Here is a 97,722-nt window from a genome sequence, read left to right as displayed (position 1 = left end):
TAGCTCAGCTGGGAGTGCAAGCGTATCGCTTTTGTGCCCCACAGAGTTGTGGGCATTCAAATGGGGAGTATGTCGGTTGGTCGCCCAACCGAGTCACGCCCCTAAATATGGGCCTATAGCTCAGCTGGGAGAGCGTTCGGTTCGCATCCGAGAGGTCAAGGGTTCGAATCCCTCTAGGTCCACCAATTTGCCGCATCGTTTTGTACGATGCGGCGTTTCTTTTTGCCAATCTTTGCAAAATCGTGCATCATTCGTCTTGACAGCGCAAAATTACGTGTGCAGCATTTTTAGGCACAATGCTTATAGTTTCACCTGCTGTTTTGTCTAAAACGGCGATTCCGGCATTTGATGTACAACGCCCAACTTTTTGAGGATTTTGCGACTTATTTTTCTGTTTTTTGCCCCGTCCAGCCGATGCTGCGTGACGCTTAAACTCCTCGAACTCGTCCAGCGGCACATTGAGAACGATCTCGATATTATAGTCGCGTCCGACACGCACTTCCTTGATAAACTGTTTCAAAATACCGCTGGAATGCGAGATACAGAAGTCTGATTTATCTCCATACCTATTTTTATTGCTTCCTGAAACAGGGTAAAACAAAAGCCGCCCGAAGACGGCAAGATGCATCACGGAAGCAAATATGAACGCGGCTCAGGGCCATCAGAACAGATCCAGCATGTTGTCCAAATAAATTTCTTCCCGGACGCGCAGCTGATACTCAGGCTTTGTCATGTAGTAAAGCAGAAATTCCAGTATCAACGCGCTGCCCAGTCCCCGCCCCTCGATCTTGAAGTTGGAAAAGCCGCCGGGCAGATAAATTTTGCGGATATCCCCGGCCCCGATGAAGCCGGGGTTTTCCATTGCCTTTGAAAAACGATAGCCCTGCTGTGCGCCCGGCGCTGTGCAGCGGTGGTCCGGGCAGTCCTCGCCCAGATTTTTGCGGCTGACATTCTCGTAGCAGTGCTTTCTGTCCCGGCAGCCGTACCAGCAGCATTCGTTGCACAGAAATTCCACCTTGTCCTTCTGGTCCTGCGACAGGGTATCCAGCTCTGCAAACGACTTGTTCAGGCGGAAATCCGGCACAACATAGCGGAACTCTTCCCGTTCCGTCTCTCTGCGGAGCTGCTGAAAATCTGTAAGGACTTTTGTTGTGGAGGACACGAAATAAAGGCCCGGATACTGCCTTTTCAGGTAGTCCAGCAGCAGGTCCGAATGGACGATGACACCATTCTGCACACGGTTTTCTTTTTCAAACAGCGCACAGAGGGCATTGCATTTCCAGTCTGCAAGGTGCTCTTCCCGGAGCAGCGAATTGCTGAAGGTGAGCCGGGCCGATATGCCATATTCCTGCATCAGTGCAAGCACCCGATGCGGCTGTGCATCGCCAAAGCCAGCGCGGCCCCCGCCCCAGATGCAGTCGGCCGGTGCACCGTAGACCGAACCGATCTCGCACCAGTCGTAAAAATATTCCCTGTGTTCACGGAACAGCGGCAGAAACACACGGTACAGTTCATAAAATTCAAACAGTCCCGGAAGATGATAATATGCCGTGCCGCGTTCGTGCTGTGCCATTGCCGTGTGTGTTCCTCATTTCTGTAAGTTTCAGCTTCCCTGCAGCAGCTTTTGCGCTGCACCCGGAGATCTTTTTTCCAGTATAGCACAGTCCTGCCGGGAAAGAAATCATCTTCCTCTTGACCTTGAGCACACTCCAAGTTTTATCATGTGCATAAAGGCTCCTTCGGTCCGTTTTTTTGCAGAACTTCTCCTTCTGTTTTTTATCTCTCCTAATTTCAGCCGGTCAGCAGGCATCCACATTCTTGGTGACCATCACGTCACTGTCCAGCCCGCAGACGTTGTGCAGCACGATGGTGCCTGCCTTGACGGGGGCGGTCAGCACCACCTTGCGGATCTCGTCCATCACCGGGAAGATCATATCCTTGGGGACGGCCTTGGTCAGGCGGACGCTGGTAACGGGCAGCTCGCCGCCCTTAACCAGCACTGAGCTGGCGATGGTGCGGCGGGGCGCAGTCAGCTCCTGACGGACATACTGTTCGCCGCGGGGGCAGGTGTGACCGGTGACCGAGATCACCTGACCATTTTCAACTTCGGCTTCGATCTCGCAGCCGTTGGGGCAGACGATACAGGTAAATTGCTTTTTCATTCCACCGACACCTCCAGTGCGCCCGTTTCCTGCAGCTTGGCAGCAGAGACCTTGAACTGGATCATCTCCGCAGGAATGGCTTTCTTCATCTTCTTGGCAGCAACTTCCACACCGTTCTGGCGCACCACGATGCGGCAGTCACGGTAGTGGTTCCGCACGCGCAGCGACAGGCTGAAGTCGTTCTTGCCGCTGACCTTCTGCGGAATGGTGTGGCCCACGCCCTCGCCGCACTTCACGTCCAGCGTGCAGGGGTCGATGCCCTTGCCCTCAACGTAGGCGGCAGCGTGGCGTGCCAGTGCCTCGGACTCCATGGAAACAAAGTCCACCAGATCATGCACATGCAGCACATTGCCGGCAGAGAACACGCCGGGCACGTTGGTCTGCAGGTTCTCGTCCACGAAGGCACCGTTGGTGTGAGGATCAATGGCGATGCCGGCATCCTCCAGCAGCTTGTTCTCCGGGATCAGGCCGACGGAGAGGATCAGCGTATCGCACTTGTACTCCTTCTCGGTGCCGGGGATGGGCCGACGGTTCGCGTCCACCTCGGAGATGGTCACGCCGGTCAGACGATTGCGGCCATGGATCTCGGTGACGGTGTGGCTGAGATAGAGCGGGATATTGTAGTCATCCAGACACTGCACGATGTTGCGCGGCAGGCCGGAGGGGTAGGGCATCAGCTCGAACACTGCCTGCACATGAGCACCTTCCAGCGTCATGCGGCGGGCCATGATCATGCCGATATCGCCGGAACCGAGGATGATGACCTCCTTGCCGGGCATCCGGTTGTAGAGGTTCATGTAAGCCTGCGCGGTGCCTGCGGTGAACACTCCCGCCGGACGCTCGCCGGGAATGCCCAGTGCGCCGCGGCTGCGCTCCTTGCAGCCCATGGCGAGCACCACAGCCTTTGCCTGATACTGGCGCAGGCCGCTGCGGGTGGAGGCGGTGACGACACGATCTGCCGTCAGGCTCAGCACCGTGGCGCTGGTCTCGTAAGGGATCTCACGCTTGTTCACTTCATCAATGAACGCCTGTGCATATTCCGGGCCGGACAGGCTCTCGCCGAAGCGGCCCAGACCGAAGCCGTCATGGATGCACTGGCGCAGGATGCCGCCCAGCATCGCCTCGCGCTCCAGAATGATCATGTTGCGGATGCCCTGCTTGTGCAGCTCCACCGCTGCGGCAAGACCTGCAGGGCCGCCGCCGATAATCACAACATCTTTCTGTTCCATCGCTCAGTTCTCCTCCTTCCGCATATTGCCGGTGAGTACCCATGACCCCTGACGGCTGTAACGCACATTCTCCGGCTCGGTGCCCAGCTCCTGCTCAATGAAGTGTTCGATCTTCATCTGGCAGAAGCCGCCCTGACAGCCGCCCATCATGGCGCGGGTGCGGTACTTGATGCCGGTCATGGTGGAAACGCCCAGCGGGTTATGGATGGCCTGCAGGATCTCGGCCTTGGTCACTTCCTCACAGCTGCAGATCATCTCGCCATAATCGGGGTCCTGCGCGATGAGCTCTGCCTGCTGTTCCGGCGTGCACTCGGCAAACTTGACGATGCCCTTGTGGTGCGGGTCAAAGTCTGGGTTTTCCTCAAACTTTTCGCGCTCCTGCATCAGGCCGATGACGTAGCGGGCCAGCGGAACGCTGCCGGTCAGGCCCGGGGATTCAATGCCCACGAGGTTGACGGCATTGGGTGCCACGTCGTCCCGGATCTCCACCTTCCAGTCCTGAATGGCACCGTTTTCATCCACCCACTTGGGCTGGATGCCGGCGAAGGTGCGGATCTGATCCTTTTTAAAGATGTGGGGCCACAGCTTTGCGCCCTCCACGGCCAGACTGTCCATGTTGGCCTGCGGCACGCTGTAGTCGTCCAGCACATCGGTGTTCTCCGCGTCCGGGCCAACAGTCACGTTGCCGTCCACGGTGGGGGTGATGTGGATGCCCATATAGGTGTTGCTGGGCACCGGGTACACCGGCATAGGCAGCAGCTTGCCCATGCGCTTGTGCAGGATGATGTAGTTGCTGCGGGAGCCGATGACACGGTAGCCGGTCAGGCCCAGCAGGTCGGAGATCTGCTTTGCGCCCAGACCAGCGGCGTTGATCACCCAGCGGGTGCAGAAATCGCCATGGGCAGTATGCAGGTAGTACCGCTCATTTTCCCGGGTGATAGCCTCTACCTTGTGGTCAAAGAAGAAGTCCACGCTGTTGGTGTGTGCGTTCTCGGCCAGAGCCACCGTGTACAGGAACGGGTCCATGATGCCGCTGTTTTTGGACCACATGGCAAACTTGCCCACCACGGCTGGCACCAGCTCGTGCAGCTTTGCTTCATCGATCATCTCAAGGCCGGTGCAGCCGTTGACAGCGCCCTGCTTCATGGTGCGCTCCAGCTGCTCCATGTCCTCGGGGGTGTTGCCCACCAGCACCTTGCCGCAACGCTTGAACGGGAAGTTCAGCTCTTCGGCCAGCTGATCCATGATGCGGTTGCCTTCCACGCAGCATTTTGCTTTCAGGCTGCCAATGGGGTTGGCAAAGCCGCCGTGCACCACAGCGGAGTTGCGGCCGCTGGTCTCGTTGCAGACATCCAGATTTTTTTCCAGCACTGCAATGCTCAATTTGTAGCGTGAGAGTTCGCGTGCAATGGCGCTGCCCACGACACCTGCACCGATGATGACCACATCGTATTGTTTTTTCATGGTATCCACCTTTCTTCCTGATTTGGAGATCCTGCTTTTATGTTATATATTTCATTGACTAAAATATATAACATTTCATGATCTCTGTCAAGCCGTTTCCGGCAAAAAACTGCACAAAAAAATGCCGCATCTTTTGGCATAGATACGGCATTTCTGAACGTGATACGGTTGTTTCAGGCTTTGAAATAGTGTGGGAATGCTTCCCGGATCGCAGAAAGGTTCTCCGTGTAGCGCTGCATATGCTGCCCGGCAATGCGGTGTGCTGCCGCCGCATCCTTCTGTTCAATGGCTTTCAGCAGGCTGACGTGATCTTCGTAGATCGTTTTTGCGGGCCTGCAGCGGAAGCTGAGGATGGTGGTGCGGTCAAAATGCGGAGCCAGATTTTCCACCAGATCGTACCAGTACGGGCAGCCGCACTGCACATAAAGCAGCCGGTGGAACCCCTTGTCCAGCTCAAAGATCTTTTCTTCCTGTGCACGCTCAATGTACATGCGCCAGAGCGCCACGTTCTCCCACAGCTGGTCGATATCCGCCGGGGTCAGCTTTTCGCACGCCATGCGGGCGATCTCTGCTTCCAGCACAGCGCGCAGATGGCGCACTTCTTCCACCAGCTCTGCATCGATGAGAGAAACATAGGTGCCGATCTTGGGCCGGATCTCAATGAGCCGCCGCTGCGCCAGCTCCAGCTCTGCTTCCCGGAAGGGGGTGCGGCTCACCCCCAGCTGTTCGCACAATTCCGGCTCGTTCAGTTTTTCACCCGGCTCCAGACGGGTATTGATAATATTATCGATCAATACCCGCAGAACAAAACTTTTTGCAGATTCATGCTCTCTGCGCTCTGAAATCGTAATCATCGGAAGGCTCCTTTCCCTCACAGGGAAACACTGTTCTCAGACTGCTGGGTCAAGTATACCACACTGCACACCGGCGTAAAAGAGGACAATATATAAAAGGAAGAAAACTGTGTCAGAATTGTAAAAGATAAAATATTTTAACTATTATTCTTGACTTATCCAACGATTCGGCTATAATGGTCGTGTTCGCAAGAAACTTCAAAAAATTTAGATATTCAAAACAAATCAAAGGAGACTACTACCATGACATTTGAAGAAATGAAGAAGATCGTTGTTGATACCCTGAACTGCGACGAGGACAAGGTGACCATGGAGGCCAGCCTGACCGAGGATCTGGAGGCCGACAGTCTGGATGCCGTGGAGCTGAACATGGCTCTGGAAGATGCCTGCGGCGTGTCCATCCCGGACGAAGAGCTGGCAAAGCTCAAGACCGTGGGCGATATCTACAACTACATCACCGCACATATCTGAGGCAAAAAGCAATGAACGATATCCGAGATCTTTTCCCCGGCCGAATGCGGGAGCGCACCTTCCAGTTGAAGGCCAAGCGGGATGCCGGTGCCGTCTGGCACGAGCAGCAGTTTGTGGAGTGCAAGCAGTGCGGCCGCCGCGCCGCACGCACCCTGTGGGCAAGAAGCCTTTACGTCTGCCCCAACTGCGGCTACCACATGCCCATTGGCGGGTACTACCGGCTCAGTCTGGTGCTGGACCACGGCAGCTTCCGGGAACTGGATGCCGACCTTGCTCCACAGGATGTGCTGCATTTTCCGGGCTACCGTGAAAAGCTTGCCGCCGCCCAGAACAAGACCGGCCTGCGCGAAGCCGCTGTAACGGCCACCGGCCGCATCGGCGGGGTGGCCTGCGTGGCTGCCGTGCTGGACAGCCGCTTTTTCATGGGCAGCATGAGCACTGCCGTGGGCGACAAGATCACCCGCGCCATCGAATACGCCGCCGCAAAGCACCTGCCGCTGGTTATTTTTTCGGCCAGCGGCGGCGCGCGGATGCAGGAGGGCATTTTCAGCCTGATGCAGATGGCAAAGACCAGTGCCGCCATCCAGCGCTTTTCGGCAAAGGGCGGGTTGTACATCAGTGTGCTCACCCACCCCACCACCGGCGGTGTGACGGCCAGCTTTGCAAGCCTTGGCGACATCATGCTGGCAGAGCCTGGCGCACTGATCGGCTTTGCAGGTCCGCGGGTCATTGAGCAGACCATTGGCGAAAAGCTGCCTGCCGGATTCCAGCGCAGCGAGTTCCAGATGGAGCACGGCTTTGTGGATCAGGTGGTGCCCCGCAGCCAGCTGCGGGATACCCTGATCCAGGTCTTGCAGCTCCATGCAGGAGGAAAACACGAATGATCAAGGAAATTTTAGAGCAGCTGGCTCCGCTGGATGCCCAGATCGCCGCGCTGAAAGGCAGCGGCAACGAGATGGATGCCATTATGGCCCATGCCTCCGAGCTGGCAGAGCTGGCTGTGGAAGAGGACGAGATCCTGCGCACCTGCGGCCCGCTGACCGCCGAGGATCGGGTGTTTCTGGCCCGGCACCCGGAGCGCCCCCACATTGATGAGACCGTTTCTGCCCTGTTCACCGACTTCTTTGAGCAGCGCGGCGACCGTCAGTGCAAGGAAGACCCTGCCATTCTGGGCGGCATCGCCCGTTTTCACGGATTGCCGGTGACGGTCATCGGCCACCGCAAGGGCAGCACACTGGAAGAAAATCTGGCCTGTAACTTTGGTATGCCGGGGCCGGAGGGCTACCGCAAGGCCCTGCGCCTGATGAAGCAGGCCGAAAAGTTTGGCCGGCCCATCATCACCTTCATTGATACGCCGGGTGCTTACCCCGGCAAGGATGCCGAGGAGCGCGGTCAGGGCGAAGCCATTGCACGCAACCTGATGGAAATGAGCGGCCTGACCGTGCCGGTCATTGCCGTTGTCACCGGCGAAGGCTCTTCCGGCGGTGCGCTGGCACTGGGTGTGGCAAACCACATCCTCATGCTGGAAAATGCCGTTTACTCGGTGCTCAGCCCCGAGGGCTTTGCCAGCATTCTGTGGAAGGATGCTTCCCGCAGCGGCGAAGCCTGCGAGATGATGAAGCTGACCGCGCAGGATCTGTACAGCGATGGCATCGTGGAGCAGGTGATCCCGGAACCGTTGGGCGGCGCACAGCGCAGCCACGCAGCCTTGTTTGAACAGTTGGATGCTGCTTTGCGGGTGCACCTGAAAGAGCTGTGCCGCATGAGCGGCCGCCAGCTGGCCGACCAGCGCTATAAAAAATACCGCCAGATCGGAGAAACGAGGAACGCATGAGTGGTTTACAGCTGATCGCCACCGGCGGGGCCATCCCCGGCCGAACGGTCACCAACGAAGATCTGAGCCGCATGGTGGATACCAGCGACGAGTGGATCACCAGCCGCACCGGCATCCGCACCCGGCACTGGTGCACGGAGGATGAATCTGCCGCCACGCTGGCCATTTCCGCCGCAAAGCAGGCTTTGGCCCGCAGCGGCCTTGCCCCTGCGCAGATCGGGTGCTGCATCTGTGCCACCCTGTCCGCCCCAGACGCGACCCCCAGTGTAGCCTGTCAGGTGCAGGCGGCGCTGGGCCTTCCCGAGGACCGGCCTGCGCTGGATGTCAACGCGGCCTGTTCCGGCTTCCTCTACGGCATAGCCGTGGCGCGGGGACTGCTGACAACTTTGGGTGGACAGTATGCCCTCGTCATTGGGTGCGAAGCCCTTTCCCGCCTGATGGACCCCGCCGACCGCTCCACCTGTGTACTGTTTGGGGATGGAGCCGGTGCTGCCATTTTTCAGCTGTCGGACACTCCCTTTGCTCTGGCGCTGGGCGCGCGCGGCAGCGATGTTCTCCATGCGGGCGGGCCGAACCGCACAGGTTCTGCGCCCATCACCATGGACGGCAAGGCCGTATTCCGCTTTGCAGTGGATGCCCTGCCCAAGTGCCTGCACACTGTGCTGGATGAAACACAGCTGACCCTCGATGATCTTGAGTGGGTGGTCTGCCATCAGGCCAACAGCCGCATCATTGACCACTGCGTGCGGGCGCTGAAGGCCGACCCGGCAAAGTTCTACAAGAACATGGACCGCCACGGCAACACCAGCGCCGCCAGCATCCCGGTAGCCCTGAACGAGCTTGCCGAGAACGGGCAGCTGCAGCCGGGCCAGCTTCTGGCCTGCATCGGCTTTGGCGGCGGCCTGACATGGGGCGGCGCAATTTTTCAATACAAAGAGTAAAAATCATGTTCGGCAAACGGGCTCGCCCTCTCAGTCTCGCTCTGCTCGACAGCTCTCCCAAGGGGAGAGCCCTTGGCAGTACGGTAAACTTTTCGGTTTTGCCAAAGGCTCCCACTTTGGGGGAGCTGTCACCGAAGGTGACTGAGAGGGCGAGGACGCTTACCGATAGGATAAAACTATGAAACTTTTAAATGAAATTCTAGGCACAAAATACCCCATCATTCAGGGCGGCATGGCCAACATTGCCACCGGCGAGTTTGCCGCCGCCTGCTCCAACGCGGGTGCGCTGGGCATCATTGGTGCGGGCGGCATGAACGCCGACACCCTGCGCCAGAACATCCGCCGCTGCAAAGAGCTGACCGACAAGCCTTTTGGCGTGAACATCATGCTCATGCATCCGCAGGCAGATGAGTTTGCCAAGATCGTGGTGGAAGAGGGCGTGCCCGTTGTGACCACCGGTGCAGGCAACCCGGGCAAATATATCCCCGCGTGGAAAGCGGCAGGCATCAAGGTGATCCCGGTTGTCGCCGCCGCCGTTCTGGCAAAGCATCTGGAGCCGCTGGGCATCGATGCTGTCATTGCTGAGGGCACCGAGAGCGGCGGCCATGTGGGCGAAATGGCTACCATGGCGCTGGTGCCGCAGGTGGTGGATGCCGTAAATGTACCCGTCATTGCAGCTGGCGGCATCGCCGATGGCCGCCAGCTGGCAGCAGCTCTGGCTCTGGGCGCCTGCGGCGTGCAGGTAGGCACCTGCCTGCTGGTGAGCGAAGAGTGCCCCATCCATGAAAACTACAAAGCCGCCCTGCTCAAGGCCAAGGACAGCGATACCATCGTGACCGGCCGAAGCGTGGGTGCGCCGGTGCGAGTGCTGAAAAACCGAATGAGCCGCGAATATGTCCGGCAGGAAAACGCCGGTGCCGACAAGATGGAGCTGGAAAAGTACACCCTTGGCAGCCTGCGCCGCGCCGTGTTTGAGGGCGACACCACCACCGGAAGCCTGATGGCCGGTCAGGTGGCAGGCATGCTGCACGAGGTGCGCCCGGTGGCGGATATTCTTGCAGACCTGTGGAACGGCGGGAGGCAGCGCATTGCCGCGCTGAGCACCGAATGCTGACCCTCGGCAGAAAGGCCCTGTCTGTGCCTATCCTACAGGGCGGCATGGGTGTGGGCGTTTCCCTCGGCGGGCTGGCCGGTGCCGTTGCAGCCTGCGGCGGCATGGGGTGCATCTCCACCGCCGATGCAGGCTACCGGGAGCCGGACTTTGCCCGTGACCCGGCAAGCGCCAACCACCGTGCCCTGACCGCCGAGATTCAGAAAGCAAAGGAGATTGCGAAGGGCGCGGGCATGGTAGCCATCAATGCCATGGTGGCAACGCAGGATTATGCGGCCGCGATCCGCACCGCTGTGGAAGCGGGCGTGGACGCGGTGGTGTCCGGCGCGGGCCTGCCGTTGGAGCTGCCCGGCATCGTAAACACAACGGATGTTGCCATCGCGCCCATCGTTTCCAGCGGAAGAGCCGCAAAGCTCATCCTGCGCCGCTGGGCCAAAGAGTTTGGCCGCACCGCTGATTTTGTGGTGATCGAAGGCTGCAAGGCAGGCGGACACCTCGGCTTTGCCGAAGATGACCTGCTGGCAGGCAAATGCCAGACCCTCGATGACATTCTGCCCGAGGTGCTGGCCGAGGTAAAGCCCTTTGAAGCACAGTTTGGCCACAGCATCCCCGTGTTTGTGGCAGGCGGCGTGTATACCGGTGCCGATATGGCCCACTTTACCGCAATGGGCGCTGCGGGCGTACAGCTTGCTACCCGCTTTATCACCACCTACGAGTGCGACGCATCCCAGGGCTACAAGGACGTTCTGCTGAACGCCCGGCCCGAGGATGTACGGATCATCCACAGTCCGGTGGGAATGCCGGGCCGTGCACTGAACACCCCGCTGGTGCAGGCGCTGGCAGAGGGGACCCGCTTCCCTCCCCGGCACTGTGCCCGCTGCCTGAAGACCTGCGACCCCGCCAAGGTGCCCTACTGCATCACCCACGCGCTCATCAAAGCCGTAAAGGGCAATGTGGAGGAGGGTCTGTTCTTCTGCGGGGCCAACGTGGGCAGGCTGGACCGGATGCGCACGGTACAGGAGCTGATGGATGAACTTGTGACCGAATGGAGGCAAAATCAATGAAGCTTGCCGTTTTATATGCCGGTCAGGGGGCACAGCACCCCGGCATGGGCAAAGAATTTTACGAAAGCTCTCCCGCGTTCCGGGCGGCATTTGACAGTGCAGAGCTGGACTTCGACCTGCACCGCGTCTGCTTTAAGGACCCCGACGGCCTTTTGAATCAGACCGAATACACCCAGCCCTGCATGGTGGCCTTTGCCTGCGGCGTGACCGCAGTGCTGACCCAGCAGGGCGTGAAACCCGCTTATGTGGCCGGGCTTTCGCTGGGCGAATACTCCGCGCTGGAAGCTGCCGGGGTGTTCACCGCAAAGCAGGCCATCGAGCTGGCCGCTTACCGCGGCAAAGCCATGGCCGAAGCTGCAAAGGGCATCGACTGCGGCATGACCGCCGTGCTGAACCTTGACCGGCAGGCACTTGCAGCCTGCTGTGAGCAGGCTGCACAGCTCGGCTGTGTGCAGATCTGCAACTACAACTGCCCGGGCCAGCTGGTCATCGGCGGCGAGAAAGCCGCTGTGGACAAAGCCGCCGCACTGGCCAAAGAAGCCGGTGCCCGCCGCTGCATCCCGCTCAAGGTGAGCGGCCCGTTCCACACCCGCCTCATGGCCCCCGCCGGGGATGCACTGGCAAAGCGTTTTGCGTCTGAGTCCTTTGGCGAGATGCAGGTGCCGGTGCTGTTCAACTGCCTTGGCCGTGAAAAGGCTGACGTCGACAACATCCCGGCGCTGCTGGTGAAGCAGGTGCAGAGCAGCGTTTACATGGAAGATACGCTCCGCCGCCTCGGTGAGCTGGGCGTAGACCATATTCTGGAAGTCGGCCCGGGCAGTGCTCTGGCTGGCTTTGTGAAAAAGACCCTGCCCGGCGTGGTCTGCGCTTCGGTGGAGACCCCGGAGCAGCTGAGCGCCGCACTGACAGCATGGAAGGAAGAGCTATGAGCGAAGAAACGATCACTCGCACCGCCGTTGTTACTGGCGGAAGCCGGGGCATTGGCCGGGCTGTGTGCATCCAGCTGGCAAAGCAGGGCTGCAATGTCGTGGTGAATTACTGCCACGGCGAAGCTGCAGCTGCCGAGACGGTGGCTCTGTGCAAGGCCGAAAACGCAAATGCCGTGGCTGTGCAGGCCGATGTTTCCACTGCCGAGGGCTGCAAAGCGCTCTTTGAACAGGCGCTGAACGCCTTTGGCCGGGTGGATATCCTTGTGAACAACGCGGGCATTACTCGCGATAATCTGATCCTGCGCATGAGCGAGGAGGACTTCGATGCAGTGCTGAACGCAAACCTCAAGGGGGCGTTCCTCTGCTGCAAGGAGGCCGCCCGTCGCATGGTGCGCCAGCGCTGGGGCCGCATCGTGAACCTTTCCAGTGTGGTGGCCCTGCGGGGCAACGCCGGCCAGACCAATTACGCCGCCAGCAAGGCGGGCCTGATCGGCCTGACCAAAAGCCTTGCCCGCGAGCTGGCAAGCCGCAATGTGACCGTGAATGCGGTCGCGCCGGGCTTTATCGAGACCGACATGACCGCCGCCCTGCCGAAAGCCGTCCGTGCCGAAATGGCAAAGGGCATCCCCGCAGGCCGCGCAGGAAAGCCGGAGGATGTGGCAAATGCAGTGGCATTTTTTGCCGCAGAACAAAGCAGCTATCTCACCGGGCAGGTGCTCTGTGCAGACGGCGGCATGGCAATGTAAAAGGAGAAAACTCTCATGGAAAAACGCAGAGTCGTGATCACCGGCCTTGGCACCGTGAACCCGCTGGGCAACAACACCGCCGACAGCTGGGCCGCTGCCAAAGCGGGCAAATGCGGCATCGGCCCCATTACCCAGTTCGATACCACCGATTTTAAATGCAAGCTGGCAGGCGAGGTGAAGGGCTTTGACCCGGAAACCATCGTGGACAAAAAGGAAGCCCGCAAGATGGCCCGCTTTACCGTTCTGGCCTTTGCTGCCGCCGCCGAAGCGGTTGCAGACAGCGGTCTGGACACCGAAGCGGAAGCCAAACAGATCGGTGTCATCCTTTCCAGCGGCATCGGCGGTCTGCCCACCATTGAGGAGCAGCACACCCGTGGTGAAGAGAAGGGCATGGAAAAGGTAAGTCCCTATTTCGTGCCCATGTCCATTGCAAACATGGCGGCGGCACAGGTGGCCATCCGCTTTGGTCTGAAGGGCATGTGCACCTGCCCGGTGACGGCCTGCGCCGGCGGCACCAATGCCGTAGGCGATGCCTTCCACCGCATCCGTGACGGCTACGAGACCGCCATGGTCTGCGGCGGTGCAGAGAGCTGCATCAGCCCTCTGGGCATCGGCGGCTTTACCAGCATGAAAGCGCTTTCCACCGCGACCGATCCGGATGCAGCCAGCCTGCCCTTTGACGCGCGGCGCGGCGGCTTCGTGATGGGCGAAGGCAGCGGTGTGCTGGTGCTGGAAGAGCTGGAGCATGCCCGTGCCCGCGGTGCGCACATCTACGCCGAGGTGGTGGGCTACGGTGCCAACTGCGATGCCTACCACTTCACCGCCCCCGCCCCCGGCGGCGCAGGTGCCATCGACTGCATGGCGCTGACGCTGGCGGATGCAGGCATCGCACCGGAGCAGGTGGACCACATCAACGCCCACGGCACCGGCACCCACATGAACGATGCCTGCGAGACCGCCGCCATCCATGCAGTGTTCGGCGAACACGCAAAGCAGCTGACCGTGGTGAGCACCAAGAGCATGACCGGCCATCTGCTGGGCGGTGCGGGCGGCATCGAAGCCGTATTTACAGCGCTGGCCCTGCATGACCAGTTTGCGCCGCCCACCATCCACTATGAGCAGCCCGATCCCGAATGTGATCTGGACTATGTGCCGAACACTGGCCGTGCACAGGCCATGACCTACGCACTGAGCAACAGTCTGGGCTTTGGCGGGCACAACGCCTGCATCGCCCTGCGCAGATGGGAGGGCTGACCCATGGCAGAACCCCGCACCGTGCGTGCAGACGCAAACGCCCTGAACAGTGAGGAGATTGCGGCGCTTCTGCCGCACCGCTACCCCTTTGCCCTTGTGGACCGCATTTTGGACTACGAGCCGGGCCAGTGGGCCATCGGCCGCAAGTGCGTGAGCCGCAATGAGGAATTTTTCTGCGGACATTTTCCCGGCCAGCCGGTGATGCCGGGAGTGCTCATTCTGGAAGCACTGGCCCAGACCGGCGCGGTGGCAGCGCTCAGCCTGCCGGAGAACAAGGGCAAACTGGCCCTCTTCGGCGGCATCAAGAATGCCCGCTTCCGCAAGCAGGTCACCCCCGGCGATGTGCTCACCCTGCACTGTGAACTGGTAGAGCAGCACGGCCCGGTGGGCGTGGGCAAAGCCTCGGCGTGGGTGGACGGCAAGTGCGCCGCCACCGCCGAGCTGACCTTTGTGCTGACCGACCCCAACGCCTAAAAACACCCCTGTGAGTTTAAAAAAACTCACAGGGGTGTTTTCCGTTACTTTACCATTGAGAAGCCGCTTCGCTCTCTCAGCCAAGCGCCACATCCAGAACCATCATCAGGTGGGCCGGATCACCCTGCAGGGCGCGCTCGCAGCAATGACCCCCGCCGGAATGTCATGGGGCACCACGCTTCCGGCACCGATCACCGAGCCTGCATCATCTGTATTTGTTCAGGACAGCATCCGGGATATGGCAGTAACTGCAGTCTTCGGGGTGCCGTTCCAGATGGTGCTGATGCTCCTCAGCGCTCCGGACATAATTTGTCAGCGGCAGCACTTCCAGCATGATCTTGTCCCGGTCCTCTCGGCCGTTTATAAAAGCTCTTGCTTCTTCCAGATGTCTGGGATCTGTACTGTACAGCCCTGTCCGGTACTTTTTTCCAACGTCCACGCCCTGTTTGTTCAGGCTGTAGGGGTCGATGATCTCAAATAGGTGTGCCATCAGTTCTGAAATGCTTGTGTTTTTCTCATCATAGACCACTTTTACGCATTCTGCATATCCATCGTATGGGCCATCCAGAGAACTCGTTGTTCCGTTGGCTCTGCCGGCTTCAGTCATCTGTACACCAGGCACTGTGTCAAAAAAATGCTGTACGCCCCAAAGGCATCCGCCTGCGATATAGACCGTTTCCATCTTGATTTTCCCCCTCCTGTTGATCATATATCAGCTTTGCTCCTATTCTACCACGCTTTCCCACTGTCGGAAAGATGTCGGAAAACAAAAATGGCCCCGGAGGGCTTATCGCAGCTCTCCGGGGCCGCTTTATGTGCGTTTTGCTTCTTCTGAGGTCATTTTACCGAAAGAGCTGTCCCATAAAAATCCCTTTCAGCATTTTCTCTCATCTCATTCTTCTCCGATGCCCAGATACGCATCAATGTCCATGATACCCTCCCCGCCGAGTTTCACCAGATTTTCAAAGGGCACCACGGTATTGCCCACCTGTAGGGTGCGGAACACCGGGTCGATGCGGTCTGCTTTTCCTGTCAGTGTGATATAGTTGCCCACTGCCGGAACCTCCGGGTGGGCGGTATCCTCCTTGAAGTACCGCACCGTAATGGTCATGCCCTTGGTAACCTGCATCAGCCGATCGGACAGAGCCGACATTTCTTCCTCGGTCAAAATGCGCTTGGGTACCCGCTCGGTGCGCTGCTTTTCTGCGGCAAGCTGCTCGTCATAGCCCCGCAGCGGAGAGAAGGGCGAGAAGATCTTGGCACGGTTCTGAAGGGTCATGCGGGGGTGCTTGCGAAGGGATTCTTCCGTCCGAGGGCGTTCCATCTCTATGATGTCCCCGTACTTTTGGGCGGTCTCCCGCCCAATTTTGCTATTTTTGTAGTTTTCCATCCGAACCTCCTGCGCTGTGACCGCCGATCTGCGCATTGCGCTGGCGCATGGTGGCACCCTCCTCGTAGCTGCTGGCTTTCAGCACGGCGTTTTTGCCGTACTTGTTCTTGATGCCCAGCATGGCTTGCTGGAGTTTTTTCTCCTTTTCCAGCTTCTTGGTGTCGGTGAAAAAGTCCACCTGATAGATGCCCTCGTCCGGCGTGACCTTATTGGCGTTGATGGTAATGCGCCGCACTGTCAGCGCCGGGTCGGTGATGCGCTCAAACAGCTTTGCGCTTTCGTTGATGAGGGTGCTGCCCAGATTGGTGGGGACATCAAACCGGACAGTGCCGTGTGCCGCCTTTGGGATAACTCTGCCGTAGCGGTCGGTCTGGGTCAGACCACGATAGCCGCCCTTGTCCACGTTCTCCCGGTCATAGCCTACTTCCAAGGTGATGGATTCCGTCACCAGCTTTTTTTCGGTGAGCCGGAACATCAAGATTTCCGCCATTTCCCGGACAATGAGCTTTGCCTTATCGTTGGGGTAGGGACAGGTCAGCACCTGCCCCTCGCTGATGCTGTTGGTGCTGGGCTTGTAGCTTTTGATTTGCTCTATGCCGCAGGGCTCGCAGCCCCATGCGTGGTCAATAAGGATCTCTGCATCTACGCCGAAAATCTCATACAGTCGATCTTCTCCGTGGATAGAAAAACGTGCCAAGTCCCCCATCGTATAAATGCCGTGTGCTTCCAGCTTTTTCACTGTGCCGGGACCTGTCATCCAGAAATCCGTCAAGGGGCGGTGGCTCCACAGCAGATACCGATAGGACTGCTCGTCCAGCTCCGCAATGCGGACACCATCCTTGTCCGCCGGGATGTGCTTGGCTACGATGTCCATGGCCAGCTTTGCAAGGTAGAGGTTGGTGCCGATGCCTGCCGTTGCGGTGATGCCGGTGTTGTACAGCACCTCCCGCACCATGGTCATGGCAAGCTCGTGGGCACTCATGTGGTAATAGGGCAGATAGCCCGTCACATCAATAAAAACCTCGTCGATGGAGTAGGGGTAGATGTCTGCCGGGGACACATATTTGAGGTAAGTTTTGTAGATTTGGGTGGACACGTCCAGATACCGCTGCATCCGGGGCGGTGCAACGATGTAGCTCAACCCCAGCGTCGGGTCTGCGTTCAGGGCGTTGGCATCGAAAGAGGTGCTGGCAAAGTGGTACTTGCCATCCTCTCCCCGAACTGCCTTTTTCTGCCGGATGGCAGTCTGCAGCCGCTGGGCGTTGACCTCTTTCACCCGCTGGACAGCTTCAAACAGCCGCGCTCTTCCGGGTATCTTATATGCCTTTAAGGAGGGCGACACCGCAAGGCAGATGGTCTTTTCGGTGCGGGATGCGTCTGCCACCACGAGATTGGTGGTCAGGGGGTCCAGATGGCGGTCTACGCACTCCACCGAGGCATAGAAGCTTTTCAGGTCGATTGCCAGATAGGTGCGCGGCGCTGCCATACTTCAGCCCTCCTTTGTATAAGACACAACCATTTATCTTATTATAATAAATCTTTACGCTGTTTTCAAGATGAAGCGGCTATTTTATCTGTGATTCAGACAACAAAAAAGAGTGAAAGCATTTCAATCTGAAACGCTGTCACTCTTTTTAAGGGCTGCTGCCCTGTTTAATACAAGATTCCTCAAAATGTGATGTCCCTGTTTGCCCAGATACAGCTCCACGATCATCCGTCCGTTTTCGGTGTTGCAGAAATCCTCTCTGCAATAGCCGCAGAGCTTTCCATCTGCCTGTGCCACATATATAAACTGAAAATACCGCTGAGGACATCTTCCAACCGGAAAAGTTCCTCGGCGGTATTCGTTTAGCGGGTGCATTACGGCCTGCGGAGGTTCTTATGCAAAACTTTCTGTCCGCATCAAAGGTATTTCTGGATGGTCGGCACAAGGATATTCATATTGATCGGCTTTGCGATATGATCGTTCATTCCGACATCCAATGCTGCCTGTTTATCTTCGGAAAAAGCATTTGCCGTCATGGCGATGATAGGGATGCCCGCCTTTTGGGGGTCATCCATCCTCCGTATCTTCTTTGCCGCATCGTAGCCGTTCATCACAGGCATCTGGATATCCATAAGGATCATCTGATACGTTCCGTTCGCAGCCTTTTCCAGCATATCCACACATTCCACGCCGTCTTTGGCGCGGTCTACCGTGCAGCCCTCTTCCCGCAGCAATTCGACGGCGATCTCCGCATTGAGGTCGTTGTCCTCGGTCAGCAGGATCCTTGTACCGCACAGGCACTTTTGATCCGAAGGGTTTGTTTCTCGTTTCGCCTGTGTTTCATCCCCGGACGCAATGCGGCAGGGAATGGTCACAGTAAACTTGGAACCAACACCGATCTTGCTCTCCACTTCCACGGTGCCGCTCATCAGCTCAACCAGTTTTTTCACAATGCCCATTCCGATGCCGCTGCCCTCCACCTTGCTGACGGTGGAAGTGCGTTCCCGTTCAAAGGGTTCAAAGATATGCTTCTGGAACTCCTGCGACATTCCGATGCCGTTATCGGCAACCGTGACCACCATATCGCACCAGCCCTCTTTTTTGCCGGGCTTCTGCGTGACATCGCAGTGGATCGTGCCGCCGGCTCCCGTGTATTTGACCGCGTTGCTGACAAGGTTTGTACAGACCTCGGTCAGGTGCGGAATATCCGCATAGACATACGGATACAGCAGATGTGCTGTCACCGTAAGCGTCTGCCCCTTGCTGTCTGCCTGATTCTGGAACATCGCAACGCAATTACGGAAATCCTTATCGACATCCGAAACAGAATACTCCATCTCCGTCTTGTCATTCTCGATCCGGGCAAGATCCAGAACATTATTCAGCAGCATCAGCAGGCTCTGTCCGCACACCTGAATGTTCTCCATGTATTTTTCCAGCTTTGCAGGGTCGTCCAGATGCCGGGAGGCAAGGTCTGCATAGCCGATAATGGCGTTCATGGGCGTGCGGATATCATGCGACATATTGAACAGGAAGGTGGATTTGGCGCGGTTCGCACTCTCCGCGTTTTCCACAGCGACCTGCAATTTTGCATTCAGTTCCTGCGTATCGTTTGCGGCTTTTCTTGCAGCAGCTTCGGCTTTACGCGCCTTCTGGAGCAGCTTCAAAATCGTGAGCAGAACAACTGCAACCGCAATGCTGCTGACCAGCAGAACCATAAAGAAGTTATCCTTTATAAAATCGATCAGGGTAACCTTCCGCGAGGAGCTCTTATACATCGCCAGAGAGCTGGTAAGCATATTGGCTGGCATTGCCTTGATTGTTTTGTTCAGGATGGACAGCAGGCTGCGGTTTCCGCTATTGACCGCAAAGCAGGAATTGGCAGGGTTAGTCAGCGGAACGCTGTAAAAGCCGTATTTCTTACTGTAATTTTCCTCACTGATGACCCCTGTGACAAAACAGTCTGCCTGTCCGTCCTTGACCAGTTTTATCGCATCCTCCTGTGTATCGCAGTCCACGATTTTCCACTGCGGATAATAAAACGCAATGTACCTTGTTAGGGAAATCTTGTTTTGGGGAACGGCAACGCGGTTCACTTCGTTTTCGATAAAGAGCTGTTTGTTCGTGACCGCCATCATATTGGAGGTCCACGTTGTGTTGGTGCAGGCAACGCGATATTCTTCCGCCAGATTGGGACTCTGGTCGAAATGGAAGACCATGTCGATCTCGCCTGATTTCAGCGCATCCAGTTCTGCTTCCTTGTTGTCATAGCCGACCAACTGGAATTCCAGTTCCTGATTTCCCAGACAATCTCTGGCAAACTGAATATAATCCGTGATTGTCCCGGTAATCTCCCCGGTGGCAGGGTCATAGGTGCTGACGCCGCGATCACTCGTCAGAAAGCCCATTCGGATCGCACCGTGCTTTCTGAGCCACGCCTTTTCCTCTCCCGTAAGGATGGGCTTATAATCCAGCGAGAAATACTTTTTACACAGATCCGCCGTATAAAAAGGAGCCGCTTCGTCCAACGCGCGCATCGCATTGTCCAGTTCTTCCTTGAGATCAGAACGGTCTTTGTTGAGCACATAGTAGATGCTGGATTTTCCCACGCGGGTTATGGTCGAGATGCCAAGCTCTGCCCATAAGGATTCTTCCAGCGAAACAAAGCAGTCGATCTCGTGGTTTGCCAGCTTTTGCTTCACATCCTCGTTGTTGGAGATGTTGACGTGCTGCGTTTTCAGGCCGTATTTTTCCTCCCATTCGGTCAGCATCACTTCCGGTTCCGTTCCCATCAGAACACCGACCTTTTTGCCGTTCAGCGTTTTGAAGTTGGAGGCGGAGATGTCTGCACGCGAAAGATCGACGTAGAGGTAATATTTTTCTTCCCCCATCGGCTCGTCCGAAAACAGCATTTCCTCAGCGCGATCCTCCGTATAGGAAATACCGCCCATGATGTCGATTTCGCCGTTTTTGAGCTTTTCGAAGCAGTCTGACCAGTCGCAGGTCACATATTCGAACTGCCAGCCTGTATAGCCGGATAAGGTCTGCAGTAATTCGTAGCCGTAGCCCTTTCTTGTGCCCTTCTCGTTGCAATAGTTGAAGGTGTCCTCAAACGAGCCGACGCGGATGATCTTTATTGGGGCGGTTTCTGCGACAGCCTTCACAGGGAGCACGGCTGACAGCAACAGCAGCAGACTCAGCAGCGCACAGACGCTTTTCCGTGTCAGGGAGCGCATGGTTTCGCTCATTCCAGAGTTTTTCATTTCATCCAATCTTTCTCCGCCCCAGACGGTCTCATTCCGTTTTATTTTCATTGCACAGGTTTCGAGAAGTTCATTGCAGCCTTGATCGCATCCTGTTGTCAGCAGCTTTTTGAACAGTATATATACCAACGTATCTAGCATGTATTGTAACATTATGACAGAAGCATTTCAAGAGTTTATGCTTGTGAACACTATTTGGTCAGAAGTTCTGCGAACTCTGCATCCAACTCCTTGACCTTCGGCAGTTTTTGCAGCCCGGCTTCGTCAAAGGCAGCTTTCGCCGCCTTGTGCAGGGTGATTGCCTCCCGGTGAGCTTCCAGAAAGGCCTTGCTGTAATCAGCTTGCGTGAACCACAGCGGAAAGACCCTTATAAGATACAGAAAAGATTTCTGTATTTTTCTTGACAGTTTTCCCATATTCTGTTTTAATACATCTGATAAAAGGGAGTAAAGGGCAGTGTTCCGGCTTATTCTTCGGGAGACTGCTGCATGGCAGCGTCATCACGGCAGAAATGCCCGATGTCATGTGTTCGCTTGAGACTTTTGTCACAGACAAGGTGCTGTGGCGGGAGTCTCTTTTTTCTTGTCACCGCACCGGAGCACAATAGGAGGCAAGAAAACTATGAACTTTCTGAACACATTCGCAAGTCTGTTTTCCAATTTTGGAAACCTGACTTGGCAGATGGTGGTGATGTGGGGCATTGGTGCATTGCTCATCTACCTTGCCATCGCCAAAAAGATGGAGCCGAGCCTGCTGCTGCCCATGGGCTTCGGTGCCATTCTGGTCAATCTGCCGCTGTCCGGTGCCATCACGCAGGGCGATACCGTAGGCCCCATTTCCGCCCTGTTTGAAGCAGGCATGTCCAACGAGCTGTTTCCCCTGCTGCTTTTCATCGGCATTGGTGCTATGATCGACTTTGGCCCCCTGCTGGAAAAGCCGTGGCTCATGCTCTTTGGTGCCGCAGCGCAGTTTGGTATTTTCTTCACCCTGTTTCTGGCAGGCTTCTTCTTTGATTTGAAGGATGCTGCTTCCATCGCTGTCATTGGTGCAGCGGACGGTCCCACCGCCATTTTTGTAGCCAACACCCTCAACTCCCAGTACCTTGGTGCCATCATGGTGGCAGCGTACAGTTACATGGCTCTGGTGCCCATCGTGCAGCCGCCGGTCATTAAACTGCTGACCACCCAGAAGGACCGCCGCATCCGGATGCCCTATGAAAAGGGCAATGTCAGCCAGCTGACGAAGATCCTGTTCCCCATTGTGGTAACCATCATTGCCGGTATGGTAGCTCCTGCCAGCGTAGCTCTAGTTGGTTTTCTGATGTTCGGCAACCTGCTGCGGGAGTGCGGCGTACTGAATGCCCTCAGCGAAACCGCGCAGAATGTGCTGGCAAACCTCATCACCATCGTGCTGGGCCTGACCGTGGCCGGACAGATGACCGCTGACAAGTTTGTCCGGCCCGATACCCTGCTCATCCTTGCACTGGGTCTGGTAGCCTTCGTTTTTGATACCGCAGGCGGCGTGCTGTTTGCAAAGCTGCTGAACCTGTTCCTGCCCGAAGGCAAAAAACTGAACCCGATGATCGGTGCAGCCGGCATCTCCGCTTTCCCCATGAGCGGCCGTGTGGTCAACAAGATGGGATTGGAAGAAGATAACCAGAATTTCCTGCTGATGTACTCCATCAGCGTCAACGTTTCGGGGCAGATCGCATCCGTCATTGCAGGCGGCCTGATTCTGACCCTGATGGCTTAACGGAGGTACACTTATGCTTCATCTTTCTTCGTGGATGACCACCCTGCCCATGATGCTCATCGGCATGGTCGGCATTCTTCTCGTCATTGGTGTCATTGTCCTGGCTGTGATGCTGCTCAACCGGCTGACAAGTCGGAAATAATTCATCCCATCAAGTAGAGATGTCAGAATACAAAAACCCCCGAAGAGCTTTTTACGGTTCTCCGGGGGTTGGTTTTATGCGCCGGTGTTCCTCACACCGGTGCACAAACGTTATTCGATTTCAATGAGATTGGGATTCGCAGGCAGAGCCTTCTGCTGCTGCGGTGCGGGCAGCACGATGTGCAGGACGCCATCCTCGAACTTTGCGTGGATGTCCTCCTTCTTCACGGCATCACCCACATAGAAGCTGCGGGCACAGGTACCGGAGAAGGTCTCACGGCGCAGATAACGGCCATCGTTGTCCTTCTCGTCATTGGAGTGGCTGCGGACGGCCTGAATGGTCAGGTAGCCGTCGCTCAACTCCATCTGAACGTCTTCCTTCTTGCAGCCGGGCAGGTCAACAGCCACATCATAGTTGCCATCGGCGGTCTGCTTCACATCGGTTTTCATCATGTTTGCGCCGCGCTTGCCGAAAGTTTCACGCTCTTCACGATTCATTGCACGCTCCAGCGCACCGTCGTTCCAGAACGGATCAAAGAAATCATCGAACAGATTTTCATGGAAAACAGCAGGCATAAACATAAAACAACCCTCCAATCCCGGCGTTCGGGTCGGGCATAAAATCAAGATCGTGCATCAGGAGCGGAGTCTTCCCGGGAGCCTTGCGGTTCCCTCATGCCCCTTTCTCCTGAGCACGCCACTGTTATAGCACCGTTTATTAGCAGTGTCAATAGCAGAGTGCTAAAATTCATAAAAGAATAATACTTTTATAATATTTCATGCAATTCTCGGCAAAATCGTTTGCACTGGATTCAATTTTTTCTTCTCCAATCGTAGTCTTTCGCTGTGACAGAACGGATGCAAACCGTTTCTTCAGAACCAGGCGATCCATTGCCCGCGTAAACAATGCAGTTGTCAAAAAGTCTCTCTGTCCTTGCAGCGTCTTGCGTTCTGCCGGTCCACCCGCTATAATAATGTGGAAACCGAGATGAAAAGAGAGTGATACTGTGGAAGAGGCCGAGATCAGTCATTTTCTCCACATTCTGGTCCGAATGGGCGAAGCTTTACAAAACAGTGGCGCAGAAGTATTCCGCGTTGAGGACACTTTGAACCGGATCGCAATCGCCTATGGGGCAGAAGATGTGAATGTATTCGTGATCACATCCAGCATCGTGGTCACGCTTACCATGCCCTCGCTGCCGCCGCAGACCGAGACCCGCCGCCTGCGTCACGCTGCCAGCAATGACCTGCTGACATTGGAAAAGCTCAATGCGCTCAGCCGCCGTATCTGCACAGCACCTCCTTCCATAGAAGAGTTTCAGCGCCAGCTGAATGACATTCTGGCACAGCATCCGGACCCAAGACTGCATCTTACCGGCAGTGTGTTGGCTGCTTCCAGTTTTGCCATTTTCTTTGGTGGAAATCTCTGGGACGGCCTGCTGGCCGGCGGTATTGCCGTTCTGATTTGCTGGATGGAGCGCTATCTCTCGCCTTTTTGTATGAATGGCGTAGAATTTCAGTTTATAGCATCCTTTCTCAGCGGTGTCTCCACTCTGCTGCTCTGCCGCTTTGGGATGCAGTTTCATGCCGATAAAGTTCTGATTGGCATCATCATGCTGCTGATTCCCGGCATCATGCTGACAAATTCCATCCGGGACATCCTACTTGGGGACATTATTTCCGGCTCTCTTCGGCTGGTGGAAGCCATTCTGATGGCCGCCACCCTTGCACTCGGCATAATGGCCGCCATCTGGTTGATGGGAGGGATTTCCGCATGATACAGGTTTTTTCGCAGTTGCTCAGTGCTGCCCTTGGTTCGGTCGGTTTTGGACTGATCTTCAATCTGAACCGGCGCTACTTACCCGCCGCCGGTGTAGGCGGACTTCTGGCATGGCTGGCTTATCTTCTTGCCGCCAACACCCTGCGCAGCGTCTTTCTTGCCAATCTGTTGGCCGGTTTCTGTACCGCTCTGTATGCCGAAATTCTTGCCCGATGCTGCAATGCACCCTCTACGCCTTTCTTCATCACCGCTGCCATTCCTCTCATTCCCGGAAGCACCCTCTACTACTGCATGAACGCAGTCGTCTCCAATGATTTGTCTGCTGCAGGGCATTTCGGAGAGCAGACCTTTCTGGCCGCTCTTGGAATTGCCGGCGGTATGGCAATCGCATGGTGTCTGGCCGATTTGAGCCGGAAGCTGCACGCACTTGCAATCCGTTCTTCGGGAAAGCAGTGATCTTCCACATTGAAAAATGCCCCTGTCAGCTTTGGTTTCATCCCACACAGCTGACAGGGGCAATATTGTTATAACATTTTGATAAAATCGCTTTTGACGCTCATTCTGAAGGGCTTTCCGGGGAGCCTTTCAGCTCTCCTTTTTTTGCCTTCTCCCGAGCACGCCACTGTTCTATACCGCGCCGTTTATCAGCAGCGTCCATAGCAGAGTGCCAAAGTCCGCAAAAGAATCATACTTTTTTAAATCCATGGAATCTTTTTTATACAAATCACCGTATTTTTTCGTGCAAAAGCCAAATTGTCAATCGGGAACGGATCCTATAACGCCAACTGTGATTGCATCAATAGCCGCTGATGTAGGCGGCAGGGCATCCTGTGCGCTGTGATCCATTTTTCGTTCCTCCCTCATGTGGTTTTCTTCATCCTAAAAAAATGAGATAGGCAACCCCTTTTGGGGAAGTCTATCTCATTTTTTTGTTGGGGCTTTTTTGCAACAGCCCCCCTTTTATAACAACCCTGCCTTACAGTTTGGGAGAAATGCTTAGTGCTTCAGTTCCAGCAGCGCATCGCCCTGCTTTACGGTGCCACTGGCTTTAGCCACGACAGCGGCATAGTCATCAGTATTGCAGACAATGAGCGGCGTAGTCACGGGATAGCCTTCGGCCTTAATGGCTTCCAGTTCAAAGCGGATCAACGGCTGGCCTTTCTTTACCTTGTCGCCCTCGTTGACGAGGTAGGTGAAGTGCTTGCCACCCAGCTTGACCGTATCGATGCCGATGTGCATCAGCAACTCCGCGCCGTCAACAGTGGTCATGCCCACGGCATGGTGGGTCTCAAAGGTGGAGGAGATCTCACCGTCAGCAGGTGCCACCAGTTCACCATCGGTGGGCTCAATGGCAATGCCATCCCCCAGTGCACCGCTGGCAAAGGCTTCGTCCTTCACCTCGGCCAGCGGCACTACAGTGCCGTTCAGGCAGGCAGACAGCACGGTATCCTTTGCTGCGGGGGCCGCCGGGGCGGGTGTTGCGGTCGCCGCCGGGGTCTTAGGTGCATTTTCCAGATAATCTTCCAGCTTTGCCTTGATGACGGCCACCTTGGGGCCGTATACCACCTGCACACCGTCGCCCTTGCAGATCACGCCGGAGGCACCGGAGGCCTTGAGCACATCCTGTTTGACCAGCGCAACATCCTTGACGGTGCAGCGCAGGCGGGTGGCGCAGCAGTCCACGTCGGACAGGTTGTCGGCACCGCCCAGACCTTCTACGATCAGGGCGCTGACCGGATCATCCCCTGCGGGAGCGGTGCTGCCGGAAGCGGCGCTGCGGGCGTTCACGTCCGCACGGGTGTACAGCTTGACTTCCTCGGCATCATCGCGGCCCGGGGTCTTGTAGTTGAACTTGGAGATCATGAAGCGGAAGATCAGGTAGTACAGCACAAAATACACCGCACCCACAACGACTACCCAGATCCAGTGGGTCTTGGCGTTGCCCTGCATCGCGCCGAACAGCACCAGATCGATCAGACCGCCGGAGAAGGTCATGCCCACGCCCACATTCAGAATGTGCATCAGCATGAAGGACAGGCCCGCCAGCACGCAGTGCACGGCGTACATGGGCAGTGCTACAAAGATAAAGGTGAACTCCAGCGGCTCGGTGATGCCGGTGAGGAAGGCGGTCAGGGCTGCGGAAAGCAGCAGGCCGCCTGCCGCCTTTTTCTTTTCCGGCTTGGCGCACTGGTACATCGCCAGCGCCGCGCCGGGCAGACCGAACATCATAAAGGGGAACTTACCGGCCATGAAGCGGGTAGCGCTGACCGAGAACACCGTGGTGGACTTGGAGGCCAGCTCTGCAAAGAAGATGTTCTGGGCGCCGGTCACGGTCACACCGTCGATGATGGCGGTGCCGCCCACAGCGGTCTGCCAGAACGGCATATAGAACACATGGTGCAGGCCGAAGGGGATCAGTGCGCGCTCCAGCAGGCCGTAGATAAAGGTGCCTGCGTAGCCGGAAGCCAGCACCAGTGCGCCCAGCGCAGCAATGCCATTCTGCACCACCGGCCAGATGTAGAACATGGCGATGCCGACCACCAGATACACGATGGAACTGATGATGGGCACAAAGCGGGTGCCGCCGAAGAAGGCCAGCACCTGCGGCAGCTCGATCTTATAGAACCGGTTGTGCAGGGCTGCCACGCCCAGACCGACCACGATACCGCCGAACACGCCCATCTGCAGGGTGGTGATGCCCAGCATGGTGGTGGTGGAGTTGGCAGGCATCGCTTCTACGCCGCCTGCCGCATTGATCATGGCCTGAATGGCTGTATTCATAATGATATAGGCCACCGCACCGGACAGAGCGGCTACCTCTTTTTCCTTGCGGGCCATGCCGATGGCCACGCCCATGGCGAACAGCAGGGCCAGGTTGTTGAACACGGCGCTGCCGGTCTGGCTCATCACGTCCAGAATGGTGTAGATCAGGGTACCGGGGTGGATGACGCTGTTCAGGCCATAAGCCGCCAGCATCGTCTCGTTGGTGAACGAGCTGCCGATGCCCAGCAGCAGGCCCGCCACGGGCAGCAGTGCAATGGGCAGCATAAAGCTGCGTCCGACACGCTGCAGCACGCCAAAGATCTTGTCTTTCATCTTCAATTCTCCTTTTTCCAAATTCGTATCCAACAAATATATTCACACGCAGGCGTGGCCTGCGGAGAATCAAAGGTACGGCAGGCGGGCGGCTTATTTCCCCATCCGAATCCGTTTCAGATGGATCGTAAGGAACACCAGTTCCTCGTCCGAAAGCTCCTTGTGCCATGTGTTGCGGACATATTCCGCAATGCAGCAGGCGCATTTGTAGTGTTCGCTGCAATTGCGGGCGATCAGGGCGCGGAACACTTCGTCGTGGGTATCGTTTTCCTGCTCCTGTTTTCCTTGAAATACACGTTGCGCAAAAAAGCGCAAATGCACTGTAAAGCGGCTGAAATCCAGCGCATCCCGGTCAAAATGGCAGTCGTAAAAGTATTCCACCACCTGCACGCAGCCGTCCACAAAGCGGGTGACATCGTTCACCACGCTCATGGTGGTGTTGAGCTCCGCATTGACGATGTGCAGGGCGATGAAGCCGCCCTCGTCATCCGAGAGATCTGCCCGGCAGCGCTGGCGGATGATCGCCAGACAGTCCATGCCAAGACGGTACTCCTGCGGATAGAACTCCCGGATCGGTGCCATGAGCGGGTTGGAGAAGCGGATGCCCTGCTCACTGCGCTGGATGGCAAACTGATATGGTCGGCCAGCGTGATGAGCATGCTCTCGTTCAGCGGGTAATTCACCCGGCTGCGGATCATCTCCACCAGCTCGTCGGTGAGCAGCAGATGCTCATAGGGGATCTGTTCCAGCAGCTCCACCAGCTTCTGCTGCACGGCAGGGCTGGTCATGCGGTAGCTGCGCTCCACCTTTCCGGCGTCCAGCTTGTACCCCGGCTTTGCGCCAAAGCCCAGCCCGCGCCCGGTGACGATCAGCTCGCAGCCGGTGGGGTCCACCACCCGCAGGATGTTGTTGTTGATCGGTTTTTTGACGGTATATTGCATTGTTTCTCCTCCTCAAGTTGAAAAAGGCAATAAAAAAAGACCATCCTCGACACAGCAAACATACCGAAGGCTGAAACACGCTTTCGGCTTGTGCTATGCAGAGTTGGTCTAGCCCGCCAAACGGTAACAATCCAACGACGCTGCTCACGTACAATTTTCTTTTTTGTAAGGCACGAACAAATTAAGCACTTGAATGGAAATTTATTCTATGCTTGATTACAATACCATATTCTTTGCGGAGTGTCAAGATGGGAACGGGTTTCTTTTTCACTTTATCAATTTTGCCCAAACTCAGGTGATTTTCTACAGCAAATTGACAAGTAAGAACATTCCTTTTTTGCTTTATCTGTGCAGTTGTTTTCCATCGAGATCATTGCGGAGAAAGCTGTGCTCCATCTCGTAACTCATCACCTTCACAAAAATTCTTTTCATTGTTTCTCGTTGCAACCACCTGCTTGGCACACCCTGTTTTCATTTAACTGCGTTTTCTTCTTCCTCAACGACCTGTTCCGCGCATTTCGTTGCACTGGCATACTGCGAATATGCTGTTTCGATGCGGTAGATCTTCCAGGACGCCCGGATGCCGTCATAGGCAAACTCCACACCGGTATCTACGGTGGCTCTCACAAAATGGATCGCATCCGGGTTTCTTGCCACCAGATTGGCACGCAGACGTTCGCCCGCCGTCAGGCAGGTGAAAATGCCGGTCTGCAGCGCAAAGAGCGTTGCTTCGTCCTCCTTGCTCAGACCGAGGAAAACCTTGCAACGAATGGGCAGATCCTTGCCGCCGTTGCAGGCCCGGCGTGCCTCCACCGTGTTCTGCCCATCAAAGACGTAATAGCGGCCATCCCGAAAGCTGACCTTCGGATCATACTCCTTTTCGCTGATACATAAAAAACGCCGTCCGGGTTCCCCCTGAACGGCGTTTGGAAAAGGTTTTGTATGGTCTCTCTTAATTTGCCCCCGGCACCCCTGAGAAAGGGAAACAATCAGGCGTTGGATTTGCACCACTCCATTGGCCTCTCGGCCACCCCGTCTTCTTTATGACCGGGCCGCGAATTACGAAAGTATCATTGTCTGGAAGTACCTGAAGCTGCATATTCAATTTTCAAGGTTCGTCGGTTCCGGTTTCCGTTTTCTCTCGGGCCCGGTCCGTTTCCGTGACATAATTGTATCGTACTTTCGCAGAAAAGTTTATGGACTTGTAGTCCAAGTCCCCCACCCTCTTAGTCCAAGTTCTGGGATACAACAGACAAAAAAGAGGAGTTGAGTCCATTCATCAGACTCAACTCCTAAGTAAGACGAGAAAATTCGTCTTTCTGTTAATTGTCAAAGGTGCATTTTCCGCTCGACTTCATAACGCAATCGAGATATTACACTTATAGGATAGCATAATTTAAAATTGCCACTTTCTAATAGTCCCCTGATGTCAAGATATCACAGCGCAAAAAGAGTGTCAACAAATTATTTATTGACAGATTTTCAATGAAACATCCAACTTTTTGAATTGCGCTGTTCTATCACTCACCGCTGCAAAAAACTTGCATTTTGTTCCACATCTACTATACTAAAGGATGTATCGATTATTCTTGAAAGAAAGCGGATGCTATGGAATTTCAAATGAAGTTAAATCGATTTCTCAAACAGGAGACCGTTCTTTCGGTCGCCGCCGTACTGGCCGTGCTCTCCATGTTCTTTGTGCCGCCGGATGCAGACTACCTCGGTTACATCGACCTGCGCACGCTCGCTATTCTATTTTCCCTAATGACCATCATGGCCGGACTGCGGCGGCAGGGCGTTTTTGACCGGATGGGCCGGGCGCTGTTGGCACGGACCGGCAGCGCCTTGCAGCTGGTGCTCGTTCTGGTCGGGCTGTGCTTTTTCGGGAGCATGGTCATCACCAACGATGTTTCCCTGCTGACCTTCGTCCCCTTTACCTTTGTAGTTCTGAGCGGCCTTGCGCCGGACACCCGCCGGGCGCTGACCATCCCGGTGGTGTGCATGCAGACCATCGCGGCCAACCTTGGCAGTATGCTCACGCCCATCGGCAACCCACAGAACCTCTACCTCTACGGCAAAAGCGGAATGCGCATGGCGGAGTTCCTCCTGCTCATGTTCCCCTACACGGTCGTTTCGCTGCTGCTTCTGGTGGGCTGGGCGGTCATGGTCTGCCGCAAACAGGCATCCGCCAGCATCGGTATCTTCCCGGAGCAGCAGAACATCACCGCAGACCGGAAAATCATCCTGCTGGATGCGATGCTGTTTGCGGTCTGTCTGCTGGCGGTCGTCCGGGTATTGCCCTACGGCGTTGCCTTTGCCGCTGTGCTGGTCTGTACCCTCTGCGCTGACCGCTCCACTCTCCGCAATGTGGATTACTCCCTGCTGCTGACCTTTGTGGCATTCTTCGTTTTCATCGGCAATCTGGGGCGCATCCCGGCCTTTTCGGGCTGGCTGCAAGCCATCCTCGCCGGGCGGGAAGTGCTGGTGGCAGTTCTGGCTTCGCAGGTCACCAGCAATGTTCCCGCTGCCCTGCTCCTGTCCGGGTTCACGGATGAAACCGCCGCGCTTATCATCGGCACGAATCTCGGCGGCCTTGGCACCCTGATCGCGTCCATGGCCAGCCTGATTTCCTACCGCCAGATCGCGCGGGAGCTGCCGGAGGAAAAAGGCCGCTACTTCAAGCTGTTCACCCTGTCCAACCTGATTTTTCTGGTGATCCTGCTGGCTGAATGGAGGATCATCGGGCGATAAGACCGAAACGTGGAGGTTCCGAAATGAAGCATCGTATTGTCACGGCTGCACAGATGAAGGCCATCGAACAGGCCGGAAATTCCCACGGCCTGCCCTATCTGCAGATGATGGAGAACGCCGGGCTTGCAGCCTACGCCGAACTGAAAAGGCAGTTCCCGCATCCCAGCAGGCTGCTGGTGGTCTGCGGAAAGGGCAACAACGGCGGCGATGGGTTCGTGATTGCCCGCGCCGCCGCAAAAGATGGCTGGAGCGTGACTGTTTTTCTGGCCGAGGGCGAGCCGAAAACCGCTGACGCCATCCGCAACTTTGAGCGTCTGCACTCCCTGCCAGTGCACATCTGCGCCGACGGTTCCGTACTGGAAACCCAGCGCTTTGATGCTGCTGTGGATGCCCTTTACGGCACCGGATTCCATGGCAGTCTGCGTCCTTCCGGCCTTGCCGCCTGTGCGCTGATGAATTGTCAACACGAAAACGGCGCGTTTGTTCTGGCAGTAGACCTGCCCAGCGGCATCAACACCGACACCGGCGAGGTGGCCGAAGGTGCCGTCCGTGCCGACCTGACCGTCACCTTTGACAGTTACAAGCCGCTGCACACGGCAGTATCGTCCGCACCGCTCTGCGGCAAAATCGTCTGTGACGACATCGGCATCCGAGACGAGTGGCACCCGGTGTTTTAATGGGAGGTGGTCATCCTGCACGATATCTGGAATCCGTGGCACGGCTGCGGCAAATGCCTGTGACAGCTCTGAAACAACGCACGTCCCCTCCGTGCAGGCCTGGATCTCACGTTCCGGGTATCTGCGCGGAAGGGACGTTTCGTTTTATCAGAGTTTTGTCATCCACAGGCCGGGAGCCATCGGTTCCTTTTTCAGGAAATGGCATAGAACTGCTTCATAAACGCAAAAAAGTGCGCCGTCGGTTCCGACATAAACTGTGTGGAAGAATACACGATATAGAGTTTCCGCAAGAAAGCCGACTGTTCCAGAGGAATGATCAACAGCTTTCCAAGCTGTGCATCGTTCTGAACCGTTGCACGGGAAAGGATGGAGATGCCCATCCCCAGTGTGATGCAGCGGATCAGCGAAGCGGCATCATCCATCACAGCGGTCACATTCAGATCGTCCAGCGAAAGCCCCCGGTTTTTCAGATAATAGAGCGTTTCCTGTTTTGTCCCCGAAGTATCCTCCCGCAGGAGAAATGGTTCTTTTAGCAGCATGGAAACCGGATCTTTCAATTCCAGACAGGCCTGAAAATGCGGTGTAGCCGGGGCCGCGATCACAAGTTCATCCGAAGTGACCGGCAGAAAGCGGCAGGGTGTATCCGAAATTTTCGTGCCGACCAGCCCGATATCGCAGGTTCCATCTGTTACTTTCCGAATGACATCCAGACTGTCCGAGCAGCTGGTACGGAAGCGGACATCCGGCATTTCCTGATGGTACGCCGACAGCAGTTCCGGCAGAAGATAGAGGGACGGAACGGAGGAAACACCGATGTGCAGCAGCTTCTGATTTTTATCGGAAAGTTCCAGAATCGCTTTCTGCTGGAGATTCAGGATCTCGGCTGCGTAGTTGTAAAGGGTCTGCCCTGCGGGCGTGACCGACAAACTCTTGGTCGTTCGCTTCAAAAGCTGCGTATGAAGTTCTTTTTCCAGATTGTTGATATGCGAACTGACGGTCGGCTGCGAAAGATAAAGCTTTTGAGCCGCAAGGGAAAAACTCTGGTATTTTACGGTATACACAAAGGCTTCCAGTTGGCGGATATCCATGCTGCGCTCCTTTTTGTGCTGAAAAGGCTTTTTTCTTCTATTATAATCCAGTTCATTGATTATATCAATAAGTACATACGGATTATCAATAAAATCAATTTCACCTGAAAAATCGTGTGTGTTATACTGAACTGGTAAAGTTCACCCGCTAAAAAAGGAGGCAATCATGAAATTATTCGACAAAACATGGAAGCTGGCCTTGTCCGGTGTGGTCATCGGACTTCTGGTCATGCTTCTGGCCATGTCTGGCAACCCGGCCAACATGGCAATCTGCGTGGCCTGTTTCATCCGCGACGCGGCAGGCGCGCTCAAACTGCACACCGCTGCACCCGTTCAGTATTTCCGCCCTGAGATCGTCGGCTTTGTCTGCGGCTCGTTCCTGATTTCCATGGCAACCAAAGAGTATCGCTCTACCGCCGGTTCTGCGCCGATGGTGCGTTTTCTGCTGGGTGCCGTTATGATGATCGGTGCACTGGTCTTTCTGGGCTGCCCGCTGCGCATGGTGCTACGGATGTCTGCCGGTGACCTGAATGCGTATGTGGCGCTCATCGGCTTTGCTGGCGGTGTCGCCACTGGCTCCTGCTTCTTGAAAAAAGGCTTTTCTCTGGGAAGAGCCTATGAAACCAAGTCGCTCAGCGGTGCGGTGCTGCCGGTTCTGCTGGCTGCTCTGCTGGTGATTGGTGTGGCAACGGGTGCTTATGCGGCAAGCACGGAAGGCCCCGGCAGCAAGCACGCTCCGCTGCTGCTGGCACTGATGGTCGCGTTGGTCATCGGTGCCCTCGCACAGAAAAGCCGTATGTGCTTTGCCGGAAGCATCCGCGATGTGATCCTGATGAAGAATTTCGACCTGCTCAGCATTATTGCCGCGCTGTTTGCGGTCATGACCATTTATAACATTGCCACCGGCAATTTCCATCTGAGCTTCTCCGGCCAGCCCATTGCACATTCGCAGCATCTGTGGAACATCCTTGGCATGTACGTTGTCGGTTTTGCAGCGGTATTGGCCGGTGGCTGCCCGCTGCGTCAGCTGATCCTTGCAGGGCAGGGTTCCTCCGACAGCGCGGTAACGTTCCTCGGTATGCTTCTGGGTGCCGCTTTTGCACACAATTTTAATCTGGTCGGCAGCGCCGCCAAAGCTGCCACAGCGACCGATGCCGCTGTTCCCGGCGGCCCGGCCATGCCCGGCAAAATTGCAGTCATCGTTTGCATTGTACTGTTGTTTGTGATTGCAGCAACCAACCTGCGCCGTAAAAAAGCGGCAAAGTGATCTGAAAAAGGAGAAAGCACAATGGCTAAATTTGTTGAAGTGGACGTTCGCGGCCTTTCCTGCCCTGAACCGGTGTTGCTGACGATGGATGCGATGGAAGAGCATCCGGGCGAGATGATCCGCGTTCTCGGTGATGAAGCGCACACCCGCAAAAACATTGAAAAAATGCTGGAATATGAACACAAGGACGGTCAGACGACCACGCGGGCAGATGGCTGTTTTGAGATCACCTTTCAGGCATAACGGCAGCGTATGAGAGCAAAAAAGCCCTATCAGGTTTTGACATTCTACACTACTTCTGCGGTCATGGAACTGGAAGCCTTTTGCAAACAGAACGGGATTCCCGGCAGGCTGATCCCTGTTCCGCGGGAACTTTCTGCTGGCTGCGGGATCGCATGGCGGATGGAACCGGATGCGTACCGGCAGCATTCCGGCCTGCTTGCAGAGTGCCCTGTTGAAATCGAACAGACCAAAGAAGTTCTGCTATAACAAAATCGTCCCCTCCGTGCAGACCCGGATCTCGCTTTCCGGGTATCTGCGCGGAGGGGACTTATTGTTTTATCAGAGTTTTGTCGTCCACAGGCCATGCAGATTGCAGTAGGCATAGACCGCCACCGGTGTCTCGTCGCCCAGCTCAAAAGCCGCTCTGGGTGCCTCGCCCGGATGGAGATAACGGATGTGGCCGCCCTGCGCCGTTTCCACATAGAGCCACTGGATATGGTGGACATCCACCATCGGGTGCTCCACCGCGCCCACCGTGACGGTCAGGGTGCTGCCGGAGCGCTCGACCACCGGCAGATGCTTTTCGCCGCTGGCTTCTACAGTGTTGGGAATCAGCTCCCGCAGTTTTTCACCGCAGCAGAGCATCGGAACGCCTGCATCGTGGAGCGTGGTGATGAGGTTACCACAGTGGTCACAGATGTAAAACTTTGCACTCATATCGAAATCCTCCCTGAGAATGTTTTGTGTTTCTTGTGTCTATATGATAACAATTCTCAGCTTTAATTTCCGTGATTGGATCACAGAAGGAAGGATTATTTTGTCAGACACGCAGGAATTGGATCACTTTTTTCCTTTTCGGAGATAAAGAATTGCGGTAACAAGACACATCCCCGCAATTCCTGCCAGAAATGAATTGGAATAGTTCTTTGTCAAAATGGCCCAAAGGTTGATTGACACAAAGACAATTAAAAATATAACACCGATTATCCTATTTTTCATCTCTGTTATCCCCTGCAACTTCCGATTTATCGTTACAAGTATATCATACTACCACCTGCAGGAAAAGGCACAGACGCAATAAATATCCCCCGGCGGAGCCGGGGGATATTTATTTGTTTATGAGTCTCTCGGAAAAAGGCGTTCTCACCCTTCCATCTTCTGGATCACTGCGCCCAGCCAGCGGCACAGGGTCTCTCCGGACTGATTGGCGATCTCCAGCACGCGGGCGTGGCTGTGCTTCACCGTCTGGATGCCGGTGGCCATGTTCGTGATACAGCTGACGGCCAGCACCTTCATACCCAGATAATTGCAGACCATGGTTTCCGGCACGGTGCTCATGCCCACGGCATCGGCCCCCATACCCGCAAAGGCACGGATCTCGGCGGCCGTTTCGTAGCAGGGACCCATGAAGCCCAGATAAACGCCCTCTTGATAGGAAATGCCCAGTTCATCGGCGGTCTGTTTGGCGAGGTTCCGCAGTTCCAGACTGTACGGCTCGGTCATGTCCGGGAAACGCGGGCCGAAGCGCTCGTCGTTGGGGCCGATGAGCGGGTTCGTACCCATCATGTTGATGAAGTCGGTGAGGAGCATCAGGGTGCCCGGCGCAAACTCCCGGTTGATGCCGCCGCAGGCATTGGTCAGCACCACCTGTTCCACGCCCAGCAGTTTCAGGACGTAAAACGGGTAACAGACTTCCTTCATGGAGTAGCCTTCATAAAAGTGGAACCGTCCTTCCAGCGCATAGACCTCTTTCTCGCCCAGCTTGCCTGCCAGCAACGCACCTTTGTGGCCTGCTACTGTAGACACCGGGAAATTCGGGATATCCTTGTACGGCAGTTCTTCCGTTTCGGTAAAATCAGCGGTCAGATTACCAAGGCCGGAGCCGAGCACCACCGCGATTTTCGGGCGTTTGGTGGTATGCATTTTGATATACTCGGCGCTCTCCTGTGCTTTTTCATAAAGATATTCCATAGGTTTTCTCCTTTGCTGTTGTATGCATTCACTCTTCCATTCGTTCCTGTAGCTGTTTCACCGCGTCTTGCAATTCGCTGCTGAATTGCTTCAGGTCATCTTCCGTGATAATTTTCTCATGCAGCAGATTGACCAGCGTATACGGCAGATCCGTTTTACGAAGTTCCATCTGAACACCCAGACTTTTTCGATCCTCACGGATGCGTCGATTCAGCCCCCAGAACTTATCAGATGCCAGACCATCCCCGTTCAGCAGATCAATATATTGATGATTCAACTTTTCAATATACTCGATGGCCTCTTTGGGGCAATCGCAGATGCAGGCCATACAGTGAGTGCAGTGTTTGCCCCAGACCGGCTTGCCGTTTTCCAGCCGGATATTGTTCAGGGGGCACCGCTCCACGCACTTGCCGCATCCGATACAGGCATCCGTTGCCCGGAAGGCATCCGCCTTCACAAAAAAGCGATAGAACGCCGGGTTTACCGAGCCGCTCATAAAGCGGTCGTAGAGGGTGTCTCTCAGTGGAGAAAATTCCTGCCCGGCTCTGACCTGCGCCAGCGCCTTCTGAAGCGCAGGCTCTGCCTGCTCCACGATGCTCCGGGCCTGCTCTTTTTGCGGCGCATTGAACATGGCAATGTAGTTTTCCGGCATGATGATCTGAGCTGTACCCATGTACCGCAGGTGCTTTTGCGCCGCAAGCTGCCGGTTATATTTTGCCGCATTGCCGATCTCGCTGCCGCAATCCATCACAAACCAGATGCGCTCTGCCCCGGTCAGCTCGGTGTTGCCCAGCCACTGGGACACCACCCGGGGAATACGCCATGCGTAGGTAGGCGTGACCAGCACCACATCCTGCCCGGTCTGCACCGGGGCGGTATCCCCTGCCTTGATGCAGGTGTTCAGGTCGTAAAGCGGCATATCCAGCCCTTCGGCAATGCGCCGTGCCAGATACCGGCTGTTGCCGGTTCCTGTAAAATAAAGTACCATGGCTGTTCCCTCGTTTTTGTATGGTTTTTTAGATGCCTGTCTGCCCGGCAAACTGGAAGTTGTCGATTTCAAACAGCAAGAAATAAATCTCTCCACCCTCATCAGTTTAATTTTCGTTTGGATTAACGATTTCTTTTTCCTGTATTCTCTGTCCCTCGGATTTCCTCATGATAGAAATAATCTACGATCACCGGATGTCCCTGCGGGACTCTGCCATAAGGCATTTCATTATCCACAAAGGGACAATCATACTTCTTAGCCATTTCCTCAGCTTTTACTTCAAGTGCTTCAAAGTAGCTGCGGTTATGCTTGTTATAAATCTCGTCGTAAAGCGGCACAAGATCAGGATATTTTCCGGCGATATAATCCATAATTGTCTTTTTGAAACCACCTCGAAGATTGAGATTTTCGAGCCAGAACAGATCGCACTGATCCTTTACCCGCTCAAAGATTGCTTCAAAATCCGTGATACCGGGGAATACCGGGGATACGAAACAGACTGTACGGATACCTGCTTCATATACCTGCTTCATAGCAGCGATACGGCGCTCAATGCTAGAAGCAGAGTCCATATCGTTCTTGAAATTCTCATCTAGTGTGTTGATCGACCATGAAACGGTTACTCGTCCAAGCTTCTTCAGCAGATCAATATCCCGTACCACAAGATCCGACTTTGTGCAGATCAGAATATCTGCGTCACTGCCAATTAGCTGCTCCAGAAGTTTTCTGGTATTCCCAAAATGCTCCTCCTGTGGATTGTAGCCATCTGTCACAGAACCGATGACCACCCGCTGTCCGGCATATTTCTTCAGATTCTTAATTTCCGGCCAATGCTTCACATCAAGGAAAGTGCCCCATTCCTCCTTATGTCCGGTAAAGCGCTTCATAAAAGAAGCATAGCAATACTTGCAGGCATGTGTACAGCCTACATATGGATTGACCGAGTAACCGCCTACCGGCAGACTGGACTTGGTCATGATGTCCTTTGTTTCCACTTCATTAATGAGGATTCCATTTATTACTTTTGCCATGATCTCTGTACCTCCAACACTTTATTGAATTCTTCCGGCATTTCCTGAATCATATTTTCATCCCCTATGATAGGAACAAGGTCTTCCTTCATAAACACCGGAATGTCAAGCACATGCGCCTGATCTGCCAGAGACCATGCCCACTCCGGCTCCGTATGAACCTTCCTGCTCTGAACTCCGGTCATGGTGCCGACAACGATCCAGTTGATTCCGGAAAGATCAACTGAACCAGGATTGTCGAATAGCGGCTCAAAGGTAACATGGTAGTGTTTTGCTCTGACATTTTCCCGTAGTGCGTCAATACGCCACAGTTCTGCTTTTCTCGTCACCGTAACGCCAAACCATGCGTTTTCCAGCTCGGTATCAAAATCCAGCAGATCTGGTCGCTTTGTAAGGAACAAGAACTGATGCTGTGGATTTTCACGGATTTTTGCAAATACCTCGTCTCTCCATTCTGGCTTCCAGCCGGAAAAATCGCTCATGCCGGTAAGAAAAAAGTTCTGCGGACGTTTCTTTTCCATCATCTTGAGCTTACCCGGAAAGAATTCAGGGGCAGCAAAGTCATCAATCATATGCCAGCGTTTCACATTATTGCGGGCATAGCAATATACACACCCCACTGTACATCCGATGACGATATTCATGTTTTGAATCTGATCTTTGATGCAAATACTCATGATTTCTGCCACTCCTCAAGATTCTTTCTGATACGGTCGAGGCATTCCTCAAACCGGGTAATTTCTTCCTCCGAAAAACCTTTGTAGTAAATACTGCCCATTTCATCAGATACAGAATCGTATTCGTCCTTTAAGGCATATGCTTTTTCAGTCAGAAACAGGAGTGTTTTCCTTTTGTCCGTTTCAGACTGAACGCGTCTTATCAGCCCTTGATTTTCCATTCTTTCCAGCATCGTAGTAAGAGAAGTTAACGCTAATCCACATTTGATTGAGAGTGACCTGATTGAGATTCCATCTTCCTGCCACAGTACATAAAGAATACGCCCTTGGGCTCCGTTAAACGCATCAATATTCTTTTCGCTGAGAATCTTCTCAAAGATTCGATCTCCAAGTTGTTTTATTTTGGTAACAAGAAATCCGCCATTCACTTTCACACAAAAACTCCTATATAGTATTTTATCAAATAATACTATATAGGAGTTTTACTGTCAACAGTTTGTATGTCTAAGTAGAAGTAAATTCCGAGTTGTCGCTCTCTGTATATCATAGTTTTCGCACGCAAAAGACCTGCGGCAAGGTGTGCGCTTACACCTCGCCCACAAACTTCATGCCCCAGCTCATGCGGGTGTCGTACATCAGACGGGTCAGGGCAAGGCTATCCTGCGGGGTGTAGCGGTCGCTTCCGGTACGCCCCAGCTTGACGCAGCGGCTTGCTTCCCGGATCTCATACTCAAAGCCGTTGATGTCCACCGGGCAGCGGATGACCTCCGGCTCTTTGCACTCCACTACCAGCGTCATGGTCTCGGCGTGCTGGAAATCAGGCAGAAAGATGCTGCCCTTGGTGCCCACGATACGGGCGTTGCGCTCCAGCTCCTGCCCAATGGTCTGGGTGGACTCCGCCTTGCAGCCGCCGGGGTAGGTCAGCGCAAGGCAACTGTAATCGTCGGTGCCGTACTCGTTGATGTGGACCTCTTTGGTCTCCACCTTCTCCGGTTCCTGTCCGGTGAGGATGCGCAGAAAGCCCAGATTGTAGATGCCGATATCCAGCAGCGCACCACCGCCCAGACTGGAATCAAACTTGCGGTCCTTCCGGGCACCGGAGGCCACAAAGCCGTACTGACAGGTGATCTGCTTCAGTTCCCCGATGGTGCCAGCAGTAAGGATCTCGCGCATTCGGTCGTACAGCGGCAGCAGCCAGATCCAGAATGCCTCCATGAGAAAGAGGTGCTTTTCCTCCGCCAGACGATACAGCTCCTGCGCCTGCTCCGGGTTGATGGTAAAGGGCTTTTCGCACAGAACGTGCTTGCCATGCCCCAAGCAGAGCTTGCAGTTTTCGTAGTGCAGGGTGTTGGGAGTGGCAACATAGATAGCCTCCACCTCCGGGTCGGCGGCAAGGGCTTCGTAGGAGTCATAGCAGCGGGGAATGCCGTACTGCTGTGCAAACGCCTGTGCGCTTTTCAGATGCCGTGAGCCCACGGCAACAAGCTGCTCCCCTTCTGCGCCCATCTGTTCCACCGTAGACGCAAACTTTTTGGCAATGGTGCCGGTCGCTAAAATTCCCCACTTCATAACGGTACCTCCCATTTGATCACTTTGGATCCAGTATACCATGATTTCTCTCTGCGGAAAAGATTCCGCTCTCATAAAGCCCTATTTTTCTGCCAAAAAACACCGCCTCCAAACAAAATCCTTGCAATTTTTGCTCTATCCGTTATACTGATAGAAAAAGGTGTCTTGACACATCAGTTTGGGAGGTACCCCCCCTATGAAATTTCTGATCGTAGTGGATATGCAGAACGACTTTATCACCGGCTCGCTGGGCACAAAAGAGGCCGAAGCCATCCTGCCGAAGGTGCTGGAAAAGATCCGCACCTATCGCCCGGAGCAGATCTTTGTCACCCAGGATACCCACCCGGACAACTATCTGGAGACCAACGAGGGGCGTCATCTCCCGGTGGCTCACTGCATCGCCGGCAGCGAGGGGCACGCTCTAAATCCGCTGGTGGCGGAGGCGCTGGAGGGCGTGCCTGCAGACCACTTTATCTGCAAGCCCACCTTTGGCTCCACCCTGCTGGCGGAAAAGCTCAAGACCGCCGCCGGGACCGAAACCCCGGAGATCGAGCTGGTGGGTCTGTGCACCGGCATCTGTGTGCTTTCCAACGCCATCCTGTGCAAAGCAACCTTCCCGGAAAGCGACGTTTCCGTGGACGCTGCCTGCTGCGCCTGCGTCACGCCCCAGTCCCATGACACGGCACTTTCTGCCATGAAGCTGTGCCAAATTGATATCAACAACCAGGGCAGCGAGCCTTGGAGACCGTGAGAGCTGCTTAGGGTTCGAGAGAAGGTGCCAACATGAAACATCGCATTGTGACGGCTGCGCAGATGAAGGAAATTGAACGAGCCGGGGATGCCCACGGTCTGCCCTACCTGCAAATGATGGAAAACGCTGGGCTGGCTGCTTAGTGGTCGTCGATGTACTCCTCCACCGAGGCAGACAGCTTGCGGCTCACCGTCAGAGAGTCCCGGTCGTAGAGCACCAGATATCTCTGGTACGCAATTCGACCGACCCGGATTTCAGAAGATGATTGCCGAAGTCAAAGCTGACCGAATCTCCGTTGTTATCATATGGTAATTTTTCTCCGGCCAAACGAAAAAGCTCGTCTGCAAGCCACGATATGTGGCAGCGCAGACGGGCTTTCGTTATGGAATCATTCTGTTTCAGTTATCCTGATATTCGCTCTGACTTACATGGCGTTCCGTAAAACACGCAGTCGTTCTTCAAACGTTGCTTTCCATGCCGGATGCTCGGAGAATACGGTGTGCTCCACCTGACGGACTTGGTTCAGTCCGATGTTCCGCACCGCTTCCACTGCAGCATCTTTTTGGCTCAGATGGCATTTTCCCACGGTCAGACAGTTTGCGCCTTCTGGCGTGTCGTACTGCTGAAACGCCCGGTTGAAGTCCATCAGGTCATGCAGACGGATGGGCTGATTGGTTTCGTTGTCTACCAGCAGACCCCAATTTTCCCAATGACGGTCGGTATTGCCCACCAGATAATCCAGAATGTTCATCATATAGTAGCTGGGAGCATCCAACTCTAAGATCTTATCCAGCGTGTTCCAATCATGGTTCGTGCAGTAGACGTCATAGGCTGCATAGGTCACAAGACTGTATCGCTGAGATGTCATGATTTTGCTGATGGAAACCGGCTCATTTTCAAACATCCCCTGCTCATACAGTACCTGATGGCAGTCAAAGCACCGGCAGATTTTGCTTGCCAGCACTTCACGTTCCACCGCTTCCCTGCCACCATCCTTGTAAAGATAGAAGCCATCCTCTTTTCGCACCCACGCCTTGGGGTACAAGCCGCCCGTAGACAGGTCATTTGCCAGAAGATGGGCGTTTGTCACCGTCATTTGGTGCCCCCGCAGCGCAATATCCACAAGCGCATTGCTTAAGGAGTGTGCAAAAAGGTTGATATCCTCGAATCGAATCTTCTCGTTTTCTTCTTTCACCCAGAACACATCCAGCAAAGACAGACAATGGTAGGATAATGCGATCTGTGCTCGTTCCCTGTCCGTAGCACTCTGAGATGCACCGATACTGTTCAGGATTTCCTTGGCGTAGGTGCGATCCAACGTCAACATCCGGGAGGCGCACCAATAGTAAAAGTTCGTTACATTATTGATGCGCTCGTCAAAATCATCCGATTCCACCAGAACCAGATCATAGGGCATGAAATCCTCGAGGCAGACCCTGCATTCCCCTGTCGTGCTGAGTTGTGCCACACAGCTTTCCCGGTGCATGATCTCGTAAAACATGGTTTTCATCCCTCCCTGCGTTCTGTGTCTTGCTCTGTATTTATATTACCTTCTTTTTTCACGGGACGCAAGAGCTTTTACTTTTCAAAAAGCTTTTTCTGCTGCTCCATCAGGACGGTTTCGATACGCTCTTTCAGCAAAAAGTGGAACTGTTTTGGGTAATAGCATGCAGCGTCAAATAATTTCCAGCCATTTGTGATCCTCCGCCATTCTTCCCTGCGTCTTTTCAACAAGCAGAACCGGGTCATATTCCGGAACGCCAACAGCATCCAGATAGTAATCCAAGCCCTTTCGTGTTTTCGGAATGCATCGGTCTGCCAGAAAGGCCAGGAAGTCTTCCCATGAGGGCGTTTCGTTCACACCAAACGCAGTATCCAGTATTTCGTCAACTTTGTTTTCGATGCAGATCTGCTCCGCTGTAAAATCTGCCAAAATCACGGTACACAACGCATCTCCGTCATAATACCGATATTCTTTCAGCTGATGTCCTTTCTGTTCTGCATTTCTGCGGAACAGTTCCGAGTCTGTTGATGCAAGCGGTCGGACGGTGATTTTTTCACCGTCAAAAGAAAGTTCTACCCGGTCCTCTTTTGAAAGTCCCATCGCATGAAGCCACACTGCCGGGAGATTGACCGAATACTTTTCTGCATTCTTTCCTGCTGTTCCCCCTGCTTTTCTTCTCATAATTTTCACGCTGCGACGATTCATGCACTTCACCTTCCCTTACAAAAAGAATACCATATTGGCCGCCAACAATCAACGATTTTTTTGTCAGCAAAATTCCAAAAACTTATATAACACAAAAAGCCCCACGCTCAACACTGCCTCTGAATCTGGCCGTCTCTGGTCAGAGCAGAAAAGCATATGTTGAGCGTGGGGCTTTGTTTATCGGCTCGGCTGCCAGCCGGGCTTTTGGTGTTCCTTGGGTTTGTAGGTTCCTTTGGTAGTATCGATCACCGCCTGCAGCAATTCGAGCTTCTGCCATGTGGGGCAGTTCAGACGGTCGATTTTTTCGATCACATAGTTGGCGTGGGCGGTTGCGACCCGTTTTCCGAGTTCGTCCCATCCCTCTTTCGTTTTGGGGTAATGTACCACCACTTCAATGGGGGCACTCTTTCGCATGGCTCACTCACCTCCGATTACATCGCTATCACCTCATTTTTACGGGTTACTGGTTGTCCGCTATTCGCTGCGGTTTCCTCTCAGAACGTTCAGAGCCAGACTGACCAGCAAAGCCATATCCATGCGGAGCATTTCAGCCTTGCTGGCATAGCCCATAAAGCGTTCGATGTTCTACGGCGATTCGTTCGCAAGTGCGTTTTTCTGAATCGATGTGATCATTTTGATCACATCGATCAACCAATAAAGGCCTCCGAATCTCTTTCTTATTAGGGAAAGATTCAGAGGCCTCTGTTTTACAATTTTTTCGGAATAGCGGCTTTCACCAGCAGCATCATGGGACGGCGCAGTTCATCCTTCATTCCGGGAATCCTCAGCATCTCTGCAGAGGTTCGTTGTCATATTCGCTGGTATGGAGTGGTTTCACTGGCTGCATTGAGCTTCTAATGGCCTCCAAAATGGTCCGATCCGCCGGGAGCCACGGAACGGAATCAATGTCATCTTTTGTCAGCCATCGTGCAGCTTCCGCTTCTTTCAGAACAAGATCGCCGGAAACCACTTCACACCAGAAGCAGTCCATGGAAAGATGAAACGCCGGATAATCGTACTCGATTGTCCCAATTAAATCCTCCACGGTGATTTCCGTGTCCAGTTCTTCTTTGATTTCCCGCTTCAGAGCCTGCTGCGGGGTTTCGCCCGGCTCGATTTTGCCGCCCGGAAACTCCCACTGGCCTTTATAGTCGCCATAACCGCGGGCAGTGGCGTAGATTTTGCGTTTTGCCTGCATGGAGTCGCAGATCACAGCGGCCACAACACGAATCGTTTTCATAACGTTCTCCTTTTGGATTCATTAGGCCGACCGTCAAGAAGTCCCACCGACACGATAGAACACCCTGTTTCCTGCTTTTCTTGCAGTAAGCAGCCCCATCTCATGGAATTTCATCACAAACGTCCGAATAGTTGCATACGCAGCGTTTCGGAAATCCTTTTCCAGCTGCTTTGTGGTAAACTCCTCTGCACCATAAGCAGACAGAACATACTCCCAGAGCAGCCGTTCTTTTTCTGTGATTTTTCCTTCCGCAAGAGCAGTTTGATATACCTCAAGATCAGTTTTCGGCGGGACTGCATCCACCTGCAGGCGGTTATAGACCTCATTGCAGAAGTAGAACAGAAAGGGAGTCATATCCGTATAGCCGGAAATCAGAGCATTTCTCTCCACGCGTTCGTAGGCTTTGTAATATGCGTCCTTGTTTTCAGCGATGTATCGGGAAAACGGCGTGAACAGTGCCGCAGGATAGCCCTGCTGAACAAGATACCAGAGGTGGAATAGCCGTGCAGTGCGTCCATTCCCGTCAAAATTCCCGTGGTTCCGTCACGGATCACATCTCCATCGGCTTATTCCCCACTTCGTCCAGATACGCATTCAAAAATTCCACTGCAAGGCTGTTGGGACGGATGTTTTCTCTGGCTTCCTGTGGGGTGAACCACTTGCAGCGGTCCACTTCGTGGTTGATATGCAGCGCCTTTGCGGTTCTGACGAAAGCCGTAAAGTTGCACATCAGCGTATTGGACGGCTCAAAAAACTTGGTACGGTTGAACCGGAGGTGTTCTACTTCCAGCCCGGTTTCTTCCCGGACCTCCCGCACCACGGCGTGTTCTTCTGCCTCACCGCGGTTCACATATCCAGCCACCAGAATATAAGAGGGCTTGCCGTACTGCTGGATGAGCAGAATTTTCCCGGTTTCCTCATCCACAACAATCATGCTGACCGCCACATTGTACATCGGGAAACGGTATTGCTGGCATTTCGGGCAGTAAGGCACAATGCCCTCTTCTTCCAGTTCTTTTTCAATCAATGCCGTACCGCATTCAAAGCAATGCTTCTGAATCATTTTTACACTCCAAACACCGTTTTTGTCAGTCGGATGCCTGCCGCCGTTTTCATCGTATGTTCCATAAAGGTTCGGATTGCCTGCTGGTCGTACCCGCTTTCGGACGCATTGACGATATAATCTGCCTCAATCAGAATCTGATAGTCAATGCCGTCGATCTGCGCCGGACTATGGTGGTGCCCTACCAGATACGCCACCCTATCAATTTGTGCAGCCGTCATGCCGGTATCCGCCAAGAACTCCCGCACCAGCGGGGCACCCTCCTGCTCCTGATATTTACCATTGGTGTTGCCGTACTTTTTGCGGCAGAGCGGGCAGGCGATATCGTGGGTGATGGCCGCCACCTCCAGAATAAACTGCGTGTCTGCGTCCAGCCCCTCCAGCTCACCAATGGTTTTGGCATAGGTCCACACACAGCTCAGGTGCGTGATGTCATGGATATTCCCTTCGGAAAAGGCGATCATCTTTTCCATGATCTGTGCAATGGTCATCATTTGTTTCACTCCCGTTTTTAATACTTAAATGTTCACCTTGATAAACGCGAATTTATAGTGCATCTCTCGGACAATTCTTCACGCATTCAAAGCAAAGAATACATTCCGTACCGTTTTTTCGTTTTCTGGAATTATCTGTAACATCTACTTCCATAGGACACACATTTTTACATTTGCCGCATGAAACACATTTGCTTTTATCACATTTAATTCGGAGCAGCGAAAAATAACTCATAGGTTTTAAGAATATAGTGATAGGACATATGTATTTGCAAAATGCACGATTATCCTTAAAGACAAAAGCCAATATTATCCCAACTATATAGTATATGGCATTTCCAATGATAAACGCCCAAAACATAATCCTCTCAATGTTATCGATATGAGCAAGAAATAGCACCGAAACAAATATAAGAGAAATTGCAAATGTTATATACCTTATCCACCCAATCTTTTCCCGTGGTGTTTTGGGAACTTTATACGGAAGAAAATCAAGCACCATTGCCGTCCAACAGGCATACCCACACCAACCTCTGCCAAAAAGCAATGGTCCGAAAATTTTTGCCACCGCATAATGAATTGTTGCGGCTTCAAATACCCCTGTAAAAAGATAATACCAAAATCCCTCAATCTGCATATTTTCACCGCAAATAAAGCCCAAATACACCAACATATAAAGTCCGACTAAAAGCTGTGCAACTCTGCGGGCATATTTGTATTTTTTTATATAAAGAAATATCCCGAAAAAAATTGATATTCCAATATAGCTAAAATTAAAAAGGTAAAATATATTGTCCTGTGTCAGCCATAATGTTACTGCAATAGTCATAAATATTCCCAATACACCAAGCGGTAGAAAATACTTTTTCATTTTATTCCTCCAATCCACAAACTGGAATTGTTTACTGTTTCTTCTTTACAACGAAACCAATAACGAACAAAATAATTGCAGGAATTACCAAAAACAAAGCATTTACTAACACCCACAAATAAAAAGGCGCAGAGTTTAGCGATGTTAAGTATTGAGTATAATCAACGATGCTCTTAATAACAAATACAATCAACAGAATGAGACTCACAATGTTGCATATCATAGGTACTTTCTGTTTCATTCTAAACACCTCAATAAATTCCAATTTATCAAATAAGAATTCCCGTCAATTTTTCTCTTGATGCGGCTCGTTTCTAAGAGTAGGAACGAACTGTTCTGTTGCCGGAGACGGACCATTCAGGTTGATCTCCGGCAGTATTGTTGTTATCGCCTATTAAAAAACAGCCGGAACGACTTTCTGCTGCGCTACATCGATGATGCCGTATGTATTCAGTCTGAGTTTTGGAATGACCGGAAGGCTGACGAAGGCGAGGGTCATAAAGATGCCGATATCTTCCGCTACACCATGTGCCTTGAGGGCATCGTTCAGCGCCTGCATTTTCGCCGCAACGCTCTCTGCGCTTTCGGTGCTCATCAATCCGGCCACCGGAAGCGCAAGTTCTGCCACGACCTGTCCATCTGCCACAAACGCAAGTCCGCCTTTGTTTTTCCGCACGGTGTTGCCGGCCAGCATCATATCGGTATCGTTGTCCCCTGCCACAATCAGGTTATGGGAATCATGTGCGATGCTCGATGCAACGGCTCCGCATTTCAGGCTGAAGTTCCCTAAAAAGCCAATGCCCACATGGCCGGAGTGATGATGCCGCTCAAAAACGGCCAGTTTTACGATGTTGTGTTCCGGGTCCACACCGGGAGCCTTGCCCGGCCGCCGTTGGAACGGGATGATTTTTTCCTCCGTAAGCAGCTCGCCCCGGTTCAGGCAGATGACACGCTCCTGCTCCCCGCTTTCCCGAAGTTCCAGGTCCTGCAGTGTGATCTCATCCAGATCAAAGGAATCCATAACGTGGGAAAATCTCACACGGTCGATGTCAAGCGGTGCGGGTTTCAGCGTTTTTCCGTGCTCGGCCACCAGCGTGCCATTCTTGTAAACCTGTTCGACCGTAAAGGATTCCAGATCAGGAACCACAACCAGATCTGCCCGGTACCCCGGTGCTACGGCACCGCGCTGCTTGAACCCAAAATACTGTGCCGGGACCAGCGTTGCCATTTTGACGGCCACCGCCGGGTCTGCCCCCAACCGGATCGCTTTACGGATGTTGGAATCGATGTGTCCGCTGTCCAGCAGGTCACCGGGGTGCTTATCATCCGTCACCAGCATACAGCGGCTGCAATAAGGCTCCCGGAACAGCGGCATCAGGGCCTCCATATTTTTGGCAGCCGTTCCTTCCCGGATCATGATGTATTGTCCGCGCCGGAGTTTTTCCATGGCTTCCTCGATGTTGGAGCACTCGTGATCGGACTGAACGCCTGCCGCAATATAAGCATTCAGGTCCTTATCGCTCAAGATCGGTGCGTGTCCATCCACGATCTTTCCTGCTTCGGTGCAGTCGCGGATCTTCTGCAGGATCTTCGGGTCACAGCGCACCGTCCCATAGGCATTCATCAGCTCTGCAAGCCCCAGCACACGGGGATCGCCGTAGTAAGGCCGGAGCTGTTCTGCGTTCAGCACCGCACCGGATTCATCCAGATCCGTGGCCGGAACACAGGAGGGCAGCATGAAATAAACCGAAAGGGTCAGATTTTTTGTCGTTTCCAGCATAAAATCCAAGCCTTCCAGCCCCGCAACGTTCGAGATCTCGTGTGGGTCTGTGACCACCGCAGTGGTACCGTGGGGCAGCACTGCCTGCTCGAAAGCCGGACCACAGAGCATGGAGCTTTCGATGTGGATATGCCCATCGATCAGGCCCGGGCAGACATATTTGCCGTGCAGATCAACTTCTTTCCGGCCATGATACGTACCCACGCCCACGATCGAATTTCCGCTGATGGCAATATCAGCGGTGTCGATCTCATCGGTAAACACATTGACGATTCTTGCATTTTTCAAAACCAGATCGGCCAAAGCATCTCCTCTGCCTGCCGAGATCCGGCGTTTCAGCTCATCAGACTGCATAGAAGCATCTCCTCTCTCTGAAGTTCGATTTTCTCACCTGTGGATCGGTTCTGCCCTTATTCTACCACGCCCTGCCGCTGCGGAAAAGATGTCGGGAAACAAAAATGCCCCCGGAGGGCTTGTTACAGCTCTCCGGGGCCACTTTATGTGCGTTGTGCCTTGGCGCAGACCGTCAGCACTCCACTGCCACCTTGATCACGCCGTCCCGTTTCTTTTCAAACAGCTCGTAGCCCTCTGCGATCCGGCGCAGGGGGTAGGTGTGGGTGATGAGCGGTTCGGTATCGATCTTGCCTTCTGCGATGAGACGCAGCGTTTCTTCACAATCGCAGCCGTCCACGCCGCCGGTCTTAAAGGTGAGGTTTTTGCCGTACATTTCCGGCAGCGGCAGGGTCTGTGCCTTATCGTACAGCGCCACCACCGTCACAACGGCGTTGGGCCGTGCACACTCCCATGCCAGCCGGAAGGTGGAATCTGCCCCTGCCACCTCCAGCACCACATCGGCCCCGCCGTGGTCGCTGTGGGCACGCACAAAGGCGGCGCAGTCCTCCGGCTGCACGGTAAGCACCTGCGGGTAGTGCCGACGGATGAACTGCAGGCGGCTTGCGTCCTTTTCACAGACGATGATGCGCTTGGGGCTGTGCAGCATGACGCACAGCAGCGTGCAGATGCCGGTCGGCCCTGCACCGAGGATCAGCACGGTATCCTCGGGGGTGATTTCCGAGATGCGTGCCGCCCAAAAGCCGGTGGCCAGCACATCGCCCACCAGCAGCGCCTGCCGATCGGTAACGCCGTCAGGGATCTTGTTCAGTCCCTGATCCGCAAAGGGCACCCGGACATACTCGGCCTGCCCGCCGTCGATGCGGCAGCCCAGCGCCCAGCCGCCGTTTTGATCGGTGCAGTTGTTCACAAAGCCTTTTTTGCAGAAAAAGCACTCTCCGCAGAAGGTCTCCACGTTCACCGTCACCCGGTCGCCGGGTTTCACATTGGTCACCGCACTGCCCACTTCTTCCACGATGCCCACCATCTCGTGCCCTACCGTGATGCCGGGCACCGCCCGGGGCACGCTGCCGTGCTTGATGTGCAGGTCGCTGGAGCAGATGCTGGCAAGGGTCACCTTTACAATGGCGTCCCGCTCGTGCTGCAGCACCGGCTTTGGTTTTTCCATCAGGGCAAACGTTCCCTCTGAAACATAGGTATAGGTCAGCATGCTTTTTACCTCCACGCGCTTTGATCTTTCCGAACGGAGTATACCACGCAGCTATGGCAAAGAGCAAGCCGCAAAAGGCCCGCCCTTTGCGGCAGTTCTCCGCCGATCAGATCTTGGGCTGATACTGCATGCTGGACACATTGTAAATGGTAACAAAAGCCTTGGGGTCTTCCCGGTTGATAAAGTTCATCAGCTTCTGATATTCGCTCTTGTCCACGATGGTAATGATCTCGTTGTGCTTTTCCAGATTGTATGCACCGATGGCCTCGTACATGGTCGCACCGCTGTGCAGGTCATGGAGGATGAACTGACGCAGCGCCTCCTCTTTTTCGGTGATGATGCAGACTCGGCGTTTGATGCTGTTATCAAAGATGAAATGGTCCAGCACGATGCCGTTGAAGTAAGTACCGAGGATACTCAGCACCACGGTCTTTTTATCGTAAACCAGGGCCGCGGAAAGCGCCACACACATTCCCGACAGAGACATGGCTTTTCCCAATTCCATGTGCAGGTACTTGTTCATGATCTTTGCCACGATATCCAGCCCGCCGGAGGATGCATTGCGGTTGAACAAAATACTCAGCCCGATGCTGACCACCAGAATATAGCACAGCACGTCCAGCTCCTGACTGCCGGTCATCGAGCCGAACTCCGGGAACAGCTTTTCAAACAGCCCCAGAAACACCGGCAGCAGCACACTGGTGTATACGGTCTTTGCGCCAAATTCTCTGCCGCAGGTAAAGAACCCGATGATGAGAAGCACGACGTTCAGAATCATCGTAATGACCGACAAGGGCAGCGGCACAAAATTGGACAGCACGATGCCAAGGCCGGAAATGCTGCTGACGGATGTATGGCTCGGCACCAGAAAAAAGAAAACGCCCGCCGCAATGATCGCCACCGCCCCGGTCAGGACTGCCGTCTCCCTCAGGACTGCGCCGGTCTTTCCTTTTACATCACTCATCTTTGTCCCCCTAAAGTCAAATTTGTTTCACCGATCTCCTCATCTTTGTCGATGCGGACAAGGAGCTTACCGCCAAAGCGTTTGTATTCCATAGTGAAGTACCTCCATAAATTCTGAAGTTGCTGTTCTCAGTATACCATGTTTTTCCCTTGCGGAAAAGATAGCGAAACAAAAATGGCCCCGGAGGGCTTGTTACAGCTCTCCGGGGCCACTTTATGTGCGTTGTGCCTTGGCGCACACGACCGGCGTTTTACTCGATCTCGATCAGGTTCGGGTTCTCAGGCAAAGCCTTCGTCTGCTGAGGAGCAGGCAGCTCGACGTGCAGGACGCCATCCTCGAACTTTGCGTGGATGTCTTCCTTCTTCACATCGCCCACGTAGAAACTGCGCGCGCAGGTGCCGGAGAAGGATTCGCGCCGCAGGTAGCGGCCCTTCTTATCCTTTTCATCGTTGCTGTGGCTGCGCACTGCCTGAATGGTCAGGTAGCCGTCGTCCAGTTCCATCTGGACATCTTCCTTCTTGCAGCCCGGCAGGTCAACAGCTACTTCGTAGCCATTGTCCGTCTGTTTGACATCGGTCTTCATCATGTTTGCACCACGCTTACCAAAGGCACCACGAGCCTCACGGTTCATAGCACGTTCCAGTGCAGCGTCATTCCAGAACGGATCGAAGAAATCATCGAACAGGTTTTCATGGAAAACAGTCGGCATAAGCATAAATCATTCCTCCAATCCCGGCGTTCGGGTCGGGGCAAAAAATCTGAAGCGTCCATTCAGAAGGGCTTTCCGGGGAGCCTAGCGGCTCTCCTTTTGCCCTTCCTCCTGAGCACGCCACTGTTATAGCACCGTTCATTAGCAGTGTCAATAGAAGAGTGCTAAAATTCATAAAAGAATAATACTTTTATAAAATCCTATGCAATCTTTTCAAAATTCAGTCGCATCATCGCATTTTATATCATCTTGGCAATCATGAAGCACAACAGCTCATACCCTTCCCGGATATCCTCCGGCAGACGTTTCAAAGTCTCGTCCCGCAGTTCCTGCGGCATCCCGTAAAAAGCTTCGGCAATGCCGCCGGTGATGCAGGCAAGGGTGTCGCTGTCGCCGCCCAGAGAGACCGCATTGCGAAGTGCATCCTCAAAACTGACGCTTTCCAGAAAAGCAATGATTGCTTCCGGCACAGTTTCCTGACAGGTCTCCACATGATGATAGGTCGGCCGAATTTCATCGCAGGTACGGTTCAGGTCATAACCGAAGGTCTGCTCCACATACCGCTTGATCTCCGGCTTGCTGTGACCGGTACGAGCCAGAAAAATCACTGCCGCCGTGGCCTGCGCGCCTTTGATGCCCTCCGGGTGGTTGTGGGTGACTTCAGCGGTCACTTTTGCCATTTCCAGCGTTTTGTCCAGCGTATCGAACAGCCAGCCCGCTGCCGACACCCGCATAGCCGAGCCGTTACCGAAACTGCCATAGGGATTCGGATTTTCTGCGTGCAGCCACCGGCGGAACATCCCGCCGTAACCGGCATGGGGATATTCACGGCCCCAGAACCGCATTTCATGCTGCACTGCACAAAATGTTCTCTCCGGCAGACCCTTTCCGTCAATCAGACCAACTGCCACCGCAGCGGTCATGACGGTATCATCGGTGAAGTGCGATTTCTCGCTCAGCAGCGGAAAATCCTTGTGCTTGTAATTGTTGTGGTCAAATTCATAGGGACTGCCCACGATGTCACCCAAAATTGCGCCTAACATAAAACGCCCTCCGTTTTGTGGTGTATCGCTTTCGTTGGCAAAAGGATACCACAAACCGGAGGGCAAAAGGTCAACGGGCAGGCGACAAATCACGCACCCAGCTGTTCCTGATCGTATTCAAACAGCAGCGTATTGACCTGATTGATGTTATAGATTTTGTATTCCAGGCAATACCGCACAATCCAGTCCCGCTTGGAGCCATCCGAAAAGGCATAGCCCGCACTCTTGAGCAGGTCGATGGTTTCATCTTCGGACAGGTGCAGCCCCACCGCAAAGGCCAGCACCGTTTTCTTTTTGGGGTTGTAGTCGCGATTGCACTGAATTTTGGAGAAATGCTGCCGGGAGATGTTGGACTGCTTGTACACGGTGGAGTCCTTCAGCCCCCGCTCGTCAATGAGCCGCAGCAGCCGGGTGGTGAAGCTTTCACCGAGATTATCCATCAGGCTTTCCAGACTGCGGGCTGTCCTGGGTGCCGCGACGGGTGCCGGAACTGCACCTAGCATCGGCACGGCGGCATCTTCTTCCAGAAGCCTCCGCCGCTCTGACAATTCCCTGCGCCGACGGAAAAATCCGTAGCTTTCATTGTTCTGTGCTACATAGTGGTCGTCAATGTACTCCTCCACCGAGGCGAACAGCTTCCGGCTCACGGCCAGCGAGTCCCGGTCGTAGAGCACCAGATACACGGTCAGGTCGTGCTCCATGACGTACTGTGTGATGGTGTCCACCGCAATGCGGAAGGCCTGTTCTTTGGGGTAGCCATAGTTTCCGCTGGACAGCAGCGGAAAGGCCACGCTCTCGCAGTGGTACTCTGCGGCTAATTCCAATGCGGAGTGGTATGCACCGGCTAATTGTTCAGCTTCGCCGAACCCGCCGCCGTGCCACGCTGGGCAGACTGCATGGAAAATATATTTTGCGGGCAGACCGAATGCCGGAGTACACACGGCTCTGCCCAAATCGCAACGGCCGATGGCTTCGCAGGCGGCGGTCAGCTCCTGCTCCCCTGCCGCCTGATAAATGGCACGGCTGGTGCCGCTGCCCTGCAAAAGGTTCCGGTTGGCCGGGTTGACAATGGCATCCGCCGCCACTTTGGTGATGTCATTGCGGATCATCAGAAACGGCATGGTGGTTCCTCCCTCACATGGTTTTCTTCATCCTATCACATCCGGCGGGGCGGTGCAAGGGGTGCTCTTGTTTCCTGTCCGCGCAGCTATTATAATAATAGGTATCGAAAGAAGGTGAGCTTCCTGCACGACATCTGGAATCCATGGCACGGCTGCGTCAAGTGCAGCGAGGGCTGCCAGAACTGCTACATGTATTTTCTCGACCGGATGCGGGACCAGAACGGAGCCGAGATCTACAAAACGAAAAGCGGCTTTTCCTATCCGCTCCAGAAAGACCGCACCGGACACTACAAAATCCAGAGTGGTGAGCAGATCCGGGTCTGCATGACCTCGGATTTCTTCTTGGAAGAAGCCGACCCGTGGCGGGTTGAGGCGTGGGACATCATGCGCCAACGCAGCGATGTGGTGTTTTTTCTGCTCACCAAACGGCCGCAGCGGGTACGGGAGTGCCTGCCGCCGGACTGGGGCAGCGGTTGGGACAACATCTTTTTCAACGTCACCTGTGAAAATCAGCGCCGCGCCGATGAGCGCATTCCCATTCTGTTTGACCTGCCCTTCAAGCACAAGGGCATCATGTGCGCACCCTTCATCGGGCCAGTAAGCATCCGGCAGTACCTTACCGCCGGGCAAATCGAGCAGGTCATCTGCGGCGGCGAAAACTACGATGGTGCCCGCCCCTGCAATTTTGATTGGGTCAAGTCTCTCCGGCAGGAATGCGTGGATGCCAACGTGACCTTCTGCTTTATCGAGACCGGCACCGTGTTCATCAAGGACGGCAGGCGCTACCACCTGCCAAACAAGCAGCTGCAAAGCCGAATGGCCTATAAATCCGGCATGAATTTTCAGGGCAGGCCCATTCATTTTGACCTCGTGGACGACTGGGGCTACCCCATCCCGCAGGAAGATCTCTATGTGCCCCATTTCCGCGCAAACTGCGAGACCTGCGGCAGCAAGTTGATCTGCAACGGCTGCAGCGATTGCGGAAAATGCTTATAAAATAAAGGAGTTCCAGGAATCAATACAAATGAAATTTATGGCTGATCTGATGTGCAATTTCATCCGGCAGCGGGCGGAAACCGATGCAGGTCAGGGTCATGCCCTCTCCGTTTTCATCAAATTCTTCCGGTTCCAGCTCGGTGTGGCAGGCATCCCGGATAAGGAAGAAGTCTTTGTTTTCCACAAGGCCCAATTCCTCGGCAATTGTCTTTGCTTTCAGCAGTTGATTGCGGTTCTTTGCCCCGCAGATAGTTTTGGTAAAAGAGCCATCGAACCATTCTTCATAGGTTGCTTTCTCCAACATGATTTCTGCCCGATAGCCGGTAATTTCTCCGTCTTTCTCAATGGGTTCCACGCCCTGTCCCATGCCGATGGGGTCGGTGAGGAATGCCAGCGAAGCATGGCAGCACTGCGCCGCCAGCTTACCGGGAGACATCTGCAGGTCCTTTCGGGCAATGATGAGTTGACGCATTTTCTCTCCTTCTTATGACAGCTTGATCTTCAAATCTGCCAGCAGATTCACTGCTTCCGGCAGGGAAAATTTCGCATCCTTCAGGCGGCTGCCCAGAATGTCCACCCTATAACCGGCGGCATCCCGGAAATCCGCCTTGCGCAGGTCACACTGGTAGAATTCCGTTTCGTGAAGTTCCACGCCCTTGAAATTCGCCAGCTGCATCTCGCATTTGGCAAACATTGAACCGACAATTTCGTTGCCATCCGAAAAGTCGAAGCGGTTAAAGTTCATTTCGGTGAAGGTGTTATATTTAAGACTGCACTCTTTCAGCGTGTGGATAGGGTCCGGGAAGGCACCATTGGACATCAGCGGTGCCCACTCGATTTCATTCAGGCGGCAGTCCTCAAAATCCAGCGACTGCACCGAGGAATGGGTACTGCGCAGACCTGTGATCTCACACCGCACGAATTTGCACTCGTTCAGCGTGGTATGATCCAGTTCGCATTTGGTAAAGGAGCAATCCACAAACACGCAGTCGGTAAAGTCGCAGTCCTCAAAAGTCTCCTCGGTGAACGACAGGTCAGCAAACCGTCCACCCTCACAATAACGCTCTGTCATAAAATTCTCCTGTCAGCGCAGTTCTTCCAGCAAAGCCGTGCAGCTTGTATCGTATCATTTCAAATTTGGAACGTGCGCGTTCCAAATTTACGCTTGCTTCAAGAACTCCCGCAGCACATCCTCTGGGCGGGGTGTATGGTTCGGGTACTTTTCCCGCAGCGGTGCGGCGGCACCATCCATAATGTAGGGCACACCCACAATGTCCAGCATCGACACATCGTTATAATTGTCGCCAAAAGCCATCACATCGGCAAGGTCGATGTCCAGCGTCTTGCAGATGCTGCGCACACCGATGCCCTTGTTGGCAAAGGTGGTGTCGATCCAGTACGGCCCTGCCACAGCGCAGTTCGCCTCTTTCCATCGTGGGACAAACCGTTCCGTGTAAGATTCTACGCCTTCGTGCAGATACACCGATACTTTTGTGATCTCCTCCGGCACCTCAGACGGGGCATGAATGATCTGATAGTTGTTCCCGATGAACTGGATGCGCTGGAGCATTCCCATGCCCCGCTCCATCAGGTAGGCGGTATTCTGACCGGAGAGCATCACTTCGCCCTGCCCGTCGCTGCGGGTCCACAGGTCGTTGGCGATTTCTTCGGCCAATGCACGGGGCATCGGATTCTTGGCGATGCACTGTTCGTCCTTATAGATCACGCCGCCGTTTTCGCAGAGAAACACACAGCAGTCCGCCACCGGTGCAAAGAGCTTGCGCAGGCTGGTATACTGCCGGCCGGATGCCGGGCAAAACAGAATGCCGCGCCGATGCAGCTCCCGTATCTGCTCAAAGATCTCGTCTTCCAGTTCCTTTTTGCCGTATTGCAGCAGCGTACCGTCAATGTCGCTGCAAATCAGTCTGATTGACATTTTCCGTCCTCATTTTTCAAGATAATTTTAGGCAATTCCCCGGCATCCAGAACACGGACGCCTTCGTCCATCAGCATCTTGGCAAAAACGCCCTGTCCGGGAATCTTTGTCCCGGAAAACGTTCCATCGTAAATTTCCTTCACGCCGCAGCTGGGACTGCGGGATTGCAGGATGGCAAGCTCCACCCCATTTTCTTTTGCAATGGCAAGGGCTTTCGCTGCACCTGCCCGGAACTCCCGGTCCACATTGATGCCCTCTTTGTTCGTGACAACGCCCTGCACGATTTCCGCCGGGCACCGCGGTGTGGGCAGGCCGCCCAGCACCTCCGGGCAGACCGGAACCACCTGATGTCCCCGCGCAAAATCGCAAACCGCCTGATTGTAATTGTTTCCGCCGCTGTATTTGCAGTTTTCGCCCAGCAGGCAGGCGCTGACCAGAATCTTCATTGTTGCGCGCTCCGTTTTTCAGATACTGAATCTTTTACCTATTCTACCACGCTTTTGGACATTGAAAAAGAGGATTCTGCTTTTTCCTATCCCCATACCGGGAGGTCCGCCGTAATCTTTTCTAATTCCTGTGCAAGAAACGTCAGTCTTTCCCTCAGATGGTTGTTATGCGGTGCATCTCCGTTCAGCAGATAGTCCGTTCTGACATTCAGGCAGGACGAAAGATCCTGCAGCAACTCAATCGAGCAGCAGCGGCTTCCCGTTTCAACTTTTGCAAGATGATTCGCACTAACGTTCAGCATTATACTCTGCTGTTCCTGTGTAATCCCCTTCTTTTTCCGCAAATCGCGGATACGTCCGCCGAATTCTTTTGCATCAAATCGCATTGTTCAATCCTTTCCTTTGCGCCGGAAACACAAACAGGCCGAGACTCCTTTTCCGAGTCCCGGCCTGTTTTCAGCTTGAAAATGCACAATGACCGCGACTCGATGGAGCTGCTCTTGTGAGCAGCTCACGGAGTATTATCAGCCTTTAATGCATTTCAGGCAATTTTCCCTCTTGCGCAACTGAAACTTGCGCCATGGCGATATTATAGCAAGTGTTTTCATCACTGTATCCATCCCATTTATACACAGTTCCGAACCAAAAGAACCGCATAAAGTTCTCATCAAAAAACAGGGAGTGACATCAAATCACTCCCCGTTTGCATTGATTGTATCAGAGTTTCGTCATCCAAAGGCCATGCAGGTTGCAGTATGCGTAAACAGCCACCGGCTTTTCACTTCCCAGTTCAAACCCCACGTTGGGAGCCTGCCCCGGATTCAGATAGCGGATCTGCCCGCCGTTCTCAGTCTCCACAAAAATCCACTGAATATAGTGAACATCCGCCATGGGGTGCTCCACCGCGCCCACTGTGACCGTGAGACGACTGCCGAAAAGCTCTGCCACCGGCAGATGCTTCTCGCCGCTGGCTTCCACCGTATTGGGAACCAGCTCTTTCATCTTCTCCCCGCAGCAGACCAGCGGAACGCCTGCGTTATGGATGGTATAGAGCCACATTATCATAGCGGACAGATCGTATGGGTAAAGCGCTGCGAAGAACTTGAATGCGGAGATATCGGGATATTCGTATATGATGACTGCAGATACCTGTAAATATGACAGCAAAAAACTCCCCGGCATCCTTCTTGGAAGGAATGCCGGGGAGACGTTCAATGTTTTATGGGCTCAGTTGTCCGGTATCAGCCGCTGACGAAGTACTTATCAGTGCAGCTCCGGCCAGTAAGCCTTGTTGGCAACGATCATATCGTCCAAGATCTTCTTGGCGACCAGCAGGCTGGGCACGGTCTTGGACAGAGTAAAGGCCATCAGTGCCTTCTCGTAGGAGTGCTCCACAGCAGCATCCACGATCAGCTTCTCCACAGCCTCCTGCTGCTCGATCAGACCCTTGTAGAAGGTGGGAATCTCGCCCACACGCACGGGTTCCGGGCCGCGGTCGGTGATGTAAGCGGGAACCTCCACCATGGCGTCGGAGGGCAGGTTCTCCACAGCACCGTTGTTTTCCACCATGACCAGATAGCGCTTGCGCAGGTCGAAGGCAAGGCTCATGGCAACGTCCACGATGAACTCGCCGTGCACACCGCCGAAGAACTTGGTCAGGTCTACGTCCTTACCGGCACGATAATCTGCCACAGCATCAAAGATGCGCTTCTCGCGGCCTTCCATGACCTCATTGGCACGGGTGTGGTTGGGATCGCTGCTCTTTACAACTTCATCGCCCAGCAGGTAGTACTGCATATAGGTGTTGGGCAGATAGTCATGGAAAGCAGAGCAGATGTTCTTGGCGTTTGCGTAGGTGTGCAGCCAGGACGGATCGCTGTGCAGCACATCGCTCTTGGCGTTCTGGGGCATATAGCCGTGCTCTGCTACATAGCTCTTGAGCTTCTCGGTCACATCCTCACCGTTCAGGCGCACCTTGGTGAACCAGCCGAAGTGGTTCAGACCAAAGTAGTCCACTTCCAGATCATGACGGTCGCACTCCAGAATCTCGGCCATGTTGCGCTCGATGGCAACCGGCATATCGCAGATGTTCAGGATACGAGCCTTCGGGCGCAGACGGAAGGTTGCCTTTGCCACGATGGCAGCGGGGTTGGAGTAGTTGACGATCCAGTAGGTGGGCTTTGCGTACTTCTCGCAGTAATCGATCAGCTCCACCATGGGGTAGATGGTACGCAGACCGTAAGCCAGACCGCCAGGGCCGCAGGTCTCCTGACCCACAACGCCGTACTTCAGCGGGATTTTCTCGTCCTGCTCACGCATAGCGTACAGGCCGACACGCATCTGTGCAAAGATGAAATCTGCATCGGTCATGGCAACTTCCGGGTCGGTGGTCAGGGTCAGCTTCAGTTCCGGGTCGAACATTTCCACCACATGGCGGACGATGACACCCACAGCCTCCTGACGCTCTGCGTTGTTATCGTAGAGCACCAGCTCATTCAGCTTGAAGCGATCCTTCTGCACCAGCAGGCTCTTGACGATGCCGGGGGTATAAGTGCTGCCGCCGCCGGCGATGACCAGTTTGAACGTTTTCATAAGGCAAGCCTCCTATTATAATGTTTTTTGTATGATGAATAAAAGCGGATATCTTATTCTGCGCGACCAAGGTAGCTGTCCACGATGGCACGCATCTTTCCCACTTTGGGGCCGTAAATGATCTGGATGTTGTTGCCCTTTACCACAAGACCTGCGGAGCCGGTGGGCTTGAACCACTCCTTGTCCTTGACCAGAGCGGCATCCTTGACCTGCACTCGCAGACGGGTCATGCAGTTATCGGTGTTCAGGATGTTCTCTGCACCGCCCAGTCCTTCCACGATATGGGCTGCGGTCTGTGCATCGTTTGCGCTGGCAGCAGTCTTTTCGGCTGCGCCGCTGCGAATCTGCTGCTTGACGGCAGCTGCGTTTGCGGCAAGGTCGGTGACAGCATCGCCGTCCTCACGGCCGGGGGTCTTGAGGTTCATCTTCACGATGAGGAAGCGGAAAACGAGGTACATTACCACGATCTCCACCAGACCCACCAGCACGTACAGCGGCCAGTGGGTGCGGCCAATGCCTGCGGGCAGGTTCAGCACCAGAAAGTCAATGATGCCGTTGGTGGCGCAGACCCGGACACCAATAAGGTAAACGATCATCTGGAACAGACCGTCCAGAACCGAGTACACCAGCCACAGCGCAGGAGCTGCAAACAGGAAGGTAAATTCCAGCGGCTCGGTCACGCCCACCAGACAGGCGGTAAGGGTAGCCGGGATGATCTGTGCCTTGGTGGCAGCCTTCTTCTCCTTTTTGGCGGTGGAGATAAAAGCCATTGCCACGCCGATCACGCCGAAGGTCTTCATCAGACCGTAGGTCAGAAAACGTGCGGAATCCCGCATCATTGCCACGCTGGGGTCACTGAGCAGGGCAAGGAACACAGGCTTTGCGCCAACGATCTGCTCACCGCCGATGATCATGCTGTCGCCCAGTGCGGAGTAGAGGAAGGGCGACCAGACCAGATGATGCAGACCCGTGGGGATCAGCACGCGGTTCAAGAAACCGTACAGGAACACGCCGAACGCGCCTGCACTTGCCATGACACCGGTCAGGGCGTTGATACCCGCCGCAGCCACAGGCCAGACGTAGCTGGCAACCACCGCCATGACCAGAACGATGGGCAGCAGCACCACAAAGACGAACTTGCTGTTGCCGTACATGGCCATGGCACCTTCAAACTCGGTGTCGATGAAGCGGTTGTGGACCAGCGCCACCACCACGCCAAGGATCATGCCCAGAAATACGCCCATGTCGGTAACGTGATAGCCGAGGCAGATGGTCTGACCGGTGCCGTACAAAGCGCTTGCCGTATCACCGGCGATGGTCAGTCCTGCCACATCCAGCCAGCGGGCATTGGCTGCCAGCCAGACCAGATAGCTGACCAGTGCCAGAAATGCCGCATCTGCCTTGCGCTTTTTGGCAAGGCTCATTGCGATGCCCACGCAGAACAGGATACCCAGATTGCCAATGACTGCACCAACGCCGCCATTGATGAATTTGCCGAGGGTCCAGACAACACCGCCCTCTGTCACCAGTGCCGTGTTGCTCATGACCGAAGAAATCGCCTGCAGCATACCCGCAATGGGCAGGAACAGAACGGGGCCCATCAAAGCTTTGGAAAAGCTCTGCATCGCATCCATAACTTTTTGTTTCATTGGTGTTCTCCTAACGTTCCATGAATCTCTCTTTTCAAATTGTCTCTTCGTTTCGGGGGTGCACCTTACCGTTTCGATGGCTTGATTATATCACTCTGCACAAAAAAATCTACCGAATTGGACTTTTTTTGAACTTGTTCGCAAAAGCTGAAACATGTTTCGCTTTCATGTTGGATACATCGAAATGTTTATTGACAAAATACGCGATTCAGCGTATACTTTATGGAATCAAGCCGTTCTTTGATTCGAAAATCGGAGTAAAATATGAAACACGACCTTTACAAACTGGCAGATCAGCACCATCTGAATGCCAACGAGCAGCAGCTTTTGCAGGCGGTGCTGGAAACCGCAAAAAACGGCGGTCAGTGCAGCGTGCGAGAGTTTGCAGCGCAGAATTATACCTCCCCGGCGGCCGTGATCCGGCTGAGCAAAAAGATGGGCTATACCGGCTACACCGATATGATCTACCGCATCGGTTTTCTGATCCAGAACGAGATCGATAACAAAAACCACGCCTCCGACATTACCGCCTTTATCGGGGATATCCCCGAAGAAAAAATGCACAGCTTTGTGGAGCTGCTCCACGAAAACCGGCAAAAGCCCATTCTTGTGACCGGCACCGGGTTCTGTGCCCCTTTGCAGGAATTTATGGTGCGGAAGCTGCTGGTTCTGGGCTACTGCGCCATCGGCTCCAACAGTTATGAGGTCTACGAAAGCGGTGCACTGAATGCCGGGCTGGTCATCGCCATCAGCAAAAGCGGAAAGACCAATACCATCCTGAAGCCAGTGCAGGACTCCTTTGCACAGCACCGGAGCATCATTGCCTTTGTGGGTGCCGACAATTCTCCCATCGCCCGCTGTGCAGACCCTGCCTTTGTGCTGCTGGACGACAAGATGCTGGACGACCGGAACCTTACCGCCAACTATTTCTATGCGCGCGTGCTTATCACCTTTGAATACCTCATGGATCTTGTTCTGGAGAAGGACGAGCATCCGAACGGAAAAGAAGGGCAGTGAGCGGTTTTCACGCCTGAGAATACGGTCTCTCCTTTCCAATGCCATCAGAAAAGCCGCCCCGGCTAAACCCGGAGCGGCTTTTCTGGTGCAGATATAAAAAGCTAATTATTCAATTTTGACCCGGTGTCCAGAAAACTGGGTACACATTATTTCAAGCTGAAACGCTGTCACTCTGTAGGAACTGCGTAATGTCTGACGATTATCCTTCTACTTTGACCGTAGCACGATTGCTCTTTGCGTTTCCATCCGCATCCAGCGTGATCTGCACAAAATGTTCCGGCTTGTCGTAATCCTTTGTCTCGCCGTCATCGGTAAGAAACTCTGACATTGGCTGGAGCACTTGTGGCTTCAGCCTTATTTTCAATCCAATAGCTGCGGTTGTGCAGCTATTTCAATACAATATCCTCGAAACGTGATGTTCCTGTTTGCCCAGATACAGTTCCACGACCATCCTGCCGCTTTCACTGTTGCAGAGTTCTTCCTTGCAGTAGCCGCAGAGTTTTCCTTCCGCTTCCGATACATAGCGGTGCAGCGGTTCCTGCAGGTCTTTCGGGATGCTGCTCCACGGAATGACATAGCTCATGCCGGTTTCCCCCACATCCACGGTGCAGGCCCGCTCACTGTCCTCATCGGACAAAATCAGACTGACCAAAAACACGTCTGCGAACGGTGCGCCCTGATACTCTACCTTTTGCCGCCTGCGCTCCGTCCGAAGCTCATCCAGCGCTTGATTCAGGTCATTTTCTGGCAGCGTGGACTTGTACAACAGGACATGCAGTTTCTGCTCCGCTGACCCACTGTCATTCTGACCGTTGGCCGAGAGTTCTACATCTGCATGAATGGTGCAAATCTGTTTTTGCATTGCAGCACGCAGGTTTTCCAGTTTCTGCTGCCGTTCCGCTTCCAATTGCTGTGCGGACTTTTGATGTACTTCTTTGGCTTCTGACTGTTGCGCAGCATGCTCCTGCTTGGGCTTTGGCTTAGGCTTTGACCATTCGCTGTGCTTTTCTGCGTCAGCCTCCGAAACGTTTTGCCCTAGTACAGTCGGCACCGACACGCTTTTGGCACCGCTTTGTGCTACCGATGCTTTCTGTGCCGCAGAAGGACGCTCCGTTCTCCTTGGTTTTACCGACCGCGTTGCACCTGTGCCCGTGTTTTTCGCTTCCGGCCTTGGTGTTTTCACTTCAGGAGCAGAATTCTTGACACTTGCCGGTCGAGCCTGTATCTGCATCTGCCAGAAATCGCCGCCGGTGCGCTGACAATAGGACGTCTCCGCTCGTTTCCGGCTGCTGCGCACACCTTCACAGATCCACGAAAAAATCAGGTAGCGCTCCAATGTGTTCCAAAAGCTGCTGCGCCGATGGCAGGGTTTATGCCGTCCACGGGACGCATACACAATCACTGACAAGCATCCGAAGAACAGAAAACCTGCCGCAAACCCGATTCCTGTAAACAGCTTTTTGAAAAAGCCCATCTCTCACACCTCTTCCGGTTACAGCCTTGCCTGATACACCCGCTCCGTCCGGGCATCGAAGCAGCAGAAAATCACCTGCATGGCGTAATCCGCGTGATCTTCCAGCCACTGTGCCACTGTTTTGACCGCAATCTCCGTGGCATCTTCCAGCGGGTAGCCATACACGCCGGTCGAAATTGCCGGGAACGCAATGCTATGGACATCATGCTCTTTGGCAAGGTTCAGCGAATTGCGGTAGCAGTCCGCCAGCTGCGTGGCATCCTCTGCTGTGCCGGAATAAATTGGCCCTACTGTATGAATGATATACTTTGCTTTCAACCGGTAGCCCTTAGTGATTTTTGCTTCTCCGGTGCGGCAGCCGTGCAGCGTGCGGCACTCCGCCAACAGTTCCGGCCCTGCTGCCCGGTGGATGGCACCATCCACACCACCGCCACCTAACAGACTGCGGTTAGCCGCATTTACGATGCCGTCACAGTCCAGTTTGGTAATATCACCCTCCACCACTTGAATCTGATTTTTTACTTTTTCAGAAATCATTGTAAACACCTCACTTTTTGAGCAGCTCCAGCGCCTTGTCCATAGGCACGCAGTCAGCATAGCGGTCCGGCCAGAGGAACTCATTATAATAGCGGTAGCTCTGCTCCCCCGTCATGTACTCGTTGTCCTGCGTGGAATTTGCATAGGCAGGAACGATCATGTGCAGGCCATGCTCAAAGCCCGCCTCCACCGTTGCATTGATGCAGAAGTCGGTCATGATGCCGCAGACCATCACATCTTTTTCGCCCTTTTCCGTCAGATATTCCAGCAGATCACTCTCTTTTTTGAACGCACTGCATACGGTTTTGACGAACCGTTTTTCAGTCAGCAGCGGTGCAAATTCGGAATAGACCTCAAATTCATCGTCCCCAATGGAAAAGCCAGTGCCGGGTCCATCGTCATGCTGGACATAGACGACCTCGATTCCCTGTTCGCGGGCAGTCCGGATTAGTTTCCTGATGTTGCTGACAAACTTTTCAAACGCATACAGGCGTTCATCCACGATACCTTTCTGTGTATCCACAACCAGTAAAACCATGTGTAAGCCCCTCCTGTGTATCTTTGGTTTCATCCTACCATAGACCGTTGCTTTCTACAAGCGGATTCAAAAAATCCCCACAGGGAAAACCTGTGTTTCACCTGCAGGGATTGATTCAGCCACCCAAGACGATCAGGATCAGCACCACGACCACTGCAATAGCGATCAGGCAGCCGCACCCGCTGCCGTCCCCGCCGCCACCGCCATTGTTGTTGTGGTTTCCGCCACCACCACCGCCGCCGGACGAGCCGCCGAAGTTGCGGTTGAACGCCGTCATGTACTGGGCATAGCCCATATCGCCCTTGCCGAAGTAGCCATAATCACCGTTTGACATTGTTTTGTCCTCCTCAGAAGTCTGTTGTCGCTTCTTCTGAAGGCATCTTACAAAAAGTGATGTCCAATAAACATCCTTTCTAATTATTTTTTGAACCTCATATAATATTTTTCAAGGCTCTTGTCGCAGACGTCCACAATATGCAGCCAGTCTTCCCGTGTCAGCTTGCGGAAGATGATGGGATTCACTTCAACGGTCTCTACATCTTTGCAGCGCATCAGAAAGCGCATGTCTTCAAAACGCTTGAACGGATTGGACAGAATGTTCTTCTCCACATCCTTCTTAGTATAGCCACCCTTTTGGTAGATACTGTTGGGCTTTTCCGCAATCATCCCATGCGCCTTACGGTCTTCATAGAAGTCAATGAAGTAATCTACCACATCCGGCAGGGCAACTCTGCCATTGCTGTCCATATACTCATAAATCGCTTTGAGCAGGACCGGCTTATAGGAGAAGCTCATATCCATCGTTTCAATGAATTTCATGAACTTATCTGCCATATTCTGCGGCGTGATGAGATCCCAGCCGTACTGCTTGGCAATGTTTCGGACACTTTCTTCGCGGAAATAGTGGAACATCCGCTTGTCGCCAAACGGGACAGAAAGATCCGGCTTGATTTTTCCATCCTTGATATAACGATCTACCGTTTCGGATTGCACATCTACCATCCGAACAAACTCAATCTGCGAGATCATATCCTTGACGCTGTTCTGCCAATTGAACAAGTCGATGATTTCGTAGTCGTCTACATCAATCGGCACATCCAGCCACGCTTCCGGCTTTTCTCCCTTGAACAGCATGTCCTGATCCAGCTTCCGCTTGTTCTCCGGGGCCAGCACATAGGCCATGGGCTGATATTTTGAAATATCCAGCACCCGATGCAGACTGTAGGGCATATTGAACATATTGGCGTTGTCTACAAAATCAATCACCAGCAGGTCATCTTTTCCCGGACAGCGGCGGGTGCCTCGCCCAAGCTGCTGCATATAGATTGTTTTAGACATTGTGGGCCGTGCCATGAACAGCACTGTGGTATGAGGACTATCCCAGCCCTCATTCAGCAAGTCACAGGCACAAAGAACATTCGTAGAACCGGTTTCGTAATCTTTCAGGATCTTATCCCGGATTTCTACCCGGTCACGCCCGGAAACAGCCTCTGCTTTCACCCCATTGTCGCGCAGCAGCTTCGCAATCTCCGCCGCATGATCTACACTTGCGCAAAAAATCACAGTCTTCTTGCCATTCACGTACTTCAGATAGGTATCAACAATCAACTGATTGCGTTCCGGAATGAACAGCTTACTTTCCAGATCCTGCGAGTTGTATTTGATGCCGTTGATCCGCACATCGGTTAGATCAATGTTGGTTTTGACCCGAATGCAGCGAATCGGCACCAGTACACCGCGCTCCACTGCAGTCTTCAGGTCCATTTTGTGGGCAACATTCTGGAACAACTCCAGCATATCCTCGCCATCACTGCGCTCTGGTGTTGCAGTCAAGCCCAGAATAAACTTCGGATGGAAGTAGGTAAAGATTTTTTGATAAGTATTAGCCGCTGCATGATGGCATTCATCCACGATCAAATAATCAAAATCTGTCGGGGAGAATTTTTCCAAATCCTTGGAGATGCTCTGCACCGTTGCAAAAATGACCGTCTGGGTCATATCCTTCTGACTTCCGGTATATTCCCCCAGTGTAGCCTCCGGCCACACTTTCGCAAACGTATCCTTAGCCTGTGAAGCCAGCTTCAGGGCATTGACCAGAAAGAGCGTTCGTCCGCCCACAGCTTTTGCATCTGTGGCGGCTGTGATTGTTTTTCCGACGCCGGTTGCGTGGTACAGCAGCGCGATGGTTTTACCATCCTCACGCATCTTCTTCAGGTTGTCGATAGCCTCCTGCTGGTAATCCCGCAGCTCTATTGTCTGCCCCATCTGAACCGGCAGGTCCGCTTCAAAAGCCTTGAACATGGGGCTGGTGCCCAGGAATGTGATCAGCTCATCTTTGACCTTTTCCGGTTGCTTTTCCAACTGGCTGTAGATCCAACGGTAGACTTCCCAGTTGTCATAGATCAGGCTGTTCTGCTTCAGAAGGTCATCAGCGTATTTGTTTTCGGACACTTTGCTGGGGTTGTGGTAGGTCTCGCCGTCAATTTCAATTGCAATTTTGGATTCAGGCGATTCCAGCGCAAAGTCGATGTAGCGATGCCGTCCATAGATGTCCACGCATGGGTACTGGACCTGCAAATTTTCGGTTTTCTCAGGTCCAAAAGCCCCACAGAACAACTGAACAAACAGTTCTTCCGCACGGCTGTTAACACTGGTTGCTTTTGATGGTTCCATGATGGCCTCCCAGTCATATCATAGCTGCTTCAAACGAGTACCCCATCGCCCGCGAACATTCGCAGTTGGTTTGTTTTCTTTCAGTCTTGCCATGATTCCATCTTCTTTTTACCAAAATAAAGCAGTAATTGACAATTTTCAATTTACTATATCAAAGTATACTCTTTGCTTAATTTTCAGGCAATGTTTTTGTGAAAATTCCAACATTTCAAGTTGCTTTCCGTACCTTTAAACAAAAAATTTCCGTTATCTTTGTGGATTGTAACAGCTTGCGCAAGCAGGGCGTCTGTCTATACAAACGCCATTTTTGCTTCGCAAAATGCTTGTTGGGAATTCCCAAACCCTTTGTGATCTGCATCGTACCGCTGCAGGCTGCGCGTTCCTGCCGAACGCTTTTTTGATGGAGTTCATGATTCAGTGATATATTCGCTGGGCACAGACCCACTTAAAAGAAAAAGTGCTGACAATGATTTTGTCAGCACCCACTGTAACCTATTTACTTCTCTTTGATGTACGGTATGTTATCGATATATGCGTTCAAAATATCGGTTGCGGCTTTCTTCTGCCCCGGTGTAAGACGGCTCAACTTCCGGTTCAGCTCATCATCTGCCACATAAGATGCTGGGGCTGCGGAGTCCCGGATCAACACATCTGCGGGAACATCCAATGCTTCAACGATCCGGATGAAAGTGTCCAGACTTGGCGTCTTCACCCCACGTTCCAAATCACCCACATAGTTTACAGACAGATCTGCTTTCTCGGCCAGTTTATCCATTGTCCAGCCTTTTTTCCTGCGTTGTTCTCTGATTCGTTGGCCTAAAAGTGTTTTCATAACATCCTCGCATTCTATTAGCGTTAGTTACACACCACTAGAATAAAGGCCGTGTATTTCTTTATACACAATCAGTTGGCGTTTGTTTAACTCAATTAGCGTTTGTTTCGGACAGAAAATTTTAGAGCATTTCTTTGTTCAAATCATCAATGGCCTTTTTGAACCGGGCATGCTACAATAGCAATGTTGTGCAATGCACATCAAACAAGAATAAAGGGAGCTGCCGAACGTGGATTCAATCTACCTGCTGCCCGGTGAAGAACGCTGTGTCAATTTCAGAGATTCCGATGGCATCCCAAAGGTACACTACACATATTGTTCTTTGCACGGCAGACTTTTCAACTGCACCTGCCGCTCAAAGGACGAAGCGCAGCGGTTATGTGAGGATTGGCTCGTCACGCAGGACCGCTGCTATATAAACTAAAAAAGCCACCGAGGATTCTTTCCCAAAACGGATTGGGATCGAATTCTCGGTGACTTTCGTTTTATCGGGTCTGCTGCTGTTCCTGTTCGCTCCTGTTGTCTGCAAAAAACATTTCTACGTTTTTCTGCGCCTTCATCAGTTCCTGCATTCTCTCTCGTGCTTTCCGATAGCTCGGATATTCTGCTTTTTTCTTTTTCAGAAGCTCAACATATTCGATGCTCAGTTCTTTTACCTTCGGAAGTTTTTTCAGCCCAGCCTCATCGAAAGCCGCTTTGGCCGCCTTGTGCAACGCAATGCTCTCCCGATTTGCTTCCAAGAATCGCTTGCTATATCCTGCTTTTCGATAGGCCTCATAGATGGACCTTGTTTTGGCATAGTTGATAATGTGCGTTTTCATTACCGCAATTTCTGCCATCCGCGCTTCCGCAGCTTTGATGGAGTCGCCCAGTTCGTGATAGCGCATCGTTGCAGCACGCACCTGTTCTTCCATTTCATCCATACTCCCGATTTTGTTTTCCTGCAGAAAAATCAGCGTCTTGGACATCTCCTTCAGGTTGTACCGCTTCGCCCATCGCGCATAGAAAGCGTAACAGGCAGTTCATCGGACTGCTGCCAGCCCATGCTGATGGCAATGTCTGCGCAGCGGACAACTATGAATCCGCATGCAGTGCGCACAACTGGCCATAGGAGCGAAGCAACTATGGTAAGCGACCCCTGCGGGTCGGCATCCACCAGCAGCACCTTTTTGCCTTCCCGTGCAAGCCCTACGCCCAGATTTTCGCAGGTCGTGGTTTTGCCGGTTCCGCCTTTCTGATTGACGATGGCAATCGTGGTTGCTTTTTTCGACATTTTCATCACCCCCTGTTCGATAAATCATGATTGGTTTGGTTCTGGTAATAAAGCTGCATGGTCGTGGGTGCATTGTAGAGTGCAGCCAGCAGATACTGCTTCATATTCCGTACCGGTGCGGTACTTTCCGCAAGACACTTCAGCACAAAGCGGATATGGTCTGCATTCAGCTTCATGAATCGGCTGCGCACGACCTCCGCAGGCTTGTCGTCCCCTGCCACCCGCAGCAGCTTGCGTTTGGTGGAACAGGTGTCCACAAGCAAGTCCACGATCTGGTAGATGGTGTCCTCCTCATCCGGGCAGACCCGGAGCAGCAAGTCCACCTCCAACGACTGCATAAAATACGCTTCCAGCCGTGTGCGCTCATCCGGTTCATCCTCCGCGTCGGAAGAGAAAGGATCAGGTTCACTCCTCTCGGTTTTATTCCACTCAGTCTTATTTCCTCGTGATTTTGCCGTCTCTGGCTGCGCTGAATCCGCGGCACCGGAACCGTTCTTTTCGCGATTCCGAAAACGCGGGTCTGCAAAGTTTTTGACGTAAATCAGATTTGGTTTTCCCAGCCCGCGCCGTTTGCGCTCAATCAGTCCAAACTTTTCCAATTCCCGGAACAGTTTGGTAGCCTTGTTGTCTGCGCAGCCCAGTGCATCCATCACTTCCTGCACAGGAAAAATGATATACACCCTTCCCTGCTCATCCAACCATCCGTTTTTCACCGACAGCCCCATGCGGTCCAGCAGGATGCCGTACAGCGTTTTGGCATCGGTGAACAGGTCCTTGAATTTTATGTCCCGGAATAAAATTTTGGGCACCCGGAAATACGAGAACATCTCGCCCGACTGCCCATAGAAATAGTCAAACATCCTGACTTCCTCGCTTGTTCTGCCTTGTCACATCCTTGACACCTCCGTTCGTAGTATGATGAAATATGTATGACTATCGTTATTTTTCTTTACAAAGATGGCTTATCATGCTACAATAGCCGCATCTACGGCCACCAGACAACAGGAAAGGAGTATCTCATGGCCAAAACTGCCGACACCATTGCAATAGTCCCGCTGCACCGGCAAGGGCGAGAACATCGGAAATCAGATCGACCTCTGCCGCGAATATATCCGCACCCACTATGGCGATGCCGCAGCACAGCAAGCTGTCGTCTTTGAGGACGAGGGCATTTCCGGCGGCAACCTGAACCGCCCGGATTTCAAAAAGATGATGACTGCGGCCAAGGACCGGAAATTCAAGGCCATTGTGGTCTACCGTCTGGACCGCATCAGCCGCAACATCAGCGACTTTTCCAGCCTGATTGAAGAACTGGGATGGCTGGGCATCGACTTTGTGTCCATCCGGGAAAGTTTTGACACGTCCAGCCCCCTGGGCCGCGCGATGATGTACATCGCATCGGTGTTCAGTCAGCTGGAACGGGAGACCATCGCAGAGCGTATCCGGGACAACATGCACGAGCTGACAAAGACCGGGCGCTGGCTGGGCGGCACGACCCCCACGGGCTATGCTTCCGAGAGCGTCAAGAGCATCACGGTGGACGGCAAGACCAAAAAGGCCTGCAAGCTCAAGCTGCTGCCGGATGAGGCAGAGATCATCTACAAAATTTTCGACCTCTACGAGCAGTATGATTCCCTGACCATGACCGAGACCGAATTGCTGCGGCAGGGCATCAAAACAAAAACGGGCGTTCTTTCACCCGGTTTTCCATCAAGTTTATTTTGCAGAATCCTGTCCACCTGATTGCAGACAAGGACGCTTATCAGCATTTTGTGGACAACGAAGCAGAGTTGTTCTCCCCGGAGTCCGGAAAAAAGGCAAGCCCTCCTTCATAAATTACAGTAACCGTTTATGATACTATGGGGAGGGGTCGGCATGTTTTTATCTCTTCTGCAATTTTTTGCCACAAAATTTCTGGTCCTGGCGCTTCATCTGGAAAGCGGCAGCTTCCCGCGGCCCCTCTCTGCCCGGGAGGAAACCGAAGCCTTTTCCGCACTGCGTGCCGGTGACCCTGCCGCACGGGAAAAACTGATCCGGCACAATCTGCGTCTGGTGGCACACATCGTAAAAAAATACTACGCCCTGCCCGGCGATCAGGACGACCTTATTTCCATCGGCACCATCGGCCTGATGAAAGCGGTAGACACCTTCGACTCTGACCGTCGGGCACGCTTTTCCACCTACGCCAGCCGGTGCATTGAAAATGAGATCCGGATGCAGTTCCGCCGGAACCGCAAAACCGGTGGGACCGTCTCGCTGCAGGAAGCGCTGGAATCAGATGGTGACTCTGCGCTGACGCTGGCCGATGTGCTGCAGGACAGCTTCTGCATGGAGAACACCTGCGAAACGCAGGACGATATCCGCCGGATGCGGCAGCTGCTGGACGGCCTGCCCGCCAGGGAGCGACAGATCATTCTGCTGCGGTATGGTCTTTCCGGCCAGCCGCCGCTGACCCAGCTGGAAACTGCAAAACTGCTGGACATCAGCCGCAGCTATGTTTCCCGTCTGGAAACTCATGCGCTGGAACTTCTGCGCCAGCGGTGGGATGTTCCGAGCACAAAAACAGCGCAGAGGTGAACGGTGTGCTCACCCCTGCGCCATGCAGTCAGCTGTCCAGAATTTTCAGCTGCAGTTCGTCCAATTGTTCAAAAGTATACAGTCGGTTCAGCGCTTCCACCAGTTCCTTTTTGGAAAGACGCGGCGGCAGGCCCAGCGCGTTCAGAAGCTTTGCCTTGCGCTCGGCGCTGCCCGGCCTGCCGGAAAGCCCCCACTCGTAGAGGTCGGTATAGGTAATCTGCCGTCCTTCCGGGCGGGCCGCTGCGGCACCCGCCTCAGCGCCAAGGGCATCCCGCAGCGCCTGTAGAACAATGGCATCGTCCACGCCCTCGACCCCCAGCAGGCCCTCCTTGCCGGGCTGTTCCTTGCGCTTTTCCTTGCCGTGGATCGCGGGCACGTAAGCCTGAACCACATTCTTTTCTCCCACCAGATTGGTGATGTAGGTGCGGATGCGGAAGCCTGCTGCGTCCGAATCCGTCAGCAGGATCAGGCCGTTTTTCTGCGCCAGCGCTTTGAACAGCTGCTGGCGCTTTTTGTCGCTGTAAATGCCAAAGCCATCCGTCAGCAGGATCATGGCATCGGTCAGATGGGAAAGCCGGGCCGCATCGTACTTGCCCTCCACAATGAGCACCCGGCTGGTATGGATCATTTCGTTTTCCTTCATCGTCCGCTCCCCGCCATTGCCAACCGGCACAGCGCTGTTTCCAGCAGGATCTGGTCATCGGTAGGCTGGCTTTTCAGGCTCTGGTCCAGTTCCAGCAGCACCTGCATACAGTTTTCGATCTGGCCCAGCGTGTAATGCGAGGCTGTTTCGGCCGACCGCTTGAGCCGGTAATCACTGCCCTTATAGCCAAAATCCTTGAATACCGTGCTGTAATTTTTCCGTTTTGCTGCCCCCAGCTTGACCCGGTACAGATCCACATAGCTGCCGATCATGGCCGCTGTAATGGCAATGGGCTCCTGCTGCAGGCGCAGCAAAGTCTGCAGCTTTTTGCAGGCACCCGTGGCGTTTTTGGCGGTGATCATGCGGATCATCTCGAACACGTCTGCTTCCAGACTGACCGTGCCCATTTCCGCCACCATCGCTGCCGTGACCGTCTGATACCCGGACAATGCACAGAGTTTGTCCACCTCATTTTCCAAAAGGAACGGATCCTCGCCGCAGCGCTCCAGCAGCGCCGCCGCTGCGCCGTCCGGCAGGGTGGTTTTCTGCTCCTTTGCGCGGTCGATCATCATCATTTTCAGTTCAAAGGGCTTGGGCTTAGCCAATTCTTCGGTGTAGCCAAGCGCCTTGCACTGCGCGATCAGCTTCTGTGCGCGCTTGCCTGTTTTGAGCTTGCTGCGCTCCAGTTCAAACACGCTGCCCAGCACCACCACAGCATTTTCCAGACTGGAAAGGGTGCTGTTCAACTCTTCCAGATCCTTGTCACTGTAAGCTGCAGGGTCGATCTCCGGCAGCACCACCACACGCCGGGTACCAAAAAATGAGATGGTGCCCGCCGCCATGATGAGCTGTTCGATCTCCGGCGCAGCTCCATCCAGAACCGTGGCATCCTCGTCGCTGTCTGCGGTCAGGATGCGGGTGATGGCCGCGATCGCCTGCCGGACAAGATACCGCTCGCTGGAATAAAAATAATATACCGGACAGCCCTTGTCGGCCAGCTGCCGCAATTTTGCTTCCGTTGCCAAACGGCTCTCCCCTTTCTGCTGTAGCTGGTACTATACTTATAGCAAATGTTATTGTACCACACTCGGCCCGGATTGCAAAGCATCAGTGCAGTTTCAGCCCGCCGCGCCGCCGCAGGCTGATGGATGCCGCCCGTTCTTTTCTGTTGTCCATCCAGTCATAGCTGCGCAGGGCCAGAACATTTTTATACTGCACAGCATCTGGCTTTGCAGGGGATGCCAGCAGCCACTGCACTGTGACCTGTTTTGCCAGTTCTACAGTTTCATTGACCACAGCAAACTGCCGGTTGCCCACAGTCAGCCGCACAAGACAGCCATTCCGGGTGCGCAGCATTTCTACCAGAGCCGGTGTGCACCGCAGCTTTTGTGCTGTGTTCACCGCCATTTCTGCTGCCGGAAGTGTCCGCTCTGCTTCCAGTGTACAGGCCGTTTTAGGGTTTGTACGCAGGTCTGCCACAAGCTCCACAGTCTGCACGCCCCGTCGGGCAAGCTGGTTTTCCACTGCGTTCTGGGCAGAAGCTCCGCCCCGGAACAGCACCGCGGCGGTATCGTTCTGGGTGACGACCACTGCCGGCGCGTTGGCGCTGCCTACAAGGTCGATGTGCACCACATCCCGGCTGAGAGCATTGCCCAGCCCGATGGAAACAGCTGCCGCCAGCAGGATGCATAGCCCTGCCACCCGCAGCCGTACTCTCCAGTGGAACGCCAGCCAGCCCAACAGGATCAGCACCAGACACACGATGGCTGCATAGGCCGTATCGAAGTAGATGCCCGCGCCCGGTTTTGCAGAGATCCAGACGGCCCAGCGGTCGAGCAGGCCGGTCAACGCCGCAGACGCTGCGGACAGCACACCATACAACGGAGCAAGAGCTGGCACCAGACCGGCAAAGGCCGTGCCAAGACCCAGCAGCATCATGGGCTGGATGAGCCACAGCACCGCCACACTGGATGCCACCGCATAAATGCTCACACTCAGCCCGCGCAGCACCAGCACCGGGAATGTGGCCACCGAAGCACAAAACGAGATGCAAATGCTTTCCGCAAGGCCCCAAAGACGTTCCGGCAGTTTGAAATACCATGGGCGCTTCACCAGGTTCTTTGCTTTCTTCCAGAAGTGGCGGTACCACGCATCCCGGGCGCGGCGGATGCACACACCGCCTGCCACCGTGCCCACCACCGCCGCAAACGAAAGTTCAAAGCCGATATCGCACACTGCATAGCTGTTGCCTGCGGTCATAACGATACCTGCCACCGCCAGAGAGGTAAGGGTATCCGGCGGGCCGTACAGCCACACACCCAGTGCACCGACCCAGACCGCCACTGCGGCGCGGCATACCGAGGGTGTGAAGCCGGTCACGCCCATCAGCAAAAAGGCCAGCAGACTTCGGAATACCGCCCGGCATCTGCGCCTGCGGTAGCTCTGCTCCCACTCGTAGGGCAGGAGTGTGCTGAGGATATCACCGCACAAAATGGACACATGCATTCCGCTTACCACCAGCACATGGGCAAGACCCGCGCCCCGGTAGGCGCTGCGCATGGCCGAAGACAGATAACTCCGGTCGCCGGTAGTCATGGCAGCCAGCACACCGCCGGTCTTGCCGTCCATACGGCGGCGCAGCGACGCACTGAGCCTTTGCTGCAGGCGGTGGGTGCGGGCACGGAAGCTGCCGCTTTCGCCCAGAACTGTAAGCTCCGGCCCGTCCTCGTCTATTTCCGCCTGCAGAGCGATGCCGTCCGCATACAGGCTGACCCGGCTTCCGGATGCCGGGGCCGACAGTATAAATCTTCCCTGCACCCTTTCCCCGGCTTTGCACTCCGGCAAAGCACTGCACTCCACCCGGAAGGATGCCGCGCTGCCGTTCACTTTCTCTACATGCAAAACCGCATCCACGATACCGGGATCGTAGGAATCCGCCGTGCTTTCCACCTCTGCGGTCAGCATCAGCGGACGGCCTGCATATTGCACACGGATGCGCTCCAGCCGGTTTGCCGTGTGCAGCACCGATGCCATACCCACAACAGCACCCAGCAGGATGCAGAGCGCTGCTTTGCGGGCAGCATCAAAGATGCACAGCACCAGACAAACGGCAACAAAAAATGCCGCAAACGGCACAAAAAGCTCCGTTTGCGGCAAAAAAGCACACACTAACTCCACACCCAGCATTCCAGCGCAGAAAACGCAGAGCGGGCGGCGCATTGCAGCTTAGTGGAAGAACAGGGGCAGCGGCTCAAGGAAGATGATATCCTTGCGCTCAGCTGCATCGCCCTCGGCCAGAACAGCGGCCTGGCCCACAATGGTGCACTGGGTCTGCTCAGCCAGCGCGTCCAGAGCCTTGAGCGAACCGCCGGTGGAAATGACATCGTCCACCACCAGAACGCGCTTGCCGCTCATCTTGTCCAGCTCCTTGCGGTCGATGACCAGCTTCTGCTTGCCTGCGGTGGTGATGGACTGATCCTCCACCACCACGGGGTCGGTCATATACAGCTTTTCGCCCTTGCGTGCGCAGACGTAGGGCTTGCCGCTCTGGCGGCTCATCTCGTGTGCCAGAGGGATGCCCTTGGCCTCGGCGGTCAGCAGGATATCAAAATCCGGGCACTTCTTCAGCAGTTCAGCGGCAGCAGCCACGGTCAGCTCGGCATCACCCAGCATGATAAAAGCAGCAATGTCCATGTGGTCATTCACCTTGCAGATGGTCAGCTCACGGGTCAGGCCTGCAACGTGCAGAGTATAGGTTTCAGCCATAATTCAACGCTCCCTTTTTATTGGAATCAGACAGGCAGCTTTTCGCCGCCCAGAACATGGAAATGCAGATGTTTCACGGTCTGGCCTGCGTCCTCGCCAACATTGGAGATGACGCGGTAGCCGTTGTTCAGGCCCTGCTCCGCAGCCAGCTTTGCGATCACTGCAAAGATATGGCCCAGCAGTGCGCCGTCCTCTTCGGTCAGCGCAGCGGCAGAGACAATGTGCTTTTTGGGCACCACCAGAAAGTGCACCTTGGCTTGCGGGTTGATGTCGTAAAACGCCACCACCTGCTCGTCCTCGTACAGCTTCTTGGAGGGGATCTTCCCCTCCGCGATCATACAAAACAGACAATCTTCCATGGGAAACAACTCCTTCCTGATATTTTATAAACGTCCCCGCCCTCTCAGGCCGCTTTGCATCCAGCTCTCCCAAAGAGAGAGCCCTTGGCAAAACCATAAACTTTGGCAGCGCGTCAGCGCTGACGGAGAGGGCAAACCCGTTTTCTTATTCGCCCAGAGCCTTCTTGACGATGGCGCCGACAGCAGCCAGAGCTTCGTCGATCTTGGTCTCGTCCTTCAGGCCGGCCATTGCAAAGTCCGGCTTGCCGCCGCCCTTGCCGCCGGCAATGGCAGCGATCTCCTTGACCAGAGCACCGGCCTTCAGACCCTTTTCCTGTGCCTGTTTGGTCACAGTGACAGCCATGGTGATCTTATCCTCAGCCTTGCCCACCAGAACCGCCACAGCGGGCTTCACAGCCTTGTCGCGGATGGTATCGCACATGCCGCGCAGGGTGTCGCCGGTGGTGCCGGTGAAGTATGCGGAAGCGATCTTCACGCCGCCGATCTCTTCGGCATTGTCAAACAGGCTGGTCACCTTGGAAGCGGCGACCTGTGCCTTGATCTCTTCCAGCTCCTTGGCCAGAGCCTTGTTCTCAGCCATCACGGCCTCGGCACGGACGGGCAGAGCGGTCACGTTGTTGGCCTTCAGGGTGTTTGCCACGGTATGCAGCATAGCCTCCTGCAGGTTTGCACGGATCAGCAGGTTGCGGCCGGTGACAGCCTCGATGCGGCGGATGCCCGCAGCAACGGAGGCCTCGCTCACGATCTTGAAGCCGCCGATCTGGGCGGTGTTCTTCACGTGGGTGCCACCGCAGAACTCGGTAGACCAACCCTCGATGTCCACAACACGCACGACCTTGCCGTACTTTTCGCCGAACAGAGCCATTGCACCCAGCTTCTTGGCTTCCTCAATGGGCATTTCCCGGACGGTGACGTTCATGGACTCGTAGATTTTATCGTTCACGATCTTCTGCACGCGGGCCAGCTCCTCGGGAGTGACAGCGCTGAAGTGGGTAAAGTCGAAGTGAGTGATCTCTGCATCCTGATAGGAGCCTGCCTGATGGACGTGGTCGCCCAGCACTTCACGCAGAGCTGCCTGCAGCAGATGGGTGGCGGTGTGGTTGCGGGCAATGGCCATGCGGTATTCCTTATCCACCTGAGCGGTCAGGTGGTCGCCCACCTTCACGATGCCGCTCTCCAGCACGCAGGTGTGGACGTAGTAGCCCTTGGGGGTCTTCTTCACATCCAGCACGCGCAGGCTGCAGTCGGCGCTGTTCAGCATGCCGTGGTCCGCAGCCTGACCGCCCATCTCAGCGTAGAAGGGAGTCTTATCCAGAACCACCAGCACGCCGTCCTTCGCTTTCTCGTCGGTAGCAATGGCATCGGTCAGGGTCTCCTCGTCGCTCAGGGCGACCACAACACCGGTGTCGTTCAGGGTCTCGTAGCCGGTAAAGACGGTGGGCTCTGCATCCAGCGCACCGAACAGATCCTCGCTCCAGCCGGAGATGTTCTTCTTCAGGCGCTCTGCACGGGCACGCTCCTTCTGCTTGGTCATTTCGGCGTGGAAGCCTTCCTCGTCGATCTCAATGCCCTGCTCTGCAGCGATCTCCTTGGTCAGATCCAGCGGGAAGCCGAAGGTATCGTTCAGCTTGAACACATCCAGACCCTTCAGCAGATGCTCATGTGCCTTTTCCAGACCGTCGATCATGTTGTTCAGGATGTTCATGCCGGCATCAATGGTGCGGGCAAAGTTTGCCTCCTCGGTGCCGATGACCTTCTTGATATAAGCATCGTGCTCGCGCAGCTCAGGGTATGCGGTCTCGCTGGACTGGATGACAGTCTCCACCAGCTCCACCAGGAACGGGTGAGTGATGCCCAGCATACGGCCATGGCGGGCAGCACGGCGCAACAGGCGGCGCAGCACATAGCCGCGGCCCTCGTTGGAGGGCAGGATGCCGTCGGACACCATGAAGGTGCAGCTGCGGATGTGGTCGGTGATGACGCGGATGGAAATATCGGTCTTGTCGTCCTCGCCGTAGGTCTTGTTGGCGATGTGCTCCACATGATGCAGCACGCTCTGGACGGTATCGACCTCAAACAGATTACCCACGCCCTGCATCACGCAGGCCAGACGCTCCAGACCCATGCCGGTATCGATGTTGGGGCGTGCCAGACGCTCGTAGTGGCCCTTGCCGTCGGCGTCGAACTGGCTGAACACCAGATTCCAGATCTCCATATAGCGGTCGCAGTCGCAGCCCACGCCGCAGGTCGGCTTGCCGCAGCCGTACTCGGGGCCGCGGTCAAAGTAGATCTCGGAGCAGGGGCCGCACGGGCCGGAGCCATGCTCCCAGAAGTTGTCTTCCTTGCCAAGACGCACCATGTGGTCAGGGGCGATGCCCACCTTCTTGGTCCAGATATCGTAAGCCTCGTCGTCCTCTTCGTACACAGAGATGTGCAGGCGGTCCTTCGGAATGGCCATCCACTCGTCAGAAGTCAGGAACTCCCATGCCCAAGGAATGACCTCCTCTTTGAAGTAATCCTGGAAGGAGAAGTTGCCCAGCATCTCAAAGAAGGTGCCGTGGCGGGCAGTGATGCCAACACGCTCGATATCCGGGGTGCGGATGCACTTCTGGCAGGTGGTCACGCGGTGACGGGGCGGCTCTTCCTGAGCCAGAAACCACTTTTTCATGGGGGCCATGCCGCTGTTGATCAGCAGCAGGCTGGGGTCGTTCTTGGGCACCAGCGGGAAGCTGTCCAGACGCAGGTGGCCCTTGCTCTCAAAGAAGCTCAGGTACTTTTCACGCAGTTCATTCAAACCGGTCCATTGCATAAGTTTTCTCTCCTCAATCGTCTTTGGCGCTCAGGCGCCGTTTTTATGCTGTTATGGCAGAGGGGCGGCACGGTGAAAAAACAAAAAGCAGCCCTCATCCCAAAAGGGACGAAGGCTGCTTGTGCATCAAACTCCGTGGTACCACCCAAATTGCAAAGGATAAAATGTGTCCCCTGCCGCTTTCGGCGCGTTAACGCTGCGCTGCGTCCGACTTGTGTCGCCGGAAGCTCCGGGGCGGCGCAAAATGGAACCGACCGGAACGCCTTGCAGCTGGAAGCGCTCTCTCTGAACGGCGGTGTGCATTTCTGACCCCATCATTGCCATCTGTCATAATTTTACATTCCGCAAAGCAGACACAATGCCCCTTTGCGTACAGCTAAATTATAGCATACGCAAAACGTTTGTCAACGGTTTTGAGCAAAATTTACGGCACCCAGATGCGGCGCACCTCCAGCACCTTGCCGCCCTGCACCACCAGCGTGGTATTATAGGTGGTCCAGTTATCGGGGTCTGCATTGATCGCTGCTGCCACCGCATCCGCACCCGTAGTCTCCACGGCTTCGGCCTGCGGGTCGGCAGAACTGTCCTTCAGCACTACATCCTCTGCCAGCGGCATCGTCTTTTCTCCCATCTCGTAATAGAGCGGGTAATCGTCAAAGGTCATCGTCCGGTAGGTGTCATCATCCTCCAGCTTCAAGTCCAGTCCGCCGGGCTGCTCCATGCCGCCGTTGATGCTTACAAGATGGTGCTGGTCATTCCGTTCAATGCTTTTCACCTCGGTTGTCACACATTGATCCTGCGCCGCACCCTCTTCATGGAAGGCGATCTTATCGCCGACAGCAAGCTTTTCAATCTCCTCTTTCTTATAAATGTCGTAGCCGAACACCTTTGCAGTCAATTTACCGTTCTGCACACCGGAGGTAATGGAGGCAGAAACAAATGTGGTGGTCTGCGTGTCATCAAGGTCATCTAGTGTCCATGTCCGCAGATTGATCGGTTCCGTAACGCCTTCTTCTGCCACATGGGACGAGGCCGGCACTACACTGGATGCGGGGGCGCTGGCGGGGGCACCGGAGCCGCCGCAGGCCGTCAATGCGATGCCAGCAGCCAGAACAGCCAGAATCTTATATTTCAGGTTCATAAAAATACCTTCTTTCTTGACGCGGTAGATTTATTCCGCTACAATAAAAACGAATCAAGAACCCATTCTATTGCAACTGATTTTAAGATAGAGAGGAATTTCCCGTGAAAATTTTAAAAGTAAAATGTCTTGCCCCCACCCGGCTGGACAATTATCTAATCCAGCAGTACCCCGCCCTGACCCCCGGCCGCCTGAACAAGGCCCTGCGGGAGAACAAGATCAAGCTGAACGGCAAAAAGCAGCCGCTTTCCACCCGCGTGATGGCCGGTGACGAGATCAAGCTGTTCATTCTGGATGAAGTTCTGGATGCGGACAGGCGTGTGGACGGCCCGGCGTGGAAGAACGCCCGCGGCCCGGCACAGGTGGTCTACGACTGCCCGCAGATCGTCGTTGTGAACAAGCCTGCCGGTCTTGCCGTGGATGGTCCGGAGGACGATACCCTGCTGAACCGCACCCTGCTCTACCTGAACCAGCAGGGCGAGTACAAGGAGAACGACCTGTACACCCCGGCGCTGTGCCACCGGCTGGACACCGGCACCAGCGGCCTTGTCATCGTTGCCAAGACCCCGGAGGCCGAAGAGCTGTTCCTTGCAGCCATCAAGAACCGCGAAGTGAAAAAGACCTACCTCTGCGTCACCTTCGGCCGTCCGATGCCGCCGGATGCCACTCTGGGCGGCTATCTGCTCAAGGACGCGGACCGCGGCATCGTGAAGATCGTGGAGGACAAGCAGCCCGGTGCCAAGGAAGTGGAGACCCGGTACGAGACCATCGCCGTCTCCGGCCGTCTGGCCCTGCTGAAGGTGCAGCTGATCACCGGCCGCACCCATCAGATCCGCGCACACATGGCCAGCATCGGCTGTCCCATTCTGGGCGACAGCAAATACGGCAACAACACCGCCAACCGCGAACTGAAACTCAAGTATCAGGCCCTGTGCGCATGGGAACTCACCATGCCCCGCTTCAACCAGCCGGATTTTGAGTTTCTCAGCGGCAAGACCTTCCGCGCACCAAAGCCCTGGTATTACAGTCAGGTACTGGACGGAACCCTGAAATAAGCTTTTTTTACAACAAATTACAGCAAAAAAAGAAATCCCGGAAGTGTATTCCGGGACTTCTTTTTTGTCGTTTATGATTTTACTGGAATAGACCGCCAAACCAGCCCAGAGTGGACTCAGTTGCATTTGCAAAGGCATCCTGAACCTCCTGAATGCTGTCCAGCAGCTTGGTGCCCTCGGTATCCTTCACCGACCAGTAAACGCCGCTGCTTGCCGAGCCATCCGAAACCGTGAAGTCACTGGTAAAGCAGAGGTTATCGCCCTGAGAATCGGTCACGACCACCATGTAGGTGTAATTGCCTGCGGGCAGTTCACCAAAGCGGATGGAGCTGTCCAGCGACTTGAAGGAGAAGATCGCCGTATTGGGTGCTGCCTGTGCAGTGAACACCGTCTGGTCGTTCTCGTCCAGCACTGCCACCTGCACATTGGTCAGGGTGGTGCCCAGCGCAGCATTTGCAGTGCCGGTCAGCGCCATGCCCTTGCCCGCACGGACATTGATGGGGTAGCTCATGCCTTCCAGACGCAGGCCGTCAGCCTCTGCAGCAATGAAGTTGTGATCTGATGCCACATACCAGTAGCAGGAGGACCTATTGACCGAAACGCTGGAGTTTTCCAGCGGGATGCGTCCGGAAGAGATGTTGCCTGCCGGATCGGAGCAATAGAAGGTGCCGTTGGTGTAGTCGGTGAGCAGCACTGCATGGGGCTGGCCGCGGTCATACAGCACGATGCCCTCCGGGTGCTGCGAAAGCAGAGTGATCAGGGTCTGCACTTTTTCCTGTTTGCGGGAGGGCAGTGTGCCGTAGCCCACCTGCATCTCCTTATATGTAAAGCTGTGGGAAAGCCCGTTGGACCATGCTGTGGAGCGGACACTGTTCTCGGTCACAGTGGACCAGTCGGTCAGGCCATCAAAATAAGCACGGCGGCGCAGCATCATGGCTGCGGATGCCAGCGTGCAGGTGCCGCCGCGGCTCTGCTTGAAGTAGAAGCCTGCGTCCACATTCAGATCAACCGCCAAGGCAGCCGGCAGGCAGGTGAGCATAAACACCAGTGTCAGCACAAGGCTCAGCAGTTTTTTACGGGACGGTGCAGCGGTATTCACGGGTAGGTTCTCCTTTCAGCTTCCATGGTTTGTTACGTTTACCACCATAAAGTATACCAACCTGTTACCTTTTTGTAAACGTTTGTGAAGCTTTTTTCTCAATATCAACACGTTTGGGCAGTTTTTGTTGGAGAGAATGCACAGTTTCCGGCAAGATATTCTACATTTTTTACAAAAATCCCGTCCTGACATTTTTCAAGCACACCGCATTTTGCATTCTTTTTTCATTTTCTGACCACGCTGTGGGCAAACAAAAAAGCTCCACAAACGAACAAATTCGTCTGTGGAGCTTTTGGTCCACCTGACGCATCAACAGACGAACTTTCGCATTTATGCTGCGCCAAAGTATTTTTTGCTTTTTGAACCCTACCGCGCCGCCGATGGTCGCCGGTCTGCGTAAACTGTAATATTTTTGTAACCATTCCGCAAATAAAAAATCCCCCGCCAGCTTTCCTCTCGGATTGCCAGCGGGGGGTTTTCATTTCAGTGCAGAATCATCGTCAGTTCATAGGCCACAAGGCCGGAAACCAACGCCGCAATTACAGCCCACCAAAGTTTGTTCCCAAATGTTCCGGGGGCTTTTTCCAGCGCGGTCAGGCGGTCGTCCTGTTTTTTGTTTTGAGCCGTTACAATTTCAAGGCTCTTGTTTGTGTTTTCGAGTTGCTGAATCGTCAGCATGATGTTGGTGTTCATGCCATTCACCGCATCAGTCAGCTTTTCCAAGTCGTCTAGCGAAGTAACCAATCCACTTTATCAAAGGCCAGCGCATAGAGGAACAGCGGTTCTTTCAGGCGGGGATTTTCAGCCATATGATCTGCCAGCTTATGGGCGCTTGCCGTCTGAACCCCGGAAAGCTCTGCCACATACTGCTTCAAAAAACCTTCAAATGTCAGCTTTCGCATGGTCTCCACCTCTCCACATACTCCTGATAACGGATATAAAAATCTCGACAATGACCGTGCTGATTGCCGTATCATAATCTTCCGATGGATACTTATACTTTTTCAAGAGGTGCTTCACCATCTTCCGCATACTGGCACGAGCGGTTTCTTTTTTCTGCAGGTCTATTACGCTCGCATTACTGAATTTCTGCGTTCCCAGCCATCTCCATTGCAGCGTTCGATTGACACAGGTTGAGTTATCGGCAGATACAGAAAACACAACGGGCGGCTCTGGTAACAGAGCAGCCCGTTGTGTTCGTTTATGAAAAGGAGAACTTAGATCTCATACCACTTGATCTCGTTGGCATCCAGATGCAGAGCAAAGCTGCTGCCGTCTGTGGTGTAAACGGTGGTGTCCTGCGGCTCGTACGTGTTGTTCACAACGCAATACTTGCCATTTTTGACATAAGCATGGACTTCCACATTGTAGTTGGAACTGAACCAAGTGTGCAGTTCATCCTCGCTGTGGGCACTCCACAAGATGGCTCGGTAAAGGGTGCGGCTGTTGGCAAAACTATACGGTACACCGCTGATGTATACGGCACGTCCCTTGCCGAAATCATGCGCCGCCATCTGCACTTCCTTATTCCGCTGCACCAGCACTTCCGTGCCTTCCAGGGCATAAATGTTCTTCTTTCCCTCACCGAAGTCGATGGGTTTGTCAGCATCCTGCAAGATGAAATGATTTGGATGCTCTTCCCAGTTGTACTTGTCGTAGTTCAGGGTAAAGCCATTTTCTTCCTCCACGCCCAGAACACTGGCCATCTGGAGGATATGACCCTGATATGGATGACCGGACGGTTCTCCAACACCGATGAAGCCGCCACCGTTCCAGACGAACCGGCGAATGGCGGAGGAGATTTCCGGGTCTTCCCACCAGATACCGCCAGTGTGGGCGGTGTCGGCATCGCCTACATTGATGATGACATCCACCGTTTCCAGCAGCTTCGGATCGTTCTTGATATCCTCAAAGCTGATAAACTTCACATCAAACGGTGCGCCAGAAAGCATTTCAATCACGCCCGAATAGCTGTAATTCTGCTTGTAGTAGAGGGCATGATGCACCATATGACAGCCCCATGCCCGCATTTTACCCCAGCAGTTCAGCACAGCCACCCGTTTGACGCAGTAAGGCGTAGTGCCCTTGATATTCTCGTACAGTTCGCGGAACTCCTTGCAGACGCTCTCTACATAATCCACGAACTCCGGGAACTGCAAGGCCAGTTTCAGATAGCCGCCATAGCCGATGCGGTCGATGGGCTTGCGCAGGATAGCGCGGCGGGCTGTGACCCAGTTTTCCTTGGCTTCCCGCACCGGGTCGCCGCCCTCATGGAAAGTGTCCGGGAAGAAGTAAGGCAGAAAGCGTCCTTCCGTGTACTTCACGCCCTCGATGTCGGAGATCAGACGCAGCGTGGAGCCATTGCCCACGCTGCCCACCACGGCATCCAGCCCGATGGTCTTGAACTCCGGCATAAAAGGCTCGGTGCCGATCCAGTGGTCGCCGAGGAACATCATCGCCTCGCAGCCGCACTCGTGCGTGATGTCCACCATTTCTTTGGCCAGTTTTGCTACTTCGCGCCGCTGGAACGCCTGAAAATCACGGTATTCCTTGCTGGGCACACGATACTGGTTGTTGTAGTAGCCCTGGTCGATGATATACTCCGGGCGGAACTTGTAACCTACTTCCTGCTCAAACTGATTGAGGATATAGGGGCTGACGGAAGCAGAATAGCCATACCAGTCCACGAATTTTTCCCGCTTGAGTTCATCGAAGATCAGGGTGAACTGATGGAAGAATGTGGTATAGCGGATGACGTTCACATACGGATGCTCTTCAATGAATTTCCGCAGACGCTCCATGGAATATTTGTGGGTTTTCGGCTGGCGCACATCAAATGTGATCTGATGCTCGAAATTCGTCCAGCCGTTGGTGGTGGCATTGTACATATGCACCGGATCCCAGATGAGGTAGGCAAGGAAACTCACGGTATACTCATGGAACGGCACCGCCTGCACGGTCACGCTGCCATCCGCATAGCTCCATTGTTCTGGCGGCACAGGCTGACCCGTGGAGCGATCCATGACCTCCCACCAGCGGGTGATGTCATCGTGATCGTTCACTTTCATCAGCTCCGGGCTGATGCCTTTCATCAGAGGGATGGTCACGGTCTCGCCGGGGGCAGTGTAGAAACCCGTCATAATGTAGCACTGCTGCACTTCGTCCGGGTTTGCTTTGGCCCATGCGTTATCCTTGCGCGTGGTATAATAGGTGGAATAGATCTTTGCATCGGCATTTTTCAGTTCCTGCGGAAAATCCGTACCATCACAGTCACGGATGGCATCTGCACCCCACTTTTTCAGAATCTCCAACGTTTCGGGCACCACATCCAGGTCAGTCGGAATGGTAACACGCCCGGTCTTGCACTTATCTTCCATAGTTTTCCTCTCTTATCCTCAATCCTGATAGGTTGCGTTGTAAATGGCCAGTACCGCCAGCAGCAGTGCCACACCCACAAGCATGATGCCCAGCCCTGCCAGCTGTCCAGTCATTTTCCAGCCTGCCACAACCAATGCAATGGACAGCACAAACAGCACGATCATCAGCACGATGCGCAGGGCAGGATGCGTTTTCCAGAATGTTTTCATGTTTTGTTACCTTATCCTTTCAAGCCGCCCACCGTCATGCCCTGCGTCAGCTGCTTCTGCACACAGATGTACAAAATCAGAGTAGGCAGCATCACCAGCACAAGACCTGCGTACATGGTGCCGTACTGCGCAGCACTCTGCTGGGCCTGCATCAGATTCAGCAGACCCACCGGCAGAGTACGGGGTGCGCTGGTGGAACTCATAAGGGTCATGGAGATGATGTACTCATTCCAGAAAGACAGGAAGTTGAACAGAATAATGGTGATGATAGACGGCTTCGCCATTGGGAAAATGATACGGGTCATTGCAGAGAAATAGCTGGCACCGTCGATGTAGGCTGCTTCTTCAAAGTCGTGGGGCAAAGTGGCAAAATAGCCTGACAGCAGATAGATGGTAAAGGGCAGTGCCGTAGCTGCATACACGACCGCCAGAACGAACAGGTTGTTCAGCAAAAAGCCGCTGCCAATATGGTTTTTCAGCCACACATCACCGTCACGCAGCATCAGGAAGATGGGAACTACGATATAGTTGACATTGATGAACAGACCTGCCATAAACAGCGTGTTCAGCAGCTTGCAGCCCTTGAACCGGAAACGGGACAGGCAGTAAGCTGCCGGCAGCGCAATCACCAGCAACAGCACTAGAGCCAGCGCTGTGACCAGAACGGAGTTGAGCATATATTCGCCCATCTTGGCTCCATTCCACGCATTGACGAAGTTCTGCCAGTAGAATCCGGCAGGCAGTGCCCACGGATTGCCGTAGAACTCTGAGTTCTGCTTGATGGATGCCATAAACACCCATGCCACCGGCACAATAATCGTCACAGCCAGCAGGATCAGTACAAAATAGATGAAAAATTTGTACAGGCCCTCCGCCGAACGGGAGGATTTTTCTTCCGTTTTCTTCATGTTTTTCCTCCTTAAAACTCCAGCGGTTCCCGGCTGGTGGCACGATTGACACAGGCGGACAAGGCGAACGAGAACAGGAAGATAACCACACCGATTGCCATGCTGTAACCGTACAGACCTGCATCTTTCTGGCTGTACATATAGTTCAGGGCCACATCCGAGGCACCGTTCGGCCCGCCGCTGGTCATCGCCTTGACGAACAGGAACGCCATATTGATGGTGGAAATGATAAAGAAGGTCAGGGTGGTACGGATGTTCGTCCAGACCAGCGGAATCGTGATCTGGAAGAACTGGGTCAGACGGCCCGCTCCGTCCAGATTGGCGCTCTCGTACAAGCTGGCAGGCACCGAGGACATGGAAGCCATATACATCACCATATAGTAGCCCACAGCCTGCCAGACCATTGCAATGATGATGGACGGAATGACCAGCTTTTCGCCTTTCCAGAGGATAGGGTCAGTCATATCCCGGAACAGCCCGATGATGCTGTTCAGCATACCATTCTCCGGCTTATAGATGGCAGAGAAGATACCGGAGATGACGACCACAGACAGGATGTTCGGGATGTAGAAAATGATGCGGAAGAAATTCTGCCCCTTGATTTTTTCGCGGGTCAGGATGGCTGCAAACACCAGTGCAAACGCAAAGGTGATGATGGTAACGACCACCACCAGCAGGATCATGTTCTGCATGGAGCGGATGAACTGGGTGTCCTTCAGCAGATGCTGAAAATTTCTCAGCCCGACAAAGGTTTCGTTTGGCGAGTAGGCTCCACGCTCATACAGGCTCATGCGGAACACATTGAGGGTTGGCAAAATCATAAAAATGAAAAACAGGATGGTGGCCGGTGCCACACAGAGGAACACGAACCGTTTGCGGCTTTTGTCAGATTTCATAGACAAACCGTTCCTTTCTACTGGAATCCAGAAACCCAAAAAAGCGGAGGCGGTCAAAACCGCCTCCGCTGGGCAGGGCCTTGGAAGCTGTTTTCGGATGCAGCTTCGTTCTTACTCGATGATGTTGGCGCGCATCTGGTCGCTGGCGGACTTGATGCCATCGATCCACTGCTGTTCCGTCGTGCTGCCGGAAACCAGAGAGTTGACAGGGTCAAAGAACACCGTGCGGACTTCCACACCGGGGATAGCGGTGAAGGAAGCAAAGTTGCCCATAGCTGCCTTTGCGCCGTTGTCGTAGATGGAGTAGAACATCTTGTTGTCGCCGTCCAAATCATCGGCAATCCCCAGCACAGGCTGGATCGCGCCGCTTTCGGCAAACAGCTTGCAGGCTTCGTCGCTGTACAGGTAGGCTACAAACTGCTTGGCAGCATCCAGATGCTCCGCACCTGCCGGAATCCATGCCTGCTCAAACCATGTATAGCTGTACTGATCGCCGCCAGCCTTGACTGCAGGCAGAGCAGTCATGCCCCACTCGAAGCCATCCGCGCGGGGAGCTTCGCCCATTTCGCCCACGATCCATGTACCGTTGGGCATGAACAGAGCCTTGTTATCCAGCACCAGCTGCTGATTCTGGGTAAAGTCCTGATCGTTCGCCTGTGCCGGAGTGATGGGGTTGGTGTAGGAGGCCAGTTTGGTCACGATGTCAAAGCAGGTCTGTGCTTCGGCAGTGTCCCAGATGCCTTCTTCATAATGGGTCGCCTTGTTGAAGAAGTCGGGGCCGCCTGCTGCATACATCAGCGCATAGAAGAATGCATCAAAGTAGCCGGTGGTGGGGTAAGTGAACAGGTAGGTACCCTCCGCAGCCGCCTTGTCACCCAGTTCCCACATTTCATCCCATGTGGTGGGCACATCCCAGCCTTTTTCTTTCAGGAACCCTGCGTTGTAGAACAGACCGCAGGGGCTGTAGAACATGGGAGCCAGATAGGTCTTGCCATCGCCGTAAGGGTTGGTAAGAGAAGTATCGGTAAAGCCGCCGGCGATCTTCTCGCTGACTTTCTTGCTCTCACCGGGAACCGTCATGCTCAGCACATCGGTGATGTCAGCGATCAGATTGCCCTTGATGAACTGCTCGGTCAGAGCAGCTTCACGACCGGTAGCCAGATGGATCACATCCGGGTAATCGCCGCCCTGCATGGAGGGGCCGATGACATCTTCCAGGTTCTTGTCGGTGGTCAGTTCAACCTTGATGCCCGTCTGGGCGGTAAAGGCTTCGGTGACTTTCTGCCACATCTCGGAGCCGTAAGCGGTCTCAATGGCAGCGACTTTGATGGTCACATCCTCCGCAGGCGTGGCAGAGGCAGCAGCCGAAGAAGTCGTGCTGGAACCGGTAGAGCTGGAAGAACTGCCGCAGGCGGCCAGTCCCAGTGCAGCGGCACCCACGCCAGCCGCTTTCAGGAAATTGCGACGAGAAATGCGTTTCATAGTGTATCCTCCATCATAAAGATTCCGTTCAAAACCACAACCGGGACAAACAGGTTTTGTCCGAGAGGGTCGTGTGATTTATTGATTTCAATATAGAGGTTTTTACCCTTTGCAACAAGATGTTTGTTGTTTCGTTTTTTATAAATCTTGCTTTTTAGAAATTTCTTTCAGCAAAAGCGCTAAATTCGTCCCGTCTGTTTTGGTACATTCTTCCCGTTTGTAACCAGTTTGACATATTTTTATTCTTTAATGGCATCAAAAATATTTATCCTGTCCAAAATCAGGGCTTGCATTTTTTCTTCTTTGCCCCTATAATGAGAAAAACGCACGATTCAACGCATCGGTTTTTGCGATTATATTTTTAGTCTCTTGTTTTTATTTTTATGTTTATTGCGTTTCGCTGTAAAGGAGCCTGTTATGAGCACCGAACGCTTTGATATCCGTCATGCTCCCGCTCCCCGTGAGTCCTTTCGCTTGCTGTACATCAGCAAAAGCAAATTCGGCGGCGACTGGAACAGCACGGCTCACACCCATTCCTGCACGGAGCTGTTCTATTGCCTGAGCGGAGAAGGACAGTTCTACCTAAGCGGGCAGCTGTACCCGGTCAAGCCGGATGATATGGTCATCGTCAATCCACAGGTGGAGCACACGGAATTGAGTCTGAACGCTTCACCGCTTGAATATATCGTTCTGGGTGTGGCTGGCATTGAGATCTTATTCGGCAAGGCTGAATCTTCTTATGCTATCTTCAACTGCCGTGAAAACCGGGAACGGATGGTCACTCTGCTGCATATGCTGCTTGCCGAAGCCGACCGCAGTCTGGATGGCTGCGAAACCGTCTGTCAGGACTTGCTGGAGGTGCTGCTGATCTGGCTGGTACGCTGCACAACGCTCTCTTTGCAGGTGGAAGAAACGCCACAGTCTGACAGCCGGGAGTGTGTAGAGATCAAGCGATATCTGGACAGCAACTTCCGAGAGGACATCTCACTTGACCGTCTGGCAGAGATCGCACACATCAACAAATATTATCTGGCCCACACCTTTCAAAAGGAGTACGGCATCTCTCCCATCACCTATCTGAATCGCCGCCGCATTGAGGAAAGCAAATATATGCTGGGCAATACAGGTTACAGCTTGGCCCAGATCAGCGAACTGATGGGCTTTTCGTCCCCCAGCTATTTTTCCCAGTGCTTCCGCAAAGCGGAGGGGCTGACTCCCAACGAATACCGCCGTCAGGTACGGCAGGGACAACGCCCTGCCCCGGCAAAACGGCATGAAAGATAAAGAAACGAGGAACTTCAAATGAAACCTGTCACCGAACCCATTCTCTGCGCCGCTGCATCCGCCTTTGATTTTGGTGGGCCGATGGTCTGCGATCCACACCACTATGGTGAGGGCCACATCAATGACACCTTTGTGGTCTGGCGGGCAGATCATACCAAACGCTTTATCTTACAGCGCATCAACACCGATACATTCACCGATCCAGCAGGACTGATGGAAAACATCTGTGGCGTGACCCGGCATTTACGGGCAAAGATTCAGGCAGAGGGCGGCGATCCTGGCCGGGAATGCCTGAACGTCATTCCCACTCTGTCCGGTGCATCCTACTATATCGACACGGAAGGCAATGCATGGAGAGCTTATGATTTTGTAGAGAATACCGTCTGTCTGCAACAGGTCGGTTGTGAGGCAGACTTCCGCACTGTGGCAGAAACACTGGGCAAGTTCCAGAACCAGCTGGCCGATTATCCTGCTTCCACCCTCCACGAAACCATTGCCCGTTTTCACGATACGCCCAACCGTTACGCAAACTTTGAAAAAGCTCTTGCAGCCGATGCACTGGGTCGAGCCAAAACCATTGCGCCGGAGATTGCTTTTATCCATGCACGGGAAAAGGACTGCCACGTTCTGCTGGATCAGCTGGCCGCTGGTGAGATCCCGCTGCGTGTCACCCATAATGATACCAAAATCAACAATGTTCTGCTCGATGAAGCCACTGGCAAAGGCATCTGTGTCATTGACCTCGACACCGTGATGCCGGGTCTGTCGGCTTATGATTTCGGTGATTCCATCCGCACCGGTGCCAACGACTGCGCCGAGGACGAACCCGACCAGAGCAGAGTCCACTTTGACCTGCATCTGTATGAAGTGTTTGCCAAAGGCTATCTTTCCACTGCTGGCTCCACCATGCACACAGCTGAAAAAAGGAGTCTTGCTTGGGGTGCCAAACTCATGACGTTGGAATGCGGCATCCGTTTCCTGACCGACTATCTGGAGGGCGACCATTATTTCCATATTGCCCGCCCGAACCACAACCTCGACCGTGCCCGCACCCAGTTCACGCTGGTACGACAGATGGAAGATGTATTCGATCAGATGCTGGAAATCGTCTGCCCGGACAATCACTGATTTCGCAATCTCCTCCATTCGGATACAGCAAGAAGCATGGACGCTCTCCTTTTCGGGGGCGTCCATGCTTCTTTTTAGTCCAACTCCGGCCTCTGCGCCATGGTCACGTCCAGCGCATCCTCGACCCCGGTGCAGTCAATAGAGATTTTTCTGCCATCCCGGAGTAGCAGCTCCACGCAGCCGGTGTCCATATTGAAATGACAAGCTCTTGCATCGTAAAGGTCGTAAAAGGTACGGTCAGCATCGGCAGTCCGAAATCCAAAGACAGTATCCGGGATATTCCGGTGCCGCTGAATGTCCGTCCGTGTGCCATCAAGCTGCGGGATACCACCGACCAGTTCATCTGGGAAAGCCCCAAGACCGGCTTGCCCTGCAACCCCACCCATTTCCGGGATGTGTTCCGCAAATCTCTGGAAGAAGCGGGCGATGTCCGCTTGCTCACACCGCACAGCTGCCGCCACACCTATGTGTCGCAGATGCAGGCGTTGGGCGTGGATATTCAGACCATCCAGAGCATCGTAGGCCACGCCGACACCGAGATGACTGAGCATTATCTCCATGTTCAGGAATCCATTCGGCAGAGTGCGATCCAGTTGTTCAGCGAGGCGTTTTCGGCCTGAAAATTGGACGGAACGGCACTAATTAGACCAGATAAAATCGTTGGCATTGTGGTCAAAATTGTGGTCAAAACCAAATGAGGTCAGCCTACAAACAAAAAAATCCAACGATTTCTAACGTGAAATCGTTGGATTTATGGTCCGAGTGGCGAGAATCGAACTCACGGCCTCTTGAACCCCATTCAAGCGCGCTACCAAAACTGCGCTACACCCGGATATCTGCAAACGGTTATCGCTCACAGCTTAATTAGTATACTTGATTCAGGGTGTTTTGTCAAGCTTTTTCTGCCAGTTTTTTGCAAATAAATTTTCAAAACTCCGGCTCGTTTTCCTGCAGCGGCTGATTCCCTGCGGGAAACGTTTCAAATTCAACAGTGGCAAGTGCAATTGCAAACACACTTTCGGCACCGGCTGCCAGCAGCGCCTGTGTGCAGGCTGCTGCCGTGGCACCGGTGGTAATCACATCGTCTACCAAAAGCACCTTTCTGCCCTCCACAAGTTCCGTGTCCGTCACCCGGAAGGCACCCGCCACATTGGCAAGGCGCTGCTCAAAGGGCAGGCCCGCCTGATGCCGCTTTGCACGAGTGCGGCCCAGTGCTTTCGGGTACAGCGGTATCCCCAGTGCGCGGGCCAGCGGCACCGCCATGAGCTGCGGCACATTATAGCCGCGCGCTCTGCCGGATGCCGGTACGGGAACGATGCAGTCGTACCCAAGGGACATGCCTTCCACAAGCTCCGGCACCGGTTCTGCACCGGCCATATGCATCTCGCTGCCAAAGGCCAGCTTTGCCAGCCAGAGGCCCAGCTCCACCGCTGTCCACGGTGCAGCATGGTATTTGGTATGCAGGATGCCGCGCCGCACACAGCCCTCATACCGGAACGGTGCTGCTGCACCGGTCAGTTCCCCTAAATAATGCTGAGAAGCGTCCAGCCGCATTCCTGGCTTCCGGCGCAGCTCTTCCAGCTCTGCGGCACAATCCGGGCAGACAGGCACACTGCCCAGCACCCGATCACAAAACGGGCAGCGGCGTGGGTACACCAACTGCCTTGCCCCGCGCAGAATGCGGCGCGGGACGCTGTAATAATCCATCAGTCCTTTTTAACGGCCACGATCACACGCACGCGCTTGCCCGCAGCACAGCCAAAGTTATCGTACCAGCCGGTCAGGTAGTAGCCCTCCGAGTTGACCTCGGTCAGCTTGGTGGCGTAGTACTGACCCTTGTACCACAGATACACCTGTGCGTCGTCCGCCATCTCAAAGCGGGTGCCGTTGCTCATGACCGACGCTGCACCCACCTGATCGATCTTCATGGGCATGAGCTGGACCATCGTCCGCACGCTGCCGGTCGTCTCTCTGCGGGCTGCAACACCGCCTACCAGCACCGGATATTTGACGTTGGTGGTGAAAGCTACCTGCGAACCATTGACATAGCACACATAGGTAGCACCGCCGCCAATATAGCGGAAGATGGACGCATACGGTTCGCCTACAAGGCTGCCCACCTGCCGCAGACCAAGGCTGAGCAGGCTATCCGTGTTGGCTGTGATCTTCTGCCACAGAGTGGAGAGGATGTCGCCGTTGATCACACCCCACAGCACTTCGCTGGTGGTGGGCACCAGAACATCCTTCAGGTCGTCCACAATCTTATCCTGCGTATCCGTGCTGTCGCTCTTGCCGGTGGAAATGATCTTGGCCAGCGTCTGCAGTTCCGAGTAGTTGACTGCCACATTCTTGATATCATCCAGCACGCCGTAGGTCCACAGGTCGCCGGTGACATCATTCAGGATCAGGCGGTCGATCTCGCCCTTCTCATTCAGCGTATAGTAGCGGACGTTCAGAAGATTCAGGTCTGTCCCCGCTAGGCGGCTGGGACGAACCGTCCCAGCCACACCCTCCGCAGTTGTATCCAGAATTTGTACATCGTCGGCAAGGGCATAGCTGCCCAGTGCCGTTGCATCTGCATTGACCTTGCCGGCAACGACCTTGTTCTCGATGCCGCTCACGGACTCGCCTTCCGGCGTTACGCGGATCTCTACCAGCCAGCCCTTGGGGTAGTTCAGGCTTTTGTCCACATTCACAGTGCGCTGAACACCATCGGTACACATGACAGCCACGCGCTGCAGCACATCCGCGCCGTTATCTTCCACAAGGCTGCGGGCTGCGCCCTGCACCACGCCGTAGAACACCTCGTCGGCCTCTGCGCCGGTAATAACATCCGCCGCCTCATTGTTCATGCCCAGCAGCAGAGTAACCACTTCGCCCACGCCGCCGCCGTTCAGGCTGGACACCTTGGAAGCCACTGCTGTGCTGCCCAGCTTATAGCTGGTGCCCGCCACTGTAACCGCCGTGGGAGCGCTTGCACTGGGCGAAACCGCAGTGATGCGGCCCGCAGCACGGCGAGTATAGATCCATACCGTCTGCAGACTCTCGCTGTAATAATACACATCGTAACGGTTCAACTCTGCCGAAGCCGAGACCTTATCGTTGCGGTACACGCTCAACGGCGTAAAAGGCAGCTGGGTGCCTTCCGCTGCCACAAAGGGGCCCTTCAGACTCTTGAGCATCACGGTAGAGGTGTCCACCTGGCCATTGGAGACGGTAAAGCCCAGACTGGTACCGTAAGCGCTGCCGGAAGCGGTGTTGGCGGTGAGGGTATTATACAGCAGCAGAGCACAGTCCTCATAGTTCATGGCCTCGCTCTGGCTGCGGTTCAGCTGGTTGCGCAGGCCCAGTTCCTGCGCCTTGTTCAGCTGTGCCGTCGGGAACACGCCGTTGAGGTCGGTCATTTTATAGCCCAGCAGCTTGAGCGCTGCGGTGCAGGCTTCTTCCAGCGTGACCACATTATCCGGGCGGAATGTACCATCGGTATAGCCGTTCATCCAGCCCTGCTGCACCGCAATGCGCACATAGGGTGCCCACTGAGAGCTGCCGGGCACATCCTTATACAGTGTGCCCAGATTACCCTGCTGGCTGGCGCTTTCGCGGTAGGCCGAAAAGGAGACCAGCATCTTGGCAAATGCACCGCGGGTGACGGCAGCATCCAGACTGCCGGTCTGGCTGGTATCCATAGCGCCCAGCGTGATGGCCGTCTGGATGGCCGAGTTGTTCAGGCTGGCCGCCGATGCCGGAAGCACCAGCACGGATACAGCCAGGCATGCTGCAAGCAGACATGCGAAAAGACGTTTTTTCATAGGTATATTCCCCTTCCTTGGTGTTTGGCAGTCCGGCGCAACGCCGGCTGAGAAGAGTTCAGTCATAGCGCAATGCTTCAATGGGGTTGAGCCGCGCTGCGCGCTTTGCGGGCAGGTAGCCGAACAGCACGCCAATCCCCACCGAGATGCCAAAGGCCACCGCAATGGAGTTGAAGGACGGGCTGACCGTGACCGTTGTGCCGCTGGTGAACATGGGCAGCAGCCGGTTCGCCACCATGGATACGATGTAGCCCAGTGCAATACCCAGTACACCGCCCAGCGCCGAGGTGGTGGCTGCTTCCACCACGAACTGCGACAGAATGGTGCGTTCCTTGGCACCCAGTGCCTTGCGAATACCAATCTCGCGGGTGCGCTCAGTCACCGACACCAGCATGATGTTCATGATGCCAATGCCGCCCACCAGCAGCGAAATGCTGGCAATGCCGGTCAGGATCACGATGACCATGTTGATCATCTTGTTCATTTCCTCCAGCCACTCACTGGCGCTGTAGACATAGTAGCCGTTATCCGAGCCAAGCAGGTGCTGCAGCTCGCCTTCCACTGCAGACTTTGCTTCGTTGGCGCGGCTCTCATCCTCCATGACTGCGGCATAGTTGCTCACTATGCTCTGGCTGGACAGGCGCATGGCCGTGGTATAGGGCAGATAAACGCAGTCGTCGTCGCTGCCCTGCTGCATGTCCGGGTCGCTCACCTTTGCCGCCAGCACGCCCACGATGCGGAACTTGTTGGCACCGATCTTAAGCGTCTGGCCCAAGCCGTTGCCGCCA

The 97,722-nt window shown here is 54.3% G+C and carries 98 protein-coding genes, 2 tRNA genes and 7 pseudogenes (1 of these 107 cut by a window edge); 29 read left to right on the top strand and 78 right to left on the bottom strand.

The window, feature by feature from the left end; genetic code table 11:
* Positions 1 to 109 precede the first annotated feature (109 nt).
* Positions 110 to 185, top strand: a tRNA-Ala gene (locus DWV57_RS00845).
* 62 nt (positions 186 to 247) lie between these two features.
* Here DWV57_RS00845 and DWV57_RS00840 read toward each other — a convergent pair.
* The 6 genes from DWV57_RS00840 to DWV57_RS00815 all read right to left on the bottom strand — a co-directional run bounded on the left by DWV57_RS00840 (position 248) and on the right by DWV57_RS00815 (position 5,709).
* On the bottom strand, positions 248 to 520 hold the full coding sequence (locus tag DWV57_RS00840; protein ID WP_187119390.1) for a hypothetical protein: 273 nt from the start codon (positions 518 to 520) through the stop codon (positions 248 to 250).
* Between the two features lie 141 nt (positions 521 to 661).
* Positions 662 to 1,573 carry a hypothetical protein gene (locus DWV57_RS00835; protein WP_120019647.1) on the bottom strand — a complete coding sequence of 304 codons (912 nt, stop codon included), beginning with the start codon at positions 1,571 to 1,573 and terminating at the stop codon, positions 662 to 664.
* Between the two features lie 226 nt (positions 1,574 to 1,799).
* Positions 1,800 to 2,162 carry a DUF1667 domain-containing protein gene (locus DWV57_RS00830; RefSeq protein ID WP_097774754.1) on the bottom strand — a complete coding sequence of 121 codons (363 nt, stop codon included), beginning with the start codon at positions 2,160 to 2,162 and terminating at the stop codon, positions 1,800 to 1,802.
* Positions 2,159 to 3,391: an FAD-dependent oxidoreductase gene (locus DWV57_RS00825; RefSeq protein ID WP_120019646.1), complete on the bottom strand. Its 1,233-nt coding sequence runs from the start codon at positions 3,389 to 3,391 to the stop codon at positions 2,159 to 2,161. The genes DWV57_RS00830 and DWV57_RS00825 overlap by 4 nt, the downstream gene beginning before the upstream one ends.
* Positions 3,392 to 3,394: 3 nt before the next feature.
* Positions 3,395 to 4,855, bottom strand: coding sequence for an NAD(P)/FAD-dependent oxidoreductase (locus tag DWV57_RS00820; protein ID WP_120019645.1), 1,461 nt, complete (start codon positions 4,853 to 4,855; stop codon positions 3,395 to 3,397).
* Positions 4,856 to 5,028: 173 nt separating this feature from the next.
* Positions 5,029 to 5,709 (bottom strand): GntR family transcriptional regulator, encoded by a 681-nt coding sequence (locus DWV57_RS00815; RefSeq protein ID WP_097778254.1) that lies wholly within the window; start codon positions 5,707 to 5,709, stop codon positions 5,029 to 5,031.
* Between the two features lie 243 nt (positions 5,710 to 5,952).
* Between DWV57_RS00815 and acpP the strand changes: the two genes are divergently transcribed.
* The 10 genes from acpP (at position 5,953) to fabZ (ending at position 14,533) form a co-directional block, all read left to right on the top strand.
* The gene (acpP, locus tag DWV57_RS00810; protein WP_005939770.1) at positions 5,953 to 6,180 is read left to right on the top strand and encodes an acyl carrier protein; all 228 of its coding nucleotides are present in this window, start codon (positions 5,953 to 5,955) and stop codon (positions 6,178 to 6,180) included.
* A gap of 11 nt (positions 6,181 to 6,191) precedes the next feature.
* Entirely contained in the window at positions 6,192 to 7,064 is an 873-nt protein-coding gene (gene accD, locus DWV57_RS00805) for an acetyl-CoA carboxylase, carboxyltransferase subunit beta (RefSeq protein WP_097774750.1), read from the top strand.
* Positions 7,061 to 8,014 (top strand): acetyl-CoA carboxylase carboxyltransferase subunit alpha, encoded by a 954-nt coding sequence (locus DWV57_RS00800; protein WP_120019644.1) that lies wholly within the window; start codon positions 7,061 to 7,063, stop codon positions 8,012 to 8,014. Before accD ends, DWV57_RS00800 begins: the two co-directional genes overlap by 4 nt.
* On the top strand, positions 8,011 to 8,955 hold the full coding sequence (locus DWV57_RS00795) for a beta-ketoacyl-ACP synthase III (protein ID WP_120019643.1): 945 nt from the start codon (positions 8,011 to 8,013) through the stop codon (positions 8,953 to 8,955). Before DWV57_RS00800 ends, DWV57_RS00795 begins: the two co-directional genes overlap by 4 nt.
* A 178-nt stretch (positions 8,956 to 9,133) precedes the next feature.
* Positions 9,134 to 10,069 carry a DUF561 domain-containing protein gene (locus tag DWV57_RS00790; protein WP_120019642.1) on the top strand — a complete coding sequence of 312 codons (936 nt, stop codon included), beginning with the start codon at positions 9,134 to 9,136 and terminating at the stop codon, positions 10,067 to 10,069.
* Complete coding sequence (locus tag DWV57_RS00785; RefSeq protein ID WP_120019641.1) at positions 10,063 to 11,130, top strand: nitronate monooxygenase family protein; 1,068 nt, start codon at positions 10,063 to 10,065, stop codon at positions 11,128 to 11,130. The genes DWV57_RS00790 and DWV57_RS00785 overlap by 7 nt, the downstream gene beginning before the upstream one ends.
* A complete protein-coding gene (gene fabD / locus DWV57_RS00780) occupies positions 11,127 to 12,059 on the top strand; it encodes an ACP S-malonyltransferase (RefSeq protein WP_120019640.1) in 933 nt (310 codons plus the stop codon). Before DWV57_RS00785 ends, fabD begins: the two co-directional genes overlap by 4 nt.
* Positions 12,056 to 12,805 carry a 3-oxoacyl-[acyl-carrier-protein] reductase gene (gene fabG, locus DWV57_RS00775; RefSeq protein ID WP_120019639.1) on the top strand — a complete coding sequence of 250 codons (750 nt, stop codon included), beginning with the start codon at positions 12,056 to 12,058 and terminating at the stop codon, positions 12,803 to 12,805. The genes fabD and fabG overlap by 4 nt, the downstream gene beginning before the upstream one ends.
* A gap of 15 nt (positions 12,806 to 12,820) precedes the next feature.
* Positions 12,821 to 14,059, top strand: a complete 1,239-nt coding sequence (gene fabF / locus DWV57_RS00770; protein ID WP_120019638.1) for a beta-ketoacyl-ACP synthase II — start codon at positions 12,821 to 12,823, stop codon at positions 14,057 to 14,059.
* A gap of 3 nt (positions 14,060 to 14,062) precedes the next feature.
* The gene (gene fabZ, locus DWV57_RS00765; RefSeq protein ID WP_005939736.1) at positions 14,063 to 14,533 is read left to right on the top strand and encodes a 3-hydroxyacyl-ACP dehydratase FabZ; all 471 of its coding nucleotides are present in this window, start codon (positions 14,063 to 14,065) and stop codon (positions 14,531 to 14,533) included.
* A 105-nt stretch (positions 14,534 to 14,638) separates the two neighbouring features.
* On the opposite strand, the pseudogene DWV57_RS14735 reads toward fabZ, so the two are convergent.
* The 6 genes and pseudogenes from DWV57_RS14735 to DWV57_RS14730 all read right to left on the bottom strand — a co-directional run.
* Positions 14,639 to 14,734: pseudogene (locus DWV57_RS14735) on the bottom strand (sugar O-acetyltransferase); the annotation flags it as partial.
* A 4-nt stretch (positions 14,735 to 14,738) separates the two neighbouring features.
* Positions 14,739 to 15,215, bottom strand: coding sequence for a peptide-methionine (S)-S-oxide reductase (locus DWV57_RS00755; RefSeq protein WP_120019637.1), 477 nt, complete (start codon positions 15,213 to 15,215; stop codon positions 14,739 to 14,741).
* A 210-nt stretch (positions 15,216 to 15,425) separates the two neighbouring features.
* Complete coding sequence (locus tag DWV57_RS00750) at positions 15,426 to 15,923, bottom strand: hypothetical protein (RefSeq protein WP_120019636.1); 498 nt, start codon at positions 15,921 to 15,923, stop codon at positions 15,426 to 15,428.
* Entirely contained in the window at positions 15,904 to 17,409 is a 1,506-nt protein-coding gene (locus DWV57_RS00745) for a DNA methylase (RefSeq protein WP_120019635.1), read from the bottom strand. The genes DWV57_RS00750 and DWV57_RS00745 overlap by 20 nt, the downstream gene beginning before the upstream one ends.
* 416 nt (positions 17,410 to 17,825) lie before the next feature.
* Entirely contained in the window at positions 17,826 to 20,672 is a 2,847-nt protein-coding gene (locus DWV57_RS00740; RefSeq protein ID WP_120019634.1) for a transporter substrate-binding domain-containing protein, read from the bottom strand.
* A 194-nt stretch (positions 20,673 to 20,866) separates the two neighbouring features.
* Positions 20,867 to 21,031: pseudogene (locus tag DWV57_RS14730) on the bottom strand (relaxase); the annotation flags it as partial.
* Between the two features lie 262 nt (positions 21,032 to 21,293).
* Between DWV57_RS14730 and DWV57_RS00730 the strand changes: the two are divergent.
* Together DWV57_RS00730 and DWV57_RS00725 are read left to right on the top strand one after the other, a co-directional pair.
* Positions 21,294 to 22,424, top strand: a complete 1,131-nt coding sequence (locus DWV57_RS00730; protein WP_005939727.1) for a sodium ion-translocating decarboxylase subunit beta — start codon at positions 21,294 to 21,296, stop codon at positions 22,422 to 22,424.
* Positions 22,425 to 22,437: 13 nt separating this feature from the next.
* Positions 22,438 to 22,566: an oxaloacetate decarboxylase gene (locus DWV57_RS00725; protein ID WP_097782029.1), complete on the top strand. Its 129-nt coding sequence runs from the start codon at positions 22,438 to 22,440 to the stop codon at positions 22,564 to 22,566.
* A gap of 110 nt (positions 22,567 to 22,676) precedes the next feature.
* On the opposite strand, the gene DWV57_RS00720 is transcribed toward DWV57_RS00725, so the two are convergent.
* On the bottom strand, positions 22,677 to 23,147 hold the full coding sequence (locus DWV57_RS00720; protein WP_120019633.1) for an Hsp20/alpha crystallin family protein: 471 nt from the start codon (positions 23,145 to 23,147) through the stop codon (positions 22,677 to 22,679).
* A gap of 425 nt (positions 23,148 to 23,572) precedes the next feature.
* Between DWV57_RS00720 and DWV57_RS00715 the strand changes: the two genes are divergently transcribed.
* Both DWV57_RS00715 and DWV57_RS00710 read left to right on the top strand, forming a co-directional pair.
* On the top strand, positions 23,573 to 24,343 hold the full coding sequence (locus tag DWV57_RS00715) for a threonine/serine exporter family protein (protein ID WP_097778266.1): 771 nt from the start codon (positions 23,573 to 23,575) through the stop codon (positions 24,341 to 24,343).
* Complete coding sequence (locus DWV57_RS00710) at positions 24,340 to 24,801, top strand: threonine/serine exporter family protein (RefSeq protein WP_097778267.1); 462 nt, start codon at positions 24,340 to 24,342, stop codon at positions 24,799 to 24,801. The genes DWV57_RS00715 and DWV57_RS00710 overlap by 4 nt, the downstream gene beginning before the upstream one ends.
* A gap of 540 nt (positions 24,802 to 25,341) precedes the next feature.
* On the opposite strand, the gene DWV57_RS00705 is transcribed toward DWV57_RS00710, so the two are convergent.
* The 4 genes and pseudogenes from DWV57_RS00705 to DWV57_RS14975 form a co-directional block, all read right to left on the bottom strand.
* Positions 25,342 to 27,441, bottom strand: coding sequence for a PTS transporter subunit IIABC (locus DWV57_RS00705; protein WP_120019632.1), 2,100 nt, complete (start codon positions 27,439 to 27,441; stop codon positions 25,342 to 25,344).
* A 93-nt stretch (positions 27,442 to 27,534) separates the two neighbouring features.
* Positions 27,535 to 28,023 carry a PRD domain-containing protein gene (locus DWV57_RS00700; protein ID WP_120019631.1) on the bottom strand — a complete coding sequence of 163 codons (489 nt, stop codon included), beginning with the start codon at positions 28,021 to 28,023 and terminating at the stop codon, positions 27,535 to 27,537.
* Between the two features lie 203 nt (positions 28,024 to 28,226).
* Positions 28,227 to 28,382, bottom strand: a pseudogene (locus tag DWV57_RS14725) (CAT RNA binding domain-containing protein); the annotation flags it as partial.
* A 471-nt stretch (positions 28,383 to 28,853) separates the two neighbouring features.
* Positions 28,854 to 29,390 carry a DUF6551 family protein gene (locus DWV57_RS14975; protein ID WP_347562365.1) on the bottom strand — a complete coding sequence of 179 codons (537 nt, stop codon included), beginning with the start codon at positions 29,388 to 29,390 and terminating at the stop codon, positions 28,854 to 28,856.
* Positions 29,391 to 30,002: 612 nt separating this feature from the next.
* Between DWV57_RS14975 and DWV57_RS00685 the strand changes: the two genes are divergently transcribed.
* Both DWV57_RS00685 and DWV57_RS00680 read left to right on the top strand, forming a co-directional pair.
* Positions 30,003 to 31,133, top strand: a complete 1,131-nt coding sequence (locus tag DWV57_RS00685) for an SLC13 family permease (RefSeq protein ID WP_120019915.1) — start codon at positions 30,003 to 30,005, stop codon at positions 31,131 to 31,133.
* A 23-nt stretch (positions 31,134 to 31,156) separates the two neighbouring features.
* Complete coding sequence (locus DWV57_RS00680) at positions 31,157 to 31,810, top strand: NAD(P)H-hydrate epimerase (protein WP_120019629.1); 654 nt, start codon at positions 31,157 to 31,159, stop codon at positions 31,808 to 31,810.
* Positions 31,811 to 32,001: 191 nt separating this feature from the next.
* On the opposite strand, the gene DWV57_RS00675 is transcribed toward DWV57_RS00680, so the two are convergent.
* Positions 32,002 to 32,898, bottom strand: coding sequence for a selenium metabolism-associated LysR family transcriptional regulator (locus tag DWV57_RS00675; protein ID WP_120019628.1), 897 nt, complete (start codon positions 32,896 to 32,898; stop codon positions 32,002 to 32,004).
* Between the two features lie 166 nt (positions 32,899 to 33,064).
* Between DWV57_RS00675 and yedE the strand changes: the two genes are divergently transcribed.
* Genes yedE through DWV57_RS00660 form a run of 3 tightly spaced genes read left to right on the top strand, consistent with a single transcriptional unit; the run spans position 33,065 to position 34,654 of the window.
* A complete protein-coding gene (gene yedE, locus DWV57_RS00670) occupies positions 33,065 to 34,165 on the top strand; it encodes a YedE family putative selenium transporter (RefSeq protein WP_120019627.1) in 1,101 nt (366 codons plus the stop codon).
* A gap of 21 nt (positions 34,166 to 34,186) precedes the next feature.
* Positions 34,187 to 34,408: a sulfurtransferase TusA family protein gene (locus DWV57_RS00665; RefSeq protein WP_097778273.1), complete on the top strand. Its 222-nt coding sequence runs from the start codon at positions 34,187 to 34,189 to the stop codon at positions 34,406 to 34,408.
* A gap of 9 nt (positions 34,409 to 34,417) precedes the next feature.
* The gene (locus tag DWV57_RS00660; RefSeq protein ID WP_097778274.1) at positions 34,418 to 34,654 is read left to right on the top strand and encodes a DUF3343 domain-containing protein; all 237 of its coding nucleotides are present in this window, start codon (positions 34,418 to 34,420) and stop codon (positions 34,652 to 34,654) included.
* Between the two features lie 72 nt (positions 34,655 to 34,726).
* Here the strand turns inward: DWV57_RS00660 and DWV57_RS00655 are convergent, their stop codons facing one another.
* The 7 genes and pseudogenes from DWV57_RS00655 to DWV57_RS00625 form a co-directional block, all read right to left on the bottom strand.
* The gene (locus tag DWV57_RS00655) at positions 34,727 to 35,104 is read right to left on the bottom strand and encodes a desulfoferrodoxin family protein (RefSeq protein ID WP_120019626.1); all 378 of its coding nucleotides are present in this window, start codon (positions 35,102 to 35,104) and stop codon (positions 34,727 to 34,729) included.
* 426 nt (positions 35,105 to 35,530) lie between these two features.
* Positions 35,531 to 36,358 (bottom strand): purine-nucleoside phosphorylase, encoded by an 828-nt coding sequence (locus tag DWV57_RS00650; RefSeq protein ID WP_120019625.1) that lies wholly within the window; start codon positions 36,356 to 36,358, stop codon positions 35,531 to 35,533.
* A 286-nt stretch (positions 36,359 to 36,644) separates the two neighbouring features.
* Positions 36,645 to 37,346 (bottom strand): annotated as a pseudogene (locus DWV57_RS00645) (EFR1 family ferrodoxin); the annotation flags it as partial.
* 122 nt (positions 37,347 to 37,468) lie between these two features.
* The gene (locus tag DWV57_RS00640; protein ID WP_118528161.1) at positions 37,469 to 38,377 is read right to left on the bottom strand and encodes a radical SAM mobile pair protein B; all 909 of its coding nucleotides are present in this window, start codon (positions 38,375 to 38,377) and stop codon (positions 37,469 to 37,471) included.
* Positions 38,365 to 39,054, bottom strand: coding sequence for a radical SAM mobile pair protein A (locus DWV57_RS00635; RefSeq protein ID WP_120019624.1), 690 nt, complete (start codon positions 39,052 to 39,054; stop codon positions 38,365 to 38,367). The genes DWV57_RS00640 and DWV57_RS00635 overlap by 13 nt, the downstream gene beginning before the upstream one ends.
* A complete protein-coding gene (locus tag DWV57_RS00630; RefSeq protein WP_120019623.1) occupies positions 39,051 to 39,488 on the bottom strand; it encodes a radical SAM mobile pair system MarR family transcriptional regulator in 438 nt (145 codons plus the stop codon). The genes DWV57_RS00635 and DWV57_RS00630 overlap by 4 nt, the downstream gene beginning before the upstream one ends.
* Before the next feature lie 151 nt (positions 39,489 to 39,639).
* Positions 39,640 to 40,623, bottom strand: a complete 984-nt coding sequence (locus tag DWV57_RS00625; RefSeq protein WP_120019622.1) for a Gfo/Idh/MocA family oxidoreductase — start codon at positions 40,621 to 40,623, stop codon at positions 39,640 to 39,642.
* A 196-nt stretch (positions 40,624 to 40,819) separates the two neighbouring features.
* Between DWV57_RS00625 and DWV57_RS00620 the strand changes: the two genes are divergently transcribed.
* Positions 40,820 to 41,374: an isochorismatase family cysteine hydrolase gene (locus DWV57_RS00620; RefSeq protein ID WP_118528169.1), complete on the top strand. Its 555-nt coding sequence runs from the start codon at positions 40,820 to 40,822 to the stop codon at positions 41,372 to 41,374.
* 424 nt (positions 41,375 to 41,798) lie between these two features.
* Here DWV57_RS00620 and DWV57_RS00605 read toward each other — a convergent pair whose 3' ends face one another.
* The 14 genes from DWV57_RS00605 to DWV57_RS00525 form a co-directional block, all read right to left on the bottom strand.
* On the bottom strand, positions 41,799 to 42,875 hold the full coding sequence (locus DWV57_RS00605; RefSeq protein ID WP_347562359.1) for a hypothetical protein: 1,077 nt from the start codon (positions 42,873 to 42,875) through the stop codon (positions 41,799 to 41,801).
* Between the two features lie 174 nt (positions 42,876 to 43,049).
* Positions 43,050 to 43,583, bottom strand: coding sequence for an AbrB/MazE/SpoVT family DNA-binding domain-containing protein (locus DWV57_RS00600; protein ID WP_118528173.1), 534 nt, complete (start codon positions 43,581 to 43,583; stop codon positions 43,050 to 43,052).
* A gap of 177 nt (positions 43,584 to 43,760) precedes the next feature.
* Complete coding sequence (locus DWV57_RS00595; RefSeq protein ID WP_005922522.1) at positions 43,761 to 43,997, bottom strand: hypothetical protein; 237 nt, start codon at positions 43,995 to 43,997, stop codon at positions 43,761 to 43,763.
* A gap of 370 nt (positions 43,998 to 44,367) precedes the next feature.
* The gene (locus DWV57_RS00580) at positions 44,368 to 44,823 is read right to left on the bottom strand and encodes a (deoxy)nucleoside triphosphate pyrophosphohydrolase (RefSeq protein ID WP_118528175.1); all 456 of its coding nucleotides are present in this window, start codon (positions 44,821 to 44,823) and stop codon (positions 44,368 to 44,370) included.
* Positions 44,824 to 44,856: 33 nt separating this feature from the next.
* Positions 44,857 to 45,213, bottom strand: a complete 357-nt coding sequence (locus tag DWV57_RS00575; RefSeq protein ID WP_187119391.1) for a hypothetical protein — start codon at positions 45,211 to 45,213, stop codon at positions 44,857 to 44,859.
* Between the two features lie 160 nt (positions 45,214 to 45,373).
* Positions 45,374 to 45,886 (bottom strand): NUDIX domain-containing protein, encoded by a 513-nt coding sequence (locus DWV57_RS00570; protein WP_120019620.1) that lies wholly within the window; start codon positions 45,884 to 45,886, stop codon positions 45,374 to 45,376.
* A 2-nt stretch (positions 45,887 to 45,888) separates the two neighbouring features.
* A complete protein-coding gene (locus DWV57_RS00565) occupies positions 45,889 to 46,380 on the bottom strand; it encodes an HD domain-containing protein (RefSeq protein WP_118528179.1) in 492 nt (163 codons plus the stop codon).
* Positions 46,381 to 46,432: 52 nt separating this feature from the next.
* On the bottom strand, positions 46,433 to 47,251 hold the full coding sequence (locus DWV57_RS00560; RefSeq protein WP_120019619.1) for a 4Fe-4S dicluster domain-containing protein: 819 nt from the start codon (positions 47,249 to 47,251) through the stop codon (positions 46,433 to 46,435).
* A 394-nt stretch (positions 47,252 to 47,645) separates the two neighbouring features.
* Entirely contained in the window at positions 47,646 to 49,385 is a 1,740-nt protein-coding gene (gene ade, locus DWV57_RS00550) for an adenine deaminase (protein ID WP_120019617.1), read from the bottom strand.
* A 172-nt stretch (positions 49,386 to 49,557) separates the two neighbouring features.
* Positions 49,558 to 50,592, bottom strand: a complete 1,035-nt coding sequence (locus tag DWV57_RS00545) for a Zn-dependent alcohol dehydrogenase (RefSeq protein ID WP_055191191.1) — start codon at positions 50,590 to 50,592, stop codon at positions 49,558 to 49,560.
* Positions 50,593 to 50,698: 106 nt separating this feature from the next.
* A complete protein-coding gene (locus DWV57_RS00540) occupies positions 50,699 to 51,556 on the bottom strand; it encodes a YitT family protein (protein ID WP_005946315.1) in 858 nt (285 codons plus the stop codon).
* A gap of 250 nt (positions 51,557 to 51,806) precedes the next feature.
* Entirely contained in the window at positions 51,807 to 52,271 is a 465-nt protein-coding gene (locus DWV57_RS00535) for an Hsp20/alpha crystallin family protein (RefSeq protein ID WP_120019616.1), read from the bottom strand.
* Positions 52,272 to 52,504: 233 nt separating this feature from the next.
* Positions 52,505 to 53,308 (bottom strand): ADP-ribosylglycohydrolase family protein, encoded by an 804-nt coding sequence (locus DWV57_RS00530; protein WP_120019615.1) that lies wholly within the window; start codon positions 53,306 to 53,308, stop codon positions 52,505 to 52,507.
* A gap of 89 nt (positions 53,309 to 53,397) precedes the next feature.
* Positions 53,398 to 54,429 (bottom strand): macro domain-containing protein, encoded by a 1,032-nt coding sequence (locus DWV57_RS00525; protein WP_120019614.1) that lies wholly within the window; start codon positions 54,427 to 54,429, stop codon positions 53,398 to 53,400.
* A 114-nt stretch (positions 54,430 to 54,543) separates the two neighbouring features.
* Here DWV57_RS00525 and DWV57_RS00520 point away from each other — a divergent pair, with 114 nt between their 5' ends.
* On the top strand, positions 54,544 to 55,425 hold the full coding sequence (locus tag DWV57_RS00520) for a DUF5131 family protein (RefSeq protein WP_347562358.1): 882 nt from the start codon (positions 54,544 to 54,546) through the stop codon (positions 55,423 to 55,425).
* Between the two features lie 19 nt (positions 55,426 to 55,444).
* Here the strand turns inward: DWV57_RS00520 and DWV57_RS00515 are convergent, their stop codons facing one another.
* The 8 genes from DWV57_RS00515 to DWV57_RS00475 all read right to left on the bottom strand — a co-directional run bounded on the left by DWV57_RS00515 (position 55,445) and on the right by DWV57_RS00475 (position 62,048).
* On the bottom strand, positions 55,445 to 55,897 hold the full coding sequence (locus DWV57_RS00515; protein WP_005946299.1) for an aminoacyl-tRNA hydrolase: 453 nt from the start codon (positions 55,895 to 55,897) through the stop codon (positions 55,445 to 55,447).
* A gap of 12 nt (positions 55,898 to 55,909) precedes the next feature.
* Positions 55,910 to 56,497, bottom strand: a complete 588-nt coding sequence (locus tag DWV57_RS00510) for a pentapeptide repeat-containing protein (RefSeq protein ID WP_120019613.1) — start codon at positions 56,495 to 56,497, stop codon at positions 55,910 to 55,912.
* 87 nt (positions 56,498 to 56,584) lie between these two features.
* Positions 56,585 to 57,361: an HAD family hydrolase gene (locus DWV57_RS00505; protein ID WP_097778293.1), complete on the bottom strand. Its 777-nt coding sequence runs from the start codon at positions 57,359 to 57,361 to the stop codon at positions 56,585 to 56,587.
* Positions 57,346 to 57,807 (bottom strand): DUF523 domain-containing protein, encoded by a 462-nt coding sequence (locus DWV57_RS00500; protein ID WP_117535089.1) that lies wholly within the window; start codon positions 57,805 to 57,807, stop codon positions 57,346 to 57,348. The genes DWV57_RS00505 and DWV57_RS00500 overlap by 16 nt, the downstream gene beginning before the upstream one ends.
* A gap of 86 nt (positions 57,808 to 57,893) precedes the next feature.
* Positions 57,894 to 58,193 carry a helix-turn-helix transcriptional regulator gene (locus DWV57_RS00495; protein ID WP_120019612.1) on the bottom strand — a complete coding sequence of 100 codons (300 nt, stop codon included), beginning with the start codon at positions 58,191 to 58,193 and terminating at the stop codon, positions 57,894 to 57,896.
* 331 nt (positions 58,194 to 58,524) lie between these two features.
* Entirely contained in the window at positions 58,525 to 58,872 is a 348-nt protein-coding gene (locus DWV57_RS00490; protein ID WP_120019611.1) for a desulfoferrodoxin family protein, read from the bottom strand.
* A 198-nt stretch (positions 58,873 to 59,070) separates the two neighbouring features.
* On the bottom strand, positions 59,071 to 60,399 hold the full coding sequence (locus tag DWV57_RS00480; RefSeq protein WP_120019610.1) for a 6-phospho-alpha-glucosidase: 1,329 nt from the start codon (positions 60,397 to 60,399) through the stop codon (positions 59,071 to 59,073).
* Between the two features lie 53 nt (positions 60,400 to 60,452).
* Positions 60,453 to 62,048 carry a PTS transporter subunit EIIC gene (locus DWV57_RS00475; protein WP_120019609.1) on the bottom strand — a complete coding sequence of 532 codons (1,596 nt, stop codon included), beginning with the start codon at positions 62,046 to 62,048 and terminating at the stop codon, positions 60,453 to 60,455.
* 264 nt (positions 62,049 to 62,312) lie between these two features.
* Here DWV57_RS00475 and DWV57_RS00470 point away from each other — a divergent pair, with 264 nt between their 5' ends.
* The gene (locus tag DWV57_RS00470; RefSeq protein WP_097778298.1) at positions 62,313 to 63,065 is read left to right on the top strand and encodes a MurR/RpiR family transcriptional regulator; all 753 of its coding nucleotides are present in this window, start codon (positions 62,313 to 62,315) and stop codon (positions 63,063 to 63,065) included.
* Positions 63,066 to 63,264: 199 nt separating this feature from the next.
* On the opposite strand, the gene DWV57_RS14910 is transcribed toward DWV57_RS00470, so the two are convergent.
* The 10 genes and pseudogenes from DWV57_RS14910 to DWV57_RS00420 all read right to left on the bottom strand — a co-directional run bounded on the left by DWV57_RS14910 (position 63,265) and on the right by DWV57_RS00420 (position 71,252).
* A complete protein-coding gene (locus DWV57_RS14910; protein ID WP_256372185.1) occupies positions 63,265 to 63,393 on the bottom strand; it encodes a hypothetical protein in 129 nt (42 codons plus the stop codon).
* A gap of 63 nt (positions 63,394 to 63,456) precedes the next feature.
* The gene (locus tag DWV57_RS00465) at positions 63,457 to 64,539 is read right to left on the bottom strand and encodes a hypothetical protein (protein WP_120019608.1); all 1,083 of its coding nucleotides are present in this window, start codon (positions 64,537 to 64,539) and stop codon (positions 63,457 to 63,459) included.
* A gap of 18 nt (positions 64,540 to 64,557) precedes the next feature.
* The gene (locus tag DWV57_RS00460; RefSeq protein ID WP_120019607.1) at positions 64,558 to 65,076 is read right to left on the bottom strand and encodes an O-acetyl-ADP-ribose deacetylase; all 519 of its coding nucleotides are present in this window, start codon (positions 65,074 to 65,076) and stop codon (positions 64,558 to 64,560) included.
* Between the two features lie 10 nt (positions 65,077 to 65,086).
* The gene (locus DWV57_RS00455; protein ID WP_120019606.1) at positions 65,087 to 65,614 is read right to left on the bottom strand and encodes an isochorismatase family protein; all 528 of its coding nucleotides are present in this window, start codon (positions 65,612 to 65,614) and stop codon (positions 65,087 to 65,089) included.
* 115 nt (positions 65,615 to 65,729) lie between these two features.
* Positions 65,730 to 65,948: an HFLK protein gene (locus tag DWV57_RS00450; protein ID WP_120019605.1), complete on the bottom strand. Its 219-nt coding sequence runs from the start codon at positions 65,946 to 65,948 to the stop codon at positions 65,730 to 65,732.
* Positions 65,949 to 66,031: 83 nt separating this feature from the next.
* Complete coding sequence (locus tag DWV57_RS00445) at positions 66,032 to 68,287, bottom strand: DEAD/DEAH box helicase family protein (protein ID WP_120019604.1); 2,256 nt, start codon at positions 68,285 to 68,287, stop codon at positions 66,032 to 66,034.
* A 496-nt stretch (positions 68,288 to 68,783) separates the two neighbouring features.
* Complete coding sequence (locus tag DWV57_RS00440; protein WP_097778303.1) at positions 68,784 to 69,119, bottom strand: helix-turn-helix transcriptional regulator; 336 nt, start codon at positions 69,117 to 69,119, stop codon at positions 68,784 to 68,786.
* 485 nt (positions 69,120 to 69,604) lie between these two features.
* Positions 69,605 to 70,123 (bottom strand): annotated as a pseudogene (locus tag DWV57_RS00430) (relaxase); the annotation flags it as partial.
* A 122-nt stretch (positions 70,124 to 70,245) separates the two neighbouring features.
* Positions 70,246 to 70,398, bottom strand: a pseudogene (locus DWV57_RS14720) (ParA family protein); the annotation flags it as partial.
* A complete protein-coding gene (locus DWV57_RS00420) occupies positions 70,398 to 71,252 on the bottom strand; it encodes a DUF6017 domain-containing protein (RefSeq protein WP_120019603.1) in 855 nt (284 codons plus the stop codon). The gene DWV57_RS00420 and the pseudogene DWV57_RS14720, both read right to left, overlap by 1 nt.
* Positions 71,253 to 71,469: 217 nt before the next feature.
* On the opposite strand from DWV57_RS00420, the gene DWV57_RS00415 reads away from it, so the two are divergent.
* Both DWV57_RS00415 and DWV57_RS00410 read left to right on the top strand, forming a co-directional pair.
* Positions 71,470 to 72,135, top strand: a complete 666-nt coding sequence (locus DWV57_RS00415) for a recombinase family protein (protein WP_347562364.1) — start codon at positions 71,470 to 71,472, stop codon at positions 72,133 to 72,135.
* 132 nt (positions 72,136 to 72,267) lie between these two features.
* Positions 72,268 to 72,969, top strand: coding sequence for a sigma-70 family RNA polymerase sigma factor (locus tag DWV57_RS00410; RefSeq protein WP_243112274.1), 702 nt, complete (start codon positions 72,268 to 72,270; stop codon positions 72,967 to 72,969).
* 28 nt (positions 72,970 to 72,997) lie between these two features.
* Here DWV57_RS00410 and DWV57_RS00405 read toward each other — a convergent pair whose 3' ends face one another.
* The 7 genes from DWV57_RS00405 to DWV57_RS00370 form a co-directional block, all read right to left on the bottom strand.
* Complete coding sequence (locus DWV57_RS00405; protein WP_118528213.1) at positions 72,998 to 73,612, bottom strand: DUF4093 domain-containing protein; 615 nt, start codon at positions 73,610 to 73,612, stop codon at positions 72,998 to 73,000.
* A complete protein-coding gene (gene holA, locus DWV57_RS00400) occupies positions 73,609 to 74,637 on the bottom strand; it encodes a DNA polymerase III subunit delta (protein ID WP_120019601.1) in 1,029 nt (342 codons plus the stop codon). Before holA ends, DWV57_RS00405 begins: the two co-directional genes overlap by 4 nt.
* Before the next feature lie 82 nt (positions 74,638 to 74,719).
* Positions 74,720 to 76,747 (bottom strand): ComEC/Rec2 family competence protein, encoded by a 2,028-nt coding sequence (locus tag DWV57_RS00395; protein ID WP_243112273.1) that lies wholly within the window; start codon positions 76,745 to 76,747, stop codon positions 74,720 to 74,722.
* Between the two features lie 90 nt (positions 76,748 to 76,837).
* Entirely contained in the window at positions 76,838 to 77,377 is a 540-nt protein-coding gene (locus tag DWV57_RS00390; protein WP_005946272.1) for a phosphoribosyltransferase family protein, read from the bottom strand.
* 26 nt (positions 77,378 to 77,403) lie between these two features.
* Entirely contained in the window at positions 77,404 to 77,736 is a 333-nt protein-coding gene (locus tag DWV57_RS00385) for a histidine triad nucleotide-binding protein (RefSeq protein ID WP_005946271.1), read from the bottom strand.
* Positions 77,737 to 77,881: 145 nt separating this feature from the next.
* The gene (gene alaS / locus DWV57_RS00380; protein ID WP_118528219.1) at positions 77,882 to 80,545 is read right to left on the bottom strand and encodes an alanine--tRNA ligase; all 2,664 of its coding nucleotides are present in this window, start codon (positions 80,543 to 80,545) and stop codon (positions 77,882 to 77,884) included.
* A gap of 424 nt (positions 80,546 to 80,969) precedes the next feature.
* On the bottom strand, positions 80,970 to 81,686 hold the full coding sequence (locus tag DWV57_RS00370) for a hypothetical protein (RefSeq protein ID WP_118528223.1): 717 nt from the start codon (positions 81,684 to 81,686) through the stop codon (positions 80,970 to 80,972).
* 104 nt (positions 81,687 to 81,790) lie between these two features.
* Between DWV57_RS00370 and DWV57_RS00365 the strand changes: the two genes are divergently transcribed.
* On the top strand, positions 81,791 to 82,741 hold the full coding sequence (locus DWV57_RS00365) for an RluA family pseudouridine synthase (RefSeq protein WP_120019600.1): 951 nt from the start codon (positions 81,791 to 81,793) through the stop codon (positions 82,739 to 82,741).
* A 79-nt stretch (positions 82,742 to 82,820) separates the two neighbouring features.
* Here the strand turns inward: DWV57_RS00365 and DWV57_RS00360 are convergent, their stop codons facing one another.
* From DWV57_RS00360 to DWV57_RS00320, 9 genes are all read right to left on the bottom strand, one after another.
* Entirely contained in the window at positions 82,821 to 83,840 is a 1,020-nt protein-coding gene (locus tag DWV57_RS00360) for a hypothetical protein (protein WP_243112272.1), read from the bottom strand.
* A gap of 483 nt (positions 83,841 to 84,323) precedes the next feature.
* Positions 84,324 to 84,533, bottom strand: a complete 210-nt coding sequence (locus DWV57_RS00355; protein WP_243112271.1) for a hypothetical protein — start codon at positions 84,531 to 84,533, stop codon at positions 84,324 to 84,326.
* 35 nt (positions 84,534 to 84,568) lie between these two features.
* The gene (locus DWV57_RS00350) at positions 84,569 to 84,742 is read right to left on the bottom strand and encodes a hypothetical protein (protein WP_242959392.1); all 174 of its coding nucleotides are present in this window, start codon (positions 84,740 to 84,742) and stop codon (positions 84,569 to 84,571) included.
* Complete coding sequence (locus DWV57_RS14905; protein WP_256372186.1) at positions 84,723 to 85,001, bottom strand: type I restriction enzyme endonuclease domain-containing protein; 279 nt, start codon at positions 84,999 to 85,001, stop codon at positions 84,723 to 84,725. Before DWV57_RS14905 ends, DWV57_RS00350 begins: the two co-directional genes overlap by 20 nt.
* A gap of 56 nt (positions 85,002 to 85,057) precedes the next feature.
* On the bottom strand, positions 85,058 to 87,217 hold the full coding sequence (gnpA, locus tag DWV57_RS00340) for a 1,3-beta-galactosyl-N-acetylhexosamine phosphorylase (RefSeq protein WP_120019599.1): 2,160 nt from the start codon (positions 87,215 to 87,217) through the stop codon (positions 85,058 to 85,060).
* Positions 87,218 to 87,235: 18 nt separating this feature from the next.
* On the bottom strand, positions 87,236 to 87,427 hold the full coding sequence (locus DWV57_RS00335; RefSeq protein WP_097778319.1) for a hypothetical protein: 192 nt from the start codon (positions 87,425 to 87,427) through the stop codon (positions 87,236 to 87,238).
* Positions 87,428 to 87,438: 11 nt separating this feature from the next.
* The gene (locus DWV57_RS00330; protein WP_097778320.1) at positions 87,439 to 88,335 is read right to left on the bottom strand and encodes a carbohydrate ABC transporter permease; all 897 of its coding nucleotides are present in this window, start codon (positions 88,333 to 88,335) and stop codon (positions 87,439 to 87,441) included.
* A gap of 11 nt (positions 88,336 to 88,346) precedes the next feature.
* A complete protein-coding gene (locus tag DWV57_RS00325) occupies positions 88,347 to 89,231 on the bottom strand; it encodes a sugar ABC transporter permease (protein WP_097778321.1) in 885 nt (294 codons plus the stop codon).
* A gap of 111 nt (positions 89,232 to 89,342) precedes the next feature.
* The gene (locus DWV57_RS00320) at positions 89,343 to 90,713 is read right to left on the bottom strand and encodes a carbohydrate ABC transporter substrate-binding protein (protein ID WP_120019598.1); all 1,371 of its coding nucleotides are present in this window, start codon (positions 90,711 to 90,713) and stop codon (positions 89,343 to 89,345) included.
* Positions 90,714 to 91,130: 417 nt separating this feature from the next.
* Between DWV57_RS00320 and DWV57_RS00315 the strand changes: the two genes are divergently transcribed.
* Together DWV57_RS00315 and DWV57_RS00310 are read left to right on the top strand one after the other, a co-directional pair.
* A complete protein-coding gene (locus DWV57_RS00315) occupies positions 91,131 to 91,997 on the top strand; it encodes an AraC family transcriptional regulator (RefSeq protein WP_097778323.1) in 867 nt (288 codons plus the stop codon).
* 18 nt (positions 91,998 to 92,015) lie between these two features.
* On the top strand, positions 92,016 to 93,125 hold the full coding sequence (locus DWV57_RS00310; RefSeq protein WP_118528229.1) for an aminoglycoside phosphotransferase family protein: 1,110 nt from the start codon (positions 92,016 to 92,018) through the stop codon (positions 93,123 to 93,125).
* A 77-nt stretch (positions 93,126 to 93,202) separates the two neighbouring features.
* Here the strand turns inward: DWV57_RS00310 and DWV57_RS14710 are convergent.
* A pseudogene (locus tag DWV57_RS14710) lies at positions 93,203 to 93,316 on the bottom strand (DUF6061 family protein); the annotation flags it as partial.
* A 6-nt stretch (positions 93,317 to 93,322) separates the two neighbouring features.
* Between DWV57_RS14710 and DWV57_RS00305 the strand changes: the two are divergent.
* Entirely contained in the window at positions 93,323 to 93,745 is a 423-nt protein-coding gene (locus DWV57_RS00305) for a site-specific integrase (RefSeq protein WP_243089071.1), read from the top strand.
* A gap of 134 nt (positions 93,746 to 93,879) precedes the next feature.
* Here DWV57_RS00305 and DWV57_RS00300 read toward each other — a convergent pair.
* From DWV57_RS00300 to DWV57_RS00285, 4 genes are all read right to left on the bottom strand, one after another.
* A tRNA-Pro gene (locus DWV57_RS00300) sits at positions 93,880 to 93,957 on the bottom strand.
* A 95-nt stretch (positions 93,958 to 94,052) separates the two neighbouring features.
* Positions 94,053 to 94,832: a phosphoribosyltransferase family protein gene (locus DWV57_RS00295; protein WP_120019597.1), complete on the bottom strand. Its 780-nt coding sequence runs from the start codon at positions 94,830 to 94,832 to the stop codon at positions 94,053 to 94,055.
* Positions 94,832 to 96,934 (bottom strand): S-layer homology domain-containing protein, encoded by a 2,103-nt coding sequence (locus tag DWV57_RS00290; RefSeq protein ID WP_118528233.1) that lies wholly within the window; start codon positions 96,932 to 96,934, stop codon positions 94,832 to 94,834. Before DWV57_RS00290 ends, DWV57_RS00295 begins: the two co-directional genes overlap by 1 nt.
* 58 nt (positions 96,935 to 96,992) lie before the next feature.
* Positions 96,993 to 97,722, bottom strand: partial view of an ABC transporter permease gene (locus DWV57_RS00285; RefSeq protein WP_120019596.1) — the 3' portion only. The gene runs 476 nt beyond the window's last position; the window shows 730 of its 1,206 coding nt (coding positions 477-1,206); its start codon lies beyond the right edge, outside the window — the gene reads right to left on this strand; the stop codon is at positions 96,993 to 96,995.

The sequence above is a fragment of the Faecalibacterium sp. AF10-46 genome (assembly GCF_003604105.1).
Classification (GTDB): domain Bacteria; phylum Bacillota; class Clostridia; order Oscillospirales; family Ruminococcaceae; genus Faecalibacterium; species Faecalibacterium taiwanense.
The sequence above is the reverse complement of the archived record's forward strand: the minus strand, read 5'-3'. Positions and strand labels throughout refer to the sequence as shown.

Excerpts from the sequence above, each read along its gene's own strand:
- alaS (WP_118528219.1), bottom strand. The coding sequence starts at position 80,545 with ATGCAATGGACCGGTTTGAATGAACTGCGTGAAAAGTACCTGAGCTTC.
- DWV57_RS00305 (WP_243089071.1), top strand. The coding sequence starts at position 93,323 with ATGACAAGCTCTTGCATCGTAAAGGTCGTAAAAGGTACGGTCAGCATC.
- DWV57_RS00725 (WP_097782029.1), top strand. The coding sequence starts at position 22,438 with ATGCTTCATCTTTCTTCGTGGATGACCACCCTGCCCATGATGCTCATC.
- DWV57_RS00675 (WP_120019628.1), bottom strand. The coding sequence starts at position 32,898 with ATGGATATCCGCCAACTGGAAGCCTTTGTGTATACCGTAAAATACCAG.
- DWV57_RS00325 (WP_097778321.1), bottom strand. The coding sequence starts at position 89,231 with ATGAAATCTGACAAAAGCCGCAAACGGTTCGTGTTCCTCTGTGTGGCA.
- DWV57_RS00450 (WP_120019605.1), bottom strand. The coding sequence starts at position 65,948 with ATGTCAAACGGTGATTATGGCTACTTCGGCAAGGGCGATATGGGCTAT.
- DWV57_RS00320 (WP_120019598.1), bottom strand. The coding sequence starts at position 90,713 with ATGAAACGCATTTCTCGTCGCAATTTCCTGAAAGCGGCTGGCGTGGGT.
- DWV57_RS00390 (WP_005946272.1), bottom strand. The coding sequence starts at position 77,377 with ATGGCTGAAACCTATACTCTGCACGTTGCAGGCCTGACCCGTGAGCTG.
- DWV57_RS00295 (WP_120019597.1), bottom strand. The coding sequence starts at position 94,832 with ATGGATTATTACAGCGTCCCGCGCCGCATTCTGCGCGGGGCAAGGCAG.
- DWV57_RS00710 (WP_097778267.1), top strand. The coding sequence starts at position 24,340 with ATGATACAGGTTTTTTCGCAGTTGCTCAGTGCTGCCCTTGGTTCGGTC.
- DWV57_RS00720 (WP_120019633.1), bottom strand. The coding sequence starts at position 23,147 with ATGTTTATGCCTGCTGTTTTCCATGAAAATCTGTTCGATGATTTCTTT.
- DWV57_RS00535 (WP_120019616.1), bottom strand. The coding sequence starts at position 52,271 with ATGCTTATGCCGACTGTTTTCCATGAAAACCTGTTCGATGATTTCTTC.
- DWV57_RS00500 (WP_117535089.1), bottom strand. The coding sequence starts at position 57,807 with ATGAAGATTCTGGTCAGCGCCTGCCTGCTGGGCGAAAACTGCAAATAC.
- DWV57_RS00785 (WP_120019641.1), top strand. The coding sequence starts at position 10,063 with ATGCTGACCCTCGGCAGAAAGGCCCTGTCTGTGCCTATCCTACAGGGC.
- DWV57_RS00745 (WP_120019635.1), bottom strand. The coding sequence starts at position 17,409 with ATGGCAGCGCCGCGCACCTATCTGGCAATCGACCTGAAAAGCTTCTAT.
- DWV57_RS00740 (WP_120019634.1), bottom strand. The coding sequence starts at position 20,672 with ATGAAAAACTCTGGAATGAGCGAAACCATGCGCTCCCTGACACGGAAA.
- DWV57_RS00830 (WP_097774754.1), bottom strand. The coding sequence starts at position 2,162 with ATGAAAAAGCAATTTACCTGTATCGTCTGCCCCAACGGCTGCGAGATC.
- DWV57_RS00680 (WP_120019629.1), top strand. The coding sequence starts at position 31,157 with ATGAAGCATCGTATTGTCACGGCTGCACAGATGAAGGCCATCGAACAG.
- DWV57_RS00605 (WP_347562359.1), bottom strand. The coding sequence starts at position 42,875 with ATGTTTTACGAGATCATGCACCGGGAAAGCTGTGTGGCACAACTCAGC.
- DWV57_RS00350 (WP_242959392.1), bottom strand. The coding sequence starts at position 84,742 with ATGCGAAAGCTGACATTTGAAGGTTTTTTGAAGCAGTATGTGGCAGAG.
- DWV57_RS00355 (WP_243112271.1), bottom strand. The coding sequence starts at position 84,533 with ATGAACACCAACATCATGCTGACGATTCAGCAACTCGAAAACACAAAC.
- DWV57_RS00470 (WP_097778298.1), top strand. The coding sequence starts at position 62,313 with ATGAAACACGACCTTTACAAACTGGCAGATCAGCACCATCTGAATGCC.
- DWV57_RS00705 (WP_120019632.1), bottom strand. The coding sequence starts at position 27,441 with ATGAAAGACAAGATCTTTGGCGTGCTGCAGCGTGTCGGACGCAGCTTT.
- fabG (WP_120019639.1), top strand. The coding sequence starts at position 12,056 with ATGAGCGAAGAAACGATCACTCGCACCGCCGTTGTTACTGGCGGAAGC.
- DWV57_RS00570 (WP_120019620.1), bottom strand. The coding sequence starts at position 45,886 with ATGATTCAGAAGCATTGCTTTGAATGCGGTACGGCATTGATTGAAAAA.
- fabF (WP_120019638.1), top strand. The coding sequence starts at position 12,821 with ATGGAAAAACGCAGAGTCGTGATCACCGGCCTTGGCACCGTGAACCCG.
- DWV57_RS00820 (WP_120019645.1), bottom strand. The coding sequence starts at position 4,855 with ATGAAAAAACAATACGATGTGGTCATCATCGGTGCAGGTGTCGTGGGC.
- DWV57_RS00600 (WP_118528173.1), bottom strand. The coding sequence starts at position 43,583 with ATGAATCGTCGCAGCGTGAAAATTATGAGAAGAAAAGCAGGGGGAACA.
- DWV57_RS00650 (WP_120019625.1), bottom strand. The coding sequence starts at position 36,358 with ATGGAATATCTTTATGAAAAAGCACAGGAGAGCGCCGAGTATATCAAA.
- DWV57_RS00815 (WP_097778254.1), bottom strand. The coding sequence starts at position 5,709 with ATGATTACGATTTCAGAGCGCAGAGAGCATGAATCTGCAAAAAGTTTT.
- DWV57_RS00540 (WP_005946315.1), bottom strand. The coding sequence starts at position 51,556 with ATGAGTGATGTAAAAGGAAAGACCGGCGCAGTCCTGAGGGAGACGGCA.
- DWV57_RS00405 (WP_118528213.1), bottom strand. The coding sequence starts at position 73,612 with ATGAAGGAAAACGAAATGATCCATACCAGCCGGGTGCTCATTGTGGAG.
- DWV57_RS00310 (WP_118528229.1), top strand. The coding sequence starts at position 92,016 with ATGAAACCTGTCACCGAACCCATTCTCTGCGCCGCTGCATCCGCCTTT.
- DWV57_RS00730 (WP_005939727.1), top strand. The coding sequence starts at position 21,294 with ATGAACTTTCTGAACACATTCGCAAGTCTGTTTTCCAATTTTGGAAAC.
- yedE (WP_120019627.1), top strand. The coding sequence starts at position 33,065 with ATGAAATTATTCGACAAAACATGGAAGCTGGCCTTGTCCGGTGTGGTC.
- DWV57_RS00315 (WP_097778323.1), top strand. The coding sequence starts at position 91,131 with ATGAGCACCGAACGCTTTGATATCCGTCATGCTCCCGCTCCCCGTGAG.
- DWV57_RS00595 (WP_005922522.1), bottom strand. The coding sequence starts at position 43,997 with ATGCGAAAGAGTGCCCCCATTGAAGTGGTGGTACATTACCCCAAAACG.
- DWV57_RS00790 (WP_120019642.1), top strand. The coding sequence starts at position 9,134 with ATGAAACTTTTAAATGAAATTCTAGGCACAAAATACCCCATCATTCAG.
- DWV57_RS00700 (WP_120019631.1), bottom strand. The coding sequence starts at position 28,023 with ATGGCACCGATCCGGGAGTTCTATCCGCAGGAGTACCGTCTTGGCATG.
- DWV57_RS00530 (WP_120019615.1), bottom strand. The coding sequence starts at position 53,308 with ATGTTAGGCGCAATTTTGGGTGACATCGTGGGCAGTCCCTATGAATTT.
- DWV57_RS00510 (WP_120019613.1), bottom strand. The coding sequence starts at position 56,497 with ATGACAGAGCGTTATTGTGAGGGTGGACGGTTTGCTGACCTGTCGTTC.
- DWV57_RS00525 (WP_120019614.1), bottom strand. The coding sequence starts at position 54,429 with ATGCCGTTTCTGATGATCCGCAATGACATCACCAAAGTGGCGGCGGAT.
- DWV57_RS00825 (WP_120019646.1), bottom strand. The coding sequence starts at position 3,391 with ATGGAACAGAAAGATGTTGTGATTATCGGCGGCGGCCCTGCAGGTCTT.
- DWV57_RS14910 (WP_256372185.1), bottom strand. The coding sequence starts at position 63,393 with ATGTCAGAGTTTCTTACCGATGACGGCGAGACAAAGGATTACGACAAG.
- DWV57_RS00330 (WP_097778320.1), bottom strand. The coding sequence starts at position 88,335 with ATGAAGAAAACGGAAGAAAAATCCTCCCGTTCGGCGGAGGGCCTGTAC.
- DWV57_RS00475 (WP_120019609.1), bottom strand. The coding sequence starts at position 62,048 with ATGAAACAAAAAGTTATGGATGCGATGCAGAGCTTTTCCAAAGCTTTG.
- DWV57_RS00480 (WP_120019610.1), bottom strand. The coding sequence starts at position 60,399 with ATGAAAACGTTCAAACTGGTCATCGCCGGCGGCGGCAGCACTTATACC.
- DWV57_RS00410 (WP_243112274.1), top strand. The coding sequence starts at position 72,268 with ATGTTTTTATCTCTTCTGCAATTTTTTGCCACAAAATTTCTGGTCCTG.
- DWV57_RS00750 (WP_120019636.1), bottom strand. The coding sequence starts at position 15,923 with ATGGAAAACTACAAAAATAGCAAAATTGGGCGGGAGACCGCCCAAAAG.
- DWV57_RS00455 (WP_120019606.1), bottom strand. The coding sequence starts at position 65,614 with ATGGTTTTACTGGTTGTGGATACACAGAAAGGTATCGTGGATGAACGC.
- DWV57_RS00620 (WP_118528169.1), top strand. The coding sequence starts at position 40,820 with ATGAAATTTCTGATCGTAGTGGATATGCAGAACGACTTTATCACCGGC.
- DWV57_RS00655 (WP_120019626.1), bottom strand. The coding sequence starts at position 35,104 with ATGAGTGCAAAGTTTTACATCTGTGACCACTGTGGTAACCTCATCACC.
- fabD (WP_120019640.1), top strand. The coding sequence starts at position 11,127 with ATGAAGCTTGCCGTTTTATATGCCGGTCAGGGGGCACAGCACCCCGGC.
- gnpA (WP_120019599.1), bottom strand. The coding sequence starts at position 87,217 with ATGGAAGATAAGTGCAAGACCGGGCGTGTTACCATTCCGACTGACCTG.
- DWV57_RS00505 (WP_097778293.1), bottom strand. The coding sequence starts at position 57,361 with ATGTCAATCAGACTGATTTGCAGCGACATTGACGGTACGCTGCTGCAA.
- DWV57_RS00665 (WP_097778273.1), top strand. The coding sequence starts at position 34,187 with ATGGCTAAATTTGTTGAAGTGGACGTTCGCGGCCTTTCCTGCCCTGAA.
- DWV57_RS00560 (WP_120019619.1), bottom strand. The coding sequence starts at position 47,251 with ATGAAAAAGTATTTTCTACCGCTTGGTGTATTGGGAATATTTATGACT.
- DWV57_RS00755 (WP_120019637.1), bottom strand. The coding sequence starts at position 15,215 with ATGGAAACGGTCTATATCGCAGGCGGATGCCTTTGGGGCGTACAGCAT.
- fabZ (WP_005939736.1), top strand. The coding sequence starts at position 14,063 with ATGGCAGAACCCCGCACCGTGCGTGCAGACGCAAACGCCCTGAACAGT.
- DWV57_RS00440 (WP_097778303.1), bottom strand. The coding sequence starts at position 69,119 with ATGAAAACACTTTTAGGCCAACGAATCAGAGAACAACGCAGGAAAAAA.
- DWV57_RS00660 (WP_097778274.1), top strand. The coding sequence starts at position 34,418 with ATGAGAGCAAAAAAGCCCTATCAGGTTTTGACATTCTACACTACTTCT.
- DWV57_RS00565 (WP_118528179.1), bottom strand. The coding sequence starts at position 46,380 with ATGATGACCATTGCACAGATCATGGAAAAGATGATCGCCTTTTCCGAA.
- DWV57_RS00490 (WP_120019611.1), bottom strand. The coding sequence starts at position 58,872 with ATGATAATGTGGCTCTATACCATCCATAACGCAGGCGTTCCGCTGGTC.
- ade (WP_120019617.1), bottom strand. The coding sequence starts at position 49,385 with ATGCAGTCTGATGAGCTGAAACGCCGGATCTCGGCAGGCAGAGGAGAT.
- DWV57_RS00835 (WP_120019647.1), bottom strand. The coding sequence starts at position 1,573 with ATGGCACAGCACGAACGCGGCACGGCATATTATCATCTTCCGGGACTG.
- DWV57_RS00795 (WP_120019643.1), top strand. The coding sequence starts at position 8,011 with ATGAGTGGTTTACAGCTGATCGCCACCGGCGGGGCCATCCCCGGCCGA.
- DWV57_RS00335 (WP_097778319.1), bottom strand. The coding sequence starts at position 87,427 with ATGAAAACATTCTGGAAAACGCATCCTGCCCTGCGCATCGTGCTGATG.
- DWV57_RS00290 (WP_118528233.1), bottom strand. The coding sequence starts at position 96,934 with ATGAAAAAACGTCTTTTCGCATGTCTGCTTGCAGCATGCCTGGCTGTA.
- DWV57_RS00580 (WP_118528175.1), bottom strand. The coding sequence starts at position 44,823 with ATGAAAACGATTCGTGTTGTGGCCGCTGTGATCTGCGACTCCATGCAG.
- accD (WP_097774750.1), top strand. The coding sequence starts at position 6,192 with ATGAACGATATCCGAGATCTTTTCCCCGGCCGAATGCGGGAGCGCACC.
- DWV57_RS00465 (WP_120019608.1), bottom strand. The coding sequence starts at position 64,539 with ATGGGCTTTTTCAAAAAGCTGTTTACAGGAATCGGGTTTGCGGCAGGT.
- DWV57_RS00515 (WP_005946299.1), bottom strand. The coding sequence starts at position 55,897 with ATGCGTCAACTCATCATTGCCCGAAAGGACCTGCAGATGTCTCCCGGT.
- DWV57_RS00685 (WP_120019915.1), top strand. The coding sequence starts at position 30,003 with ATGAAGTTAAATCGATTTCTCAAACAGGAGACCGTTCTTTCGGTCGCC.
- DWV57_RS00420 (WP_120019603.1), bottom strand. The coding sequence starts at position 71,252 with ATGTTTGACTATTTCTATGGGCAGTCGGGCGAGATGTTCTCGTATTTC.
- acpP (WP_005939770.1), top strand. The coding sequence starts at position 5,953 with ATGACATTTGAAGAAATGAAGAAGATCGTTGTTGATACCCTGAACTGC.
- DWV57_RS00625 (WP_120019622.1), bottom strand. The coding sequence starts at position 40,623 with ATGAAGTGGGGAATTTTAGCGACCGGCACCATTGCCAAAAAGTTTGCG.
- DWV57_RS00635 (WP_120019624.1), bottom strand. The coding sequence starts at position 39,054 with ATGAGTATTTGCATCAAAGATCAGATTCAAAACATGAATATCGTCATC.
- DWV57_RS00495 (WP_120019612.1), bottom strand. The coding sequence starts at position 58,193 with ATGCGATTTGATGCAAAAGAATTCGGCGGACGTATCCGCGATTTGCGG.
- DWV57_RS00640 (WP_118528161.1), bottom strand. The coding sequence starts at position 38,377 with ATGGCAAAAGTAATAAATGGAATCCTCATTAATGAAGTGGAAACAAAG.
- DWV57_RS00370 (WP_118528223.1), bottom strand. The coding sequence starts at position 81,686 with ATGAACCTGAAATATAAGATTCTGGCTGTTCTGGCTGCTGGCATCGCA.
- DWV57_RS00800 (WP_120019644.1), top strand. The coding sequence starts at position 7,061 with ATGATCAAGGAAATTTTAGAGCAGCTGGCTCCGCTGGATGCCCAGATC.
- DWV57_RS00445 (WP_120019604.1), bottom strand. The coding sequence starts at position 68,287 with ATGGAACCATCAAAAGCAACCAGTGTTAACAGCCGTGCGGAAGAACTG.
- DWV57_RS00460 (WP_120019607.1), bottom strand. The coding sequence starts at position 65,076 with ATGATTTCTGAAAAAGTAAAAAATCAGATTCAAGTGGTGGAGGGTGAT.
- DWV57_RS00385 (WP_005946271.1), bottom strand. The coding sequence starts at position 77,736 with ATGGAAGATTGTCTGTTTTGTATGATCGCGGAGGGGAAGATCCCCTCC.
- DWV57_RS00545 (WP_055191191.1), bottom strand. The coding sequence starts at position 50,592 with ATGCTGACCTATACCTATGTTTCAGAGGGAACGTTTGCCCTGATGGAA.